General features: G+C 64.5%; 97 protein-coding genes (2 of these 97 only partly in view). 43 read left to right on the top strand and 54 right to left on the bottom strand.

Translation table 11 applies throughout. The annotated features are described in order from the left end of the window. Window positions 1-159, top strand: the 3' portion of a protein-coding gene (locus tag IVB26_RS28160; protein ID WP_247968364.1) for an ABC transporter ATP-binding protein. 609 nt of this gene lie to the left of the window's left edge; the window shows 159 of its 768 coding nt (coding positions 610-768); the start codon falls outside the window, past its left edge; the stop codon is at window positions 157-159. A gap of 3 nt (window positions 160-162) precedes the next feature. Next, window positions 163-1,266 (top strand): ABC-type transport auxiliary lipoprotein family protein, encoded by a 1,104-nt coding sequence (locus IVB26_RS28155; protein ID WP_247968363.1) that lies wholly within the window; start codon window positions 163-165, stop codon window positions 1,264-1,266. Between the two features lie 3 nt (window positions 1,267-1,269). Here the strand turns inward: IVB26_RS28155 and IVB26_RS28150 are convergent, their stop codons facing one another. Next, on the bottom strand, window positions 1,270-1,587 hold the full coding sequence (locus tag IVB26_RS28150) for a c-type cytochrome (RefSeq protein WP_247968362.1): 318 nt from the start codon (window positions 1,585-1,587) through the stop codon (window positions 1,270-1,272). Window positions 1,588-1,741: 154 nt separating this feature from the next. On the opposite strand from IVB26_RS28150, the gene IVB26_RS28145 reads away from it, so the two are divergent. Then, window positions 1,742-2,455 carry a helix-turn-helix domain-containing protein gene (locus IVB26_RS28145; RefSeq protein ID WP_247968361.1) on the top strand — a complete coding sequence of 238 codons (714 nt, stop codon included), beginning with the start codon at window positions 1,742-1,744 and terminating at the stop codon, window positions 2,453-2,455. Window positions 2,456-2,812: 357 nt separating this feature from the next. Next, window positions 2,813-3,541, top strand: coding sequence for a Crp/Fnr family transcriptional regulator (locus IVB26_RS28140; protein ID WP_246919950.1), 729 nt, complete (start codon window positions 2,813-2,815; stop codon window positions 3,539-3,541). Window positions 3,542-3,740: 199 nt separating this feature from the next. Here IVB26_RS28140 and IVB26_RS28135 read toward each other — a convergent pair whose 3' ends face one another. Beyond that, window positions 3,741-4,538, bottom strand: coding sequence for a cyclase family protein (locus tag IVB26_RS28135; protein WP_247968360.1), 798 nt, complete (start codon window positions 4,536-4,538; stop codon window positions 3,741-3,743). Window positions 4,539-4,829: 291 nt separating this feature from the next. On the opposite strand from IVB26_RS28135, the gene IVB26_RS28130 reads away from it, so the two are divergent. The 4 genes from IVB26_RS28130 to IVB26_RS28115 all read left to right on the top strand — a co-directional run bounded on the left by IVB26_RS28130 (window position 4,830) and on the right by IVB26_RS28115 (window position 8,532). Then, a complete protein-coding gene (locus IVB26_RS28130; protein ID WP_247968359.1) occupies window positions 4,830-5,801 on the top strand; it encodes a TRAP transporter substrate-binding protein in 972 nt (323 codons plus the stop codon). A 68-nt stretch (window positions 5,802-5,869) separates the two neighbouring features. Then, window positions 5,870-6,421 carry a TRAP transporter small permease gene (locus IVB26_RS28125; RefSeq protein ID WP_247968358.1) on the top strand — a complete coding sequence of 184 codons (552 nt, stop codon included), beginning with the start codon at window positions 5,870-5,872 and terminating at the stop codon, window positions 6,419-6,421. Then, entirely contained in the window at window positions 6,412-7,704 is a 1,293-nt protein-coding gene (locus IVB26_RS28120; protein WP_247968357.1) for a TRAP transporter large permease, read from the top strand. Before IVB26_RS28125 ends, IVB26_RS28120 begins: the two co-directional genes overlap by 10 nt. A 21-nt stretch (window positions 7,705-7,725) precedes the next feature. Further along, window positions 7,726-8,532, top strand: coding sequence for an SDR family NAD(P)-dependent oxidoreductase (locus IVB26_RS28115; RefSeq protein WP_247968356.1), 807 nt, complete (start codon window positions 7,726-7,728; stop codon window positions 8,530-8,532). Between the two features lie 216 nt (window positions 8,533-8,748). Here IVB26_RS28115 and IVB26_RS28110 read toward each other — a convergent pair whose 3' ends face one another. The 4 genes from IVB26_RS28110 to IVB26_RS28095 are packed head-to-tail and all read right to left on the bottom strand — an operon-like array spanning window position 8,749 to window position 13,033. Further along, the gene (locus IVB26_RS28110; protein WP_247968355.1) at window positions 8,749-9,447 is read right to left on the bottom strand and encodes a molybdate ABC transporter substrate-binding protein; all 699 of its coding nucleotides are present in this window, start codon (window positions 9,445-9,447) and stop codon (window positions 8,749-8,751) included. Then, complete coding sequence (locus IVB26_RS28105; RefSeq protein WP_247968354.1) at window positions 9,444-11,576, bottom strand: xanthine dehydrogenase family protein molybdopterin-binding subunit; 2,133 nt, start codon at window positions 11,574-11,576, stop codon at window positions 9,444-9,446. The genes IVB26_RS28110 and IVB26_RS28105 overlap by 4 nt, the downstream gene beginning before the upstream one ends. Beyond that, on the bottom strand, window positions 11,573-12,043 hold the full coding sequence (locus tag IVB26_RS28100) for a (2Fe-2S)-binding protein (RefSeq protein ID WP_247968353.1): 471 nt from the start codon (window positions 12,041-12,043) through the stop codon (window positions 11,573-11,575). Before IVB26_RS28100 ends, IVB26_RS28105 begins: the two co-directional genes overlap by 4 nt. A 15-nt stretch (window positions 12,044-12,058) precedes the next feature. After that, window positions 12,059-13,033, bottom strand: coding sequence for a Bug family tripartite tricarboxylate transporter substrate binding protein (locus IVB26_RS28095; protein WP_247968352.1), 975 nt, complete (start codon window positions 13,031-13,033; stop codon window positions 12,059-12,061). 232 nt (window positions 13,034-13,265) lie between these two features. On the opposite strand from IVB26_RS28095, the gene IVB26_RS28090 reads away from it, so the two are divergent. After that, window positions 13,266-15,380: a molybdopterin oxidoreductase family protein gene (locus IVB26_RS28090; RefSeq protein WP_247968351.1), complete on the top strand. Its 2,115-nt coding sequence runs from the start codon at window positions 13,266-13,268 to the stop codon at window positions 15,378-15,380. On the opposite strand, the gene IVB26_RS28085 is transcribed toward IVB26_RS28090, so the two are convergent. Then, the gene (locus tag IVB26_RS28085; RefSeq protein WP_247968350.1) at window positions 15,353-16,744 is read right to left on the bottom strand and encodes a caspase family protein; all 1,392 of its coding nucleotides are present in this window, start codon (window positions 16,742-16,744) and stop codon (window positions 15,353-15,355) included. The genes IVB26_RS28090 and IVB26_RS28085 overlap by 28 nt on opposite strands. Window positions 16,745-16,912: 168 nt before the next feature. Between IVB26_RS28085 and IVB26_RS28080 the strand changes: the two genes are divergently transcribed. Beyond that, entirely contained in the window at window positions 16,913-17,695 is a 783-nt protein-coding gene (locus IVB26_RS28080) for an enoyl-CoA hydratase/isomerase family protein (protein WP_247968349.1), read from the top strand. A 921-nt stretch (window positions 17,696-18,616) separates the two neighbouring features. Here the strand turns inward: IVB26_RS28080 and IVB26_RS28075 are convergent. Next, the gene (locus tag IVB26_RS28075; RefSeq protein ID WP_247968348.1) at window positions 18,617-19,045 is read right to left on the bottom strand and encodes a GlcG/HbpS family heme-binding protein; all 429 of its coding nucleotides are present in this window, start codon (window positions 19,043-19,045) and stop codon (window positions 18,617-18,619) included. Next, window positions 19,038-22,046, bottom strand: coding sequence for an FAD-binding and (Fe-S)-binding domain-containing protein (locus IVB26_RS28070; protein ID WP_247968347.1), 3,009 nt, complete (start codon window positions 22,044-22,046; stop codon window positions 19,038-19,040). Before IVB26_RS28070 ends, IVB26_RS28075 begins: the two co-directional genes overlap by 8 nt. Before the next feature lie 205 nt (window positions 22,047-22,251). Here IVB26_RS28070 and IVB26_RS28065 point away from each other — a divergent pair, with 205 nt between their 5' ends. The 7 genes from IVB26_RS28065 to IVB26_RS28035 all read left to right on the top strand — a co-directional run bounded on the left by IVB26_RS28065 (window position 22,252) and on the right by IVB26_RS28035 (window position 33,300). Then, window positions 22,252-23,451 carry a pyridoxal-phosphate-dependent aminotransferase family protein gene (locus IVB26_RS28065; protein ID WP_247968346.1) on the top strand — a complete coding sequence of 400 codons (1,200 nt, stop codon included), beginning with the start codon at window positions 22,252-22,254 and terminating at the stop codon, window positions 23,449-23,451. 43 nt (window positions 23,452-23,494) lie between these two features. Then, on the top strand, window positions 23,495-24,292 hold the full coding sequence (locus IVB26_RS28060; RefSeq protein ID WP_247968345.1) for an enoyl-CoA hydratase/isomerase family protein: 798 nt from the start codon (window positions 23,495-23,497) through the stop codon (window positions 24,290-24,292). 583 nt (window positions 24,293-24,875) lie between these two features. Beyond that, window positions 24,876-28,784, top strand: coding sequence for a beta strand repeat-containing protein (locus tag IVB26_RS28055; RefSeq protein WP_247968344.1), 3,909 nt, complete (start codon window positions 24,876-24,878; stop codon window positions 28,782-28,784). A gap of 207 nt (window positions 28,785-28,991) precedes the next feature. Then, a complete protein-coding gene (locus IVB26_RS28050; RefSeq protein WP_247968343.1) occupies window positions 28,992-29,969 on the top strand; it encodes a Bug family tripartite tricarboxylate transporter substrate binding protein in 978 nt (325 codons plus the stop codon). Window positions 29,970-30,187: 218 nt separating this feature from the next. Continuing rightward, a complete protein-coding gene (locus tag IVB26_RS28045) occupies window positions 30,188-30,730 on the top strand; it encodes a tripartite tricarboxylate transporter TctB family protein (RefSeq protein ID WP_247968342.1) in 543 nt (180 codons plus the stop codon). Between the two features lie 12 nt (window positions 30,731-30,742). Continuing rightward, complete coding sequence (locus tag IVB26_RS28040; RefSeq protein ID WP_247968341.1) at window positions 30,743-32,266, top strand: tripartite tricarboxylate transporter permease; 1,524 nt, start codon at window positions 30,743-30,745, stop codon at window positions 32,264-32,266. Window positions 32,267-32,418: 152 nt separating this feature from the next. Further along, window positions 32,419-33,300, top strand: a complete 882-nt coding sequence (locus IVB26_RS28035) for an outer membrane protein (RefSeq protein ID WP_247968340.1) — start codon at window positions 32,419-32,421, stop codon at window positions 33,298-33,300. Window positions 33,301-33,378: 78 nt separating this feature from the next. Here IVB26_RS28035 and IVB26_RS28030 read toward each other — a convergent pair whose 3' ends face one another. Both IVB26_RS28030 and IVB26_RS28025 read right to left on the bottom strand, forming a co-directional pair. Further along, window positions 33,379-34,572 (bottom strand): CaiB/BaiF CoA transferase family protein, encoded by a 1,194-nt coding sequence (locus IVB26_RS28030; RefSeq protein ID WP_247968339.1) that lies wholly within the window; start codon window positions 34,570-34,572, stop codon window positions 33,379-33,381. Window positions 34,573-34,690: 118 nt separating this feature from the next. Continuing rightward, window positions 34,691-34,993 (bottom strand): hypothetical protein, encoded by a 303-nt coding sequence (locus tag IVB26_RS28025; protein WP_247326443.1) that lies wholly within the window; start codon window positions 34,991-34,993, stop codon window positions 34,691-34,693. Between the two features lie 202 nt (window positions 34,994-35,195). Between IVB26_RS28025 and IVB26_RS28020 the strand changes: the two genes are divergently transcribed. The 4 genes from IVB26_RS28020 to IVB26_RS28005 all read left to right on the top strand — a co-directional run bounded on the left by IVB26_RS28020 (window position 35,196) and on the right by IVB26_RS28005 (window position 41,486). Then, window positions 35,196-38,540: a M10 family metallopeptidase C-terminal domain-containing protein gene (locus tag IVB26_RS28020; RefSeq protein WP_247968338.1), complete on the top strand. Its 3,345-nt coding sequence runs from the start codon at window positions 35,196-35,198 to the stop codon at window positions 38,538-38,540. Window positions 38,541-39,041: 501 nt separating this feature from the next. Beyond that, the gene (locus IVB26_RS28015) at window positions 39,042-39,890 is read left to right on the top strand and encodes a right-handed parallel beta-helix repeat-containing protein (protein ID WP_247968337.1); all 849 of its coding nucleotides are present in this window, start codon (window positions 39,042-39,044) and stop codon (window positions 39,888-39,890) included. A 63-nt stretch (window positions 39,891-39,953) separates the two neighbouring features. Beyond that, window positions 39,954-40,802, top strand: coding sequence for a right-handed parallel beta-helix repeat-containing protein (locus IVB26_RS28010; protein ID WP_247968336.1), 849 nt, complete (start codon window positions 39,954-39,956; stop codon window positions 40,800-40,802). 126 nt (window positions 40,803-40,928) lie between these two features. Next, the gene (locus tag IVB26_RS28005; protein ID WP_247968335.1) at window positions 40,929-41,486 is read left to right on the top strand and encodes a tetratricopeptide repeat protein; all 558 of its coding nucleotides are present in this window, start codon (window positions 40,929-40,931) and stop codon (window positions 41,484-41,486) included. A 246-nt stretch (window positions 41,487-41,732) separates the two neighbouring features. Here the strand turns inward: IVB26_RS28005 and IVB26_RS28000 are convergent, their stop codons facing one another. After that, window positions 41,733-42,323 carry a prepilin peptidase gene (locus IVB26_RS28000; protein ID WP_247968334.1) on the bottom strand — a complete coding sequence of 197 codons (591 nt, stop codon included), beginning with the start codon at window positions 42,321-42,323 and terminating at the stop codon, window positions 41,733-41,735. A 4-nt stretch (window positions 42,324-42,327) separates the two neighbouring features. Next, window positions 42,328-44,712 (bottom strand): type II secretion system secretin GspD, encoded by a 2,385-nt coding sequence (gene gspD / locus IVB26_RS27995; RefSeq protein ID WP_458309291.1) that lies wholly within the window; start codon window positions 44,710-44,712, stop codon window positions 42,328-42,330. A 139-nt stretch (window positions 44,713-44,851) separates the two neighbouring features. Between gspD and IVB26_RS27990 the strand changes: the two genes are divergently transcribed. The 9 genes from IVB26_RS27990 to gspM all read left to right on the top strand — a co-directional run bounded on the left by IVB26_RS27990 (window position 44,852) and on the right by gspM (window position 52,557). After that, window positions 44,852-46,546, top strand: coding sequence for a GspE/PulE family protein (locus tag IVB26_RS27990; RefSeq protein ID WP_458309290.1), 1,695 nt, complete (start codon window positions 44,852-44,854; stop codon window positions 46,544-46,546). A gap of 215 nt (window positions 46,547-46,761) precedes the next feature. After that, on the top strand, window positions 46,762-47,973 hold the full coding sequence (locus IVB26_RS27985; protein WP_247968332.1) for a type II secretion system F family protein: 1,212 nt from the start codon (window positions 46,762-46,764) through the stop codon (window positions 47,971-47,973). A 39-nt stretch (window positions 47,974-48,012) separates the two neighbouring features. Next, the gene (gene gspG / locus IVB26_RS27980; protein WP_247968331.1) at window positions 48,013-48,468 is read left to right on the top strand and encodes a type II secretion system major pseudopilin GspG; all 456 of its coding nucleotides are present in this window, start codon (window positions 48,013-48,015) and stop codon (window positions 48,466-48,468) included. After that, window positions 48,431-48,925 (top strand): prepilin-type N-terminal cleavage/methylation domain-containing protein, encoded by a 495-nt coding sequence (locus tag IVB26_RS27975; protein ID WP_247968330.1) that lies wholly within the window; start codon window positions 48,431-48,433, stop codon window positions 48,923-48,925. Before gspG ends, IVB26_RS27975 begins: the two co-directional genes overlap by 38 nt. After that, window positions 48,903-49,298 (top strand): type IV pilus modification PilV family protein, encoded by a 396-nt coding sequence (locus IVB26_RS27970; RefSeq protein WP_247968329.1) that lies wholly within the window; start codon window positions 48,903-48,905, stop codon window positions 49,296-49,298. Before IVB26_RS27975 ends, IVB26_RS27970 begins: the two co-directional genes overlap by 23 nt. Before the next feature lie 26 nt (window positions 49,299-49,324). After that, window positions 49,325-50,029: a general secretion pathway protein GspJ gene (locus IVB26_RS27965; RefSeq protein WP_247968328.1), complete on the top strand. Its 705-nt coding sequence runs from the start codon at window positions 49,325-49,327 to the stop codon at window positions 50,027-50,029. Beyond that, window positions 50,026-50,940 (top strand): type II secretion system minor pseudopilin, encoded by a 915-nt coding sequence (locus IVB26_RS27960; protein WP_247968327.1) that lies wholly within the window; start codon window positions 50,026-50,028, stop codon window positions 50,938-50,940. Before IVB26_RS27965 ends, IVB26_RS27960 begins: the two co-directional genes overlap by 4 nt. Before the next feature lies 1 nt (window position 50,941). Then, window positions 50,942-51,979, top strand: a complete 1,038-nt coding sequence (locus tag IVB26_RS27955) for a PilN domain-containing protein (RefSeq protein WP_247968326.1) — start codon at window positions 50,942-50,944, stop codon at window positions 51,977-51,979. Continuing rightward, the gene (gspM, locus tag IVB26_RS27950) at window positions 51,976-52,557 is read left to right on the top strand and encodes a type II secretion system protein GspM (protein ID WP_247968325.1); all 582 of its coding nucleotides are present in this window, start codon (window positions 51,976-51,978) and stop codon (window positions 52,555-52,557) included. Before IVB26_RS27955 ends, gspM begins: the two co-directional genes overlap by 4 nt. A gap of 28 nt (window positions 52,558-52,585) precedes the next feature. Here gspM and IVB26_RS27945 read toward each other — a convergent pair whose 3' ends face one another. Further along, on the bottom strand, window positions 52,586-56,203 hold the full coding sequence (locus IVB26_RS27945; RefSeq protein WP_247968324.1) for an autotransporter domain-containing protein: 3,618 nt from the start codon (window positions 56,201-56,203) through the stop codon (window positions 52,586-52,588). 332 nt (window positions 56,204-56,535) lie between these two features. Here IVB26_RS27945 and IVB26_RS27940 point away from each other — a divergent pair, with 332 nt between their 5' ends. Both IVB26_RS27940 and IVB26_RS27935 read left to right on the top strand, forming a co-directional pair. After that, window positions 56,536-57,216 carry a hypothetical protein gene (locus IVB26_RS27940; protein ID WP_247968323.1) on the top strand — a complete coding sequence of 227 codons (681 nt, stop codon included), beginning with the start codon at window positions 56,536-56,538 and terminating at the stop codon, window positions 57,214-57,216. A 48-nt stretch (window positions 57,217-57,264) separates the two neighbouring features. Next, window positions 57,265-58,845: an MATE family efflux transporter gene (locus tag IVB26_RS27935; protein WP_247968322.1), complete on the top strand. Its 1,581-nt coding sequence runs from the start codon at window positions 57,265-57,267 to the stop codon at window positions 58,843-58,845. Between the two features lie 6 nt (window positions 58,846-58,851). Here the strand turns inward: IVB26_RS27935 and IVB26_RS27930 are convergent, their stop codons facing one another. The 7 genes from IVB26_RS27930 to IVB26_RS27900 all read right to left on the bottom strand — a co-directional run bounded on the left by IVB26_RS27930 (window position 58,852) and on the right by IVB26_RS27900 (window position 65,999). Continuing rightward, a complete protein-coding gene (locus IVB26_RS27930; protein WP_247968321.1) occupies window positions 58,852-60,060 on the bottom strand; it encodes a glycosyltransferase in 1,209 nt (402 codons plus the stop codon). Then, window positions 60,057-60,824 carry a class I SAM-dependent DNA methyltransferase gene (locus IVB26_RS27925; RefSeq protein ID WP_247968320.1) on the bottom strand — a complete coding sequence of 256 codons (768 nt, stop codon included), beginning with the start codon at window positions 60,822-60,824 and terminating at the stop codon, window positions 60,057-60,059. Before IVB26_RS27925 ends, IVB26_RS27930 begins: the two co-directional genes overlap by 4 nt. Then, entirely contained in the window at window positions 60,821-61,942 is a 1,122-nt protein-coding gene (locus tag IVB26_RS27920; RefSeq protein WP_247968319.1) for a DegT/DnrJ/EryC1/StrS family aminotransferase, read from the bottom strand. Before IVB26_RS27920 ends, IVB26_RS27925 begins: the two co-directional genes overlap by 4 nt. Beyond that, the gene (locus tag IVB26_RS27915; RefSeq protein WP_247968318.1) at window positions 61,939-62,385 is read right to left on the bottom strand and encodes a cupin domain-containing protein; all 447 of its coding nucleotides are present in this window, start codon (window positions 62,383-62,385) and stop codon (window positions 61,939-61,941) included. Before IVB26_RS27915 ends, IVB26_RS27920 begins: the two co-directional genes overlap by 4 nt. Before the next feature lie 124 nt (window positions 62,386-62,509). After that, on the bottom strand, window positions 62,510-63,688 hold the full coding sequence (locus IVB26_RS27910) for a CgeB family protein (protein ID WP_247968317.1): 1,179 nt from the start codon (window positions 63,686-63,688) through the stop codon (window positions 62,510-62,512). Window positions 63,689-63,692: 4 nt separating this feature from the next. After that, window positions 63,693-64,997: a hypothetical protein gene (locus IVB26_RS27905; RefSeq protein ID WP_247968316.1), complete on the bottom strand. Its 1,305-nt coding sequence runs from the start codon at window positions 64,995-64,997 to the stop codon at window positions 63,693-63,695. 39 nt (window positions 64,998-65,036) lie between these two features. After that, entirely contained in the window at window positions 65,037-65,999 is a 963-nt protein-coding gene (locus IVB26_RS27900; protein ID WP_247968315.1) for a UDP-glucuronic acid decarboxylase family protein, read from the bottom strand. Between the two features lie 219 nt (window positions 66,000-66,218). Here IVB26_RS27900 and rfbF point away from each other — a divergent pair, with 219 nt between their 5' ends. Continuing rightward, entirely contained in the window at window positions 66,219-66,989 is a 771-nt protein-coding gene (gene rfbF, locus IVB26_RS27895) for a glucose-1-phosphate cytidylyltransferase (RefSeq protein ID WP_246925838.1), read from the top strand. Next, on the top strand, window positions 66,986-68,050 hold the full coding sequence (gene rfbG, locus IVB26_RS27890; RefSeq protein WP_247968314.1) for a CDP-glucose 4,6-dehydratase: 1,065 nt from the start codon (window positions 66,986-66,988) through the stop codon (window positions 68,048-68,050). Before rfbF ends, rfbG begins: the two co-directional genes overlap by 4 nt. Here the strand turns inward: rfbG and IVB26_RS27885 are convergent, their stop codons facing one another. Beyond that, window positions 68,051-68,941, bottom strand: a complete 891-nt coding sequence (locus tag IVB26_RS27885; RefSeq protein WP_247968313.1) for a phosphotransferase family protein — start codon at window positions 68,939-68,941, stop codon at window positions 68,051-68,053. Beyond that, window positions 68,931-69,884, bottom strand: a complete 954-nt coding sequence (locus IVB26_RS27880; protein ID WP_247968312.1) for a sulfotransferase family protein — start codon at window positions 69,882-69,884, stop codon at window positions 68,931-68,933. The genes IVB26_RS27885 and IVB26_RS27880 overlap by 11 nt, the downstream gene beginning before the upstream one ends. A 169-nt stretch (window positions 69,885-70,053) precedes the next feature. Here IVB26_RS27880 and IVB26_RS27875 point away from each other — a divergent pair, with 169 nt between their 5' ends. The 3 genes from IVB26_RS27875 to IVB26_RS27865 are packed head-to-tail and all read left to right on the top strand — an operon-like array spanning window position 70,054 to window position 72,687. Further along, on the top strand, window positions 70,054-70,971 hold the full coding sequence (locus IVB26_RS27875) for an NAD-dependent epimerase/dehydratase family protein (protein WP_247968311.1): 918 nt from the start codon (window positions 70,054-70,056) through the stop codon (window positions 70,969-70,971). A gap of 43 nt (window positions 70,972-71,014) precedes the next feature. Beyond that, a complete protein-coding gene (locus tag IVB26_RS27870; RefSeq protein ID WP_247968310.1) occupies window positions 71,015-71,767 on the top strand; it encodes a transketolase in 753 nt (250 codons plus the stop codon). Beyond that, complete coding sequence (locus IVB26_RS27865; protein WP_247968309.1) at window positions 71,764-72,687, top strand: transketolase family protein; 924 nt, start codon at window positions 71,764-71,766, stop codon at window positions 72,685-72,687. The genes IVB26_RS27870 and IVB26_RS27865 overlap by 4 nt, the downstream gene beginning before the upstream one ends. 13 nt (window positions 72,688-72,700) lie before the next feature. Here IVB26_RS27865 and IVB26_RS27860 read toward each other — a convergent pair whose 3' ends face one another. The 12 genes from IVB26_RS27860 to IVB26_RS27805 form a co-directional block, all read right to left on the bottom strand. Continuing rightward, complete coding sequence (locus tag IVB26_RS27860; RefSeq protein WP_247968308.1) at window positions 72,701-73,663, bottom strand: glycosyltransferase family 2 protein; 963 nt, start codon at window positions 73,661-73,663, stop codon at window positions 72,701-72,703. 28 nt (window positions 73,664-73,691) lie between these two features. Continuing rightward, window positions 73,692-75,170, bottom strand: coding sequence for a DUF6056 family protein (locus IVB26_RS27855; protein ID WP_247968307.1), 1,479 nt, complete (start codon window positions 75,168-75,170; stop codon window positions 73,692-73,694). Between the two features lie 116 nt (window positions 75,171-75,286). Next, complete coding sequence (locus IVB26_RS27850; RefSeq protein ID WP_247968306.1) at window positions 75,287-76,036, bottom strand: glycosyltransferase family 2 protein; 750 nt, start codon at window positions 76,034-76,036, stop codon at window positions 75,287-75,289. Between the two features lie 11 nt (window positions 76,037-76,047). Continuing rightward, complete coding sequence (locus IVB26_RS27845) at window positions 76,048-77,451, bottom strand: capsular polysaccharide export protein, LipB/KpsS family (RefSeq protein WP_247968305.1); 1,404 nt, start codon at window positions 77,449-77,451, stop codon at window positions 76,048-76,050. A gap of 4 nt (window positions 77,452-77,455) precedes the next feature. Beyond that, on the bottom strand, window positions 77,456-78,844 hold the full coding sequence (locus IVB26_RS27840; RefSeq protein WP_247968304.1) for a surface carbohydrate biosynthesis protein: 1,389 nt from the start codon (window positions 78,842-78,844) through the stop codon (window positions 77,456-77,458). 25 nt (window positions 78,845-78,869) lie between these two features. Beyond that, window positions 78,870-79,802 (bottom strand): hypothetical protein, encoded by a 933-nt coding sequence (locus IVB26_RS27835; RefSeq protein ID WP_247968303.1) that lies wholly within the window; start codon window positions 79,800-79,802, stop codon window positions 78,870-78,872. Continuing rightward, window positions 79,799-80,689: a class I SAM-dependent methyltransferase gene (locus IVB26_RS27830; protein WP_247968302.1), complete on the bottom strand. Its 891-nt coding sequence runs from the start codon at window positions 80,687-80,689 to the stop codon at window positions 79,799-79,801. Before IVB26_RS27830 ends, IVB26_RS27835 begins: the two co-directional genes overlap by 4 nt. Continuing rightward, window positions 80,690-82,213: an oligosaccharide flippase family protein gene (locus IVB26_RS27825; protein WP_247968301.1), complete on the bottom strand. Its 1,524-nt coding sequence runs from the start codon at window positions 82,211-82,213 to the stop codon at window positions 80,690-80,692. A gap of 10 nt (window positions 82,214-82,223) precedes the next feature. Further along, the gene (locus tag IVB26_RS27820) at window positions 82,224-83,045 is read right to left on the bottom strand and encodes an SDR family oxidoreductase (RefSeq protein ID WP_247968300.1); all 822 of its coding nucleotides are present in this window, start codon (window positions 83,043-83,045) and stop codon (window positions 82,224-82,226) included. 13 nt (window positions 83,046-83,058) lie between these two features. Beyond that, the gene (locus tag IVB26_RS27815) at window positions 83,059-83,760 is read right to left on the bottom strand and encodes an acylneuraminate cytidylyltransferase family protein (protein WP_247968299.1); all 702 of its coding nucleotides are present in this window, start codon (window positions 83,758-83,760) and stop codon (window positions 83,059-83,061) included. Further along, window positions 83,757-84,665: a Gfo/Idh/MocA family protein gene (locus IVB26_RS27810; RefSeq protein WP_247968298.1), complete on the bottom strand. Its 909-nt coding sequence runs from the start codon at window positions 84,663-84,665 to the stop codon at window positions 83,757-83,759. The genes IVB26_RS27815 and IVB26_RS27810 overlap by 4 nt, the downstream gene beginning before the upstream one ends. Further along, window positions 84,662-85,711: a nucleotidyltransferase family protein gene (locus IVB26_RS27805; protein WP_247968297.1), complete on the bottom strand. Its 1,050-nt coding sequence runs from the start codon at window positions 85,709-85,711 to the stop codon at window positions 84,662-84,664. Before IVB26_RS27805 ends, IVB26_RS27810 begins: the two co-directional genes overlap by 4 nt. 197 nt (window positions 85,712-85,908) lie before the next feature. On the opposite strand from IVB26_RS27805, the gene IVB26_RS27800 reads away from it, so the two are divergent. Further along, a complete protein-coding gene (locus IVB26_RS27800; RefSeq protein WP_247968296.1) occupies window positions 85,909-86,520 on the top strand; it encodes an acetyltransferase in 612 nt (203 codons plus the stop codon). On the opposite strand, the gene neuB is transcribed toward IVB26_RS27800, so the two are convergent. From neuB to IVB26_RS27765, 7 genes are all read right to left on the bottom strand, one after another. After that, window positions 86,517-87,587 carry an N-acetylneuraminate synthase gene (gene neuB / locus IVB26_RS27795; protein ID WP_247968295.1) on the bottom strand — a complete coding sequence of 357 codons (1,071 nt, stop codon included), beginning with the start codon at window positions 87,585-87,587 and terminating at the stop codon, window positions 86,517-86,519. The two genes, IVB26_RS27800 and neuB, sit on opposite strands and share 4 nt — an antisense overlap. Beyond that, a complete protein-coding gene (neuC, locus tag IVB26_RS27790; protein WP_247968294.1) occupies window positions 87,584-88,762 on the bottom strand; it encodes a UDP-N-acetylglucosamine 2-epimerase in 1,179 nt (392 codons plus the stop codon). Before neuC ends, neuB begins: the two co-directional genes overlap by 4 nt. Further along, window positions 88,755-89,939 (bottom strand): LegC family aminotransferase, encoded by a 1,185-nt coding sequence (locus tag IVB26_RS27785; protein ID WP_247968293.1) that lies wholly within the window; start codon window positions 89,937-89,939, stop codon window positions 88,755-88,757. Before IVB26_RS27785 ends, neuC begins: the two co-directional genes overlap by 8 nt. Before the next feature lie 19 nt (window positions 89,940-89,958). Continuing rightward, window positions 89,959-90,978: an NAD-dependent 4,6-dehydratase LegB gene (locus IVB26_RS27780; RefSeq protein WP_247968292.1), complete on the bottom strand. Its 1,020-nt coding sequence runs from the start codon at window positions 90,976-90,978 to the stop codon at window positions 89,959-89,961. Window positions 90,979-91,110: 132 nt separating this feature from the next. Next, a complete protein-coding gene (locus IVB26_RS27775) occupies window positions 91,111-92,313 on the bottom strand; it encodes an HAD-IIIA family hydrolase (protein ID WP_247968291.1) in 1,203 nt (400 codons plus the stop codon). An 83-nt stretch (window positions 92,314-92,396) separates the two neighbouring features. After that, complete coding sequence (locus IVB26_RS27770; protein WP_247968290.1) at window positions 92,397-94,934, bottom strand: hypothetical protein; 2,538 nt, start codon at window positions 94,932-94,934, stop codon at window positions 92,397-92,399. A 21-nt stretch (window positions 94,935-94,955) separates the two neighbouring features. Beyond that, window positions 94,956-95,840 carry a class I SAM-dependent methyltransferase gene (locus tag IVB26_RS27765; protein ID WP_247968289.1) on the bottom strand — a complete coding sequence of 295 codons (885 nt, stop codon included), beginning with the start codon at window positions 95,838-95,840 and terminating at the stop codon, window positions 94,956-94,958. 488 nt (window positions 95,841-96,328) lie between these two features. Between IVB26_RS27765 and IVB26_RS27760 the strand changes: the two genes are divergently transcribed. From IVB26_RS27760 to IVB26_RS27750, 3 genes are all read left to right on the top strand, one after another. Continuing rightward, window positions 96,329-97,069, top strand: coding sequence for a hypothetical protein (locus IVB26_RS27760; protein WP_247968288.1), 741 nt, complete (start codon window positions 96,329-96,331; stop codon window positions 97,067-97,069). Window positions 97,070-97,160: 91 nt separating this feature from the next. After that, window positions 97,161-98,003, top strand: a complete 843-nt coding sequence (locus IVB26_RS27755) for a hypothetical protein (RefSeq protein WP_247968287.1) — start codon at window positions 97,161-97,163, stop codon at window positions 98,001-98,003. Window positions 98,004-98,034: 31 nt separating this feature from the next. Further along, window positions 98,035-99,240: a hypothetical protein gene (locus tag IVB26_RS27750; RefSeq protein WP_247968286.1), complete on the top strand. Its 1,206-nt coding sequence runs from the start codon at window positions 98,035-98,037 to the stop codon at window positions 99,238-99,240. Here IVB26_RS27750 and IVB26_RS27745 read toward each other — a convergent pair. The 8 genes from IVB26_RS27745 to IVB26_RS27710 form a co-directional block, all read right to left on the bottom strand. Continuing rightward, window positions 99,237-101,198: an acyltransferase family protein gene (locus tag IVB26_RS27745; protein WP_247968285.1), complete on the bottom strand. Its 1,962-nt coding sequence runs from the start codon at window positions 101,196-101,198 to the stop codon at window positions 99,237-99,239. The genes IVB26_RS27750 and IVB26_RS27745 overlap by 4 nt on opposite strands. 103 nt (window positions 101,199-101,301) lie before the next feature. After that, a complete protein-coding gene (locus tag IVB26_RS27740) occupies window positions 101,302-102,141 on the bottom strand; it encodes an SDR family oxidoreductase (RefSeq protein WP_247968284.1) in 840 nt (279 codons plus the stop codon). A 13-nt stretch (window positions 102,142-102,154) separates the two neighbouring features. After that, the gene (locus tag IVB26_RS27735) at window positions 102,155-102,916 is read right to left on the bottom strand and encodes an SDR family NAD(P)-dependent oxidoreductase (protein WP_247968283.1); all 762 of its coding nucleotides are present in this window, start codon (window positions 102,914-102,916) and stop codon (window positions 102,155-102,157) included. Then, window positions 102,913-103,761: a sugar phosphate isomerase/epimerase family protein gene (locus IVB26_RS27730; protein WP_247968282.1), complete on the bottom strand. Its 849-nt coding sequence runs from the start codon at window positions 103,759-103,761 to the stop codon at window positions 102,913-102,915. The genes IVB26_RS27735 and IVB26_RS27730 overlap by 4 nt, the downstream gene beginning before the upstream one ends. Next, the gene (locus IVB26_RS27725) at window positions 103,758-104,522 is read right to left on the bottom strand and encodes an SDR family oxidoreductase (protein WP_247968281.1); all 765 of its coding nucleotides are present in this window, start codon (window positions 104,520-104,522) and stop codon (window positions 103,758-103,760) included. The genes IVB26_RS27730 and IVB26_RS27725 overlap by 4 nt, the downstream gene beginning before the upstream one ends. Beyond that, the gene (locus IVB26_RS27720) at window positions 104,515-105,204 is read right to left on the bottom strand and encodes an acylneuraminate cytidylyltransferase family protein (protein ID WP_247968280.1); all 690 of its coding nucleotides are present in this window, start codon (window positions 105,202-105,204) and stop codon (window positions 104,515-104,517) included. Before IVB26_RS27720 ends, IVB26_RS27725 begins: the two co-directional genes overlap by 8 nt. Continuing rightward, window positions 105,204-107,123: an N-acetylneuraminate synthase family protein gene (locus IVB26_RS27715; RefSeq protein WP_247968279.1), complete on the bottom strand. Its 1,920-nt coding sequence runs from the start codon at window positions 107,121-107,123 to the stop codon at window positions 105,204-105,206. Before IVB26_RS27715 ends, IVB26_RS27720 begins: the two co-directional genes overlap by 1 nt. 23 nt (window positions 107,124-107,146) lie before the next feature. Continuing rightward, window positions 107,147-108,523, bottom strand: a complete 1,377-nt coding sequence (locus tag IVB26_RS27710; protein WP_247968278.1) for a GHMP family kinase ATP-binding protein — start codon at window positions 108,521-108,523, stop codon at window positions 107,147-107,149. Between the two features lie 196 nt (window positions 108,524-108,719). Here IVB26_RS27710 and IVB26_RS27705 point away from each other — a divergent pair, with 196 nt between their 5' ends. Further along, entirely contained in the window at window positions 108,720-110,357 is a 1,638-nt protein-coding gene (locus IVB26_RS27705; RefSeq protein ID WP_247968277.1) for a carbamoyltransferase family protein, read from the top strand. A gap of 2 nt (window positions 110,358-110,359) precedes the next feature. Here the strand turns inward: IVB26_RS27705 and IVB26_RS27700 are convergent, their stop codons facing one another. Then, on the bottom strand, window positions 110,360-111,583 hold the full coding sequence (locus tag IVB26_RS27700; RefSeq protein ID WP_247968276.1) for a phenylacetate--CoA ligase family protein: 1,224 nt from the start codon (window positions 111,581-111,583) through the stop codon (window positions 110,360-110,362). Window positions 111,584-111,669: 86 nt separating this feature from the next. Between IVB26_RS27700 and IVB26_RS27695 the strand changes: the two genes are divergently transcribed. Continuing rightward, window positions 111,670-112,821 carry an AGE family epimerase/isomerase gene (locus IVB26_RS27695; RefSeq protein WP_247968275.1) on the top strand — a complete coding sequence of 384 codons (1,152 nt, stop codon included), beginning with the start codon at window positions 111,670-111,672 and terminating at the stop codon, window positions 112,819-112,821. Between the two features lie 64 nt (window positions 112,822-112,885). On the opposite strand, the gene IVB26_RS27690 is transcribed toward IVB26_RS27695, so the two are convergent. From IVB26_RS27690 to IVB26_RS27680, 3 genes are all read right to left on the bottom strand, one after another. Beyond that, window positions 112,886-113,725 carry an ABC transporter ATP-binding protein gene (locus IVB26_RS27690; RefSeq protein WP_247968274.1) on the bottom strand — a complete coding sequence of 280 codons (840 nt, stop codon included), beginning with the start codon at window positions 113,723-113,725 and terminating at the stop codon, window positions 112,886-112,888. A 145-nt stretch (window positions 113,726-113,870) separates the two neighbouring features. Continuing rightward, window positions 113,871-115,154 (bottom strand): ABC transporter substrate-binding protein, encoded by a 1,284-nt coding sequence (locus IVB26_RS27685; protein WP_247968273.1) that lies wholly within the window; start codon window positions 115,152-115,154, stop codon window positions 113,871-113,873. 44 nt (window positions 115,155-115,198) lie between these two features. Then, window positions 115,199-115,343, bottom strand: partial view of a branched-chain amino acid ABC transporter permease gene (locus IVB26_RS27680; protein ID WP_247968272.1) — the end only. The gene runs 929 nt beyond the window's last position; only the last 145 of its 1,074 coding nucleotides appear in the window; its start codon lies off the right edge, out of view; it ends in the stop codon at window positions 115,199-115,201.

The following is a 115,343-nucleotide window of genomic DNA, read 5'->3' as shown; positions in this document are numbered from 1 at the left end:
GCGAGCCTGACCACGGTCTGCGACCGCGTCGCTGCGCTCGCCGACGGCAAGATCGTGGCGATCGGTCCGATGCGCGAATTGCTGCAATCCGAGCATCCCTGGGTGCGCGCCTATTTCCACGGCAAGCGCTCGCAGATGCTGCAACACCAGATGAGATGAGACATGGAAACCCGCGCTCCCTACGTGCTGATCGGCAGTTTCGTGCTGGCCGCGATCCTGGCGGTGTTCGGCTTCGTCTATTGGCTGAACAACACCGGCGGCATCGGGCCGCGCACGAACTACCACGTGCAATTCCAGGGGCCGGTCCCTGGCCTTCTGGTCGGCGCCGGCGTGCTGTTCAACGGCATTCGTGTCGGAGAGGTGACCCAGCTCGGGCTCGCGCCTGATAACCCGCGCTTCGTCAATGCGACGATCTCGGTCGCCTCGGCCACGCCGGTGCGTTCCGACACCAAGGTCGGCCTCGAATTCCAGGGCCTGACCGGCGTGCCGGTGGTGACGCTGGAGGGCGGAGTGATCATGGCCAAATCCGGCGAGCCCCGGTCGTTGATTGCGGAGGCCGGCGCCGGTCAAAGCATGACGCAGGCCGCGCGCGATGCGCTACGCCGGGTCGACACCGTGCTCGAGGACAATTCCCGCCCGCTGAAGGACACCATCGCCAATCTGAAAACGTTCTCCGACGGGCTCGCGCGCAACACCGGCAAGATCGACGGCATTCTGGCGGGCCTGGAGAAGATGACCGGCGGGGGCGCGCCTGCGCAGAAGGTCACCTACGATCTGCACACGCCGCAGAACCTCGGCCCGGCCGCCAAGACGCTCTCGGCGTCACTGGCCATTCCCGAGCCGAGCGCGGTCGCAATGCTGCAGACCCAGCGCATGCTGTTCGCCCCTGGCGGGGACAGGCCGGGCTTTGCAGACTTCCTCTGGGCCGACAGCATTCCGAAATTGCTCCAGGCGCGCCTGATCGACAGTTTTGAGAATTACGACATCGCCCACGCCCCACTGCGCACGTCGGATCTCGGTCAGGCAGAGTACCAGCTCCTGATCGACATCCGGCGCTTTCGGATCGCCACGGAGGGCGAGCCACGAGTCGAGATCGGACTGTCGGCGCGGATCGTCGACAAGAACGGCAAGGTAATTGCTTCGCGCCTGGTCGAGACCAGCGAAAGGCTCGACAAGGTCGAGCCGGCGGCTTCAGTCGCCGCCTTCGACGCGGCCTTTGCTCGCATCGCCAAGGAACTGATCGGGTGGACCGTGCAGGCGGTGTGATGTCTATTCCAGCGTCTTCAGGTAGGACAGCAGGTCGTGGATCTGGTCCGGACTGAGCTCGAAGGCCGGCATGTCGGCGTGGCCGGTATAAATCCCTTCGGCCAGCGCCTCACCAAGGGTCTCGATCGGATAGCGCCGATGCAGAGTGCGCAGCGGGGGCGCGATCTTGAGCGGGCTTTGAGAGGCCCGGTCGATCGCGTGGCAGCGTGCGCAATTGGCCCGTGCAAAGGCCTTGCCGCGCTGTTCGGCGGTGGGGGCGGCCAGCGCAGACGTAGTCAGAAGCAGCCCAATCAGGCCGTGACGCAGGGCGCCTCGCAGCATGGAAAGTGATCCCGTCGAACTCTGGAAGCAGAATAAGACAGGATGCCAACCCAAATTTGATCTGGGTCAACTGGCTTTGGCGCAGTGCAGTAAAATGCCGCTGCGTGGCGGGCTTGGCCGAGGGGCGGAGCTGGACCGATGCGAGGAGCGGTGGATGAAGCCTTCCGTGGACACGATTGAGCCGAGCGGGCACGTCTGCGACGATTGCGCCGTACGCGGAGCGGCGGTGTGTTCGTCGCTGGATGCGGCCGAGCTCAGGGAATTCGAGCATCTCGGACGCCGCGTTCATTTCGAGTCCGGCGAGACCGTGTTCTCCGAGGAGGACATCACCACCTTGTTCTACAACGTCCTCGAAGGCGTCATGCGGCTGTACAAGCTGCTGCCCGACGGCCGGCGGCAGATCGTGGGCTTTGCCTTGCCCGGTGATTTCCTGGGGATGAATCTGTCCGGCCGGCACAATTTTTCCGCCGATGCGATCGGCGCGGTGACCGTGTGCCAGTTCGCCAAAGCGCCGTTCGGCCGCTTCATCGAGGACCGGCCGCAGTTGCTCAGGCGGATCAACGAGCTCGCCATCCGCGAGTTGAGCCAGGCACGCGACCATATGGTCCTGCTCGGCCGCCGCTCGGCGGACGAGAAGGTCACGACCTTCCTGCTCGGCTGGCGTGAACGGCTGGTCGCGCCCAAGGGGCTGTCCGACACGGTCCCGCTTCCGATGAGCCGTCAGGACATCGCCGACTATCTCGGCCTGACCATCGAAACCGTCAGCCGCACCTTCACCAAGCTGGAGCGTCACGGCGTCATCGAGATCATTCACGGCGGCATCAGCCTGCTCGATCCTGCGCGCGCGGAGGCGCTGGCCGCAGCCTGACAGTCCATCGCGACGTCCTGTCCTTTTTGATCTCGATCAATGACGCCGGCCGGCTCGATCCGGATTCCAAGCGCTGAAGCTCCTGAGGTCTTCGTTCGCTCAGAACCGCGCCAGCACCGACGCCCGCCCGGCAGGGTTGGCTGTTCGCCAGCGCCTCAACGCAATCGCGGCTTGCGCGGCCTGCAACTCTGCATCGATCAAAACGCATCGACGCATCCTCCGGATGCGCATTCCGGCTCGACCGCGGCTTTTTCGCGGCATTTGCCTCAAACCGCGCGCGTGCTTTCCGGTTGAAAAGCCTGATAACGTTGACTACGCAGGAACCTCAGTGCCTCGTAGTCTTAGGAGCCCCGCGGCGTGCCTCAGGACAAGACCGGCGACCCCCGACAGTCGGCGGGCAACAAACTATCGGTCCTGCGCAAGCACCCGATCTTCGCGGATCTGGAGCCGGAGGCGCTCGATCAGCTCTGCCGCTACGCCAAGCACACCACCGTGAAGCGCGGCGCGACGATCGCCGCCAAGGGCGATCCCGGCAACAATCTCTTCGCGGTGATCACGGGGACAGTCAAGATTTCCTCCTCGTCGCCCGATGGACGGAACGCCATTCTCAATCTGATCGGCCCCGGAGAAATCTTCGGCGAGATCGCAGTGCTCGACGGCGCGCCAAGGTCGGCCGACGCCACCGCCAACACCAATTGCGAGCTCTACATCATCGATCGGCGGGACTTTCTGCCGTTCGTGAAGAGCCAGCCGGCCCTGGCGATGAAATTCATCGAGCTGCTCTGCGCGCGTCTGCGCTGGACCAGTCAGCAGGTCGAGCAGGTGATCCTCCAGAATCTGCCGGGCCGGCTCGCGAGCGCGCTGCTCGGTCTCACCGAAGAGCGCAAGTTCGACTCCGGCAGCGGCACGCTCGCCATTACCCAGCAGGAGATCAGCGAGATGGTGGGGATGACGCGCGAGAGCATCAACAAGCAATTGCGCGCCTGGGCCGGCCGCAACTGGGTTCGCCTCGAGCACGGCGCCATCGTCGTGCTGGATACGGACGCACTGCGCGAACTCGCCGAGAGCGGCCTCGGCGGCGAGTGACGCCGTCTGCCTTAAGCGGAATGGCTTCAGGTCGAATCGATTGCCGCGGGCTCGGTGCAACCTCTCCCGCTTGCGGGAGAGGTCGCGCCGAAAGGCGCGGGTGAGGGCTTTCTCCTCTAGGGGATTATCCCGTCGCGGAAACACCCTCTCCCCAGCCCTCTCCCGCAAGCGGGAGAGGGAGTCACCTTCGTTGCGGCGATCAAAGTGATTTTATCACGCTCTGATCGTCGATGATGGCGACCGCGCGGGTCCAGCCCGCCGAGGCGCGTTCGATCTTCACCGGGAAGCATGAGACCGTGAACCCGGTCGCGGGCAATTGATCGAGATTGTGCAGCTTCTCCAGATGGCAATAGCCGATGTGCCGTCCCGCCTTGTGGCCTTCCCAGATCAGGCCGGCATCTTTTGTCTCGGCATATTTCTTCGCAGTGTAGACGAACGGCGCGTCCCAGCTCCAGCCGTCGGTGCCGGTCAGCCGCACGCCGCGTTCGAGCAGATACATGGTGGCTTCATAGCCCATGCCACAGCCGGAATTGACGTATTCGGCCTTGCCGAATTTCGCGCCGGCGCTGGTGTTGACGACGACGATCTCCAGCGGCGACAGCGTGTGTCCGATGCGTTTCAGCTCCTTCGCGACGTCGTCGGCGCTCGCCACGTAGCCGTCGGGCAGATGCCGGAAGTCGAGCTTCACGCCGGGCTGGAAACACCATTCCAGCGGGACCTCGTCGATGGTCCATGACCGCTCGCCGCGGTTCATGGTCGGATGGAAGTGCCAGGGCGCATCGAGATGCGTGCCGTTATGGGTCGACAGCGAGACCTGCTCGACGGCCCAGCCTTGTCCGTCCGGCAGATCCTGCGCCTTGAGACCGTCGAAGAACTGCAGCATCCGGGGCAGGCCCTGCTGGTGATCGATATACTGGATTGTCGGATGGTTGCCGGGTGGATCGGCCGTCACGTCGTTTCGAAGCGGCACAGAGATATCGATCAGCTTCCGCGGCATGGCATTCCCTCAACATGGTCCGCTGTTTCGAATATCTTGAGGGGCCTGCATTGGTGGCGTCAAGTCACGTGGCGGCGACGTCGGCCAGCCGCCGTCCCCGCCATAATGCGAATTGCGTCAGAAATCGATCGATGCAACTCTTGCATCGATCGATGCCGGAATTGGCTTGGACAGAGAATGCCGCCCGCCCTACGGACGACTTGGTGCTTGACTTCACGTCTGAAGTGGAGCGACCCAAGGCGGCCCGCAGCCTGCCCGACAACGACATAATCAACCCCGGAGGAAGCCCAGATGAAGACACTCACCGGTATCATCACAGCCGTTGCGCTGGCGCTCTCAGCGCCCCTGGCGACCGCACGCGATTTCCGCTCCGCCGACATCCATCCCGCCGACTATCCGACCGTCGAGGCCGTCAAGTTCATGGGCAAGCAACTCGCGGCGGCGAGCGGCGGCAAGCTCGGCGTCAAGGTGTTTCCGAACGGCGCCCTGGGCTCCGAGAAGGACACGATCGAGCAGCTCAAGATCGGCGCGCTCGACATGATGCGGATCAACGCATCGCCGCTCAACAACTTCGTGCCGGAAACCATCGCGTTGTGTCTGCCCTTCGTCTTCCGCGACACGCAGCACATGCGCACCGTCCTCGACGGGCCGGTCGGCGACGAGATCCTGGCCGCCATGGAGCCGGCCGGCCTGGTCGGCCTTGCCTATTACGACAGCGGCGCCCGGTCCATCTACACCGTCAAGGCTCCGGTCAAGTCGCTTGCCGATCTCAAGGGCCTGAAGATCCGCGTCCAGCAGTCCGATTTGTGGGTCGGCATGATCCAGAGCTTAGGGGCCAACCCGACGCCGATGCCGTATGGCGAGGTCTATACCGCGCTCAAGACGGGCCTGGTGGATGCTGCCGAGAACAATTGGCCCTCCTACGAATCCTCGCGGCATTTCGAGGCCGCCAAGTTCTACAACATCACCGAGCACTCCCTGGCGCCCGAAGTTCTCGTGATGTCGAAGAAGGTCTGGGACACGCTGAGCAAGGAGGACCAGGCGATGGTTCGCAAGGCGGCCAAGGAATCGGTGCCCGTCATGCGCAAGCTCTGGGACGAGCGTGAGCAGGCCTCTCGCAAGACCGTCGAGGCGGCCGGCGCCCAGGTCGTGACGATCGCCAACAAGCAGGAGTTCGTCGACGCGATGAAGCCGGTGTACCAGAAGTTCGCCGGCGACGAGAAGCTTCAGGGCCTCGTCAAGCGCATCCAGGACACGAAGTAGGACCATAGCCGCGTCGGGTCCGGCGTTGCCGCGGAGGTGACTCCGGACCCTCGCAAGGAGCCGCGGAAATGACAGACCCACACGTCGCAAGTCACGAGCACGGGGATACGGCAGCACGCCCATCTACAGGCTTGCTGTCGCGGATCAACGCCCCCGTTGCTCGCGCCGGCATGTATCTGTCCGTGACCGGCCTGCTCGTCATCGTGATCATCGTGTTTTATCAGGTGTTCGGGCGCTACGTCCTCAATTCCAGCCCGACCTGGACGGAGAATCTCGCGCTGGTCCTCATCCTCTATGTCACGCTGATCGGTGCCGCCGTCGGCGTGCGCGATGCCGGACACATCGGCATGGACAGTCTGCTGGTGATGCTTCCGGATCACATGCGGGAGAAGATCGAGCTCGTGATCCACGTCCTGGTGGCCGTGTTCGGCATTGCGATGGCCTACAACGGCTGGATCCTCGGGTCTTCAGTCGGAACCGTGAAGATTCCCAATCTCGGTCTTCCCGAGGTGATCCGCTACGTGCCGCTGATCGCCTCCGGCATCCTGATCGTCTCCTTTTCCATCGAGCACATCATGGCTCTCCTGCGCGGCGAAGAGGTCGTCCCCTCATGGAACTGATCATCCTCGGCGCCACCTTCTTCGGCTTCCTGATTCTCGGCGTTCCCGTCGCCTTCGCGATCGGCCTCTCGGCCATCTGCACCATCCTCTACGAAGGCCTGCCGGTCGCGGTCATCTTCCAGCAGATGATGTCGGGGATGAACATCTTCTCGTTCCTCGCGATTCCGTTCTTCGTCTTCAGCGGTGAGCTGATGCTGCATGGCGGCGTCGCCGACAAGATCGTGCAGCTCGCCAAGAATCTCGTCGGCCACATCCGCGGCGGCCTCGGCATGTCGAACGTGGTCGCCTGCACGCTGTTCGGCGGCGTCTCCGGCTCGCCCGTGGCCGACGTGTCGGCGATGGGCGCGGTGATGATCCCGATGATGAAAAAGGAAGGGTTCGACACCGACTACGCCGTCAACGTCACCACCCACGCCTCGCTGGTGGGCGCCTTGATGCCGACCAGCCACAACATGATCATCTATGCCCTGGCCGCCGGCGGCAAGGTCTCGATCGGCGCGCTGATCGCCGCCGGCCTCCTGCCGGCGATCGTGCTGATGGTCTGCATGCTCGTCGCTGCCTACGCCGTCGCGGTGAAGCGCGGCTATCCCGCCGGCAAGTTCCCGGGCTGGGCCGAGGTGTTCCGCTCGTTCGCGGCCGCGCTGCCCGGCCTTCTGATTGTCGGCATCATCCTGACGGGCATTCTCTCCGGCGTGTTCACGGCAACCGAATCCGCCGCCGTCGCGGTCACCTACACGATCCTGCTGACCTTCTTCATCTACCGCACCATGACCTGGAGCAACTTCCTGCGGGCAGCTGCCAAGGCGGTGAAGACGACGGGCGTGGTGCTGCTGCTGATCGGCGTCTCCACCATGTTCCAGTACCTGATGGGGCTGTACGAGGTGGCCGATCTCGCCGGCGAGATGATGAGCAAGGTATCCACGCAACCCTGGATGATCTTCCTGCTCATCAACGTCATCCTGTTCGTGCTCGGCACGTTCATGGACATGGCGGCGACCATTCTGATCTGCACCCCGATCTTCCTGCCGATCGCGATGAAGGCGGGTATGGACCCGGTGCAGTTCGGCATGCTGATGCTGATCAACTGCGCCCTCGGGCTCAACACCCCGCCGGTCGGAACCACGCAGTTCGTGGGCTGCGCCATCGGCGGCATCTCGGTCGGCGCGGTGATGCGCACCATCCTGCCGTTCTATGCCGCGCTGATCGCAGCACTGATGTTCGTGACCTACGTCCCTGCATTCTCGCTGTGGCTGCCCCGCCTGCTGATGGGCTACAAGGGCTAGCAGCTACAGGAGAAGTTATCAGTGACGGACTATCGCAAGCTCTTCGATCTCACCGGCAAGACCGCAATTGTCCTCGGGGCCGCATCCGGCATCGGCAAGTCGTCGGCCGAGGCCCTTGCCGGGTTAGGGGCCCGTGTCGTCTGCGCCGATCGCGCGCTCGATGCCGCGGAAGCGACTGCCGCCGGCATTCGCGACAAGGGCGGCTGGGCGGAGGCAGCGGCTTGCGACGCCGCCAGCGCTGCGGACGTGAACGCGCTCGCCAAGTCCGTGATGCAGAAATTTTCGCGGCTCGACATTGCCGTGACGACGCCCGGGCTCAACATCCGCAAGACCATCCTCGATTATACCGAGGAGGATCTCGACCGCGTCCTCAACCTCAACGTCAAAGGCACTGTCTGGTTCTTCCAGGCGTTCGGCCGCATCATGGTCGCTCAGAAAGGGGGCAGCATCATTGCTTGCTCCTCGGTGCGGGCGGTGACTATCGAGCCGGGCCTCGGCGTCTACGGCTCGACCAAGGCCGCCATCGGCCTGCTGGTCAAGGGCTTTGCCTCCGAGGTCGGCCACGCCGGCGTGCGCGTCAACGCGATCGCGCCGAGCATCGCCGAGACCGCGCTGACTGGTCCGTTCAAGCAGCGCCCCGACATCTACAATCTCTACGCGGGCCACACCGTGTTCAACCGCTGGAGCAGCGCCGACGAGGTCGCGACCGCCGTGGCCTATCTCGCCTCGGACGCTGCGAGCTATGTCAGCGGCAGCACGCTGTTCGTCGACGGCGGCTGGACCGCGGTCGATGGCCCGCCGACCGGGCTGACCCAGCTGCACAAATAGACTGGGCGCCTAGAGCGGAATGGCTTTGGATCGAATCGATTGCCGCGGGCTCGTTGACCTCTCCCGCTTGCGGGAGAGGTCGGCGCGAAGCTCCGGGTGAGGGCTCTTTCCACTGGGGGATTGCCCCATTGCGGAAGCACCCTCTCCCCAACCCTCTCCCGCAAGCGGGAGAGGGAGCCCAACTCCGCCATCGCAGCTATCGGGCCTCATTCCGCCTTAGCCGGAAAAGCCAGCGCGCTGGCGCAGCTCCCTGTGATCTGCGCCAGCCAGGAGCGCGATCAGTGCAGCAGCTTCGTTCGGATGCGCGGCCCTGGCGGTCACGCCGGCCGTGTACATGGTCACGAGCTCGCAGCCCGGCGGTAGCAACCCCGACAGCGCGATGCCGTCGGTCGCGATGATCTCGGTCGCCTGTGTGCAGCCGATCGGCCTTTGCGCGGTGGACGCCGCGAGCTCCCGCATCGCCGTTGCACCGTTCGGAAATATCTTGAGCCGAGAGGCGACCTCGTAGGCGATGCCGAGCTGGTCCAGCACTTTTGCGACGTGCTGCCCGGCGGTCGAAGCCTTGGTGTCGGGGACGTAGATCGCGTCGGCGCCGCGTAACACCTCCCGCAGATCGGCCTCGGTCTTCACCGTCACCTTGGAATCACGGCTGCGGACCGCCAATGCGGTCTCGACACGGCCGACATCCGTGATCGAGGAGGGGGCGACGAGCTTCTCCTCAGCGAGCTTTGCCAGGAGCGCTTGCGTCAGGATCACGAGATCGGCCGGCGTGCCCGCGCGCAGCTTGTCGGCCATGAGGCCGACCGCGCCGAATTCGCCGTTGATGCCGAAGCCGGCCTGCGCCTTGAAGGCCTCCGTGAGGCCGCGCACCAGGCCTTGCGCCGCGCCACCGCTCAAAATGGTCACTGTCGTCACGACGCAAGCTCCGCAGCTGCAATGATCCTGTCGCGCGTGATCGGCAGATCGCGCACGCGCACGCAGAGGCAATCGTAGACGGCATTGGCGATTGCCGCCGTCACCGGGCCGTGTGCGGCCTCACCGGCGCCGACCGGCTCGATCTCCGGCCGCTGGATGATCTCGACGTCCACTGCCGGAACCTCGCTGAACCTCAGGATCGGATAGTCCGTCCAAGAGGTCGATGTGATGTGGGTCCGGTCGAAGCGGACGCGCTCCTTCAGCACCCAGCTCGTCGCCTGGATCGCGCCACCCTCGATCTGATTGACGACACCGTCCGGATTGATGGCCTCGCCGACATCGACCGCAAGGGTCAACCGCTTGACGCGGATGTCGTCGGCGCCTTCGATCTCGGCAATCGCGGCGCAATATGCGCCCGTGTTCTTGTAGCGAGCGAAGCCGACGCCGTGGCCGATACCGGCTTGTTTCTCCGGTTTCCACGCCGCGCGCCGAGCCGCTGTGCGGATGACATCCTTCGCCCGCTCGTCGCCAAGATGCCGCAAGCGGAACGCAATTGGGTCTTCGCCGCGCAAGACGGCGATCTCGTCGAGCAAGGATTCGATGGCAAACACATTGCCTTGTGCGCCGAGCGTCCGCAGCGCTGAGGTGCGCACCGGCATGGTCAGCAGCCGATGGCTCGTGATCGTCCAGGCTGGAAGATCATAGAGCGGAACGGAGTTGCGATCGCCGCCGCCGCCATTGGCGGCCGGCGGATTCGTCGAGATCATGCGGGGATAGGGGTTTGCGATCTCGGTCGCGGCCAGCAGCGCGGGCTGCGCGGCGCGTCCGGGCCGTGCGGCATGGCCGTTGCTCCAGATCGCGTGGCGCCAGCCGACGATCTCGTTGTCCGCATCGAGATCGGCCTCGATCTCGATGGCCATGGCCGCACCGAACGGCGCGTGCGACATCTCGTCGTGCCGCGACCACTGCACCCGCACCGAACGGCCGCCGACGGCCTTCGCCAGCAGCACGGCATCGAGCGCGACGTCGTCGGCCGCGTTGTGTCCGTAGCAGCCGGCGCCCTCCATGTGCTCGACGACGATGTTCTCGGCCGGCAGCTTGAGCACGATGGCGAGATCGGCGCGGAGCAGATAGACGCCCTGACTGTGGGTCCAGACATGGACGCGATCGCCGTCCCATTGCGCCATGGCGCAGGACGGTGCGATCGAGGCATGCGCCATGTAAGGGCGCGTATATTGCCGGCGGAGCGTTTGAGCGTGTTTGCGCGTCATTGCCGCCGTCCGGGTCTCGACAAGTGTGGTCTCGACCGGCTGGCTTTTCAGGAAGCCTGCCAGATCGTCCTGATCGGGCAGCGGCTCGCCAACCGACCATGTCGCGCCTTTCTGCAGAGCCTTCAGTGCGGCTTCTGCTGCTGCCTCGCTGTCGGTGACCACGCCGGCAAAGCCGCCGTCGCGGACGATCGCGACGAGGCCGGGAACAGCCCTCGCAGCGGTTTCGTCGAGCGCGATCAGTTTGGCGCCGGATATGTCAGGCCGCAGCACGCGGCCGTGCAGCAGGTCCGGCAGTGGGCAATCATGGATGAAGCGCGGCCGCGCGAACACCTTGTCGGGAATATCCACACGGTGGACCGAATGTCCGGCCACGCTGCGCTTGGCAATGCTCTTCGCTGCCGCGTCCGCAGTGGCGTCCTGATCGAGCGAGACATCGCCAGCCAGCTCCCAATAGCTGGTCCTGACGTTGCCGGGTCCCGAGATCGTGCCGTCATCGACATTCAGCAGCGAGACCTGGACGCCGAGACGTTCTGATGCTGCAACGAGGAAACGCTGCCGCACCTCGGCACAGGCGTGGCGCAACGCGCGACCGGATTGCTGGATCGACAGGCTGCCCGAGGTCACGCCTTCGTTCGGGCTCGTCGCCGTCGAGGCGCGGATCATCTCGATCCTGGAGATCTCGACATCGAGCTCGTCCGCCGCAATCTGCGCCAGCGCCGTGACAATGCCCTGTCCGATCTCGACCTTGCCGGGCGAGATCGCCACACCACCTTCACCCGTGAAGTTCACCCAGGACGACAGTTTTGGATTGGCAGCGAGGCTGATCGGCAGTTTCGGGGCAGGGGACGACGCACTCATGATGCCGCCAGCTCCGCCGCCGCCCGCAACACGGCGCGGACCATGCGGTTATGCGATCCGCAGCGGCACAGATTGCGATCGAGTGCCGCTCTGACCTCGGTCTCCGTCGGGAACGGATTGCGCTTCAGGAGCGTCGCTGCGCTGATCAGGATTCCGGAGACGCAATAGCCGCATTGCATCGCCTGTTCGGAGATGAAGGCACGTTGTAGCGGATGTGGTCGCTCTGCGGTGCCGAGGCCTTCGACGGTGACGACGTCCTTGTCCGCGACCGACCACATCGGCATATCGCAGGAGGTTATCGCGCGGTCGCCGACCATAACGTGACAGGCCCCGCACTCCCCGGCGCCGCAGCCGAAATGCGCACTGGTCATGCCGAGCCGGCCGCGCAGCACGTCGAGCAGCGGCTGGTCCAGATCGGTATCCACGACCGTCGCCGTACCGTTGAGCTGGAATTGAATGGTGGCCATGCGCGCTCTGCGGCCTCAGGATTTGTCGAACTTCTTGACGACGTCGGCCCATTTCTCGATATCGCCGCGCAGGAATTTGTCGAATTCCTCCGTGGTCATCGACATGGGCACGGCACCCTGTTCCGTCCAGAGCTTGACGATGTCGGGCCGCTTCACCATTGCGTTGACGGCCGCATTGAGCTTGTCGATCACAGGCTTCGGCGTTCCCGCGGGGGCCATCAGGCCGAGCCAGATCGTCGCCTCATAGCCTGCTACGCCCGCCTCGATCGCGGTCGGCACGTTCGGCAGCACGGCTGAGCGTTGCTTGCCGGTGGTCGCGAGCGCGCGGACCTGGTTCTCGGCGATGTTCGGCGCCATCGCCGGCACCGCGTCGATCATCATCTGCACCTGTCCGCCGATCACGCCGCTGCGCGCCTCGCCGCTGTTGCGATAGGGAACGTGCACGACATCGACGCCGGCCATGGCTTTGAACAGCTCGCCGGCCATGTGGTACGGCGTGCCCTGACCCGAAGAGGCATAGTTCAGCTTGCCCGGTTGCGCTTTGGCGAGAGCGATGAACTCGGCAAGAGTCTTCGCCGGCACCTGCGGGTTCACCACGATGACGAGATCGGAAAAGTTCACCGGAGCGATCGGCGCGAGGTCCCGCATCAGCTCGTATTTGCGCTTGTCCGGAGTCAGCAGCGATTCATTCGCGGTCTGGGTGTTGGACATCATCAGCAGCGTGTAGCCGTCGGCCGGCGACTTCGCAGCTTCCACGGTGCCGATGACCCCGCCGGCGCCGGTGCGGTTCTCGACCACGAAGGGCTGGCCAAAGCTCTCCTGGAGCACATTGCCGATCAGCCGCGCTGCGACATCGGCCGGTCCGCCGGCGCCGAAGGGCACGACGATGCGGACCGCGCGGTTGGGATAATCCTGGGCGAATGAGGGGGCGGCGGAGACTGCGGCAAGCAGGCCGGCGGCGACCACCAGCATGAATCCTCGGGCCTTCATGCCCACCTCCCTGATATCGTTCTTGTTGGCCGGCACTGTAACGGCAGGGAATGCGGACTGTCGACCGCTGACCAGGCCGATCACGCCGGGAATATCGCGCGGTTTTCGGCGTGGAGCGCCGTCTTCGCAGTCGCGGCAGGAACCCGCAGCGCACGTGATCTGAGCAAATCGCATGGGCATTGCCGGATAAATGCCCTCGGCTGACAGGTATTTTGGTGTTACGAATTTGGCCATGAACCAGCACGCCAAGATCGAAATCCGCCATTCGACCTGCCCGCATGATTGCCCCTCGGCCTGCGCCCTCGATGTCGAGGTGGTCGAAGGCCGCAGCATCGGTCGTGTCCGTGGTTCGAAGCAGCAGACCTATACGGCCGGAGTCGTCTGCGCCAAGGTCGCCCGCTATGCCGAGCGCATCCATCATCCCGAGCGGGTGATGTTTCCGATGCGCCGCATTGGGCCGAAGGGCTCGGGGCAATTCGCGCGGATCTCCTGGGACGAGGCGCTGGACGAGATCGGGCATCGCTTCAATGCGGCCGAGCGCGAGTTCGGCGCGGAATCGATCTGGCCCTATTACTATGCCGGCACGATGGGGCTGGTGATGCGCGACGGCCTTAATCGCCTCACGCATGTGAAAAAATATTCCCGCTTCTATCAGACCATCTGCGCCAATGTCGCCCGCATCGGCTATGCCATCGGCACCGGCAAGATCGCCGGCGTCGATCCGCGCGAGATGGCGCTCTCCGACCTCGTCGTGATCTGGGGCACCAACCCCGTCAACACCCAGGTCAACGTGATGACGCACGCCTCCCGCGCCCGCAAGGAGCGCGGCGCGAAGATCGCCGCGGTCGACATCTACGACAACGAGACCATGAAGCAGGCTGACATCAAGATCATCCTGCGGCCCGGTACCGACGGCGCGTTCGCGTGTGGTGTCATGCACGTCCTGTTTCGCGACGGCTATGCCGACCGCGCCTACATGGACAAATACACCGATTGCCCGGCCGAGCTCGAGGCGCATCTGAAGGCGCGCACGCCGGAATGGGCCTCTGCGATTTGCGGCGTGCCGGTGGCGGAGATCGAAGCCTTTGCCAAGGCGGTCGGCGAGACCAAACGGACCTTCTTCCGGCTCGGCTACGGCTTCACCCGCTCGCGCAACGGCGCGACGCAGATGCATGCCGCGACCTGCATTCCTGCGGTGACCGGCGCCTGGCAGTATGAAGGCGGCGGCGCCTTCTTCAACAATTACGCGCTGTGGCATTTCAACGAATCCATCATCGAGGGCCACGACGCCATCGACCAGAGCGTCCGCGCACTGGACCAGTCGAAGATCGGCCGCATCCTCACCGGGGATGCCGAAGCGCTGCGCGGCAAGGGGCCGGTCAAGGCGATGCTGATCCAGAACACCAACCCGATGACCGTGGCGCCGGAGCAGGCGCTGGTCCGGCAGGGCTTTGCGCGCGAGGATCTGTTCGTCGCGGTGCACGAGCAGTTCATGACCGAGACGGCGCAGATGGCCGATATCGTGCTGCCGGCGACCATGTTCATGGAGCATGACGATCTCTATTACGGCGGTGGCCACCAGCACATCTCGGTCGGGCCGAAGCTGATCGACCCGCCCGGCGAATGCCGCTCCAACCACGAGGTCCTGCAGGGGCTGGCGCCGCGGCTTGGCGCCAAGCATCCCGGTTTCGAGATGACGCCGCGCGAATTGATCGACGCGACGCTGAAGCTCAGCAACCACGGCGATATCGCCGGCCTCGAAGCCGATATCTGGCGCGACCTGCAGCCGGACTTCCGCACCTCGCATTTTCTCGATGGCTTTGCCCATGCCGACGGGAAATTCCATTTTAGGGCGGACTGGGCGCATCCGCCGTTCGGCGTGACGATGGGCGATGTCGACAAGATGCCTGATCTGCCGGACCACTGGGCGGTGATCGAGCACTCCGACCAGGCCCATCCGTTCCGGCTTGCGACCAGCCCTTCGCGCAGCTTCCTCAACACCACCTTCAACGAGACGCCGTCCTCGCAGGCGCGCGAGGGCAAGGCGAGCGTGATGATCCATCCCCAGGATGCAGCCGCGCTCGACATCGCAGACGGCGATGCGGTGACGCTCGGCAATACCCGCGGCGAGACCACGCTGGTGGCGACGCTGTTCGACGGCGTGCGGCGCGGCGTCCTGATCGCGGAGTCCGTTCATCCCAACAAGAACCATATCGGCGGACGCGGCATCAACATGCTGACGGGCGCCGAAGCCGTCGCGCCGATCGGCGGGGCCGCCTTCCATGACAACAAGGTCTGGATCAGGAAGGCCTCTGCGGCTCAGGGCACGCATTCCGTGACGCCGTAGCCAGCGAACTCCTTCGCGATGTCAGGATTCATCGACTTCGCCTGCGCGATATCAGTGGCGCCGTCGCCGCCGCTCTTGCGCCTGGCGATGCCGCGGCCGAACAGCGAAGATGACGAGCGCGGGTTGCGCTGGATCGCGTCGTTGTAGTCCTTGATCGCCTCGGCGGTCCGGCCGAGCTTGAGGTTGACGAGCCCGCGGCTGTCGAGCGCATCGCTCAATCCGGGATCGATCTGGAGCGCCAGATTGCAGTCGGCGAGCGCGCCCTGCAGATCGCCGGTGGCAGCGCGCGTCCAGCAGCGGTTGTTGAGCGCCTCGCCATCCCTGGGATCCCTGCGGATCACGAGGTCGAAATCCTGCATGGCGAGCGTATAGGCGCGCTTGATCGCATAGACCTGGCCGCGCTTGTAGCGCGAGGCGACGTCATTGGCGTTCGCTGCGATCTTGCGGCTGAGATCGGCGATGAGCGGATCCCTGGCGAGATCGCCGGCGCTCGGGGGCGGCTCCGCCTGCGGCGCGTCGCAGACAGGCTTCTGAGGCTCGGGTTTCTGAGGCTCTGGCTTCGTCGGGTCGCCGGCCTTGTTGTCGGCCGGCTGCGCCACCGAACCTGCGAACGAAAATTCCGTGGTCAGCGAGGATGACAGCCACGGCACCTGCTCCCGCTTGGTGGCGGCGACAACGCCGTTCTTGGTGTTGGTCAGGGCCTGCTCGGCGCTGATGTTCGGCGCGCGCATCTCGCGGAGCAACTCGGCCACGAACAGGCTGTGCTCGGTCTTCCCGCTCGCCGCAACCGCGCCGAGCGCGGCGGAGTAGAGCACGAGCGAATTGCTCGGTGCGATCGCCGGTGCAAGGCCCGCCGAATAGCGGCGGAAGCGCCGCTCGAACGGGTTGCGGCGCGAGGCGTCGATCAGCGCGATCTTGATCGCGGCGCCGCGCGTGTTCATCTCGGCGAGGATGATGTCGAGGCTGAAGCCGTCGCGCGCCACGTCCGGCTCGGTCCAGATCTGCGCGTCGACCGGAAGCAGGTAGGTCTGCCGGTTGGACTGGATGGCGAAGCCGTCGAAGAAGATCAGCGCCACCGCGCCGCGTTCGATGCGGGCATAAAAGCGATCCAGCACCTGCCGCATGGCGTCGGCCGTGAGATTGCTCTGCCGATCGACGACGAAGCCGTCGCGCTTCAATTCTTCAGCGACGTCCTGAGCATCGTTGGCGACCTCGTTCAGCACGAATTCGTTGTCGGGGTATCTTGCGTTGCCGATCACCAGCGCGAGCTTGGCGGCGTCAGCCGCGCGGCTTGCGGGTCCTGCGCTCAGCACGAGCAAGCCTGCCAGCAACAAAATCGTCGCGGTGCGCATGAAATGGCTCATCGGTGATCAAAATCTCCAGTCAGGATAGCGGCCGTCGCCGTTAATTCAATCGCCAAGCGAATTTGCGCCCACACGCTATGGTGACACGGCGTTGCAGATTGCCCTTGCGCGCGCCGCCGGTCCTGCCGCAAATGGCTGCAAAACGGAACACAAGGAAGCGAGCCTACCATGACCGACACCACGGCAGTCATCACTGAGAAGCGCGGGCAGGCGTTCTGGATCACCATCAACCGGCCGGAGAAACGCAACGCGCTGAACGGCGAGGTCATCGCCGGCATCACCAAAGGCTATCGCGACGCGCATGACGACAAGGACGTCCGCGTCATTGTGCTGACGGGCGCGGGCGACAAGGCGTTCTGCGCGGGCGCCGACTTGCAGAATTCCGGCGCGGCTTTCGCGATGGATCATTCCAAACCAAATGTCGACTATGCCGATCTGTTACGTTTGTCACAGAACGCCACCAAACCGGCGATTGCGCGGGTCGGGGGCGTCTGCATGGCCGGCGGCATGGGCCTTTTGTGCATGACCGACATGGCGGTCGCGGCCGATCACGTCATCTTCGGCCTGCCGGAGGTGAAGGTCGGCGTGTTCCCGATGCAGGTGCTGAGCCTGTTGCAGAGCATCGCGCCGCCGCGCCTCGTCAACGAATGGGCGCTCACAGGCGAGCCGTTCGATGCCAAGGTGGCGCTGAGCGCGGGCTTGCTCAACTACGTGGTGCCCACCGCCGAGCTCGATGCCAAGGTCGACTGGCTGATCGGCCGCATCGTCGACAAGTCGCCGACCGCGATCCGCCGCGGCAAATATGCCATGCGCGCCATCGCCTCGATGTCGTTCGACGAGAGCATCGCCTACACCGAAAGCCAGATCGCGCTGCTGGCGATGACCGAGGACGCCAAGGAAGGCCTGAAAGCGTTCAGCGAGAAGAGGAAGCCGGTCTGGACGGGAAGGTAGAGGGGGCGCTCTCGTGTCCCGGACGCAGTGCAGCGCCTCTTCGGCGATGCACTGCAGAGCCGGGGCCCATCTCGACGCTTGTTCCGTGTGACTTTCTGGGTCCCGGCTCTGCGCAGCAACGCTCCGCATTGCAGCGCGTCCGGGACACGAGAATGAGCTCGATCGACACAGTTTCGATTTCAAACAGCAGACACGCCTTCGCGGTCTCGCGGCGTAATCGCGCCCGAGCTTTGCTCTTTGCTTCACGCCCTCTCGGAGAGAAGGGCGCAGGGAAGGCCGGGTGCCGGCTGGCACCCGCAAGACTCCCGTGCAAGAATGATGCACACGCAAGGCACAGGAGCGATACAGGGCAGCCGCAACATCCGGCCTTCCCTGCGCAGTGGCTTTACGGCTTATACGCGCTCTCCCCGGAGACGATTGTCCTTCTTGCCTCCGTCACCTCCGCGAAATTCACGGACGCCGCTCCGGTCGGAGCGAGCGCCTTTCGCAAAAGCTTGACCGTAGCAACGACGGCCAGGACCACGCGCTTTCGTCGTACGCATTCGGCGCCGTCCGTCGTGTGCGGCCGGTCGCGCTCACGGGATCTTCCGCCCTGCACGCCAGATTCCGCATCGACGCCGCTCGCGTCCACCGCAGCCTGATCCGCGGCTCGTGACGACGTACGACCGCCCCTTTTCGTGGATCAGGATGGCGGCACGATGCGGTAAATCGGAAATTCTGTAAAGGCGAATATTTTTGCGGGTGTCGGTTGACCGAGGGATTGGGTGTTTTGCCCGTCGGGTGGCGCAAGAGCTTGTAGGTGGCGTAGAGTGGGTTAGCGTCAGCGTAATCCACCACTTCCGTGTCCGCGGAGGCAGAAGAGGTGGGTTACGCCTGGGACCGCGCTCTGCGCGGTCTCTGGCTAACCCACCCTACGGCAGCTTATCCCGCATTCGCCTTCAGTCCCGCAGCCTGGATGCCCGCGAGGGCGCAGGCTTCGTCATTGTCGGAGGTGTCGCCGGAGACGCCGACGGCGCCGAGCAGCGTCGCGTCGTCCATGATCAGCACGCCGCCGGGGACCGGCACCAGCGCGCCCTTGGCCAAGGTGTTCACGGCATCGATGAAATAGGCCTGCTCCTGGGCGCGCTGGAACAGGGCGCGCGAGCCCATGCCCATGGCGAGCGCGCCATAGGCCTTGCCGTGCGCGATCTCGCCGCGCATCAGGCTGGTGCCGTCCTGCGCGGCCGCGAGCTTGAGCACGCCGCGGGCGTCGAGGATGGTGACGACCAGCGGCTTGAGCTTGAGCTCGTCGGCCTTCGCGAAGGCGGCGTCGAGAATCTTGCGGGCGGTGTCGAGGGTGAGGTCAGCCATGGCTGGTTTCCTTTGCAGCGGTTGAGGTGGAATTGTTTCCGGCGCGGTCGAGGCTCATCGCCAGCACGCGCGCGACGTGGAGCGCCTCGCGCTGCGCGCCGTCGTGAATCTGGTGGCGGCAGGAGGTGCCGTCGGCGACGATGAGCGCAGCCTGATCGGCGCGCCGCACGGCCGGCAGCAGCGACAGCTCCGCCATCTCGATCGAGGCATCATAGGTGTCCGCGCCATAGCCGAACGCGCCGGCCATGCCGCAGCAGCTCGACTCGATGGTCTCGACCTTCAGGCCGGGGACGAGGCGCAGCGCCTGCTCGACCGGCTTGAAGGCGCCGAAGGATTTTTGATGGCAATGGCCGTGCACCATGGCCTTCTCGGCGACGGCGCCGAGCGGCAATTGCAGCCTCCCTGCCTCGGCCTCGCGCACCAGAAATTCCTCGAAGGTCAGCGCGTGCGCGCCGACCGCCTTGGCGTCGTTGTCCTTGCGCAGCGAAGCGAGCTCGTCGCGCAGCGTCAACAGGCAGCTCGGCTCGAGGCCGACGATCGGCACGCCGCGCGCGGCGAAAGGCGCGAAGGCCGCGACCAGCCGGTCGAGCTCGGCCTTGGCTTCGTCGACGAGGCCGGCGGAGAGGAAGGTGCGGCCGCAGCAGAGCGGGCGGCTGCCGGCCAATGGCTTGGGCAGATGTACCCGATAGCCGCCGGCCACGAGCACGCGCAGCGCGGCGTCGAGGTTCTCGCGCTCATAGATGCGGTTGAAGGTGTCGGCGAACAGCACGACCTCGCGGCCGGTCTCGGGTCCAACCGCTTCCGCCGGCGGCGCAAACACGTCGCTGCGGAAGGCGGGGAGCGCCCGGCGCGCGCTGATGCCGGCAAAGCGCTCAAACAGTTTTCGCAACAACGGGCTGCCGTTCCGCAAATTCGCCAGCGGCGCCAAGCGCGAGGCGAGGCCGGCATAACGCGGGAGATAGCCGACGAGACGATCGCGCAACGTCAGGCCGTGAGAGGCGGCGCGCGCGGCGAGCACCTCGATCTTCATCTTGGCCATGTCGACGCCGGTCGGGCACTCATGGCGGCAGGCCTTGCAGGATACGCAGAGTTTCAGCGTGTCCATCATCTCGTCGGACGAGAGTGCATCAGGGCCGAGCTGGCCGGAGATCGCGAGCCGCAAGGTGTTGGCCCGGCCCCGCGTGACGTCCTTCTCGTTGCGGGTGGCGCGGTAGGACGGGCACATCACGCCGCCCTCGAGCTTGCGGCAGGCGCCGTTGTTGTTGCACATCTCGACCGCGCCCTGGAAGCCGCCGCCGGCGCCCGGCCAGGCCGACCAGTCGAGCTTGGTCTTGAGCTCGCCGACGCGATAGTCGGGCTTGAAGCGGAACAGCGAGCGGTCGTCCATCCTGGGCGCATCGACGATCTTGCCGGGATTGAGTACGCCGTCCGGGTCGAAACGCTGCTTCACCTCCCTGAAGTCTGCGACGAGACGCTCGCCGAACATCGTCTCGTGGAATTCCGAGCGCACCAGGCCGTCGCCATGCTCGCCGGAATGCGAGCCCTTGTACTCGCGCACCAGCGCAAACGCCTCTTCGGCGATGGCGCGCATCGCCTTGATGTCCTTCTCCAGCTTCAAATTCAGCACGGGGCGCACGTGCAGGCAGCCCTCGGAGGCGTGGGCGTACATGGTGCCGCTGGTGCCGTGCCTGGCGAAGACCTCGTTCAGCCGCGCGGTGTAGGCGGCGAGATGCGGCAGCGGCACCGCGCAGTCCTCGACGAAGGAGACCGGCTTGCCCTCCTGCTTCATCGACATCATGACGTTGAGGCCGGCGGCGCGGAAATCGGCGATGCCGCTCTGCAGCGCCGGCTCCGTGATCTCGACCACGCCGCCCCATTTGCGCGTGTCGTTGTTCCAGCCGAAACCGAGATCGCCCATCAGCTCGCCGAGCTGCTTGAGGCGCACGAGGTTATCCGCCTGGTCTTCTTCGGCGAACTCGACCACCAGCACGGCATCCGGATCGCCCTTGATGGCGGCGGAGATGATGGGCCTGAACATCGCGATATCGCGGCCGAGCGCGAGCATGGTGCGGTCGACCAGCTCGACCGCGATCGGCTTCAGCTTGACCAGATGCTGTGCCGCATCCATCGCCTCGTAGAAGCTGCCGAAATGGCAGACGCCCAGCGCCTTGTTGCGGATCACCGGCCACAGCTTCAGCTCGACCTTGGTGGTGAAGGCGAGGGTGCCTTCCGAGCCCACGAGCAAATGCGCCATGTTGTTGCGCGCATTGCGCGGCACCAGAGCATCGAGATTGTAGCCGCCAACGCGGCGCTGCACTTTTGGAAAGCGCGCCGCGATCTCCTCGGCCTCACGGGCTCCGAGATCGAGCATGTCGCGGAACAGTGGACGCACGCTCTCGTTCGCGTCGAGATCAGAGAGATCGCGCGAGACCTCGCCGAAGCGGCTCAGCGTGCCGTCGGCCAGCGCCGCCTCCATCGACAGCGTGTTGTCGCGCATGGTGCCGTAGCGAAGGGAGCGGCCGCCGCAGGAATTGTTGCCGGCCATGCCGCCGATGGTGGCGCGCGACGCCGTGGAGACGTCGACCGGAAACCACAGGCCGTGCTTTTTGAGCTGCCGGTTGAGATCGTCGAGCACGATGCCGGGCTCGACCACGCAGGTCCGGCCCTCGACGTCGAGCGACAGGATCCGGTTCAGGTGCTTGGAGAGATCGACCACCAGCCCGTCATTGACGGTCTGGCCGCATTGCGAAGTGCCGCCGCCGCGCGGGGTCACCTTCAGCCCCTCGTCGCGGGCAATCGCCAGCGCCCGCAGGGCCTCGTCCATGGTCTTCGGGACCACCACGCCTGATGGCACGATCTGGTAGAACGAGGCGTCGGTGGCGTAGCGGCCGCGGCTGAAGGGGTCGAACAGGACGTCGCCGGTGATTTCCCGGGCCAGACGTGCCGCCAGACGGTCCGTTTGGACCGATTCCGGTGATTTTCCAGCCACTTCCGCCGCCATGGTCCGCTCTCGCCTGTTCGCCGGCACCGTCTTGCCTACCGTCACGGCCCTTGGCAAGCGAGCCCTGCTTCTTGTGCATTGACGGACCCCGTCGGGCGAGGGACAAGCCCGGCGAATAGTGATATGCGAGCGGCTCGCCGGAGTCCCCAATGCGGGCCCACGGACGCTCGAGCCAAGACAGCCTCAAAGACCGGGAAGGACGCCGATGACCGTGCACACTGGAAGGCATTTCCTACAGATTCCAGGACCGACCAACGTGCCCGACCGGGTGCTGCGGGCGATGGACATGCCGACCCTGGACCATCGCGGTCCGGAGTTCGCCGAGCTCGGTTTTGCCGTCCTTGCCGCGATGCAGCGGGTGTTCCGCACCAAGCAGCCGGTGATCATCTTCCCCTCGTCCGGCACCGGCGCCTGGGAAGCGGCGATGGTCAACGTGTTCTCGCCCGGCGACAAGCTCCTGATGTGCGAGACCGGCCAGTTCGCCGTGCTGTGGCGCGGCATCGCCGACAAGTTCAAGCTCGACGTCGACTTCATTCCGAGCGACTGGCGCCACGGCGCCGACCTCGCCGAGATCGAGAAGCGCCTGGTCGCCGACAAGCAGCACGCGATCAAGGCGGTCTGCGTCGTCCACAACGAGACCTCGACCGGCTGCGTGACGCCGCCGCTGGAGGTGCGCAAGCTGCTCGACCGCGTCAAGCATCCGGCGCTGCTGATGGTCGATACCATCTCCGGCCTCGGCTCGATGGAATATGAGCACGACGCCTGGGGCATCGACGTCTCGGTCGCCGGCTCGCAGAAGGGCCTGATGCTGCCGCCCGGCCTCGGCTTCAACGCCGTCTCGGACAAGGCGCTGGCCGTGGCGAAAGCCAATCCGGGCATGCGCTCCTACTGGGACTGGCAGGAGGTGATCAACTTCAACAAGCTCGGCACCTTCCCCTATACGCCCGCGACCAACCTGCTCTACGGCCTGCGCGAAGCGGTGAAGATGCTGGAAGAGGAGGGGCTGGAGAACGTCTGGACCCGCCACAAGCGCCACAGCGCGGCGACGCGCGCCGCGGTCAAGGTCTGGGGCCTGGAGACGCAGTGCGCCGATCCCGCCGCGCACTCGCCGGCGCTGACCGGCGTGCGCGTGCCGGATGGCCATGACGCCGACGCCTTCCGCAAGGTGGTGCTGGAGGCCTTCGACATGTCGCTCGGCACCGGCCTGAACAAGGTCAAGGGCAAGGTGTTCCGCATCGGCCATATCGGCCATTTCAACGATCTGATGCTGATGGGCACGCTCGCCGGCGTCGAGATGGGTCTGGATCTGGCAAAAATTCCGCACCGGAGCGGCGGCGTCTTGGCGGCCATGGACGTCCTGAAGGGGCGCGATGCGGTGCCGATGACCAAAGCTCAGGTGGCCTAGAGCCAGCTAGCCTGGACTGACCGAGAGAAGAAGAGAGCGCGCGATGAACGCACCGACGACCGCTAACGAAGACCTGCTCTACTCCGTCCAGGACGGCATCGCGCGGATCACCTTCAACCGCCCGCAGGCGCGTAACGCAATGACCTTCGCCATGTATGACCGCATGGCGGAGATCTGTCTGGAGATCAACGCCGATCGCTCGATCAAGGCGCTGATCCTGACCGGGGCCGGCGACAAGGCGTTCGCCTCCGGCACCGACATTTCCCAGTTCCGTGCGTTCAAGTCCGCGCAGGACGCGCTCGACTACGAGGCCCGGATCGACCGCGTGCTCGGCACGCTCGAGCAATGCCGCGTACCCGTGATCGCCGCCATCGCCGGCGCCTGCACCGGCGGCGGCGCCGGCATTGCAGCCTGCTGCGACCTCCGCATCGGCACCGAGACGACGCGGATGGGCTTTCCGATCGCGCGTACGCTCGGCAACTGCCTGTCGATGTCGAACATCAGCCGCGTCGTCGCGCTGGTCGGACCCGCCCGCACCAAGGATATGATCTTCAAGGCGCGCCTCGTCGAGGCGCAGGAAGCGCTGTCGCTCGGCCTGCTCAACGAGGTCGTCCCTGATGTCGAGACGCTGCAGCGCCGCGCCGACGAGACCGCCAAGCTCGTCGCTAGCCATGCGCCGCTGACGCTGGAGGCGACCAAGGAAGCGGTGCGCCGCATCCGCCGCACGCTGTCGCGCGAGGAAGGCGAGGACCTGATCCTGAAGGCCTATATGAGCGAAGATTTCCGCGAGGGCATGGACGCCTTCCTCAACAAGCGCACGCCGAACTGGAAGGGCAAATAGCCCGCGTCCTTCGCCGGTTGCGCCACGCTCGATGCGACGCGACGGGCAGACGCGATGGCTGAACGATCAGCCGGCGACAATCCCGCGCAAATCACAATTGTCACAATTTTTCAAACGGTTCCGCCGTCCGGAACTGCAATTGTGTGCGCCTGCGGTGACACGTCCACGTTGACGACGCGGCGAGCTCAGGCATAAGATCGCGGAGGTTGCATGATGCCTTCTCGTATTCTTCGTGCCGACAGACCGGCCAGCAAGTGATTTAAGTGTGATCGAATTGAGCGACGTGAATTGTGTGAAGCGTTCTGACCGACCGTGCTGCAACCTGATGTCATCGAACTGAAGACATAGCGACGTAATTTCGACGACGCGAGCCGCGCCAGAATTTCATTGCTGCTGACCATCCCACGCCAGGTACGGCCTCGCGAACAAGCCAAGCTCCTAGATCAAGCTCCCAGATCAAGACCCTAAGCCAAAGCTTTGATGCAAGTTCGTTGAGTCCAGTCTGATTTTTCAGACCGATTAGTCACGTCGCCGCGCTCTCGTGCGGCGGCGATTTCATGACAACGCAGGCAGGGATTTTTTCATGACCAACCACACGCCGGTTTTCACCTCGTCTTCCGCGACGGGCAGCTTCACCGAATTTGTCAACCTCAACGATTCAACAACGCTGCATACGCTGTCGGGAACGATGAGCTTCAGGGACAGCGACAGGACCGACAGCCACACGACGTCGGCGACGCTGCATTCCGCGGTGGTGTCAGGCGGAACGACCGTTCCGGCGGCCTCGCTTGCGCATTTTCAGACGGCGATGCAATCGCAAATCCTGAGCGATTCAAACGGCTCGGGCCAGCTCAAATGGAGTTTCAGCGACCAGGACCAGGATTTCGATTTCCTTGCCAAGAACCAGACGCTGGTCCTGATCTATGACGTCAAGGTCTTCGACAACCACGGCGGCTTCGCGATCCAGACCGTCAAGATCACGGTCACCGGCACCGACGACAAGCCGGTGATGAACATGACCACGGCGGCGACCGTCACCGAGCAGGCCAACCAGACGCTGTCGCTCACGCCCGACACCGTTCATGTCGCGCTCAACTTCACCGATGATGACCTCGCCAACACCGGGCACACCGCGACGGTTACAGGCGTATCCGCCTCCGGTGCCACCGCAGGCCTGTTGCCGGGCCTGTTCGGCACTGCCGAGCTGATGTCGTTCTATCACGTCGACAACGTCGTCAAGACGTCCGGCTCCTCGACCGGCGCCATCAACACCACCTTCTCCGCGCCCGATCTCGCCTTCGACTATCTTGCGGCGGGCCAGCATCTCGACATCACCTACACGGTGCAGCTCGACGACCATGCCGGCGGGATCTCGACGCAGACTGTCACGGTGACCGTGGTCGGCACCAACGACAAGCCGATATTCCTGTCGTGCCCGGAGTCCGCTGCTCTCGTCGAGAATCAAAATCTGGATTCTTCCGGCAACCTCCATGCCAGCGACAACCTGCTCTTCACCGACATTGATCTCGCCGATGCGCATACCGTCTCGACGACGGTCACCGCGACCCGTTCGGGCGGCGGTTCGATACCCCTGACGAATGCGCAATTGCTGGCCGCGTTCGGCACCGCGCTGCAGGATTCGACCGGCCATCTGATCGGGGAGGTCGACTGGAGTTTCGCGCTTCCCAACTCCTCGGCCAATTTCCTCAACGGCGGCGAGACGCTCAAGCTCGTCTATCACGTCGCGGTCGATGACGGTCACGGCGGCTCCACGACCCAGGACGTCACCATCACCATCCTCGGCGTCAACCAACCCGTGGCGATCACGAGCGGCCCGGAATCATCCACCGTCGCCGAGCAGGACGCCACGACGGGCTCATCCGCACTCGACACGACGCCGACGAGTCCGGCCGGCTCGCTTGCCTTCACCGACCAGGACACTGGCGATACGCACACCGTGACCGTGACGCTGGACTCCAGCTCGGGGCCGACGCCGCCCGCGGCGACACAGGCCGATCTCGCCGCGGCGCTGACCACGGTGCTGCACGATTCCACCGGCTCCGGCAGCGGCAGCATCGACTGGAATTTTGCCATTCCCGACAAGGATCTCGACTATCTCGCATTCAACGAGACGCTGACGGTGAACTACAACATCAAGGTCGCGGACGGCTCGACCAGTTCGACGCAGACCGTCTCGGTCGTCATCACCGGCGCCAATGACGCGCCGGTGATGACGAGCGGACCGCAATCCGCTTCACTCTCCGAGCAGCCGGGCGTGACCGGATCGCAGTCGCCGGACACCACGAGTCCGGTGCCGACGGGGACGCTGAGCTTCAACGACGTCGATCTGTCCGATGTGCATTCGGTCAGCGTGGGGCTGAATTCGGCGGTGTGGTCGGCCAATAGTTTTGCCGCTCCGGCGCAGACGCTGGTGGATCTGCAGTCGGCACTCTCGACGGTGCTGCATGATTCCACGGGTAGCGGAACCGCCAGCATCGACTGGACCTTCAGCATCCCCGATGCCGATCTCGACTTCCTCAGCGTCGGCGAGACGCTGACGGTGCAATACGACGTCAACGTCTGGGACGGCTTCACCAACTCGATCCAGACCGTCACCGTCACCATCGACGGTGCGGCCGATCCGCTGGTCCTGACGCCGCTGACGATCGCGGCATCCGATACGGCGGGCCCGGATGCGGGCACGGCAATCGCGACCGGCGCCATCTTCGACGTCACCCAGCCGGTCGACCAGAGCACGCCGCGGACCATTACGGAGGTCAACGGCAGCGCCGCCAATGTCGGCAATTCCGTCGCCGGCGCGCATGGAACGCTGGTGCTCAACGCCGACGGCTCCTACGGCTATGTCGCGGATGCGTCGGTCGACGCGCTGCTTGCCGGCGACAATGTCACCGACCAGTTCACCTTCACGGTCGATGACGGACAGGGCCACCAGGCCTCGACCACGATCACTTTCGATATCGCCGGCGCGAACGACAATCCGCAGGTCACGGCGGCCAATCTCAGTGGCGCGGTCACCGAGGATGCCGGCCCGCCGGTGATCCTCAATGGTGATTTCGAGACCGGCAATCTCGCCAATTGGACGGTGAGCGGCGGCGGCCACATTCACGTCGCGCAGCTCGAGCTCGGGGGCAGCTTCGGCCACTATTCGGTCGAGCTGTTGCCGACGAGCGTTCCGGAAACGCTGTCGCAGAACATCGCGACCACACCGGGCCAGCATTATTTCGTCAGCTTCGACGTCTTCGGCGATGCCGAGAGCGTCAATGCGCCGTTCACGGTGTCGTGGGACGGCGTGACGATCCTGGCGCTCGGCAACGTGCCGGCCGGCCTCAACCACTATGCCTTCGACCTCATCGGTGACGCCACGCTGTCGTCGACGCTGCTGCAGTTTTCCTATGAAACCGACGGCACCGGAATGATCCTCGATTCCGTCAACGTCAGCCCGGCGACCGGACCCGCCACCGAATCCACGGCGGGCTCGCTGTCGTTTTCCGACGTCGACCCTGGTGATACGCACAGCGCGAGCTTCGTCCCGAACGGCAGCGATTATGTCGGCACCTTCTCGCTCGATCCGGTCAGCGAGGCCGGCGGCGCCGGATCGCTCGCCTGGCATTTCACGGTCGACAACGCCGACATCCAGTTCCTGGCGCAGGGCCAGACCCTGACCCAGGACTATCTGGTGACGATCGCCGACAACAATGGCGGCTCGACCACGCAGGACGTTACCGTCACCATCATCGGCACCAACGACGCGCCGACCGCGGTCGGCGAGACCGTCATCACCGATGTCGGCGCCAACGCGACGGTCGAGATCCCCAGTTGGGCCCTGGCCTTGAACGACACCGACCCCGACGCGATCGACCAGCTGTCGCTCGGCAGCATCACGGCAAGTTCCGGCGGCGGTGCCGTCAACTTCAGCAACGTCTTCTTCGGCGATGACGCGACGCTCGGCGGCTCGTTCAGCTACACGACCTCCGACGGCACGACGACCTCGTCCAATGCGGCAACGGCAACAATCATCAACAACGCGGCCGGCGCGAGCGCGCTGACCGGCACCGGCGGTGATGACATCCTGATCGCCGTCAACGGGACCGAGACGATGAGCGGGGGCGGCGGCAGCGACGTCCTGATCGCGGCCGCGAGCGGCAATGCCATGACCGGCGGCGCTGGCAACGACACCTTCGCCTTCCTCCAGCCGTCCGGTCCGGGCACAATCGGCGATTTCAACAACACCACCGAGCAGGACCACATCGCGGTCTCCGCGAGCGGTTTCGGCGGCGGGTTGACGGCTGGGATGGACGTGACGTTCGAAACCTCCGGTGATGATATGTTCTCGGGATTCTCCCAGTTCCATTTCGACACCGCCAACCAGACGCTCTATTACAGCGCCGACGGAACGCAAGGCGCGGCAGTGGCCGTGGTCAGCGTCCAGAGCGGCGTGCTGCTGAACCAGCACGACATATTGGTCGTGTAGGCTGCAGCACCCGCGTTCGAAGCCTAAGGCGCGGGCTCCGCAAGGAGCCCGCTTTTTTTTGCGTCGCGTCATCTAATTCCAAAGTCATAACGGGGATGACGTCGGACGGCTTGAACTCGGCTGGATTCGCCAGCACAATGGCGTCGAATTCATCTCCGAATTTCCAATCCAAACAAGAACATAGGGAAGACGCACGTGGGACATGGAATGAAGGCCGCAATGGCGCTCGCGGCGGCCGCGCTTTGCGGCACGCCGGCTGTTGCGGGCTGGGAGCCGGCAAAGCCGGTCGAGATCGTGGTGGCGGCGGGCGCGGGCGGCGCGTCAGACCAGATGGCGCGGATGATGCAGGCCGCGATCCAGAAGAACAATCTGATGAAGCAGCCGATCGTCGTCTCGCTCAAGGGCGGCGCCTCGGGTGCGGAAGCGCTGATGTACATGAAGTCCAGCGAGGGCGATCCGAACAAGGTGCTGATCGCCTATTCGCTGATCTACATGCTGCCGCTGTCGGCGAAGATCCCGTTCAACTGGCGTGAGCTGACCCCGGTTTCGGTGGTCGCGCTCGACCAGTTCGTGCTCTGGGACAACAGCGCCGGCCCCAAGACGGTGAAGGAGTTCGTCGCGGCCGCGAAGGCCGCGAGCGCGCCGTTCAAGATGGGCGGCACCGGCTCCAAGCGCGAGGATCACGTGCTGACCGTCTTCCTCGAGCAGAAGACCGGCGCGAAGTTCTCCTATCTGCCCTACAAGTCCGGCGGCGAGGCCGCGACCCAGCTGGTCGGCAACCACACCGAAGCCAACGTCAACAACCCCTCCGAAAATCTCGAAGTCTGGCGCGCGGGCCAGGTGCGTCCGCTCTGCGTGTTCGACAAGGAGCGCATCGCCTACACCAGCAAGGTGACGGAGACGCAGTCCTGGGCCGACATCCCGACCTGCAAGGAGGAGGGGGTCGACGTGCAATATCTGATGCTGCGCGCGATGTTCCTGCCCGGCAAGGTCACGGCCGAGCAGCAGGCGTTCTATGTCGATCTCTTCCACAAGGTGACGCAGACCGCGGAGTACAAGGAGTACATGGAGAAGCAGGCGCTGAAGCCGATCTTCCTCACCGGCAAGGACATGGTGCAGTTCCTCGAGGAGGATGATGCGCAGAACAAGTCGCTGATGACGGAAGCCGGATTCGTCGCGAAGTAGCCGTCTGCCTCTTCTCCCTCGCCCCGTTCTTACCGGAAGAGGGTTGGGGTGAGGGGCTCTCTGCGCGAGTCGAGCCCGTGGAGAGAGCCCCTCACCCGGCGCTTCGTCATCGCCGAAGCTTCGGCTTCGGCGTTCCAAAAACGGCCGCGGATGCGGCCTCAACCTCTTCCCGCAAGAACGGGGAGAGGTTGATAATTCCCAGCTGTGCACCAGAGCTCATGTCCCAAACCGATCTAGAAATCGTCGTCGACGATCCGACCGCGCCTGAAGACGACTCGCCCTCCGTCGTCTCCTCCGGCACGATCGAGATCGTCGTCTGTCTCCTGTTGCTCGCGCTGGCCGTGACGCTCGGCTACGACAATTGGCGCACCGGCGCGTCCTGGGATTCGACCGGGCCCGAACCCGGTTATTTCCCATTCTATCTCTCGGTCATCCTCGGCGGCGGCAGCCTCTACGGCCTGATCGTGGCCCTGCTTGGGCGTCGTACCGCGTCCGGAACCTTCGTCACGCGCGCGCAGGCCCGCCGCGTGCTGGCGGTATTTGTGCCGACGCTGCTGTTCTGCCTGGTGATGCAGTTCCTCGGCCTCTATGTCGCGAGCTTCCTCCTGATCTCGGGCTTCATGCGCTTCGTCGGCAAGATCGCGATGTGGAAGTCGCTGCTCACCGCCTTCCTGTTCACGGCGATCATGTTCGTCACCTTCGACATCGCCTTCGACGTCATCATGCCGAAAGGGCCGCTCGAAGCGGCCTTCGGTCGCTAGGCGGAATTTGCGATGGAAGCTTTCGGTCTCCTGCTTCACGGTTTTGTCGTTCTGCTGACGTGGAAGACGGTCGTGCTGATGATGGTCGGGCTGGTGCTCGGCATCTTCGTCGGCGTGCTGCCGGGTCTCGGCGGCCCCAACGGCGTTGCGATCCTGTTGCCGCTCACCTTCACGATGGATCCGACCTCGGCCATCGTGATGCTGTCCTGCATCTATTGGGGTGCGCTGTTCGGCGGTGCCATCACCTCGATCCTGTTCAACATCCCTGGCGAGGCCTGGTCGGTCGCGACCACATTCGACGGCTATCCGATGGCGCAGCAGGGCAGGGCGGCGGAGGCGCTGACCGCGGCGTTCACATCCTCCTTCATCGGCTCGCTGGTCGCGGTGCTCCTGATCACGTTCCTTGCGCCGATGATCTCGTCCTTTGCGTTGAAGTTCGGCCCGCCCGAGTTCTTCGCGGTTTATCTGCTCACCTTCTGCTCCTTCGTCGGATTGGGGCGCGAGGCCAAGCACAAGACGGTCATCTCGATGTCGCTGGGGTTGCTGCTGGCCGGCATCGGCATGGATACCGTGTCGGGCAATCTGCGCATGACCTTCGGCTCGCCGGAGCTGCTCCGCGGCATCAACTTCCTGGTCGCCGTCATCGGCCTGTTCGGCATCAGCGAGATCCTGCTGACCATGGAGGAGCGGCTGGCGCTGCGCGGACATGCGGCGAGCATTTCGCTCCGCGTCGTGCTCGGCGTCTGGAAGGACCTGCCGAAATACTGGGTGACGCTGCTGCGCTCCTCCTTCATCGGCTGCTGGCTCGGCATCACCCCGGGCGGCGCGATCGCGGCCTCCTTCATGGGCTACAACCTTGCCAAGCGTTTCGCCAAGGATCCCGAAAGTTTCGGCAAGGGGCGCATCGAGGGCGTGTTCGCGCCGGAGACGGCGGCACATGCCTCCGGCACCTCGGCGCTGCTGCCGATGCTGGCGCTCGGCATTCCCGGTTCGGGCACCGCGGCGATCCTGCTCGGCGGCCTGATGGTGTGGGGGCTCAATCCGGGCCCGCTGCTGTTCGTCGAGCACAAGGACTTCGTCTGGGGCCTGATCGCCTCGATGTATCTCGGCAACGTCGTCGGCCTCGTGCTGGTGCTGACGACGGTGCCGATCTTCGCCTCGATCCTGCGCGTGCCGTTCGCCGCGGTGGCGCCGATGATCGTAGTGTCCTGCGCGATCGGGGCCTATGCGATCCAGAACGCGATGTTCGACATCTGGCTGATGCTCGGCTTCGGCATCGTCGGCTACGTCTTCAAGAAGATCGGCATTCCGCTGGCGCCATTCACGCTGGCCCTGGTGCTTGGCAACCGTGCCGAGGATGCTTTTCGTCTGTCGATGATCGGCTCCGGCGGCGACCTCAAGGTGTTCTGGTCGAACGGCCTGGTCGGCTCGATCACGACCCTGGCGATCGTGCTGCTGTTCTGGCCGGTGATCGACCGCATGCTCTCCCGCGTCGGATGGACGCAGCGGACCAGGGCGCCATCGCAACAAATATAATCTTTCTGATTCAATTACATAATCGACGCCGTGTCGTTGTGGTCCGGAGCGCCACACGCCGCGATTGTTTCTGGATGTTGCCGGCATGGCACAGCCTTTGGGGAGGCGGTGGCGTATGTTCCGATCACAAAATTGTGCGGAGGGGGTTCTCCATGAAGCGGATCGTGATTGGAATGGCGGCGGCGATGTCGCTGTTCGCGACGGGTGCTCTGGCTGCTGATCTCGCGGCGCGCCCCTATGTGAAGGCGCCTATCGCCGATCCAGTCTGGAGCTGGACCGGCTTCTACGTCGGCGCCAATGGTGGCTACAGCTGGGGCCGTTCGCGCACCGACGTATCCTATTTTAACACGCCGACCGGCGCACCGATCGCGCCTCCGGCCGGCTCCATCACCAATGCGGCGTTCGACATGAACGGCGGTATCGCGGGCGGCCAAGCCGGCTACAATTGGCAAAATGCCAACTGGGTCTACGGCATCGAGGGCGACCTCCAGTGGTCGGGCGAGAAGGGCAGCGCCGGCTTCAGCTGCGTCGGTACTGCCGTCGCGCCGGTCGCCGGACCCTGTCTTCCCGGCCTGACCTTCTTGCCGCCCGGCGGTCTGGCTGGCACGACGTTGACGATCGACCAGAAGCTCCAGTGGTTCGGCACGGTCAGGGGCCGCGTCGGTATCCTGGCGACCCCGAAGGTGCTGTTCTACGGTACCGGCGGTCTGGCGTTTGGCGAAATCAAGACCACAGGCACGATGACCGGCTTCAGCGCCCTTGCGCCCTTTGGCGCTCCGATTGCATCGGTCGGCTCCAACTCAACCACGCGCGTCGGCTGGACCGCCGGCGTCGGCGTCGAGGGCAAGATCACCCAGAACTGGAGCGCCAAGCTCGAATATCTCTACATGGATCTTGGACGTTTCTCGTCCGGCCCGTTCACCTTGTCGCCGGCTCTTCCCATCAGTGCCAACGTCTCGTCGCGCTTTACCGATCACATCCTGCGCGCCGGCATCAACTATCAGTTTGGTGGCCCGATCGTCGCCAGATACTGAGATCAACAGAGGCGTCCAACAAGAAGCAAAGCCCGGCCTCACGCCGGGCTTTGTCGTTGGAGACGGTGCAAGCGACGTTCACACCACCTTCGCGTCCCGCAGCTTGCTGATCTCCTCCGCAGTGAGGCCGAACTCCTTCAGCACCTCGTCGGTCTGCTCGCCGAATTCCGGCGGCCGCGCCACCATCCTGCTCGGCGTGCGTGACAGCGTCACGGGTTGGCCGACCAGGCGGATATGGCGGCCCTCGTCGTTCGGCACGTCCTGCGCGATGCCAAGATGCTTGACTTGGGCGTCCTCGAACATCTGGTCGATGGCGTAGATCGGTCCGCAGGGCACGCCGGCCTCGTTGAGCTCGCGGACCCAGGTTTCGGTCGACTTCGTCACCGTGCGCTTCTCGATTTCGGCGTTGAGCGCGTCGCGGTTCTTGGAGCGGGAAGGGGCCGTCGCATAGTCGGGATGGGCATAGAGCTCCGGTGCGCCAATCGCCTGGGCGCAGCGCTCCCAGATCCGCCCGCCCGTCGTGGCGATGTTGATGTAGCCGTCCGAGGTCTTGAACACGCCGGTCGGGATGCTGGTCGGATGGTTGTTGCCGGCCTGCTTGGCGACCTCCTGCTCCATCAGCCAGCGCGCGGCCTGGAAGTCGAGCATGAAGATCTGGGCCTGCAGCAGCGAGGTCTGCACCCACTGGCCCTTGCCCGAGACCTCGCGCTCGAGCAGCGCGGTGAGGATGCCCATGGCGCAGAACAGGCCGGCCGTCAGATCGGCGACGGGAATGCCGACCCGCATCGGGCCTTCGCCCGGTGCCCCGGTGATCGACATCAGCCCGCCCATGCCTTGCGCGATCTGATCGAAGCCGGGCCGCTTGTGATAGGGCCCGTCCTGGCCGAAGCCGGAGATGCTGCCGTAGACGATACGTGGATTGATCTTGGCGAGACTCTCGTAGTCGATGCCGAGCTTCTTCTTCACGTCGGGCCGGAAATTCTCGACCACGACGTCGGCCTTGGCAGCGAGGCGCTTGAACACGGCGAGCCCGCGTTCGTCCTTCAGGTTCAGCGTCATGGCCCGCTTGTTGCGATGCAAATTCTGGAAATCGGAACCTCGGCGCGGGCCGCCCGGCTGCTCGCCGCCGGCGTCCTCGGTCAGCGCATCGATCTTGACGACATTCGCGCCCCAGTCCGCCAGTTGCCGCACGCAGGTGGGCCCGGAGCGGACGCGGGTCAGATCGAGCACGGTGAAGCGCGACAGGGCTTCCGAGGCATGCGGAAAAGGCATCTTTGAATTGCTCCGGGACAGATTGCGGGCCTACCATAGTGCCGAAAGATCATGCGACAAGCCCGGCCCGGCGCCGATGCAGCCTGCCGAAATGCCATGCCTGATGCGGTCCCTGAGATCAGCGCGAGAGGCGCTTCAACTCCGCGCGCGCCTGTTCGGCGAGGGGGTCATCGCCGTGACGTGCGATGAAGAGCTCGAAGGCCTCCCGCGTTCCTTTCCGGCGAGCGGCTTCGTATTCCTCTGCCACGGCAACGGCGGGATCTCGGGCCATCGGCATGGAGGGCGCGCGTCCCGCCTTGCCGTTCTCGTCCGCATTGGCCTTCTCCACCATGACGGGCAGTCCTCCGAAGGGTTGATGATCCCGTCCGGCGAGCGCGGTCAGGGTGCCAAACAGGCCGGCAAGGAGTAAGCTTCGCTTCATGAAACCCCTGCAAGTCACAGGTGCCGCCGCGGGAACAGAGCTCTTGTACGGACCCGTATGACTACGGAACTTGATGGCTAACACGGTCTTATGGAAGGGGCGGAGACTTCGCGACGCAATTTAAACCAAACGTTTAACTCTCAAGCTAGAATCATGTGCTTCTGTCCCGAATCGCACGCGATGCGTTGCTCTGGAGAGTCCATTGGCTACCGCTGTTAATGTCAGTGCCACCAACAACGCCGAGATCGACGGCCTGCTATCGGGCTACAAATGGTCTGGCGCGATCACCTATAGCTTTCCCGACGCAGCCAGCGATTACTCCAATCCGTATTACGGCGGCAGCAGCGAGCCGACCAAGTCGGGCTTTGCCTCGGTGCCCACGCAGATCCAGGCAGCGATCAATTACGCGATCGGGCTGATCCTCAGTTACACCAACGCCGATATCCAGTATGCGGGTACCAACGGCGCCGACATCATGATCGCGCAGTCGCCGGCGGCCAATCCGACCGCCTACGCCTACTATCCCGGCAATTATGCATCCGGCGGCGACGCCTGGTTCGGCACCCAATACAATTTCTCTCTGGCCAAGCTCGGCAATTATTACTTCACCACCGCGCTGCACGAGCTCGGCCACGCCCTCGGCCTCAAACACAGCCAGGAGGCCGGCGGCCCCGCCAACGTCGCGGTGCCGAGCGCGCATGACGACAGCGAATACACCGTCATGAGCTATCGCAGCTATGTCGGTGGTTCGACCACGTCCGGCTACACCAACGAGGCGTACGGATATTCGCAGACCTACATGGCCAACGATATCCTCGCGCTCCAGACGATGTACGGCGCGGACTACACGACCCAGAGCAGCGGCACCGTCTACACCTGGAATCCGACCACCGGACAGGAGTTCATCAACGGCGTCGGGCAGCTCGCGCCGGGCGGCGGCGCCGGCGGCTCGGCCAACCGCATCTACGAGACCGTCTGGGACGGCGGCGGCGTCGATACCTACGACCTCTCGAACTACACGACGAACTTGAGCATCAACCTCAATCCCGGCGCCTCGTCGGTGTTCTCCTCCGTGCAGCTGGCCTATCTCGGCGACGGCCATTACGCGTCGGGCAACGTCTACAACGCCTATCTCTATAACGGCGACGCTCGCTCCTACATCGACAACGCCACCGGCGGGTCCGGCAACGACACCATCATCGGCAACGCCATCGCCAACACGCTGAACGGCGGCTCGGGCAACGATACGATCACCGGCGGCGGCGGCAACGACACCATCCTCGGCGGCACCGGCAGCGATACCGCGGTGTACTCGGGCAGCCGGGCCAACTACACGATTTCCTACAATGCCACGACGCAAACCTTCACCCTGGTCGACCTGCGCAGTGGTTCCCCTGACGGCACCGATACCGCCACGAGTATCGAGTCCTTCAAATTCGCCGATGGCACCATCGCAAGCTCCAGCCTGACGATCGTGATCGAGGCGTTCGGCTCGACGAGTGCGGTGCTATCCGGCAGCAACTATTACCTGAACAACATCTCGACCGGCACCGGGCCGACCCTGAAATTTGGCGGCTCTGTCGTCAACGCGCCCGACTACGGCACGTGGTCGGTCGTTGCCGCCGAGCAGGTGTCGGGCGGCGGTTACGACGTCGTCTGGAAGAATTCGGCGAACGCGCACTATTCCGTCTGGAGCACGGACAGCACCGGCAACTTCCAGACCACGCTTGCCGCCGCCGGCGAAGTGCTGGGGACCGATGCGTCCCTGCAGGCACTGGAGCCGACGCTCCATCAAGATATCAACGGCGACGGCACGATCGGGGTCCCCGTCATCAGCGGTGTCACGATCGAGGCGTTGGGCTCGACCAAAACGGTCCTGTCAGGGAGCACCTATTACCTGGCCGACATCTCGACCGGCACCGGACCCACCCTGAAATATGCCGGCGCTACGGTGATCGCGGCGAATTTCGGCACGTGGTCGGTCATTGCCGCCGAGCAGGTGACGGGCGGTGGTTATGACGTCGTCTGGAAGAATTCGGCGAACGCGCACTATTCCGTCTGGAGTACTGACAGCACCGGCAACTTCCAGACCACGCTTGCCGCCGCCGGCGAAGTGCTGGGGACCGATGCGTCCCTGCAGGCACTGGAGCCGACGCTCCATCAAGATATCAACGGCGACGGCACGATCGGGGTCCCCGTCATCAGCGGTGTCACGATCGAGGCGTTGGGCTCGACCAAAACGGTCCTGTCAGGGAGCACCTATTACCTGGCCGACATCTCGACCGGCACCGGACCCACCCTGAAATATGCCGGCGCTACGGTGATCGCGGCGAATTTCGGCACGTGGTCGGTCATTGCCGCCGAGCAGGTGACGGGCGGTGGTTATGACGTCGTCTGGAAGAATTCGGCGAACGCGCACTATTCCGTCTGGAGTACTGACAGCACCGGCAACTTCCAGACCACGCTTGCCGCGGCTCCCGAAGTGCTGGGGACTGATGCGTCCCTGCAGGCACTGGAGCCGACGCTCCATCAGGATCTCAACGGCGACGGCACGACCGGGGTCCCCGTCGCCCCCGTCGTCAGCGGCGTCACGATCGAGGCGTTGGGCTCGACCAAAACGGTCCTGTCAGGGAGCACCTATTACCTGGCCGACATTTCGACCGGCACCGGCCCCGCCCTGAAATATGCCGGGGCTACGGTGATCGCAGCGAATTTCGGCACGTGGTCGGTCATTGCCGCCGAGCAGGTGTCGGGCGGCGGTTATGACGTCGTCTGGAAGAATTCGGCGAACGCGCACTATTCCGTCTGGAGCACGGATAGCACCGGCAACTTCCAGACCACGCTTGCCGCGGCTCCCGAAGTGCTGGGGACTGATGCGTCCCTGCAGGCACTGGAGCCGACGCTCCATCAGGATCTCAACGGCGACGGCACGATCGGCGTCGCCATCAGCGGCGCCACGATCGAGTCGTTCGGCTCGACTAAAACGATCCTGTCAGGTAGCACCTATTACCTGGCCGACATCTCGACCGGCACCGGCCCCGCGCTGAAATATGCCGGGGCTACGGTGATCGCGGCGAATTTCGGCACGTGGTCGGTCATTGCCGCCGAGCAGGTGTCGGGCGGTGGTTATGACGTCGTCTGGAAGAACTCCGCGAACGCGCACTATTCTGTCTGGAGCACGGACAGCACCGGCAACTTCCAGACCACCCTTGCCGCGGCTCCCGAAGTGCTGGGGACTGATGCGTCTCTGAAAGCGCTCGAGCCGACGCTCCATCAAGACTTCAATGGCGACGGCACCATCGGCGCGGCGCCGCCCGCCACGGCGGGGCCCGGGACCTCCGGCGATGGCTTTGCGTTCAACTTCACCGAAGGCGGGACCTCATTGACGACTTTGTCCGAGCTACCGGACGCCATGCCCGCGCCAGCCAATGTGCAGACCACGCCGGAGCAGTGGACTCAACTGACGGGAAGCCACGACACAGCTGCGTTCGACATCGTGGCCGATTTTCTTCACAACCTGCACGGGCCCGGCTTCCTGCTCAGCTGACGGTGTGGGTCTCGTCGCGTCGAATCGACGCAGCAGGGGAATCATTCCTGTCATGGCTGGCCGGTAACCTAGCCATCGTGCGACATGCACGACGTGTTTGCGATCGAGGCTCGGCCCTGGCTGTCACCGGCGGTCGCCATGGACGAGGTTCGTGGCGTCGTGGACACGTTCTTGACGTAAGAGTCCTCACAAAATAGACACGTCGAGTTGAACCTTGAATGATCCGGCGCGACCACTAGAAAGCCCGCGGTTCATCGCGCAACAGTTGCGTGATCCGAGGTGCCAAGAAGTCTGCTTCCATTTTCCCCAGTAGCGTTGCGTACCCAATCATTTCAACACGAAGGCCGTAGTGCGAGCGCCGAAAGCGGCGGGGGAAGTTTCAGCGAAATATGAAGAATGATGCCGTAGGGCCGCGCGGGCTGCGGGCTGCGGGCTGCGGCAGCGAAGATTTGTGCATGGCAACAAGCTGGGGATCTCAGCTCAATTTCGGGAGGAAGAGAAATGCGTCGAATTGCACTCTTGGCTCTGGCTGTAGGATTTTTCGTACCGCTGATCGCATCGCAACCGGCGCATGCTCAGGCCACCAGGACGTGGGTGTCCGGCGTGGGCGATGATGCCAATCCGTGCAGTCGCACCGCCCCATGCAAGACCTTTCCCGGCGCGATCTCGAAGACAGCCGCGGGCGGCGAGATCAATTGTCTCGATTCCGGCGGTTTCGGCGTCGTGACCATCACCAAGGCGATCTCGATCTATTGCGAAGGCGTCGTCGGCGGCATCCTCGCAGCGGGGAGCTCTGGCGTCATCGTCAACGCAGCCGCGACCGATCACATCGTGCTGCGCGGCCTCGATATCGACGGGGCCGGAACCGGCATCAAAGGTGTCAACGTCCTCCAGGCAGCCTCGGTGGTCATCGAGCATTGCTTCATCAGGAACTTCAACAGCGCGGGCGGCGTCGGCGTCTTCGTCAATCCGTCAAACTTCAACTCGATGCTCATGATCCGCGACAGCGTGATCTCGCACAACGGCACCGCGGCCGACGGCGCCGGGATCAGCATCAATACGAACGGCGGCAGTTCGCGGAGCCTGATCAACAACACGGCCGTCCACAAGAACTTCGTCGGCGTGAGCGTGCAGGGATCGGCCAACGTCCAGGTCAACAATTCCAACATCTCGGAGAATATCGGTACGGGCCTCGCGCTTACCGGCGGCGCAGCGGTACGGATCGGCCGCTCGGTGATCGTCAACAATCTGGGGGCGGCGACCTCCGGGAACGTGCTGTCGTATCTGGACAACCAGATCAACGGCAACGCCCCGGACACGACGCCGGCCACCGCTGGTGGGTATCACTAAGTCCTCGGAAGTTTCCAATCTGGCAACAACGCCAAATTTTCCATTCAATTTTGGAGGTTCAACATGCGTCGTATTGCTCTATGGGCTCTTGTAGCGGGATTCCTCTTGCCATTCGCCGTGTCGCAGCCGGCTCATGCCCAGGCGACCAGAACGTGGGTGTCCGGCGTCGGCGATGACGTCAATCCGTGCAGTCGCACCGCTCCGTGCAAGACCTTCGCCGGTGCGATCTCGAAGACGGCCGCGGGCGGCGAGATCAACTGCCTGGATTCCGCGGGCTTCGGCACGGTGACCATCACCAAGGCGATGACGATTTATTGCGAAGGCGTCGTCGGCAGCATCCTCGCGTCGGGCACCAACGGCATCAACGTCAACGCCGCGGCGACCGATCACATCGTGCTGCGCGGCCTCGACATCGAGGGGGCCGGCACCGGCGTCAAGGGCGTCAACATCCTCCAAGCGGCCTCGGTAGTCATCGAGCATTGCTTCATCAGGGACTTCAACGGCGCGTCGGGAACCGGCATTTTCTCGAATCCGTCGAACTTCAACTCGATGCTGATGATCCGCGACAGCGTGATCTCCCATAACGGCGCCGCTGCCGCTGGCGCCGGGATCAGTATCAACACGAACGGCGGCAGCTCCCGGGTCCTGATCAACAATACGGCCATTCACAACAACTTCGTCGGCGTGAACGTGCTGGGATCGTCCAACGTCCAGGTCAACAACAGCAACATCTCGGAGAACTTGAGCACGGGCCTCGCCCTCAGCGGCGCTGCTGGGGTGCGGATCGGCCGCTCCGTGATCGTCAACAATCTCGGCGCAGCCACGACCGGCAACGTGCTGTCCTATCTGGACAACCAGATTAACGGCAATGCTCCGGACACGACGCCGGCTACCGCTGGCGGGTATCACTAGGCACGATCAATCGAACGAGCTCCGGGCGCGATGCGCCCGGAGCTTTTTTTGTGCCTGGCACCACTATGGATTTCTGGATGCCTGCAGACTAGTCTGGCCGCGCATATGCAGGGAGCGCGGGGTGGCATGGAGACGCTCGACAGCCAGAATCCGGGACTTTGCCGTGCGGCGCCGCAAGCGCACCGTTTTTCGCGACGGGCGGGATGGGGCTGTGCCGCCATTCTGCTGACGCTCGTCTTGGCAGTTCCGGCCCACGCCCAATCGCTCCGTCAGGGCGTCTCCGCTTTCCATCGGCAGGACTATTTGACGGCGTCCCGCATCTTCATTCCGCTCGCCGAGCGGGGCAATGCGGCTGCACAGTCCTATCTTGGTTTCCTGTTCGAGACCGGTCGCGGCGTGCCGCAGAACTACACGGAAGCCGCGATGTGGTACCGGCGGGCGGCAGAGCAGGGCGACAGCCGCGGCCAGTATTCGCTGGGCCTGCTCTACGACCGCGGCCAGGGCGTGCCGCAGGACATCGTCGAAGCCTCCAAATGGCTCAATCTGTCCACGGCGGCAGCGCCGCCTCTTGCGCGCGAGGCGCGGGCCCGGATCCGCGATGCCGTCACTACCAAGATGACGCGCGGCGAGATTGCCCAGGCCCGCCTGCGGGCGCTGGAATGGGCGCCGAGCCGCGAGCACTGACCGCCGCGCCTTGGTCTGTCAGCTCGGTTGCCTTGCGTGATTTTCGGGAGGGGCGGTGTAGCGCACCATCGCCGTGAGGCATCCCCCGGCGTTTTGTCCGACGCGTCAAATCGCTTCGCAGGATCCGCAAAGCACGCCGATTGGTAAGTCGTTGAAAAACCTGTCCCCGTCTCCCGTGCATGGGGTTGTTTTCGCGTTTGTGTGGGCGGGCCGGCCGCGGAACGACGATGGTCCTGATCCCAGGCTTCAGCCCGGCCAGCCGCCGAGCCAGTTCGTGTACCAGGTCTCTCCCAGCCAGCCGATCCAGATCGCCGGTGCCAGGAACAGCCCGAACGGCAGGAAGGCCGTGGCGCGCAGCGGCTTCCGTTGTAGAGCAGCATTGACGACATAGGCGCCGATCGCGAGCAGTGCCGCAAGCTCGATCACCGCGATCACGGTCGCAAGATCGAGCCAGGCGCCGCAGACCGCGGCGAGCTTGACGTCGCCGAGCCCGAGCCCGTCCCGGCCGCGCCAGCGGCGGTAGAGCACCATCAGCAGCAGCAGCGGAAGGCCCGAGGCCGCGGCACGGATCAGCGGCCAGAGCAGCGCCTCGGCGCCGATGTCGGGCACGAACGCGCCGGCGCGGAGCAGCGCGAGCGCGAAGGCGGCGCCGGTCAGCTCGTTCGGAATGCGGTAGTGGCGGGCATCGTTCGCCGCGATCGCAAGCATCAGGGCGGCCAGGAACGCGCCGTAGAGGCCTTCGGCGCCCGGAGCGGTGAGGAGGCTTGCGAACACGCCGAGCAGCAGGGCGATGGCGAGCGGAGCGCCCGTCCCGACATTCGCCGCCTGATCCGTCACGCCCTTAGCGCGCCGCCTTGGGCGGGTTCACGGAGATGACGGGATTGCTGGTGCCGACGAGGCGGCTGTTCATCTTGCTGCGCATTTCCTCCGCGATGACATGCGCATCGACGCCGTCCTTGATCACGGTCGGGCGGATGAACAGGATCAGCTCGGTGCGGGCGCGCGTATTGCCCTGGTGCGAGAACGCATCGCCCACGCCAGGAATGGAATCGAGAATCGGAATGCCCTGCCGTTGTCTGTTCTCGGTCTCGCTGATCAAGCCGGCGAGCAGCACGGTCTGGCCGCTGGTCACCGCGATCGAGCTCTTGACCCGGCGCTGCGAGATCGTCGGCGTCAGCGAGCCGGTGCTGCCGGCGGCCACGCTCGAGATCTCCTGCTCGATGTCGAGCACGACGTTGCCGTTGGCGTTGGCGCGCGGGAGCACGCGCAGGATGATGCCGGTGTTCTTGTAGTCGATGGTGTTGACGACGGTGTTGTTGGCGGTCAGCACGGTCGCGGTGCCGGTCGAGAACGGCACCTGGTCGCCGACCTGCAAGGTCGCCGGCTGGTTGTCCAGCACCACCAGCGACGGGTTGGACAGCACCTTGACGGTGGTGACGTTGTGGAGCGCATCGAGCACCACGCGCGGGGAATTTTCCGCGCCGATCAGAAAGTTGAAGCCGGGCAGGGCGCGGCCGAGCAGCGCGCCGGCGGCGGCGTTGACCGCGCTGGTCTGCTGCTCGATGTTGCTGCCGACCGAAGCGCTGTTGCTGACGCCGTTAATGACGTTGGAGACCGAGCCTTGCTTGCTGGCGATGAAGAACTGGACACCGTAGTTCAAGGCGTCGTTCAGCGTGACTTCGGCGATCGTCGCCTCGATCGCGATCTGGCGCTGCGGCCGGTCGATTTGCCGGATCGTCTGCTCGACGACGCGCTGCGATTCCGCGTTGGCGTAGACCAGCACCGCGTTATTGGTGACGTCGGCCGTGATCCGTACGTTTTGAAGGATCGCATTGTTGGCGGGCTTTGCGCCGGTGCCGAGCAGCGAGCCGGAGCCGTTGTCCTGGCCGGGCACGCCGGCCGCCGCAGGGGCGGGGCGGGCGGCCAGCGACGAGCCGGGAGCGCCGGTGACCGGGGTTGCGGCACCTGCGGCTGCGGTCGGAAGTGCGCTGAGCGAGGCGATCGGATTGGTCCCGGACGAGGACGTCGCGATGCCCGCGCCGGGGGAGATCTGGCCCGCCGAATTGTCGAGCGAGGAGGTGCTGGTCGCGCTCTGGCTGAACAGGATCTCGTTCAGCAGCGCCACCACCGCCTTGGAGTTGCCGTAGCGCAGCGGATAGGATTTCAGGTTCACCCCGTCCGTGTCGGAGCGGTCGAGCCGCGCGATCCAGGTCTGCGCGCGCTTGAGATATTCCGGCTTCTGGCTGACGACCAGAATTGAATTGAGGCGCCCGATCGGCTGGAATTTCACCACGTTCTGTCCCATGCCGCCTTCGCCCGAATCCATGATCTTTTCGATCTCGGAGATGAGCGGCTCGGGCGTGGAATTCCGCACCGGGAAGATGCCCACCGATTGCCCGCGCATCCAGTCGGCGTCGAAGGAGAGAATGGTGTCGACCGCGGTCGCCCGGTCGGTGCCGCTGCCGCTGACGATCAAAGTGTTGCGGGCGCTGTCGGGACGCATGGTCTGGGCCTTCACGCCGAAGGCATCGAGCAGCTTGAAGATGTTCTGGGCCGAGACGTAGCGCAGCGGCACCACGGTGATGCCTTGGCCGGCGGCGGCGTTCAGCGAGCGGTCGATGCCGCCCGGGCCGGCTTCCGGCGCCGGCAGCAGGCGATAGCCGGCGCGGTCACGGACCAGCGCGACACCGGACATGCGTAGCGCGTTCTCCAGCACGTAGACCGCATCCGCCTTGGGCACCGGCCGCACCGACGCCAGCGTCACGGTTCCCTGCACGCGCGGGTCGATCGTGTAGCCGACGTTGAGCACGTCGCCAAGGACGACCTTTGCGACGGTGGCAACCGGCGCGTTCTCGAAATTGAGGTCGTAGCCGCTGCCGCCGGCATCCTCGCGTTCGGTCAGCGCGCCACCCTGCGGGGTTGCACCATCGCTGAGATAGATCGCCGGCTTCGACGATCGCGCCTGCGCAATGCCGCTTGCGCCAGCATCGGCAGGTTGACGCGGCTGAAGATCGAGGGAGCGGACCTTGTCGGCGATGTCCTGGGCGCGCGGGTCCTTTGGATCGGCTTCGATTGATTGGTCGGCGGTCACGATGCAGGCGCCGAGCACGAAGGCGGACGACAACAGGAGGAGCGTTCCAGACAACGCTGAGCGACGGCGCAAAAGCGGCTGGACCACCCTAAACAAAACACCCCTGCCGACGCTGGAATTGACTGGAAAGTGCATCCGATCCCCCCTTGGTTCGGACGCGCAATAATTTGCGCCACGATTATGTTTTTGCTACTAAATATGTCAAGGGCTAAGGGCCTGTCGTCACCCGCCGAAGTTGTTGCTTTCAGGTCACAAGGTCAACGCCGTGAATGCGATGCGCGACCGCTCCGCAGATAGCTTCCGGCAGCACCTCCTGGAAAAATACTCATTGCCGCCGCGGGCGCATGCCCATGTCGACAAATCGGCCAACCCCGCGCTCATGCGCCCGTTGCGTGAATTGTGGGAGGCCACCGATCTCTCCGCGGCCGAATTCGCAGATGAAGTCTCCGATCATTTTGGCCTGCCGCGGCTGAGTCTTCCGCAACTGCTCGCCGCCACGCCTCGCCTCGACGGCTTCTCGCGCCGTTTCCTGCGTGAATCCACCATCTTTCCTTTCAGTGACCCGCCGTCGAACGACGTCTTGCGGCTGGCTGTCGCCGACCCCTCCGACACGGCCGCCATTCGTGCCGCCGAAATCGTGTTCGGAGCCCCGGTCGATGTCGTCGTGGCCTCATACGAGGACATCACCACGGTCCTCGATCAACGGGCCGATGCCGACGATGCAAATGCGGATCGAAGCGGCAGGGGCGTTGCCCAGCAGTCCGACGACGACATCGAGAGCCTGCGCGATCTCGCCAGCGGCGCGCCGGTGGTGCGCGCGCTCAATGATCTCTTGGAGCGCGCGGTGGACCTGCGTGCCAGCGACATCCACGTCGAGCCGTTCCGTGCCGGACTCGTCGTGCGCATGCGCGTCGACGGCCTGTTGCGTGCGCTGCCGTCGCCGCACGGCATTCCGCCGCAGGCGCTGATCTCGCGCATCAAGATTCTCGCCAGCCTCAACATTGCTGAACGGCGCCTGCCGCAGGACGGCGCCGCGCGCGTGCGGGTCGGGCGCAGCGAGATCGACGTTCGCGTCGCGACCATGCCGACGCAGCACGGCGAGAGCGCCGTCATCCGCCTGCTGCCGCGCGACCGCGGTCTCCTGGAAATGAGCAAGCTCGGTCTCGCCGCGCGCGACGAGAGCGTGATGACGCGGCTGCTCGCGATGCCGCACGGCATGATCGTGGTCACGGGACCGACCGGCAGCGGCAAGACCACGACGCTCGCGACCATGCTGTCGATCCTGAACGAGCCCACGCGAAAGATCCTCACCATCGAGGATCCCGTTGAGTACGAGATTCCCGGCATCAACCAGTCCCAGGTCAAGCCGTCGATCGGGCTGACCTTCGCCTCCGCCATGCGCGCCTTCGTCCGCCAGGACCCCGACGTGATCATGGTCGGCGAGGTCCGCGACGCCGAGACCGCCCATATCGCGATCCACGCCGCACTCACCGGGCATCTCGTCCTGACGACGCTGCACACCGAGACGGCCGCGGCCGCCGTGCCGCGCCTGATCGATCTCGGTATCGAGGGCTTCCTGCTGAAGTCCACGCTGCGCGCGGTGGTCGCGCAGCGCCTGGTGCGCGTGCTCTGCGACCGCTGCAAGGTCCCGCATGCGCTGACCGAGGCCGATCTCGCCGAGGACCCGCGCTTCGCGGTGATTGGTTTCAAGTGCGGCGAGGTCGTGCACGAGGCCGGTGGCTGCGAACGCTGCGGCGGCACCGGCTATCGCGGCCGCAACGGCGTGTTCGAGATCCTCGAAATGTCCGACGAGGTGCGCACGCTGGTCGGCCCGCAGACCGACTCCCACTCGATCGACGCCGCCGCGATGCGGGGCGGCATGACCACGATGCTGGAGGATGCGGTCGCCAAATGCCGGGCCGGGCTCACCACCGTGCCCGAGGTCTTCCGCGTCACGACGGTGCGCTAGATATGATGAGATCAGGTTCAAACGTTGCAACGAGGGAGGAGTGCTCCCTCCCTCGCTTGCGGAGGAGGGTTGGGGAGAGGGTGTCTCCGCAATCGAGAACCCCCAAGAGGAGAAAACCCTCACCCGGCGCTATGCGCCGACCTCTCCCGCAAGCGGGAGAGGTGCACCGACCCCGCGGCCAATTGATTCACCCCAAGCTCATCCTGCGCTAACGCATGCCGAACTATCGCTACCGCGCCCTCAACGCCAACGGCGAACTGGTCTCCGGCGCCATTGCCGCGCCTGCGCCGGGCGACGTCGCGCAACGGATCGAACGGCTCGGTCTCGTGCTGGTCGACAACGTCACGCCGGAAGAGGGCGGCTCGGCGGGCCGTGTGTTCAGCCTCTTCAACAGGCCCAAGCCGGAAGACGTCACCATCTTCACCCGCGACCTCGCGCTGCTGCTGCGCGCCGGCGCACGCATCAATGACGGATTGGAGCTGCTCGCGGCGGACCCGGATTTCGGCCGGCTGCGTCCTGTCGTTGCGGACATCCGTTCGCGCGTCGTTGCGGGCGAGAGCTTTGCCGAGGCGCTGGCGCGGCACGAAGGGCTGTTCCCCCCGATGTATGTCGCGCTGGTGCGGGTCGGTGAGGCCTCGGGATCGCTGGACCAGGTGCTGGAGGTGCTGGCCGGCGAGCGCACGCGCAGCGAGGCGCTGAGGCGGCGGCTGTCGGATGCAATCCGCTATCCGCTGTTCGTGCTGGGCGCGGCGGGTTGCGTGCTGCTGTTCTTCCTCACTTTCGTGCTGCCGCAGTTCGCATCCGTGTTGCAGGATTTCGGCGCCAAGATTGATCCGGTCGTCGGCGTCTTTCTCAACATCTCCACGTTCCTGCGCGGCAATTCGGATGCGGTGCTGGCTGGCCTTGCGGCCATCATCGCAGTGGCGTGGCTCTTGCTCCGGCAAGAGCGCGTCCGCCGCGGCGTCACGAATGCGATCACGCGGCTGCCGGCAATCCGCAACGTGATGAGCGCATACCGGACGGCGCTGTTTTGCCGCAATCTCGGCCTGCTGCTCGGCAGCGGCGTCAATCTCACCATCACGCTGCGCATCCTCGTCGACATGATGGCGACGACAGGCTCGGCCGCGGTCTGGAGCGATGCCGCCGACCGCGTTCGCCACGGCTCGAAGTTGTCCGACGCATTGGCTGAGACGGAGGCGCTGCCCGCGATGGCAGTGCGCATGCTCCGGCTCGGCGACGAGACCGGACAATTGCCGATGCTGTCGGGACGCGTCGCCGAATTCTACGAGGCCAAGCTGCAGCGCACGCTGGACCGCGCGGTCGGCATCGCAGGTCCGGCCGCAATCATCGCGATTTCGCTGGTCGTCGGCGGCCTGATCACGTCGGTGATGACGGCGCTGATGTCGGTGAGCCAAATTGTCGGTTAGTTGGGCTAGATAAAGAGCAGGTAACGGGAGAGGCTTGAAGTGACCAAACATCGATGCGCAGGGCGCGGCCGGCAGCGCGCGGGCCGAGGGGAGGCGGGCTTCACCCTCGTCGAGATGCTGGTCGTCATCACCATCATCGGGATGATCATGGCGCTGGTCGGCCCGCGAGTGCTGAACTATCTCAGCGAGTCCAAGGCGAAGGCGGCGAAGATCCAGATCGAGAGCTTTTCCAGCGCGCTCGATCTCTACTTTCTCGATCTCGGCCGTTATCCCACATCGAACGAAGGGCTCTCCGCGCTGACCCGCAACACCAATCAGACCGGCTGGAATGGACCCTATTTGCGTGGCGGCGTGGTGCCGAACGATCCCTGGGGGCACATCTACGTCTATCGTGCGCCGGGCGCGAGCGCGCCTTTTGAGATCATCTCGCTGGGATCGGACGGTCAGGAAGGCGGCAGTGGAACGGCGGCCGACATTGTCAGCGGCGCGCGCTGAGGGCATCGGCGAGGCACGCGGCTTTGCGCTGATCGAGATCCTGTGCGTGCTCGCGATCATCGGCCTGCTCGCGGCGATCATCCTGCCGGCTGTCCCGCGCACGACGACGCGGGCCAGGTTGGAGAGCTACGCGGTCGAGACCGCGGCGCTGCTGAAAGCCGATCGCAACGCGGCGCTGCGCCGGCAAACCAGGGTGGCGACCCAGGTGGATGCGGAGGCGCGCGCGATCCGTTCCGGCGTCACCGGGCGGACCATCCGCTTGCCTGGTGACGTGGTGGTGCAGGCGATGCTGGCCTCACGCTGCGCCGACCGGGCCGCGGGGCGGTCGATCGATTTCTTTCCATCGGGCATGTCGTGCGGCGGGGTGATCGCCTTGGCGCGGCCCGGCATGGGATATGAGGTGCGCGTCAACTGGCTGACCGGAGGCGTCGAGATTGTTCCGCAGAAGCTGCTCTGATAGCGCCGGCTTCACCTTGATCGAGGCGTTGGTCGCGCTCGCGATCATCGCGGTCGTGCTCGGGACGATCGGCTCGGTGATCGCCACGACGGTGAAGGGGACGCGCGCGATCGACCAGCGTCTGGCACTCGCGGGCACGGCCGAGACCCTGCTCGCGGAGCTGCCGGCGCGCTCTTTGCTGAAACCCGGCCGGCGGAGCGGCGAACTCGCCGGCAGCCGCTGGCGGGTCGACGTTGCGCCGATGAACGTGCCGGGCGGTGATCCCGCCAGCGATCGCTTCGTGCCGTTGGCGGTCAATCTGCGCCTGCAGCGCGCCGACGGCAGCGCGATCCAGGTCACGACGGTGAAGCTGGTGCCGAGGGTGTCGCAGTGAAGGGCCTGGCATTGAGGGGCTTGGCGATGAAGCGCCTGCGCCGCGCACTGGCCGATGAAGCCGGCTTCACTTTGCTCGAAGTGCTGCTCGCAACCCTGCTGATGACCGTGATCCTGGCGGCGCTGGCGACCATGACGGCGCAATGGCTGCCGAACTGGAATCGCGGCATTGCCCGCGTGCAGCGGGCCGAGCGTCTTGCGACCGGGCTCGACCGCATCGCCGCCGACCTGTCCGTCGCGGAGCAAATGACAGTGAACGGCGACGCCAGGGTGCCGCTGTTCGACGGCGCCGAATTGTCGGTGACCTTCCTGCGCACGGCGCTCGGTCCAAGCACGCGTCCAGGTCTCGAATTCGTCCGCCTGATCGAAAAGGCTGACGCGCAGGGGCTGGCGCTGGTGCGCGAGCGCGCGCCGTTCCAACCGATGCCGACCGACGGGCAGATCCGCTTCGTCGATCAGGTCGTGCTGATCCGGGCGCCCTTCCGCGTCAACTTCGCCTATGCCGGGCCCGACGGTCAGTGGCAGCCGGTCTGGCGCGGGCAGCCGCAGCTGCCGGATCGCATCCGCATCACCGTGCGCGACAGTGCGTCCGGGCAGGTGCTCGCGGTCTCGGGCGCGGTGGTCCCGCGCATCACGGCGCCGGCCGAATGCGCGCGGGCCAAGAATCCGGCGACCTGCGTCACGGCGCGCACCCGGCCGCAACAGGCGGAGAAAGAGGAGCAGCAGCTTTGAGCGGGGCAGGGCTCGACCATGCGAGGCTTCGCGACAGCCGCGGCTTCATCGTCATCGCGGTGCTCTGGATGCTGGCGGCGTTGGCGGCGCTGGCGCTGATCTACCTGACCTATGTCACCAACACGGCGGTCACGGTCGCCGTCAATGCGGACAGGTTGCAGGCCGATGCGCTGGTAACCGCCGGGATCGAACTGGCGGCCTACCGTCTGACCGCGCAGAACGACGCGAGCCGTCCGACCAGCGGCACCTTTAATGCTCGCGTCGGCGCCGGTCGGGTGAGCGTGACGTTCCGCTCGGAGGCTGCGCGCGTCGATCTCAACATGGCGCCGAAGCCGCTGCTGTCGGGCCTGATGACGGCGCTCGGTGTCTCCGCGACGGACGCACCCGTCTATGCCGATCGGATCCTCGCCTGGCGCTCGTCGACGGAGCCAGGCCAGGACAATCCGGAGGATTCTTACTACCGCACGCTCGGCGCGCCTTATCTGCCGCGCCACGCCCCATTTCCCCATAGCGACGAGCTCTGGCTGGTGCGCGGTATTCCGGCCGCCGTCGTGGAGCGCGCGCTGCCCTTCGTCACGGTGTTCAGCAACATGCGGACGGTGAACGTGATCGACGCCGCGCCGCAGGTGGTGGCGGCCCTGCCAGGCATGTCGCCCGGACTCCTGCAACAGGTGCTGCGCGACCGCACTGACCCCAACGTCGATTCCCGGGCGCTGGTCGGACTTGCCGGCAGCACCAATGCGACGATTGAGGGTTCGAAGGCGTACCGGCTGACGGTCGCGGTCGAGCTGCCGTCGCATCGGCGGAGTTCGGCCGAGATCGTCATCCTGCTTCTCGAAAGCGGCGATGAGCCGTATCGTGTATTGTCGTGGCATAACGCCGTCGATGGCTCCGCCGGAAAGCCTCTGTGAGATGAGTTCGCTCGATTCCCTTCGCGCCATTCTCGATGCCTGGACCGGCACCGTGGCCGGCACGATCGTTCGCGCCATGGAGCGGACCGTGTCGCCGCGGGTGGTGCGGCTTGTCGAAAGCGAGACCGGCATGTTCGCGCTGGAAGCGGCCAAGTCGGAGAACGTCCCGAAGGAGATCGCCTTCGAGGATGGCAAGTTTGCGAGTGCCACTCTCGCGCAGATCGTCCGCGGCAGCCGCGTCGAGATCGTGCTGCGGCCGTCGCGCTTCCTGTTTCGTCCGCTGGAGCTGCCGGCGCGTGCGGCCGATTTCCTCGACGGCATCGTGCGGGCGCAGATCGACCGGCTGACGCCGTGGACCGCGAGCGAAGCGGTGTTCGGTTGTCGAGCCCCGGCGGCGCATGGCAGCGACAGCATCACCACGGAGATCGCCGCGGCGCCGCGCAAGCTGGCGATGAGCTATGTCGAGGCCGTCTCGCCGTTCCATCCGTCAGCGGTCGCGATCGCGACGGAGGCGACCGCGGGCGGACGCATCAAGGTATTCGAGCAGAGATCGCGGGGCGCGGTCGATCCGGCGCGGCTGAGCCGGGCGCTGCAGGCGGTGCTGGTCCTCGCCGCCGTCGCCGCGGTGGTCGGATCAGTCGCGGCAAGCTATCTAGCCGACGGTCTCGGCGCGCAGGAGAAGGAGCTCGAACGGCAGATCACCCAGCGCCGCGCCGCGCTTCGCGGCAGCGATGGCGGCGAGCGCTCCCCGCTCGCGTTGCTCGAACGCCGCAAATACGAGACAGCGGCGAGCGTGATCGTGCTGGAAACGCTGAGCCGGGTGTTGCCTGATCACACCTATGTCACCGAGCTGCACCTGGCGGGCAACAAGCTGCAGATCGGCGGCATCACCCGCGATGCACCCTCGCTGATCCCCCTGATCGAACAGTCCGGGCATTTCAACCGCGCGACGTTCTACGCCCCGACCACGCGCAGCTCCTCCGATCCCGGCGAGCGCTTCCATATCGAGGCGCAAATCGAACCGAGGAACGTGCCATGAGCAGCGCCAAGGTTACCGGCGGCAATGCGGTTGCGCGGGCGCTTGCAGGCTCGCCGCTGATCGCAGTCACGCTCTACGTGGCGGTCGCCGGCGCGCTGCTGCTGACGGCGGGCCTGTCGATCGCCGAGATCGTCGCCCATCGCCAGGCGCTGGCGCAGACTTCCGACCTGCTCGACCAGTTGCGTGGCCGCAAGGGAGGCACCAAGAATGCCGCGGCCTTGTCGGCCGAGCGGCCCGGCACGCCGTTCCTGGAGGGGCCGACCGTGACGGTCGCCGGCGCCAATCTGCTGCAGCGGGTTGCTGCGGCGGTCAGCGATGTCGGCGGCCAGGTCCAGTCCTCGCAAGTCGACGTGTCCGGCGCGCAGACCAAGGACGGCTTCGTCGGCCTCGTCGTAAGCTGCGACCTGGAACAGCCGGCACTCCAGAAGCTGCTCTACGATCTCGAGGCCGGCATGCCGTTCCTGTTCGTCGATCAGCTCGACGTCCAGGTGCCGCAGACCACTGCGCTGGGCGATGCCGGCACCGGTCGCGTCAGGGTGATCCTGGGCGTCTCGGGCCAGTGGCAGGCGGGGAAGTAGGTCGGCCAGATCAGGCGGACTCGCCGGCTCACCAGGCGTACTTGAACACGCCTTTGCCGGAATAGCTGGTGACGTTGCCGGAGAACTCGCCGTCGAAGACGGCGGCGATCGAAAAGCCGCTCAGCCATTTCATCTCGGCACTGCCGCTCACGAGCGCGGAGTCGGCATCGACCCTGGCGCCGTTCACGACGAAGCTGGTGCCGGGCAAGGTCTGGAAGAGCGCGGTGACGGCGCGGCCCGGATTGTAGTCGTGCGCCCAGGCGGCGCGGCCGCGCAGCGTCAGCACGCCGTTCTGCATGGGGTAGGACTTGTCGGTGCGCAGGCCAAGCTCGGAGCGGGTATCGGTCAACGATTGCGAAGCGTAGTTCAGCGCGAACAGGCCGCCGCCGTTCAGGCTGACTTCGGAGTAGTTGGGCAGGTTGAAATTCGTCACCTGCGCCGCCGCATAGGGCGTGATGCCGATCAGCGGCGTCGTGAAGCGATAGCCGCCCTCGAAGCGGGCCGAGAAGGTGTCGGCCTTGAAGCGGCCCTGGAGCTGGTCGGCCCCGGCGAGAGCAACGGTGCGGTTGGTGGTGACGTCGTGCCAGCCATAGGCGAGCGCGGCCGAGACGTAGGCCGGCCCGAAATTGTGCCGGCCATAGACACCGGCCTGGAACAGGTCGGCCGAGCCCGCGCCCATCGCATTGGCGAGCGAGTAGTTCAGCCCGCCGCCGCCGAGCGCAAAGCCGACCAGCGTGTCCACCGAGATCCTGTAGTCGGCACCGGCTGCGCCGCCCCAGGCCCGCGCGGTCAGGTCCTGCGAGCCGACCACTGCATTGCCGCCGACCTCCGCCGAACCGCCATAGCCCGCCGCCCAGACGCTCCAGCGGCTGCTCGGCTGCGAGGAGAGCAACGGCGCCTTGGTCGCCATCGCATAAGCCTCGCGCTCGCGCGCGGTGGCCGGACGCATCGAGGCGTAGGCGGCAGCCTCATTGCTATCGGCGAACTGCGCGACGCTGCCCGCCTTGGCGAAGCCGCCGCTCCGCCCGACGACGGTCGGATCGAGCATCAGATTCAGGAACTGGCCGTCGGCATTGATTGCGGACTGGATGATGCCGGTGCCGAGCTCGCCCGAGGCGGTGGTCAGTCCCGCCGGCGTCAGCGCGGCAAAGGCGGCTGGGATGCCGCCAGTGGTGTTGAAGAAATTGGTCAGTGTGTTCGCGACGTTCTGCTGGTTGACGGTGAGGCCGCCCGCAGGTGTGAAGTTGACGTTGACGTTGAGGAACACGGTGCTGGTGTCGTAGCTCAGCGTCGCGTTGAGCGTCGGCATGTTGGAGACGACGGTCGGGTTGAACGTGGTACCGACCAGGCTGCCGGCCGCGGTCAGGATCGTGTATTGCTTCTTGACTGTGCCCGAGGTGAAGTTCGCGCGCACTGTCGCGCCGCCGAGGTCGGTCGCGCCCGTGACCTGGGTGAGGCTGGCATTGGTCGACGAGACCTGCACCAGATAGGTCGAGGCAGCGGTGAAGGTCAGCGATCCGCTGATGCTCATCGGGCCGAACGGGCTCGCCGTGCTGCCGGGCGCCAGCGTGCCACCATTGACCGCGACGCCCGCGATCGTGCCGCTGCCGGCGAGCGTGCCGCCCGCGTTGACCGTGACTGGGCTATTCAGGATAGAGCCGTCCACCACCAGCGTGCCGCCATTCACGGCGGTGGCGCCCGTATAGGTGTTGATACCGGTCAGCGTCTGTGCGCCACCGGTCAGCGTCAGCCCGCCTCCCAAGCCGGCATCGTCGATGACGCCCGCGAATGTGCCGTTGCCGGTCGTGATCGTCAGCGTGTTGGCGCCGAGATTGACGGTGCCCGCGCCCGAGAGCGACTTGATCGTGGTGCCGGTGCTCAAGGCCGTGATGTCGAAGACGCCGTTGGCGATGACGTTGCTCGAGGTCGCGATGCTGCCGTCGCTGCCGCCGAAATTGACGAGATCGAGCTCGCCGCCGCTCGCGATTGTCGTGGTGCCGGTATAGGTGTTGGTGCCGTAGAGCTGCTGCAGTCCTCCGTTCGCGATCGCAAGATTGCCCGCGGTGCCGCCACCAATGCCGCCGTCCTGGATCACGCCGCCGAAGGCGGTGCCGCTGCCAGCGGCAATTGTCAGCGTCTTCGATCCCAGCGCGACGACGCCATTGGTGCCGAAGGAGAACAGCTGGGTCACCGAGACCCCGGACGTGGTCTGGGAAATATCGAGTGTCGCGCCCGCGCCCGAGAAGGCGACGTAGAGCGAATTTGCAATCGAGCCGCTGCCCTTCAGCGCCAGGGTTGCACCCGCGTCGATCTGCGTGACATTGGTGTAGGTGTTCACGCCCGAGAGTGTCTGCGTTCCGCCGAAAACCTCAAACCCGCCTGTGCCCTGGATCACGCCCGAGAACTCGGTCGAGCCGTTGGTAATGACCAGATTGTTGGCGCCCAGATTGACGACGCCGCTCGAGCTCCCGGCAAGCGTCGTGATGGCGTTGAACGGAACCGAGGATGCCGAAATGTCGAAGGTCGCGTCGACCGTGACGACGCTGGATGACGAAATACTGCCGAAGCCCGAAATGGCCAGCGTTCCGGCCGAGATCGTGGTTGCGCCCGTGTAGGCGTTGGTGCCGGCCAGCGTCAGCGTGCCCGTGCCGACCTTGGTCAGGCTGCCGGTGCCGGAGATGATGCCGTCGACCTGGGTCGAGGTGTTGAGGCTGCCAGTGGTGAGCGTGTTGGCGCCCAGAACGTAATTACCGGCGCCTTCGATCGAGCCCGACGTCATCCCGCCGCTGGTCAGGCCCGAAATGTCGACGGTGCCGCCTGCGTTGGTGATAAAGCGCGCGCTGCCGCCGGTCGCCGACCCGCTAAAGTTCGTCGTTGCGCCGTTGTTGGTGGTGATGGTGGCGCTGCCGGCGGAGGCTGAGCCGTCGAAATTGACCGTTCCGTCGTTAATGATGGTCGAGGTGGCGGCGGTGGTGCTGTTGTGGAAGTTCAGCACTCCCCCTGCGCCGTTGTTGATCGTCGCCGTGCCGGCCGAGGCGTCGGTGAAGAAATCGATCTGACCGGTGGCGTTGTTGGTGATCTGGGCGCTGCCGGCAGAGGCGGAATCCTCGAAAGTTATGAAGCCGCTGTTGAGGAGGCTTGCTGTGCCCGCCGTGCTGTTCTGGATGAAATTGACGTTGCCGCCGACGTCGTTCGAGATGGTCACGGCGCCGGCGCCGCCGCTCGCGGTGCTGCTGTTCTGGAACACCAGGTTGTTGCCGGAGGTGACCTGGAAATTCTGGGTATTGACCGTATCGCTGTTGATGATGCCCGTGGCGTTGACGATGAACGGATTGCCGATCGTGAACGTATAGGCCTGCGAGGTGTTCGCGAACTGGATCGTGCCGATGCTGACGACGCCGTTGTTGTTGTCGACCGCAGTGCTTCCGGTGTTGGTGAAGGTCGCGGTCTCGTCGGGCACGCTCGGGTTGGATGACCAGTTGGTGGGATCCGTCCAGTCGGTGGAGCCACCGGTCCATGTGCCGTCCACGGCATGCGCGGCGACGATGCCCAGCGCCGTGGTGGTGAGGAGTGTCGCCAGGGAGTGGCGTACGACCGATCGCAGCCCGTATCCGATCCGCCCACTTGCCATTGTCGGTCCAGCCATCCGATCGTCTCAAATCAGCAAAGAAATTCATCGCAAACATGCAACCGGGGCGCGCACTGACGCTCAGCGCCCACGCCATGATCTCATGGCGCCGCAATGGCCTGCAATGAACGGATATCCATTTACGCCTGCTTCCTCCCTGTTCCGCTTTGCATTTTCAGCCATCGTGGCTGTCGGGCAACATATTCATGCGTTGCAACGGGTGCAGCACGGAATGTACGTGCTCGGTGGGTGGCGGGACGGTGTGGGTTGATGACGCCACGGATCGGAACTAGTTTGGCGCCAATGCCTCGCCGTCGCGTGGCGCGGCCCGTGGTCGCAGGGGAATATCGATGTCCGGCTGGCTGAGGCCGACAGGATTGGCCGTGCTTTGCGCGGTTCTGGGCGCTGCCGGAGCCATGGCGGCGACCTCATCGCGCGTGGATGTCCTGTCGGACGATGCGGCGGGCAATCCTGCCGAAAGTGTCGATGTCGGAACGATGCGACCGATCGCGCGGCCCGCGCAGCAAGGGCCGGGCAAGCCCATTCCTCGCGGCAATCCGCTGTGGTCGGTGCCGCTCTCGGCTCTGACCGCGACCCAGGAGCGCCCGATCTTCTCGGCCATGCGCCGGCCGCCGCCGCGCGCGGTCGCCGCTTCGCCGGTCGAGGAAAGTCCCGCGCCGGCGCCCAAGCCGGTCGAGGCGCCGCCGCCGTTGTTGCTGGTCGGGGCCGTGGTAGGCGAGGGCGATGCGATCGCAATTCTCGTCAACCGCACCGATCAGAAGGTCGTGCGTCTGCGGCAGGGCGAATCGCTCGCGGGCTGGTCGCTGACGTCGGTGCAGCCGCGCGAGGTGACTTTCAAGCAGGGCGAGCGCAGCGAGGTGCTGGTGCTCCAGCGGCCTGAGGCAGCCGTTGCCGCGAGCCCGCCCGCAGATGTCGGCGGCAAGCTGACGATGCCGGGCCCGGCCGATCCGTCGCTCTCTCCCTTCGTGCCGCGTTCGACGCCGAAGAACGGCGAGTCGGATGGACTCTGAGCGCTGGCGGGCGCGCCGGGCCGCTTGCTTGACCGGGAAGGACGCGGCTTGACCGACGAGCAAATTGACGCGCCCGGCCCGGCCGACGGTTCGAGCAGGCCTGGCGGCATCAGCCGCGCCCGCCGCCTCTTGCAGGGCTGGTCCGCCAACCTGGTCCAGATGGCGCTGGGGCTGTCTCAGCAGCTTCTGCTCATCCCCGCCTTCCTGCATGTCTGGACCGGCGACACGCTCGCGGCCTGGCTTGCGATCTATGCGGCGGGAAGCCTCGTCGTCGTGGCGGATGCCGGATTGCAGCTTCGCGCGATCAACCGCTTTCTCGCGTTCAAGGCTTGCGCCGATTGCGACGGGCGCACTGCGAATTTCTATTCGGCGCTGCTGCGGATCTATCTCGCCATCGTGGCGGTGCTGGGTGTGCTTTTGTGCGCGGCGGTGGTTCTTGCGCCGCCATCGGCCGTGCTCGGCTTTCACGCCACGCCAACATTCGATGCTGCGATGCTGGTGATGATTCTGGGCATGCTTCTGACCGTGCCCGCCAACCTCGTCTCCGGCCTCTATCGGGTGCGAGGCCATTATGGCCGGACGGTCTGGCTGCAAAACGCCGCGCTGCTGCTTGGACAGATCGCCCAGCTCGCGGCGCTCGCATTGTTCGGCAGCCTGCTTGCGGTCGCGATTGCCTTCGTGTCGATGCAGGTCCTGTTCGCGATCCTGCTCGCTGCGTTCGACGCGCCGCGACTGTTTCCGTTCCTGCGCCGTGCCGGCAAGCCGCCGTTCGTGTCGCCATCCCTGCGCTGGAGCGTCGGACAATTCGGCCGCGCAGTGCCCTTTGCGGTAGCCAACATCACCGAGCTCGCACTCGTCAACGTCCCGGTGCTGCTCGTCTCGGCATTGGTCACGAACCGCGTCGCGGTGGCGCAATGGGGCTTGACGCGTGTGATCGCGAGCCTGGTGCGCGGCCTGTGCCTCCAGGTGACGCTGCCGCTCGCCGCCGAGCTCGGCCACGATCATGCGGTCGGCGACAAAGATCGGCTGCGCCGGCTCTACGCCCATGGCTCGGTGTTCGTGACAGGCCTTGCCTGCCTGACCGTCGCCGGCCTGCTGCCGTTTTGGCCGGATTTCTTCGCGTTGTGGACCCATGGCAGCATTCCCTATGACGCGCCGCTCACGGTGACACTGCTGCTCGGCTCGGCGGCCGTCGCGCCATCGCTGCTGGCACTGGTCTTTGCCAATCACAGCAATCGCGGCGATCTCCTGATCCGGACCAAAGGCCTCCAGCTCGTGGTCTTCCTGGCGCTGTCCTTCGTTCTGATTCCGCGGCTGGGGCCGCTCGGGGCCGCGCTTGCCGTGGTCGCAAGCGACATCCTCGTTCAGTTCGGACTGCTCGCGCTGCTGGTCATGCGCCAGACCCTGCATCATCCCTTCAGGCACGTCGCCTTTCTGATGTTCATGGGCGTCGGCATCGTGGCGTCGGGCTGGCTGATCGGGCAGGCGATCACCGCGCTGGTGCCGGGAAGCGGGCTCGTGCACTTCGTCGTGGAATGCGCGATCTGGCTGGCCGTAGTCAGCATGCTCGCAAGCCCGCTGTTGAATGCGGCGCTGCGCGAGCGCCTGAGGGCGCGCATTCCGGCTTAGGGCAATTCAGCGCGCGGTCAACGCCAGCCGGTGCTTCAGCCGTTCCAAATGGCGGGCGAATTGCTGGTGGCCGGCCTTGGTCTCCGCGGCAAAGTGCGCGAGCCGGATCTCTCCGGCCGCTTGCAGCCGTTCGCGCGTGCCCTCGGTTCGCAGGCTGACGATCGCATCCGCGAGTGAACGCGGGTCGTCATAGTCGAACAGGATCGCGGCGTCGCCGGCCTGGGCCTTGAAGGCCTCCGGATAGATCACCGGCGTGCCGACCGCCCAGGCTTCCAACGGTGGAAGATTGGTCGGGCCGAAATAGCTCGGCATCACCAGCGCGGCGGCGCCGCGATACAGCGCGCCCAGTTCGGCGGACTTGACGAAGCCGATGATGGAGATCTGGTCCGACAGGCCGTAGGCACGGATCGCCGCATCGATCTTGTCGCGGCCGCCGCGATCCGAGCCGCACAGCACCAGCCGTTCGGTGATGCCCCGCTCGCGCAAGCTTGTGAGCGCGGCGAGCAGCGTCATGTGGTTCTTGTGCGGCCAGAATTGCGCCGGATAGAACAGATAGCCGGGCTTGAGCCGGTATCTTGCCAGCACCGCCGCATCGTCGGCGGCGTCTGACGTGGACTGGCTGACATAGGTGGAGGGCGAGAACGGGATGCAGACCGCGCGCTCCCTTTCCATGGCATAACGGCGGCAGAGATCGTCGACCAACTCCGGCGCGTTGACGATCACGACTGCCGCCTTGGTGCTGGCAAGGCCGAACAGGATCTCGCGGCGCTCGAATTCGCCGAACGTCCGGACCTCCGGAAACTCCGGTGCATCGCGGTGGCAGCCGTCGAAGATCGTGATGATGAACGGCAGCTCGTAGAGCAGCAGGTGCCGCTTCGAGGTCGAGGTGAAGTGCACGACGTCGATGCCGTCGCGGATCAGCGCCCGCTCGAACGGCGATCTCAGCTTCAGCGCGATCTGGACGAGATCGAATGGTCCGCAATATTTCAGGAACAGGAAGACATGGTCGAGCGGCCCGAACTTGAGCAGGCGGGCTACGACGCCGAACTCCTTCAGGATGTCCAGGGTCTTCGGGTAGGGCGAGTACACCACGATCTCGTTGCCCGACTTGGCCGCCCAGTCGCGCAACCAGAGCAGGTCGTTGAGCGGCTGCTGGAAGCCGCCGCCGACCTCGAGCGCCTGTTCCAGCATCACGGCAAGGCGCAGCGGTCTCACGGTGTGACACTCTTCCCGGCGACTGCATAGGCCGCCCAGCTCTTCGAGTTCGGTGCGTCTTCTGTCAGCCATGCGGCGTGAGCGGCGGGCTGGAAGCCGGTCGCCGCAAGCGCTGCATCGATCTCGAACGGAAACCAGTAGCGCATGTGGTGCGCTTCATCGACACGCTGGATCGTGGCGCGATCCATCTCCTCGCAGAACAGCGTATAGTTCACGGTGACGGTCGCGGTCTGTTCGTCATGATCGGATCGCGCAATGCGGGTGAGGCGCAGCGGCTTCTGCTCGATCACCTTGACGCGCGTCTCGACGCCCTGCGCCAGCACGGCGCCGCCGTACCAATAGTCGAAGAAGAAGACGCCGTCCGGCTTCAGTGCCGCATGGGCCGTGCGGAACATGGCCGTCAGGGCGTCGCGGCTGGTCTGATAGCTTGCGACGTGGAACAGCGACACCACAGCATCGAAATCGCGTTCGGGACCTGTCTCGCAGGCATTGCCCTGCCGAAACGGGATCGACAACCCGGCTTGCGCGGCACGCATCTTGGCGCGCGCGATCATCTCGTCGCTGAGATCGATGCCGGCAACGTTCCACCCATGGCGCGCGAAGGCGAGCGCATGCAGGCCGGTGCCGCAGCCGAGATCGAGCAGCTTGCCCGAGGAAACGCCGCGGTCGCGCAGGCGAGCCTCGACGAACGCCATCTCGGCCGCGTAATCCTTGTCCTGATACAGAAGATCATACCAGGGCGCGTAGTCGGCGAACACCGTCACGCCAGGATCTCCTTCAGCGCCTCGGCCGAGCGCGCGATCTCGTCGTCGGTCAGGGCAAGCCCGCTTGGCAGGTAAAATCCGCGCCGAGCGATGTATTCCGAATTTGGATGGCTTTCGTCGCGCATCAGGCCCATTCGGCGCAACACCGGCTGCTCGTGCATGCACCAGAAGAACGGCCGCGTCCCGATGCCCTTTTCGCCGAGGCGCCGCATCGCTTCCTTGGCGTCGAACGGGACGTCGTCGTTCAGCACGATGCCGTAGACCCAGTAGATGTTGTCGGCATAGCCGGTGCGGGCGACGGGGCGACGGATGCGGTTGAGGCCTGCGAGATGTTCATCGTAAAGCCGGCCGATCCGGCGCTTGATCTCGACCGTTCGCGATAGGCGCTCGACCTGGGCGACGCCAAGTGCAGCCTGGAGGTTGGTCATGCGCGCGTTCCAGCCGAGTTCCTCGTGGACGAAGCGCTGCTGCGGCTGGAAGCATAGATTGCGCAGGCCCTGCAGCCGATCGGCGAGCGTGTCGTCATCGGTGAGGATCATGCCGCCCTCACCGGTCGTGACGTGCTTGTTCGGATAGAAGCTGAAGGTCGAGACATCGCCGAAGCTTCCGCAAGGCGCGCCGCGATAGGTCTGGCCGTGCATCTCGGCGGCGTCCTCGATCACTTTCAGATTGTGCTTGCGGGCCAGCGCCAGGATCGGATCGAGGTCGACCGGCAGACCGTAGATGTGGACCACCATGATCGCGCGCGTGCGCGGCGTGATCGCGGCTTCCACGCCCTCGGCCGTCATGTTCCAGGTCGCGGCATCACAGTCGACCCCGACGGGCACGAGACCCGCGCGCAGCACCGCGGCCGCGCAACTGATGATGGTGAAGGTCGGGATGATGACTTCGGACCCCTCATCGAGCCCAAGGGCATGGACGGCGATGTCGAGCGCGACCGAGCCGTTGGTTACGGCGATGCCGTGTCGTCGTCCGGCGGCCTCGGCCATCGCCTGCTCGAAGCGCTTGATGAACGGGCCCTCCGAGGAGATCCATCCTGTCCGGATGCATTCGGCGAGATAGTCGGCTTCGTTGCCGTCGAGCAGCGGCGTGTTGACCGGAATGAACGGTGCGGTCACAGGTTTGGCCCCTTGATCCGGATTTCGGACGGGGAGGCCTCGGCAAAGCGGGTCTTGTCGTTCTCGCCGGAATAGGGACCTTGCTTGATCTCGAACATCTCGAGCGGCTCGAGCACGTGGAAGCCGTGGGCGCCGCTGCACAACAGGATGATGTCGCCGGCACAGAGCACGCGGCTTTCGAGATAAGTTTCCTCGACCGTGTAGAAGTCGACCTGGAGTTTGCCCTTCTGGATCAGGAGGACCTCCTGAGTGTAGTGCACCTCGCGCGTCACCTTGTTGTGGCGATGAGGCTCGATGGTCTTGCCTTGCGGATGACTCATGAAGGCGAGCTGCTGGGACAGCTCCGGCGTCGAAAAGAAGTGGATGCCCGGCTCGCGGAACGAGGCCCGCACGATGATCGCATAAAGCTGATCGCCGAATCGAACTTGTTCGACGTGTTCCATCGTGAGCCTCAAAAAACCGCTGTGATTAGAGTGAGATAGCTGCCTCGCCGCGCACTTTGGCCATTTTGGCCGGGACCGTCAAGGGCGGACGATCATGGCGATTGCTCCGCCTGCCGGTGCAGATTCAGGCGAGGTGAGCGAGTATTTCTTCGACACGCCGTTGGAAGGTATGGGCGGCAAACGTCCTGGCCTGTCCCGCCTTGGCAATGGACCGGCGCGCCATATCGTCGGCGAGATACCGATCGATCAACGCGAGACAGTCCTCGACGCTGCGCCACGCGACGATCTCGCGCTCGGGAGCGAACAATTTGTGGAGATTGTCCTTGAAGTCGGTGAGCAGGAACGCGCCGACGCCGGTCGCTTCGAACAGACGGGCATTGCCAGCCTCACGGCCGGCCATGTCGATATGCGAATTGAGCGTGACGCGCGAGGCGCGAAGTGCCTGGTACATCTCCACGCCCCACACCTCGCCCTGGTAGCAGCGGTGCAGCGGCGAGGAGGCGGGAAGGGAGTGCAAGCCGCTGCCGAACAGTTTGAGATCGTAGCGCCGTGCCACCGCTTCGAGCTGCGCGACACGAAGCTGGTGATCCGCCGATACGGCACCGACGAAGGTGACGTCGAATTCTTGCTGGGGAAACGGAGGCAGGACGTCGAGGATAGCTGGTTCGAAGGCGAGATGGACGACTTCCGCGCGCGCTCCGTGGGCACGGAAGAAGTCCACCACCGCCGCCATCTGCGAGATCATGAGGTCGTAGACCGACCAGTCCTCGCCGCGCGAGGGCGCAATGCCGATCTGGCCGACCAGGATCGGCCGGCCGATCTGCTTGATCCTGCGCGCCAGGCGCGTGTCGACGTGGAATAGATCCTGGTTGAGGACGAGATCCGGCTTGAAGTCCTCGATCTGCTCCAGCAGGATTTTTTCTGCTTCCGCGTCGAGCCGCGGGCTGAGGCCGACCTTGCGCGCGAGCGGTCGCAGCACCGGCTTGAAGGGGGCGACTGCGCGTTGCAGCCAGCCGGGAATGGCATTGAGGGCGGCCGAGGCGCCGGGTGGCGGCGGCTCGGTGACGGCAAGGCCGTGCTCGCGCGCCCAGGCTGCCCGCATCCAGGGATTGTTGACATGGATGTCGGCAGCGACGTGGCCGAGGCCGGCGAAATTGCGCGAATAGAAATCGGCAACGCCGAACAGGCTGGCGTTCCGCGCCGCCATCTGCGCCGCGTAACGTTCGTTCTCGAGGCCGGGTCTGCGCCGGTAGAGCCAGGCCAGGAAGCGCGGATAGTCGGCGTTGAGGATCAGGATGCGCACGGCGTCACGGCTTCTCTTCGAACACGTTGCGGGGCATCACGTACCAGAGCAGGAACAGGATGGCGGTGCCGTGGGTAACCATGGCGACGGTGAGCGGCACGTTGAGCAGGACGTGCGGCAGCACGCCTGATGACATCAGGACAAAGCGAGGCGAGAGGCCTGCGGAGGCGCGATTACCGAGCGCCAGAACGAGGCCTGCCGCGAGCGCGGTCAGCGGTGCCAGCCAGGGGCCGACGGACGCGATTCCTTCCGTCGCAAACAGCGACGCGTTCAAATTGCCGAAATCGTAGGTGTTCTGCATCACCACCGCGAGCGGCTCCTCGTAAGGACAATACACCAGCGGCTTGAGCACGGAGATCTGGCAGAACCAGGTCAGCGGGTGGCTCGCAAAGAAATGGTTGTACAGGTCGAGAGCGCCCGATGCCGTCGCCATCATCCGGATGTTGACGATGTCGAAATATCTGCCGGGAATGCTCCTCAGGCTAGCCTCTGTCAGCCAGATCACGAGTAGCCCGATCAGCATCGGGACGAAAATCGATGCGATGACCGATGTTCTCGCCTCCAGAAACCGTGACAGCACGACCAGCGCGATCAACCAGGCCGGCGTGAATAACGCGAACTTCGTCAGCGTGACGGGATAGAACAACAATAGAAGGACCAGGACGAGGACGGCGCGGACGCGATGGCCGAGCAGCCAGTAGCAGGCGAAGGCGAACGGCAGCAGCGTGCTGGAGACCCATCCTATCAGATATCGCAGCGCTCCCGGAAATTCGAGGGTGTCGCGGAAGTCGTAAATGCGCGCGACCGAGACCAGACGGAAATTGTAGGTCGAAGCCACCGCGATGGTGGCGATAGAGACCGCCAGAACGAGCGTAAGCAGGTGCTCGAAACGGGCGTTGGACAGGGTCACGAATTGCCGCAGCGGCGCCCGGATGAACAGGGTGGGCATCAGGAAGAGCAGCAGCGCCAATGCCGCCGAAACTCCTGCAAGCAATCGCGGGTAATTGTAGTCGGAGAAGACGTCGATCCACAGGAAGCCCAGGATCATCGTGTAGGAGTAGAATCCGACGAAATAGCCGAAGCTGAAGCGGGCGGAGGCGAACAGCAGCGAGACGACGGAAAAGCCGGCCGCGACGATGACCGCGATCCAGAGGCGTCTCGGGTCGAAGTCGATGGAGAGCTGGAAGGTCGCGACCTCGATCAGTGACAGGCAGGTGACGGCGCTGTGCAGCAACACCAGTTTCGTCAGCGCGGATTTCGAGTCCAGGCCGGCGCGCAAATCGCTGATGATGCCTGGCGGTGCGCTCATTGCCGTAGCTCGCTGCGAACGACTGGAGTTGCGAGCAGATCAGGCGATGTCGAGCGAATGCTTGAAGTAGGCGATGGTCTCCTTCAGCCCGTCCTCGAGCGCGACCTTCGGCTCCCAGTTCAGCACCGCCTTCGCCTTGGCGAGGTCGGGCTGGCGCTGGCGCGGGTCGTCCTGCGGCAGCGGCTTGAACTCCAGCTTGGAGCGCGAGCCCGTGAGCTTGATGACCTTCTCGGCGAGTTCGCGGATCGTGAACTCGGAATTGTTGCCGAGGTTGATCGGGCCGGTGATATCTTCCGCAGTCACCATCAACCGCATGATGGCCTCGACGAGGTCGTCGACATAGCAGAACGAGCGGGTCTGGCCCCCGTCGCCGAACACGGTGATCGGATCGCCCTTGAGCGCCTGGACGATGAAGGACGACACCACGCGACCGTCATTTGGCTGCATGCGCGGGCCGTAGGTGTTGAAGATGCGTGCGACCTTGATCGGCAGGCCGTGCTGACGCCAATAGTCGAAGAACAGCGTCTCGGCGCAACGCTTGCCCTCGTCGTAGCAGGAGCGGACGCCGATCGGGTTGACGTTGCCCCAGTAATCCTCGGTTTGCGGATGGATCAGCGGATCGCCATAGACCTCGCTGGTCGAGGCCTGGAAGATGCGCGCCTTGAGCCGCTTGGCGAGCCCCAGCATGTTGATGGCGCCGTGCACCGAGGTCTTGGTGGTCTGCACGGGGTCCCGCTGGTAGTGGATCGGCGAGGCCGGGCAGGCCAGGTTGAAGATCGCGTCGACCTCGATGTAGAGCGGGAAGGTGACGTCGTGCCGGACCGCCTCGAACAGCGGATTTGCGATCAGATGGGATATGTTGCGCCGGCTGCCGGTGAAATAATTGTCCGCGGACACCACCTCGGCCCCGGCATCGAGCAGTCGCTCGCAGAGATGCGATCCGATGAACCCGGCGCCTCCGGTCACGAGAATGCGGCTGTTCCTGTAGTTTTCAAACGGCATGATCGGTTCCAGCTGGGTCTCGGGACGGTCTCGTCCCGCTGCGGCGGGCAGAGTGGTATCGGCTACGGGCGAAAACGCCAATAGCTTTGCATAAAGGTAATTAAATACCTATTGATCTCTGGGAGTTGCTTGAGGACCGATGATTTTCCAGGTCCCGCCACTTCGTATAGAAGCCGTCTGGAATACGCGGGGAGCGTGCCTCCCGTTCGGAGCAGGTGAATGAAAGTCGTAATTCTTGCGGGAGGCCTCGGCACGCGAATCGCGGAGGAGACCAGCACGCGACCGAAGCCGATGGTGGAGATCGGTGGGCGGCCCATCCTGTGGCACATCATGAAGATCTACAGCCACTACGGCTTCCATGATTTCGTGATCTGCCTTGGCTACAAGGGCTTCATGATCAAGGAGTATTTCGCGAACTACTTCCTGCACATGTCCGACGTGACCTTCCACATCGCCGAGAACCGGATGGAAGTGCATCGCGAAACCGCCGAGCCGTGGCGGGTGACGCTGGTTGACACCGGCGAGGACACCCAGACCGGCGGCCGGCTGAAGCGGGTGCTGCCCTACGTCGCGGACGAGCCCTTCTTCGCATTGACCTATGGCGACGGTGTCGCTGACATCGATCTTGCCGCCGAGATCGCTTTCCACAAGGCGCATGGGCGCCGCGCCACCGTTTCGGTGGTGCGGCCGGCCAAGCGCTTCGGCGCCATCGCGATCGAGGGTGACCGCGTCGTCAATTTTGAGGAAAAGCCCAATGACGACGGCGGCTGGATCAATGGCGGTTTCTTTCTGTTGTCGCCTTCGGTCGGCGAGCTGATCGCAGACGACAACACGATCTGGGAGCGCGAGCCGATGGAGCAATTGGTGCGCGGTGACGATCTGCGCGCCTATGTGCATCACGGCTTCTGGCACCCGATGGACTCGCTACGCGATCGCAACTTCCTTGAGGGCGAGTGGGCCAGCAACCGCGCCAAATGGAGGGTCTGGTGACGGATCCGGCATTCTGGCGCGGCAAGAAGGTCTTTCTCACGGGCCACACCGGCTTCAAGGGGGCGTGGGCCTCGCTGCTGCTGCGCCGTCTCGGGGCTGACGTCTACGGCTATGCGCTGCCGCCGACACACCCATCCGCGCTGTTCGTCACGGCGCGCATCGCCGACGACATCAGGCACCGCGTGGCCGATATCCGCGATCTCCCAACCTTGCGCGCCGCGATGGCGGAGGCCGAGCCCGACATCGTCATCCATATGGCGGCGCAAGCGCTGGTTCGCCCCTCCTATGAAGAGCCGGTCGAGACCTTCGCGACCAACGTGATGGGCACGGTGCATGTGCTGGAGGCGGCACGGCATCTGCGCTCGGTGCAGGTGATCCTGAACGTCACCAGCGACAAGTGCTACGAGAACAAGGGTACGGGCGCCGCCTTCGGCGAGGGCGACCGGCTCGGCGGTGACGATCCCTACAGCAACAGCAAGGCCTGCGCCGAGCTCGTGACGCATTCCTACCGCCACAGCTTCTTCAACACGAGCGGCGCGGCGCGCGTTGCGACCGCGCGTGCCGGCAACGTGTTCGGAGGCGGCGACTGGGCGCGCGACCGCTTGGTGCCCGATGCGATGCAGGCCTTCCTGGCGGGCGAGGCGCTCCGCATCCGCAATCCCAATTCGGTGCGGCCCTGGCAGCACGCGCTCGACCCGGTGCTCGGCTATCTGTCGCTGGTCGAGCGATTGGCGAGCGATGAAAGTTTCGTCGGCGGCTGGAATTTCGGACCAGACACCGCAAGTGAGGTGCCGGTCGGGACCGTGGTCGATCGCCTGATCGCGCTGTGGGGCGACGGCGCACGGTGGACGGCAGACGCCGGCCCACATCCGCACGAAGCCGCCTATCTCCGGCTCGACTGCGCAAAGGCGCGGAGCGAACTCGGCTGGACGCCGCGGCTCGATCTGGCCCAGGGCCTACGGCTGACCGTCGAGTGGTACAAGGCGCTGCGCGAGGGCCGTGACCTGCGCAGGTTCTCGCTCGATCAGCTCGATCAGGTTGCTGGCGCTGTGCAGGCTTGATCAGCCCGGTAGATCGAGGATCTCGGCGATGCGGTCCTCTGCCGACAGCGCGTGCTTCAGGTGCTCGCCCGACAAGACGGCCAGATAGGATTTGAGCAGGACGACGAGCACGAGGATGGCGCGCTCGACCTTGGGCGATAGGCCGGTTCGGCCGAAGGCGGCCCTTTGCAGGGACGGCCGATTCTCCATGAAGGTCAGCCAATAGAGGTAGTCGTAGCCGGCGATGCCGCGGAATGCGTCTTCCCAGTCGATGACGCGCGGTGCGGCTCCCTGGAGCATGATGTTCTTCGGTCCGAAATCGCCATGACAGAGCGCCTCGGGCAGATCCGCGCGACGATCACCGAGCAGCGTGATCAGCCTGCGCACTTCGGCCGCGGTGGCCTGCTCCAGCAGACCACGGCTCGCAAGGGTCTTCAGAGCCACTGCGGCGGAAGCCAGATAGTGTTCGAACGAGGCAAGCCCATCCGGCCGCCAGTCCTTGAGCCGCTCACTGCATGCGTCTGCCATCGCAGCGGCATCAGCGGGCTCCATCGGGCCGGCCAGCGGCGTGAGCGCGGGCATCGTGAGGCAGAGCCGCACCGTTCCATCCGCGAGCGGGATCTCGAAACGGTCGAGCACGATCATCTTGCCGTAGAGCTGCTCGAGGATGTCGGCTTCCTTGGCGAGGCTGGCGCGCGCGCTCGTGCCCGGTAGATGCGTCTTCAGAAAGCGCTTTTCGCCGGAGATATCCGCATCGTAGCAGGCGCCGAGCGTGCCGCCAGGCGCCGGCACGACGGTGGCGCTGCGGCCGAAGGATTGCAGATGCTGACGCAGCGCGGGCAGGAGGCGCGCGCGATCGGCAGCGATGTCGGGGCGGTCGTCGGTTTCGAAGAACGCGATCTTACTCAGCACGATAGAGCGGGCTCAGATAGTCGATTCGGTCGTAGCCGAAATGACGGGCGAGGGCTGCGGTGCCCTGCGCGATCTGCCTGCGCTCCTCGTCCGAGAGTTCCTGGATCACGGCCTGGTTGTAATCCCTGGTGCTCTTGAGCACGGTTCCCCAGGGCGCGATGGAGTCCTTGATCTCGACGCCGTTCCAACTCGGATAGAGCATGCTGTCCGCGAAGGGCACACCGATGAATCCGGCCGCCTCGGTCATGAACTTGCGCTTGTCGTCCACGAGGTCCTCGTAACGGAAGATGCGCACGTTCTCCGGGTACATCCTGGCAAACATCTCGACCGTCGAGTGATAGATGTTCCAGGTGATCAGGTATTTGGTCAGCGGCTGCGGGAACGGGCGGCGCTTGGTGTCTCGGTAGGCCGAGAATGGATTGCGTACGATGTGCAGGATGCGGATGTTGGGAAAGTCGCGCACCATGCGATCGGCATCGATCCCGATGGCGGGGGAGTAGCCGACATGGACCATGTCCGGCCGCGGCTTGGTGTAATAGTTCTCCCAGGCCGTGAAAGTCGAACGGAAGAAGGCTTCGATCACCTTGCGGCGCGGGATCGGCGCCTCGCCGCACAGCCGGACGAATTCGGCGACGCGCTTCTTTTCGTCCAACACGCAATCGGCATCGCGGAACTTGGAGCCGTTGCGCTTGCGCAGGAAGGTCTTCAGTTCCTCGTCGATCATCTGCTCGTAGAGTTCGATGGCCGTCAGCCCTTCCGGGAATTCGGGATAGCGGTACTGGACGCGCTCGACCGAGGCCAGGAAGTCGTTGAAGTTGCGGTTTCCGAGCTGCGACTCGAAGGGATAGACGAGCAGGTCGGGATGGCCGTCGAAATGACGATGGGTGACGTTCCCGCCGTGCTCGAAGCCCGCGGAAACCATGGCCAGCCTGAAGTCATTCATGCGTCTACCCCTGCGTCGTCGAACCTCGATCCGGCCCCCCGTTTAGCCGCATCGGCCGGATAATCAAGTTCGGATCGGCCTGCAGCCGTGCCGGGAGGGGGGCCGGGCAGGGGGGAGTTGCCGAAGCGGGACATTGACGGGCCCGGGGTAGCTGATCTACCGGGGGTTTATGCGTATTTTTGCCACCGGTGCGAGCGGTTTCCTGGGCTCCTATCTCGTTGCGGACCTCATGGCGCGGGGGCACGAGGTGGCCGTGCTGTTGCGGCCCGCAAGTTCCTATTGGCGCCTCGGGCCGCTTCGTGACCGGCTGCACGTGATCCCGGGCAGCCTGGAGCACCCGGACGGGCTGCGCGCAGCACTGGGGGCGTTCGCGCCGGAGGCGGTCGTGCACATGGCCTGGCGCGGCGTCGCAGGGAGCGATCGCAACAGCCCGGTTCAGGCCGTCAACGTGGCCGACACCGTGGGCCTCGTCGAACTTGCAGCCCAGGCCGGCGCCAGGATCTTCGTCGGAGCCGGGTCGCAGGCGGAGTACGGACCCTATGATCGCGCGATCCGGGAGGACGACGTGCCACGGCCGACGACGTTGTACGGCATGGCCAAGCTCGCGGCGGGATCGATGGCGACGCGCCTGTGCGAGGAGCGCGGGCTGCGTGCGGCGTGGCTCCGGATCTTCTCGACCTACGGACCGAAAGATGCCGATCACTGGCTGATCCCGAGCATGATTCGGAACCTGCGCTCCGGGCATCCCATGGCGCTGACGGCCTGCGAGCAGCGCTGGGGATTTCTGCACGCGCGCGACGCTGCCAGCGCTTTCCGTCTGGCGATCACGCATGAGGCGGCGAGCGGCATCTTCAATGTCGGCAGTGCGGACGCACCGCCGCTGCGCGAGACGGTGACGCGGCTGCGCGATCTGGTTGACCCGGGCGCTGCTCTCGGCTTCGGCGAGTTGGCGTATCGGCCCGATCAGGTTATGGTCCTGGCTGCGGACGTTTCGCGCATGCTCGCCTTGGGCTGGAAGCCCGACGTGCCGTTGGATGAGGGATTGCGCGAGACGGTAGACTGGCATGACGCGACCAAATCTTCCTGAGCCGAAAGAATTCGCACGACGCATTCGTGCGCACGCGTTGCGTATGGTGCATGCCGCGAAGGCTTCGCATATCGGCGGCTGCCTCTCGATGGCGGACATCCTGGCGGTGCTCTATACGCGGATCCTGCGCATCGATCCGGCCGAGCCGCAAGCAGCGGGCCGCGATCGCTTCGTGCTCAGCAAGGGCCACGCCACGGCAATCATGTACGCCGCCCTCGCCGAAAGCGGTTTCTTTTCCCCGGCAGAGCTCGACACCTATTGTCGCGACGGATCGATCTTCACCGGACACGTCAGCCATGCCGTGCCCGGCGTCGAGGTCTCCACGGGCTCGCTCGGCCATGGCCTGCCGATTGCAATCGGCATGGCGCTGGCCGCACGAACGGCGAGTGCGGGCAGCCGCGTGTTCTGCCTGCTCAGCGACGGCGAATGCGACGAGGGCTCGAACTGGGAGGGCATCCTGTTCGCGCCCCATCACAGGCTCGACAATCTCTGCGTCATCGTCGACTTCAACAAGATCCAGAGTTTTGGCTCGGTCGCCGAGGTGTTGAACCTCGATCCGTTTGCCGAGAAATGGAAGGCGTTCGGCTGGCAGGTCGAGGAGATCGACGGCCACGATCTCACTGCGCTGGAACATGTGCTGGGCGGCGTGCCGGCGGCATCGGGCCGGCCGACCGTCGTGATCGCGCACACCATGAAGGGCAAGGGCGTGAGCTTCATGGAGAACAAGCTCGAATGGCACTACCGCTCGCCTTCGGATGAGCTCCTCGCGCAGGCATTGGCCGAGGTTGGCGCATGAGGACGACGTTCATCGAGAGCCTGTCGCAGGCCGCGAGCGAGAACCCCGACCTCTGGCTGCTCTGCGGCGATCTCGGCTACTCCGTGCTGGAACCGTTTGCGGCCAAGTTCCCCGATCGCTATCTCAATGTCGGCGTTGCCGAGCAGAACATGGCGGGCATCGCCGCCGGCATCGCGCTGTCGGGCAAGACGGTCTTCATCTACTCGATCGGAAACTTCCCGACATTGCGGTGCCTCGAGCAACTCCGCAACGACGTCTGCTACCACGGCGCCGACGTCAAGGTCGTGGCGGTGGGCGCCGGCTATGCCTATGGCAGCCAGGGCTACACCCACCATGCGCTGGAGGATGCGGGGATCATGTCGATGCTGCCGGGCATCGAGGTGTTCGTGCCCTGCGATCCCTCGGAGGTGCGGGCTGCGACGCGTCTGATCGCAACGAGCGGCAAGCCGTCCTACTTGCGGCTCAGCCGCCAGGGGGAGCCGAATCTTGGCGCCGCCGTGACTGACCTGCGCAAACCCAGGGTTTTGCGTGTCGGACGGGATGTCGTCATCCTCGCATCGGGGCCGATCGCCTCGCGCGCCCTTGCTGCAGCCGGGGAGCTTGCCGGGCGGGGCCGCGACGTCGGTGTAGTCAGCGTCTCCTGCCTGAAGCCCCTCGACGAAGGCGCGATCCGAGACGCCGTGCGCGGCGCTTCGCTCATCGTGACGCTGGAAGAGCACATTCTGCGCGGTGGTTTGTTCAGTCTGGTCGCGGGCGCGTTTGCCGGCGACGCAGTCCGGCCGCCGATCACGGGCATCGGCATTCCCGAGCAGGGCGGCAAGACCTCGCAGGCGGGATCGCGCGAGGCGCTGCTCGATGCCGCCGGCCTTTCAGCCGAGGCGATCGTCGCGCGGATCGAGCAGTCGCTGGCGAAGGGCTGACGTCGCCTGCGCGTCAGGTGCCGGACGGCGGTGACGGATCGAAATTGACGCGTTCGCGCTCGAACACCACGGGCTTCTCACGTACCTGTCCGTAAATCGCGAGGACGTACTCGCCGATCATGCCCATGAAGAACAGTTGCACGCCGCCGAAGAAGAACATGGCGACGATCAGCGTGATGATGCCGGGCTCGGCAAGCTGCCGGTACAGGACGAGGCCGACCACGAAATTGACGATGGCGTAGCCGATGCTCAGGGCCGAGATCAGGAAGCCCGCCAATAGACCGAATCGGACCGGCGCCGTGGTAAAGGACACCAGCCCGTTGAGGCCCTGGTCGATCAACGCGCCGGCCCGGTTCTTGGAGAGTCCTTTCTTGCGCTGGCGCCAGGTGTAGGGGACGCCGACGGCGCGGCCGCCGCATTCGAACGTCATCATCCGCATGAAAGGATATGTGTCGCGGACGTGCCGCATGGCCTCGACCACGCGCCGGTCGACGAGCTGGAAGTCGCCGACGCCGGGTGGCACGTTGACCTCGGAGAAGCGGGTCAGCAGGCGGTAATAGGCATTGCGGATGCCGCGCATCAGCCGCCCTTCCTCGCGCACAGCGCGGATGCCGTAGACGATCTCGTAGCCGGCCTCCCACAGCTTGACGAATTCGGGAAGCAATTCGGGCGGATCCTGCAAGTCGGCCGGCATGAACAGGAGCACAGCGTCGCCGCGCGAGGCCATCACCCCGTTGAAAGTGTTGCGCAGCGGGCCGAAGTTGCGTGCGTTGACGATGATCTTCACCGCAGGGTCCTGTGCAGCGATCTCGCGCAGGATCTCGACGGTGCGATCGTCGGAGGCGTTGTCACAGAAGATGTGCTCGCGCCGATAGCCCCGGAGCTCGCCGTCGAAGATCTTCCGGATCGCCTCATAGCAATCTCTAACGTTGAGCTCTTCATTGTAGCAGGGCGTGATGACGCTGATTGTTTTCACGTTCGCATCTCTGGAGCTGGGCAATTGGTCATCGCGGCGTGTCGGCAGCGTAGACGGCGGACTTGTGGTAATATCTGGCGACGCAGTCATTCGGCAACCGGTCGGCGTTCTCAGTCACATCGGCGGTCATCAGCAGGGATGGCGTCCATTTGTGCCGGGGAACCGCGACAACCGGCTCGCGGCTCGTCGTCAGGAGGGCATGCCGTTCGGCGCTCTCCCGCCAATACGGATACAGGCCCTGCCACTGCGCTCGCAGCTGAGATGCTGTCGAGCTCAGGCAGAGCGAGGCGATCGTGAGCAGCATCAGGCCCGCAGGCATCCCGATGGGACCGAGCAGGCCGCGAAACGCTCCCGCCGCAACCCGTTCGCGCAGTTGCGGGCGGTAAGCGCCGACGATCAGCTTGACGCCCAGCGTCGATCCGAACAGCAGCAGGATCAATGCCTGGTTCTGCGCCCTTTCGACGAGCCGCATGCCCGTCGCATAGCGATGAGCGAAATATTCGAAATAGCAGCACGCCAGGCAGATCGCGATCGTGCCGAGAGCCAGCAGCTTGTTCTTTTGCGGCGCTTTGGGCGCCGGGTCAGGCGCGATCAATGCGATGAGACCGACAGCGGCGAGCCAGGCGACGATGGCGGGCTCTCGAAGGAAACGACCGAGACCGGCGAGCGAATCGATAAGCGCTTGAAGCACCGACCATGTCACATGCCCGCCGTTCGGGAGTTGTTCCATGCGCGTGCTGTTGCCACTGGCGGAGACAACGATGATCCACCCGATCGCGATGGCAGCCGCGATCAGGGTGTGATGCACGATCTGCCGCTGCTGGCCAAAGAGATGGCGCGCGCCCAGCGAAGCCGAGACGATCAGCAGGAGCCAGGCGCCGGTAAATTCGTTGCCCAGCGCAGCCACGAAACCGCCTAGCGCCATCGCAAGGCTGAGCGTCCAGGAGAAGCCGGCTTGCCGATCAAGCGCCCGAATGCACTCCCCGAGGATCAGCACGGTGACCAAGGCGGGCGGGACATAGCAGGTCACGGCCGACAGCCAGTAGAGCAGGTCCCGAACACTCGGCGCCGCGCTGACCACGGTGCTCGCGAAGGCAAGCGCGAGGAAAGTCAATTGGAGAGCGCCGGTGCGGGGCCAGGCACGGGCCATGGCGAGCGTCGTGGCGGCCAGGAACAGTGCTGCGCTCACAGCCATCGTCAGTGAATAGGCCGACAGCAGGCTGACACCTGCCGCTGCGGAGATCGCGGGCGGAACCTGGGTCAGCCACAGGGCCAGGACCCGGCCCGATTGCGAGTGATAGAAGAGCGATACGGTGTCGATGAAACCATGACGCGCGTACAGATCCGCGAAGCAGAAGTCGTCATGTTCGGGGGCGCTAAGTGACGTGAGCGCGAGCAGAACCAGCAGAAAAATTGCAGGAAACAGGCTGCACAGCGTCCAGCCAATCCAGGCCCGGCGATCGGCGTAGGGACGCGCTGCCAGCGGAATAACACCTTGATTGTACACGCAAAGCCCCCTCCGATCCGGGTCAGACTAGAGACAACCGACCCAGGTCGCAATGTTCATTTCCGGCCGTTGCAGCGTGCCGTTGGTGGCGCTTGCGCGGCGAGCGGCGACCGTCGCTAGAACTCCCGTCGCTTCAGCCAGGCCCGCGCACCCCAATGGGCAAAACACCAGGCTGATTCGATAAGGGGGAGGTGCTCGACATTGCGGTAGATCTGCCAGACCCATTTGGCGGAGCGCATCGGGCGGCTGGAGACCGAGGAGCCCCTGACGCGGTAACGCGCAAGATCCTCGTTGAGGCCGTATGCGGTGTGGCCGGGCTTGAGGATCGAGAGCCACAGGCAGAAATCGTCATAGCCCTCGTTCTTCATCGCGATGGGGCCGGCGATCTCGCGATCAACCATCGCGGTCAGCGTCGCGACCGCGGTGTTCTTCAGGAGCTGACCATAGGTGAGCGAGGCCGGCACTTCGATCAGCCGTCCGGTAACGGTGTTGGTCTCGTTGATGCGGCGGAAGGCGGTGTAGCTGAGGGCGGCCTTCTTCTCCCGAGTGAAGGCAAGCTGCCGCTCCAGCTTCTCGGGCAGCCAAAGATCATCGCTGTCGAGGAAGGCGAGATAGCGGCCTTGCGCGGCGTCGATCGACGCCTGGCGCGCCAGCGCAGGGCCGCCGTTCTTCGCCTGCCGGATCAGCTTGACGCGCGGATCGCGCGCGCCGATGTCGGCGATAATCGCCGGCGTCCTGTCGGCCGAGCAGTCGTCGGCGATCAGGAGTTCCCAATCGGCGAATGTCTGGCTCTGCACCGAGCGGATTGTCTCCTCGATAAGGCTTTCGACGTTCCAGGACGGTGTGATGATCGAGACGAGCGGCATGATGGGTCCGTTCAATTCACGCGGGCCGGCTCGGCGATTGCCGCGCGCAAGGAGGCCGCAAACGTGTCGAGCAGCTTGGGATCGCCGACATAGAGCTCGCCTGGATAGGACCGGCGCCAGGCGGACTCGAAATAGGGTGCGCCTTTGGCCGGATCGAACGGCCCGGCGGAGAGGGCCTCGCGCAGGCGTGCGGGCAGGTCGGCCAGACGACCGACCGCATACACCAGCGGGCAGGAGCGGTAGAACGCATCACCCAACACCACGACCGGCTTGCCGAGCAGCAGCGCTTCGGCGCCGGATTTGCTGTTGACTGATATGACCGCATCGGCGCGATTGAGCACGGTGTAATTGTTGGTCTGCGGCGGCAGCAGCACGAAATTGTCGAAACGGCGCGCGAGCTCGAACAGGCGATCGGCCGAGATCGCACCGATCTGGGCAGGGTGCTCCTTCACGACCAGGACATGCGAATCCGGGATCGTGCGTAGCAGGAAGTCGACGGTCGCGACCTGGTCGAGATAGTCCGGCGAGCGTAGCGTCAACGCCATGTCGGCAGGGACGTGGAATGGGTAGTAGACGAAGGGCGTTTCCGGAATCGGCTTGTAGAGCTTGCGCAGCCGTGTCGCGTTGAGCGCCATCGCCGCGTGCACGCGGGCATGGCGCAGATTGTGCCCGAACTCCTGGTGCTTGCCGAGCGCGAACTGGTCCCAGAGCTTTTCGGCGAGACGGTTGGCATTGCGCAAATTGAGGACCTTCTTGAAGGCCGCTGAGTAATGGTGCTGATCCTTCTTGGGGATGACGATCGCGCGCTGCGTCAGCGTTTCGTCGAGATAGGCGCGCACCTCAGGGGACACAGCGTCCGCCGGCGTCGGCATCACGTCGGGCGCGCCGAGCGTGTCGGGCGTGAAATACATCCGGCCACGGAAGAACGAGGGTTCTATGAACCAGTTGCGAATGCCCCGGCGCCTGGCGGCGCAGAAGCTCGCGATCACGGAGAGAAAGCCGCCAAGCTCCTGCACCAGCTCGGGGCGCTTGCCTTGCCGTTCGAGCCGGTCGAGCACCGTCTCCATCGCATTGGCATAGATCATGAAGCGCCGGCGTAGCGCCGCGGTGTCGCGGATGCCGAAAGTGACACGCTCGTGGCTGAACAAGAAATTGGTCCCGTCGAGTCCGTAAGACACGACGCGCGCGTCGAACGCCTTGCGATCCTCGGGCGAGGGGTCGGCCTTGAGGCCCTCGCGATACATATTCGTGACCGGAACGCCTTCGGTAGCCGACATCTCCGCGCTGCGATCGTCGAAGGCAAGCAATTCGACGTCATGGCCTGCGGTGCGCAAGCGTTGCGCGACCGGAATCCAGAACCGGGTCTGGTATTCGGCAAGCGTGGTGATGAGAATGGTCTTTGCAGATGTTACCATGGCTCTATCGGACGTGTTCGATCGCAATGCTCGCGAGCGGCAAGCCCGTCGTCGCGCAATGCGCGCGTCTTGCCGTAAATTGAGACGGGCTCGCCTGGTCGTAAGCGGCGATGCGCTGAAGCAGGGTCTGGACGAAGGACGGCGCGATCCGTTTGTCGCGCCGGGCCGGGTTGAACTGGCTGCGTAGCCGCTCGGTGACGGCCGAGCCGAGCGCTGCGCTGGCGGCGCCCTTGACGATCTGGCCGAGGCTCGGCTTAGCACGAGTGCCCTTTACGGTCGCGAGCAGCGAGACGTAAGGCCAGCGCGAACGCGTTGCGCGGGTCAGGACATCGGCGACACGTTCGGCGGCTTTTCCGTCATTGAGATGGAAGAAGGCCTCGATATCGGCGGCGTGAACGCGGGCGAAATCGAAGGTCTCGGTCTCGCGCTCGATGCGATCGACTGCGCCCAGCAGCTCGTCGAACGAGACGACCTGCCGACTCACACGTGCGGGCAGTGCGGCATGGCCGGCGGTGGTCGGTGTGTTCAAATATTCGAGCTGGAGCGGCAGCTTTCCGAGCAAGACCGATTCGACCGCCGTCCCGCAGTTGAGATGAATGACGGCGGCCGCATTGCGGATGCGGTCGAGCACGCTGCCGGTGCCGTCAATCAGGACGTTGGCGTGGCGAGAGAGCGCATTGCGATAGACGTCTTCGCTCTCGAAGGGATGCGGTCGCACGAGAATGTTGCGGCCGGGCCGCGCTGCGGCGAGCCGGTCGATCTCGGCGAGATAGTTGGCGAAGACCTGCTTCAGGTCCGCGATGAAGCGATCGACATAGGCTCCATCCCAACCGGCTCGCACCATCGCTTCGCGTTCCCCGCCCGGCTTGCCGGTAAAGCGCGAATTGACCAGCGGGAAATTGGCGTTGACGAGCAGATAGCCGCGTGGCTCGCCGTCGAGCAGCGCTCGCCAGCGCGGGGCTGCGAAATCGAACCGCGGACATCCGGTGAGGTGAAGTTGCTCCGGCTTCATCGTTCCGGCTGCGAGGAAGGCGTCGTGCAGCCGACTTCCCCAGAAGAAATAGCCCGCCAGGATATCGGCGTAGCCGCTGCCCTTGATGTGAGCGGCCATCGCCGGAGGCGAGTTGCCGCCCTTTTCCGCGAGCACGCCGCCTTCGGTATCGAGCACGTACAGCGCCAGCCCAGCTCCGGCAAAGCTGCGCATCAGGTCGAGATTGACGGGACGTGCGTAGTTGACGACCAGCGCGTCCAGCCCAAGTCGCGGGACATCGACGGCCTGCTCGTACATCGGCACCAGCATGACCGATACGCCACGCCGCGCGAGTTGATAACCGAGCATGACTGCCCCCGGCAGGTCACGCTTGGGGTGATCGACCACCAGGCCTATGCGCAAGATGTGAGCTCCCGGCAGGTCCGTGTCAGAGCCGCATCACGGTGCGCTCGAGGTCCGTCAGGGCGCCGACCGCGCGGAAACGCGCCGGCGGTTCGGGAAAGATGCGCGGCTGCTGGATGTAGGTTGCCGTGTACAGCAGGCGGTTGTGATCCGACTGGATCCGGCTTCCCATGTGCAGGCAGCGGGCCGTATTGACGATGAAGGCCGACAGGCGGGGCGCGATCATTTCCTTGACTGCATCCGGACCGGTCTTGGCGAACACCTGCGCGTCGCTCATGTGGCTCTTGAGCGTGTTGCGGAATGGCTTCGAAGGCCCGGCCGGAATGAAGGTGAACGGACCGTCGGCGGTATCCCGCACATCGGTCAGGTAGATGAAGAGCTTGCAGACACGCTTGTCGTCGTGGTCGAGATGCCACAGCTGGGAGAAGCTCAGTGCCTGGTTCGGAGTCGGCTGCGACAACGTCAGCACCACGTCCGACAATTGCGGAAGGTCGTGCATGAAGTCGCCGATGATGCGTAGCGCAGCCGGCTGCAGGGCGTTGCGCACGAAGGGATGGTCGGTCGCAAAGGCGCCGTTGACGAGATCCTCGTCCAGCAGGCTGACCCAGAACGATTTGTGCCGTTCCCTCTGCTGGCCTACGAGCTCATTGAGGCGGCTCACCTTGCCGTCGGCGAACGAGGCAACGGCTTCCGCGAGGCTGCGATCGATGAGTGCGGACACGTCGACGTAACCGTCTTCGGCGAGTTTGCGGCTCGCCGCGGCCCATTCGGGCTTGGTTGGAAGCTGCTTGAGCAGCGCGACGCGCTTTGCGCGCGCAGGCAATTGCAGGGCGGTCAGAGCCGCCTTCAGCCCCCATCCGAGATCGGTGCGGTTGACGTGCCATAGCAGGCGGCGGAACTGGCTGATCTTCGCCTTCTTCGGGGCAGGCCGATCAGCCGTCGTGTCGACGGTTGTCATGTGGGCTCCCAGCAATACAAAAAACCATCATTGTGGATCGTCGGCGCGAACGGCATGCGTTCGCGCGCCAAGATGCGCACGCGGCCCTGTCGCTCGTAATCGTCGAGCGTCGAAAACAGCTGCGTCTGGTAGTCGACTGAGCGGATGTAGAGATAGCTGACGAGATCTCGCGGACTCGAGAAATTCAGCAGCTCCGTCGTCGGCTCGATGTTGATGACGCGTTTCGGCCTCGCAGCAATGATGTTGTCGACCACCTTGTGCACGTCATAAGGAATCTGCTCGATGCAGAAGTAGGTGAAAACGACCTGGTCCCTGATCGCTGCGTAGTTTGGGTCGTTGCCGTCGGTCAGGTCGATCCTGTCGAGCGATATCCGGTCTGACAGGCCAAAATGCGCTGCGATCTCGCGGCCCGCGGCGATGCCGTTCGGCGCGATGTCGAACCCGCGCAGCCTCCAGTCGGGATGATTGAGATGAAGCGACAGCAGATTGATGCCGCAGCCCGCGCCGAGCTCGACGATCTCCGCGGCGCCGCCCGTGTGCCGCGCGAGCAGCTCGCCGAGGGCCCGGGCGCGATAGCGGTAATAGTCGTCGGCCGCGACCCTGCAAATCTGATTATTGACCTTGCGAAGACCCCGCGCAGGATTCTTCGGGATCAGGAATTCGCCGATGCTTGCGGTCTTCGTCCAGGCTTTTTCCGATAGCGTTCGCTGCCAATGCGATAGATTGTACTCGGAATCAACGACGTCGGCCGTGCGTTTGACGCGGCGCATCGCGAGACGGCCGATGCTCCTGGCCGCATCCAGCGCATAAGTCGACGCCTTGTCCGACAACGACGCCGGAGCGAAACCTGTGATGACGGCTTTCGTGTCTGTCGCGTGGATGTTCATTCAACTGCTTTTGGATGTCAGTCCCATCAGTTGTCCGACGGCTGGAAATACAGTCCGGTGCCGCTTTTCGAGCACGAGGAAGTATTGGAGTGCCCAGGTAATCAGACAGAAAACCATGGAACCGAGCGCGAGCTTTAGCACGCTGTCGAACCGAATGTAACCTGCAATTGTTGCTAGAAAAATGCTTGCCAGCACAAGGATTGCGAACTGGGTTCCGACCACCTTCGCGAAGCGATTGCGGTCAAGTTCGAGTGCGCTGCGCAACTCCTCGATCTGCCAGGGCAGGATGGCGATACTGCCGACGACCTGGCCGAGAATCAGGGCGCGTTCCGCGAACAGGTGAAGTGTCGCGGCGGAGACGACTGCCCAGATCAGAAGCTGGATGGCCATCAGCCGGTTGAGCCGGGCCTGCACGTCGGGCCGCGTCAGGAAAATCAGGCTGCCGATCGCGACGTATTGGGCGCAGATTGGAACCAAGAAGCTCAGGCCCATCCAGAACGCATAGGGCGCAAGAAGGGGACCGATCCAGATGTTCATGATCTCGGGCGAGAGGATCGCGGTCGCGGCAAGCGGCGGCACCACGAACATCGGCATCATGACGAGGCCGAGATCGCCGAGGCGCTGGAACGAGGCCGCGCTGCCGCGCTCATCGAGACGGCTGGCAACTGGAAGCAGGGCGGATGTCAGAAGGCTGACAACGACCTTGGAGACCCGCGACAATCGCACCAGCGCGTCGTAGATGCCGACGGCTTTGGGTCCGAACAGCAATCCGATCAGGAACGGCTGAAGCGGCCCGGAAATGCCGCCCAACAGTTTGCCTTGCAGGAGCAGCAGGCAGCGACGCAGAATATCCTGCCGGATGTCCGGGGTCCACGGCAGCAGTCGCACATGTTTGTGCCGCAGGGCGACGAACGCAGCAATTCCAATGACGACGGCGCGGGCCACTAGCGTCGCGAGGTAGATGTAGGCAACCACTTCAAAGCCCGTCGCCGCCCACGAGGCCGCGAACGTCAGACCGACATAGGCCGCCGTCGAGGTGACCTCCGCGAAGCGGAGCAGGTTGTAGCGCTCGAAGCCTTTGACGATGCCTTCCCACACCAGCGCCGGAACGAAGACCAGATTCGCGAGCGCCGTGTAGTGCATGATCCGGCTGAACGTCTCCAGATGTGCGGCGTCGATCCTCATCACGATGACGAGCAGCGGCGTCGCGAGCCAGATGGCCGCGCTCAGGATCAAGGTGAGCGCGATGGAGACCACCCCCAGGAAAGCGATCTGGCGGCTCGCCTGCGTCCAATTGCGGTGCTCTCGCGCCCGCGCGACGATTTGGGTGGCAACCTCGGACAGACCGAGATCCAGCACCGCCATCATGCTGCCAGGGAGCAGCAGCCGCGAGATGACGATGAGGCCGAACTCGGTCACCCCCCAGGTCCCGATGATCAGTGGAATGACCGCAAGGCCCAGCAACGCGGCTACGCCGAAGGCAAGCGCCGAAATCACCGTGTTCTGGATCAGGCGCTTGATCATCGAGGTCGTGCTACCAGGCGCTCAGGCCGCCGTCGACGGCGATGTTCTGGCCAGTCACGTAGGACGCGGCATCCGACACCAGGAACAGCATTGTGCCCACCATCTCGTCCGCGCGAGCCATGCGGCCGAGCGGGATACGGGCACCATAGCGCGCCTTGAAGGTCTCGTTCTGCCCACTCTCGACCCCACCGGGGGTGAGGGTATTGACGCGAACGCCCTTTGCCGCCCAGTAGGTCGCCAGGTGCTTGGTCAGACCGATAACGCCGGCTTTGGACGCGGTGTAGACCGCGGGCGTGTTGATGGCACGGCCGAGATATTCGGAGCCTTCGTAGATGCGCTGGTCGGGCGCCATCAAGCCGTAGATCGAGGCTGTCTGTACGATAGCGCCGTAGCCGCGCTCGGCCATTTGGCCGCCGAACATCTGGGCGACGTTGAACATGCCGTCGAGATTGACCGCCATGATCTCCCGCCAGGTATCCAGCGAAAATTTCTCGACGGGTGCAAAGAAGGCGTCGACGTCGCGGGTCTTGCTCGCGGCGTTGTTGAGCAGGATCGAGACCGGTCCGAGGTCCGCTTCGATCGCATCGGCGGTGTTGCGCACGGAGCTGGGCTCGGTGATGTCGCAGCCATAGCCTCTGACGCGGACGGAGTGGCGCGAGGAGATGTCGGCTGCCGCCGCATCGGTCGCGGCCTGGTCGAGATCGACGATCGCAACGTTGGCACCAAATTCGGCAAGGCCCTCGGCAAAGCGACGTCCGAGGATGCCGCACCCGCCGGTGACGACGGCGGTTCGGCCGGTCAGATCGAACAAAGCCTTGAAGCTCGTGGTCATCGCTTGGGCCCCCTCAGGCCGGCAGTCGTTGGCGCAGCAACAGTTCCACCAGGGCAAAATCGAGATCTGAATCGATGTCGATCGAGCGTTCTTCCGGCATTTCGAACAGGCGCGTGTCCGGATAGAACACCGCGGGCTGCTCCAGGAATGGCGCGACGCGCCAGACATAGATCGATGCGTTCATGTCGAAGCAGCGCGGCGCATCCTGCCGGCGCGTGATCGGAGGATCGGCGGATTTGGAGAGACCGACGCTGCCGTCAGTGCGCTGCTCGACCAGGTTGAAATAGGGCGAGCGTCGCGCCGGCGCCCCGGTGATGACGTTACGCGCGCCGCTCTCGCGCAGCAGTGCGACCGCACCGGTGATGTCGGAGGCCAGCCGGAGCGGCGAGGTGACGTCGAGATCGACGAAGATCTCCGGCGTCTTGCCGGTTTGCGCGATGGCCTGCTCGAGACAGTGACGGATCGCCGGCAGCTTCGGTGCGGTATCGGTCGCCATCTCGTCCGGGCGCCTGACCGCAATGTCGGCGCCGGCCTTCAGTGCCGCATCGAGCAGCGCATCCGAATCGCTGCTGAAGGCGATCGCGTCGAACAGGCCGGTCTCGCGCGCCTGCGCGATGCTCCAGGCGAGCACGGGCTTGCCCAGAAGATCGCGCGCATTCTTGCCGACAACTCCTTTCGAGCCACCCCGCGCGCAGATCGTGCAGAGAAGAGTCATGGCGATATCCAGGTCTTGGTGCGCAGAGCACGCTCGCTGGCGTCGATCAGATGGACGACGCCGAGCGCCTCGGGCAGCGAGCAGACCGGGCTCGCACCGCGCATCGCCGCGACATGCATGTCGCGATAGCTCTGGTCGCGCTCGCTGGGAATCTCCGTTGCCTTGCCGTTGACCGCAAGACGGCTGCCGACGAGATCTGCCTCGATGGTGTCGTTGTCGACATTGACGCGAATGCGGCGGATGCCCTGCCGGTCGAGATAGTCCATGTGGACGTGGACCGAAGGGGCCCGCTGCATATCGAGCAGCAGGTCGAGATGGTCGTCGACGTCGATGTCGCGCGCGCCGGACGCGCCGCCGAGCGCTGCGACGCGATGCCACGGCCCGAACAGCCACAGGAGATAGTCCAGCTCGTGGCTGAGATCCCGCAGCACACCGCCTCCGGCGTCAACCGTGGCGGATGCGGTCGCGCGGTGATCGCGGCCGGGCCGCCAGTCTCTGATGTCCTGGCCGACATAGGCGGCGACCGTGATCACGTCGCGCCCGCGCAGCCTTTCGGCCAGAGCCGTCATCACGGGGTGAAAGCGCAGATTGTATCCGACGCTGACATGGGCAAAGGGATATTTCGGGGGCGGTGCCGGCGTCGCGAACAGCGGCTTTTCCACGAGGACCTTGCCATGGAAGCCGGCCTGCGCGAGCTCTTGCAGATTGTCCGCATGGCGCGCAGTCTCGGTGGCGATCACCACGTAGTCCGGATGTGCCGCGGCGATGGCCTGCTTGATCGACCCGTAGTCGCCACCTTCGCGGCGACTGGCGGTCGCGACCTCCAGGCCAAGCTCGCGCAGGACGCGCGCATGCCTTGTGCCGATCGAGCCGAGGCCAACCACGACGGCTTTTGTCGAGGTCACGGGAAGACCTCGTGAAACTCCGCGTGAGCCTGCTCGAAATCCTCCAGGCGGCCGATGTCGAGCCAGTATTCGCGAATGGGATAAACCGCAACCCGCCCTTTGCCGGCGATCACGCGTTCCAGCACGTTCGGCATGTCGATGCTGACGCCGGGCGTGACGTGGCGGAAGACGGACTGGCCGATCACGTAGATGCCGGCACTGACGAACCAGCTTTCGGTCGGCTTCTCGCGGATGGCATCGAGAAAGCCGTCTGACGTCGACACCACGCCGTAGGGGACGTGCACCTTGTGCTCGCGCACAGCCATCGTCGCTTCCACCGGCGTTGCGTTGTGGAAATCGAGGAGAGCGCCGTAGTTGATCGTGGTGAGGATGTCGCCGTTGGTGACGATCATGGGCAGAGCCGGCGGCGTCCTGAAGAGTCCGAGGGCGCCTGCAGTCCCCAGGCGTTCCGTTTCGTGGACGTACTGGATATTGGCGCCGAAGGCGGCGCCATCGGCAAAGTAGTCCTTGATCGTATCGGCTTTGTAATTGACCGAGATGAAGATGTTGCCAAAACCCTGCTGCACGACGTTGCGGACGATCGTCTCGAGCAGCGGCCGGCCGCCGACATTGAGCATCGGCTTCGGCACGTCGCGCGTCAGCGCGCCCAGGCGTTCGCCGAGGCCGCCCGCCATGATTAGGACAGGATTCGGATAGTGAGCCGGTTCGAGCAGCTCATCGAGCGTTTCGACCACGACCAGATGGCCGCCCTCGTCGACAAGCGGGAGCTGCTTGATCGACTTCTGCCGCATCAGCTGCAGGCGATCCTCGCGCGGCAGCGTCGCAGGAGCTGACACCGGCGCACGGTTCATGATGTCGGTTGCAAGTCCGGTGAGCGGTACACCCCGCAGCAGGCCACGCCTCACGTCACCATCGGTGACCACGCCGAGCAGGCGATTCTGGTCGTCGAGCACGAGCGCAATCTGAATGCTCCCGCTCTCGATGGAAGCAATAGCCTCGCCCACGGTCGCCTGCGTTCCAACGACGGCCTTACGCCAGGATTTCATGGCAATCTGCCTCGTATACGCCAGATATCGGGGGCGGCCCACGGCTGAGCCTGCTATATCGCGGCTGCGAGAGGCGGCGTCAACCCCAACGGCACCCCCCTGAACAGCCCCGTTAACCCAAGTGTTTCGCGGCCCGAATCGACGGTTTGAAGACCCGCGATCCCCCCGTTAAGATCGCCGGGCGCAGGGGAATCGCGATGGATGATCTCATCATCATAGGCGGCGGCGAGCATGCCTTCATGGTCTACGAAGCGGCGCTGTTGTCCGGCCAGTTCAAGGTCGTGGGCTTCCTCGATCGGCAGCCCGGAACGCTCGGCGACATCAGCTATCTCGGAACCGACGAGGCCGCGCTAGAGTATCCGGATGCCGCCTTCGTGGTGGGAATCGGATCGATGCAGGCGGGACCCGCACGCCAGCAGATGATCGGCCGCATGCAGGTCAAGCGCTGGGCGTCGGTGATTCATCCACGCGCGATCGTCTCGCCGTCAGCCACGATCGGCGCAGGCACCGTCATCATGCCGGGCGCGATCGTCAATGCGCGCAGCATCATCGGCAATCACTGCATCATCAATTCCGGTGCCATCGTCGAGCACGACGTTCGCGTCGGTCACTGCACGCATCTGTCGCCTGGAACCGTGGTCGGCGGAGGCGCTGAGATCGGCGACAATTGCTTTGTCGGCCTCGGTAGCCGAGTGCGCGATCACATTTCCATCGGCAACGATACTCTGGTCGCGATGGGATCGGTCGTGACCGGCTCGTGGCCGCAGGGGTCGGTGCTGCGCGGGGTTCCTGCAAAGCCTCGTCGTTAAACCGGATCGTCCGGCTTGAGCGCGCGCGGCGCTGCCGTCCCGACCAGCGACCAGTAGTCGATCGGCGGGCGGCCCGCGCCGGGCCGCTTGGCGGTAATGTCGGAAGGGCCGATGGTCTCGCCGGCCTTCAGCGCACGCGCCGCCACGATGCTCTTGCGGGCGACCGGAACGTTCCTGATTTCGGACTCTTTCGGCGCCTTGACGCCGTCGCCGAGTGCGCGCTCCACGTTGCGGATGGCCGCAACCATGCGCTTGAAATCGTCGGGCTCCAGCGAGGCCGCGTGATCCGGGCCTTGCGCCTTGCGGTCGAGTGTCAGGTGCTTTTCGATCGTCGTGGCGCCGAGCGCGACGGCAGCGACCGAAATTTCAAAGCCGTCGGTGTGATCGGAATAGCCGACCGGGAGCTGGAACGCGGAGCGCATCGTCGCCATTGCGGCGAGGTTCACATCCGCGATGGGGCAGGGATATTCGGTGGTGCAATGGAGCAGGCTGACGTGCCGCGCGAGGGCCGCGCGTGCCGCCGGATCACGCCACGCCGCGCGGAAGGCGGCAATGCCGGGCGGATCGTTGCGCTGGCCATAGCCGTGAGCCAGAACACCGAGCGCTTCCTCGACCTCGCCGAGGGTCGCCATGCCCGTCGACAGGATCAATTTCGCGCCGGCCTTCGCGGCCGCATGCAGCAGCGGTGCATTGGTGAGATCACCCGATCCGATCTTGATGCGCGGCAGTTTCAGCGACAGCAAGAAGGCGAGCGAAGTGTCGTCGAACGGTGTCGACAGGAATTCGATGCCGCGCTCCCTCGCACGTTCAATCAGCGTGTGATGCGCAGCCTGCGGCAACTCTAGCCGTTCCAGCATGGCAAGCTGGCTTTCGTCGGCATTCGTCGTGCGCTGCTGATAGTCGGCCTTCTTTGCCGCGCTGCCAGCCAATGCCTTCGCATTGAAGGTCTGAAATTTGACGATGTCGGCGCCCGCGTCCGCGGCGGCGTCGACCAGCGCCAGCGCCTTTTCCAGGCTTCCGTCGTGATTGACGCCGGCTTCTGCGATGATGAGGGTGTGCGTGGTCATGCCTGCGCCCCGCTTGGTGGAAGCTCGTAGAAGCCCTTGACCAGAAGACGCCTGAAATCCGGGATGTTTGCGATAGTTTCGGCAAATCGCCGGCTGGATTCGCCGTCGCCGTAAGGGTTGACGGTGGCTTGACGGCCGCGCTGCAGCCCCGCGGCAATGGCTGCGGCAATGGCGCCGCGCTCGGGCGCTGCGTGAAATACAGACGTCGCGCGCTCGCGTCCCTTCTGACGGTCGCCGATATCGACCGTGGGAACTCCGAAGGAGGGGGCTTCGAGTACGCCGCTCGAGGAATTGCCGATCACGACGTCCACCTGGTTCATCAGGCTGAGATAGCGAAGCTGCCCGAGCGAGGCGACCGCGATCGTGTTTGGCCGGCGCGCGGCGAAAGCCTCGATCCGGGCGTTCAGGGCGCGGCCCTCCGCGTCGGCGTTGGCGAGCGTGAACACGAAACGAAAGGCGGGATCGAGCGTCGACAGTGCCGCGAACAATTCGTCCAGTTCGGCCACCGAGCGCCCGGCCTCGACGGTGACGGGGTGGAACGTGATGAGCGCATTGCGTTCGCCGAGCGGCATCCCGATCGCGCCGCCTATGTCGTCACGGTCCATTAAATCGAGATGCTTGATGGCGTCGATGCCGACCGAGCCGATGGTGTGGATACGGGACGGGTGCTCGCCGAGCTGAATCAATCGTCGCGTCGAGCCCTGATTGCTGGTGAAATGCAGGTGCGACATCTTGCTGATGGCATGGCGCGTGGATTCGTCGACCGCGCCTTCGGTAACGTCGCCGCCGAACAGATGCGCCATCGGCAGCCGCATGAACATCGCGGCCTGCGCGGCTGCGAACATCTCGAAGCGGTCGCCGAGCACGACCACGAGGTCCGGCTGGAGGCGTGTGAAGGCATCGGCAAAGCCGATCACGCCGAGCCCGACCGATTTCGCGACGCCGGCCCCGGTGTCGCTGCTGAGCAGCGTCTCGACACGCTCGTCGACCTCGAACCCCTCCTCGCGGATGGCGTTGAAGGTATAGCCGAACTCAGGTGCGAGATGCATGCCGGTGGCGACGAGCTGAAGCGTCAATCCTGGTGTCTCGCGGATCGCGCGCATCGGCCAGACCAGCAGCCCGAAGTCGGCGCGGCTGCCGGTGACGAAGCAGATTTTTCGCGCGATGCTACTCATCGCGAACCCTGATGCTGGCGCTGCTGGGCAGGTTGATCAGCCGGCATTCGATGGACTCGGCGGTCGAGAGATCGCCGCGCGGGTTTTGCGCGAACATCGGCAGCTTGTGCATCAAGGTCCAGGCCGGACGCGCGCCGAAGCCGGCGTCGTTGAGCGCGGCGAGCAGGTCGTCGCGCCGATCGGCATGGGCTTCGTCGAGCAGGATGGCATTCAGCCAGTAATTGCTCGTCGTGTCCTTCGGTTCGCTCGAGAAGCGGACGCCGGGAATATCCGCGAAGGCGCGCTGATAGGCCGCAGCGAGCTTGCGCTTGCTCGCAAGAAAGCCTTCGAGCTGCTCGAGCTGCGCGCAGCCGAGCGCGGCGTTCAGATTGGGCAGACGGTAGTTGAAGCCGATCTCGTCGTGCACGAACGCCCATTTGTGCGGCAGCTTCGCGGTGGTGGTGAGATGCTTGGCGCGGCGTCCCAGCTCCTCGTCATTGGTGAGGATGGCGCCGCCGCCGCCGGTGGTGACGATCTTGTTGCCGTTGAAGCTCAGCGCCGCGAGCCGCGCCTGCGATCCGACGGCGTGACCCTTGTAGGTCGAGCCCAGCGATTCGGCGGCGTCCTCCACCAGCGGAATGCCCCACTCGCGGCCGATAGCAGTGATTTCGTCGAGCTCGACGGGATGCCCGAACGTGTGCATCGGCGTGATCGCGGCGATGCGGCGTCCGGTCTCGCGATTGATGGTGCCCTTAGGCGTTCGCTCGGCGATCGCCTCGAGCCGCGTGGTCAGTGCGCGCGCATCCATGCCGAGCGTGACGAGCGAGCTGTCGACGAAATGCGGCACAGCCCCGCAATAGGCGATCGCGTTCGTCGTCGCGATGAACGTCAGCGCCGGCGAGATGACCTCCTCGCCGGGCTCGACGCCGGCGAGGCGGAAGCAGGCGTGCAGCGCGGCCGTGCCGTTGACGACGGCCACGGCGCGCCTCGCGCCGGTGACCTCCTCCAGCATGCGCTCGAACCGATCGACGAACGGCCCGACCGAGGAGACGAAGGTGCTCTTGATGCACTCTTCGAGATAGGCGACCTCGTTGCCGGCGAACACCGGCTCGTGCAGGCCGAGGATTCCGTTGGGCGTTCCGACGGCGTGCCGCACGGCATCGACGATCGCCTTGGGCTCGAAGTCTGACCTGGTCACGGGACTGTCCACCATCGCCTCAGACGTTGTAGACGTCAGCCTTGTAGCGGCTGAGATTTGCGGGATTGGTGAACCAGTCGACCGTCTTGGTCATGCCGCGGCGCATGCCGTCGACACCGCCGAATTCAGGGCTCCAGCCGAGCTGCTGGCGCGCCTTGGAATTGTCGGCCCAGAGCCGTTCGACCTCGCTGTTGGCGGGACGCAGGCGCGACTCGTCGGTCTCGATCTCGATGGCCGTTCCCATGATATCGGCGATCATCTGCGCGGTCGCGCCGACCGAGATCTCGAAACCGCTGCCGAGATTGATGGTCTGGCCCACGACTTGCTCCGCAGGCGCCGTGAGGCCCGCGATCAGGCCGCGCGCGGTGTCGGTGACGAACGAGAAGTCGCGCGTCGGGCTGACGGCGCCGAGGCGGATCTTGCGCTTGCCGGTCGCGATCTGGCTGATGACGGTCGGAATCACCGCGCGCGCCGATTGCCGCGGACCAAAGGTGTTGAACGGGCGGATGACCACAACGGGCATGTCGAACGAAGCCTGGAACGACAGCGCCATCTGGTCGGAGGCGATCTTTGAGGCCGAGTATGGGGACTGCCCGACCAGCGGATGGCTCTCCTTGATCGGAACCGTCTGCGCCGTGCCGTAAACCTCGCTGGTCGAGGTCTGAACGAAGCGCCGCACGCCCGCCATGCGCGCCGCTTGCAGCACGTTCACGGTGCCGCGAACGTTGGTTTCGACATAGGAGTCCGGCGCCACATAGGAGAACGGGATCGCGATCAGCGCCGCCAGGTGCAGCACGTCGGTACAGCCGCTCGCGGCCTGGATCATGAAATGCGGATCGCGGATGTCACCGGCGACGACCTCAACGGACTTCATCACGTCGGACGAGACCGTGTCGAGCCAGCCCCAGGAGTTGAAAGAGTTGTAATAGACGATCGCCTTGACGCGGGCACCGGCTCTCACCAGCTCCTCGACGACATGCGAACCGATGAAGCCGTCGCTGCCGGTAACGAGGACGCGGGCGTCCCTCAGATCTGCCATGCCGGCCCCCAAAAGGCGATTAAGCCAATATTCGCAACAAGATGGCGCTATAGCACACTGACGGTCTTGCGCAACAGAGCAGCACTCGGTGGCTGCCAAATGCCCGGGGATGCAGCGGTTTTTGTGGCGCGCCTAAGGCTGGCCTGCCGGGCCCAGGCGCTGTTTCACGAACGTCTCCAGATTCCCGCCGTCGAATAAGTGGCCTGCCACGCCGGCCGCCTGCGCCGCTTCCATGTCGCTTTCCTTGTCCCCGATCACCATGCTGCGTGTCATGTCGACGGGGAAGCGCTTGGCGAGGTCGGTGATCATGCCCGGTGCCGGTTTGCGCCGTTCGCTGATTCGGCAATAGCGCGCAACGGTTCCGTCGGGGTGATCAGGGCAATATTCGAACGCGTCGATATGCGCGCCGATCTGCGCCATTTGGTTTGCCATCCATCGGTGCAGGGTGAGGACGTGGTGCTCTTCATAGTAGCCGCGTGCGACGCCGGATTGATTGGTGATGACGAAGGCAAAATAGCCGGCATCGTTGACGGCCTTCACGGCCTCGCGTGCCCCCTCGATCCATGCGAGCTTGTGCGTCTCGAATGTGTATCCAGAATCCTGGTTGAGCACGCCGTCGCGATCGAAGAACACGGCCGGCCGCCGCAGCTTCTCCCGCAATTCGCGATCGGCGCGCGCGAAATCGTCGGGAATGCCGATGTCGATGAAGTACCCGTGATAGGCCGTGCCGCGCAGCGCGCCGGACTTGGCGAGGCCGGGGAAAACATCCTGCTCGAGCGAGGCGGGAAGCTTCGCGATGTCGGCGAGAACGGATTTTTCGACGACGTAGATGCCGGCATTGACCGGTCCCGTGGCGCCCGCGCCGGGGGCGATGAAGTCGCGCACCACGTCGCCGTCGAGCACCACGCGCCCGTAGCGGTCTCCGACGACGCCGTCGCGAAGCGCCATGTGAACGGGGCCGCCATGCGCGCGTGAGATCAGATCGAGCAGGTTGAAGTCGAACAGGGAATCGCCGTTGAGCAGCAGGAAACGATCGTGCAGCAAATCACGCGCATGCACGAGCGCGCCACCGGTGCCGAGCGGCTCAGTCTCGCGAGACACGGCGATTCGCGTCTGCCCTCTGACGGTCGCAGCGTAGTGCGTCTCGACGATCTCCGCTTTGTGGCCGGCGAGCAGGAGAATTTCATCGAACACGCCATAGCGCAGGAGTTCGTCGATCAGCGTATCGAGAAACGGTCGCCCGCCGATCTCGAGCATCGGCTTGGGAACCAGCCTGGTGCGCTCACCCAATCTGGTGCCCAACCCACCGACGAGGATCACGGCCTGTCTCAGCATAAGAGTCCCCTTTTACAGCCTGGGCGGCGGACTGCAGCGCCTGACGGAGACGATACGAGCTTCAATGTCTGATCCACTTCATATCAGCGCGAGCAGGGAATGCGAACGACGGCCGCCTGGTTGTTGGTGAATAGCACTGGAAACGGACCGGTGCGCAGCACGTCCGTGACAGCGGGCCCAATCGGCTCGGCGGGAGGGAAATAGCTGAGACGCTGATCCGCCGCGAGCTTCGTCCACTCGATCGTGCGAGGCGTGATGATCGCGACGAGGTTCCAATCATCGTCGCCCGCTTCCAGAATGTTCTGGAACGCGGATTTGACTTCCTCACTCGTGATTTCGGGGCTTCCGGCCGCTATTGCGTCGGAAGACGGCTGAGGCGATTCCTGAATAGATGTTTGAGCCTCACGGACCGCTTTCATTATTCCGCTCAACGCATCGGCCCTGCGCATCTGGAAGAACGCTTCCGAATTGATTCCGCTTATCAGAGGCGTGACCAGGCTGCACGCGATTGCGAGCCGCTGAGCTCCGTCCGTCGGCTGCACAATTGTCCGCACCACCGATTTCGTCCGCTGCGCGACCGCTTCGTTCACAGTGTCCAGATTGGAGAACAGATAGGCCGCGGGAGCGCCCGTGACGGCCTGGATCATGCCGAGCGTATAGGGATCGGAGAGAAGGATCCCTTTTCGCAGATTGGCGCGGAGCCAGCGGGCGACATCGAGGTCGCTGGCATTGTAGTGGGAAACGACCGCGGCGTGGTCTGGGAGGGCGCCATAACTGTAGTTTCTGTGAATGCCGGAAAGGCCGGCCTTGTCCACGGCGACCGCCAATCCCATGACGCCCACGAGACTGCAGATGGAGATTGCTCTCGATCGAGCCAGGGTCAACAGCGCGAGCGTCGCCAGCAGCACGATGCCCGCGATCTCCGTTGGTCTTAGGAATGTCTGATAACCGGCAAAGGGCAGGCCGGGCCGCCAGGCAAATGCGTAGACCGCAACCACGAGAATGGTCGCAAGCAGCGTAACCGCAATGGCGACCAGGGGCCGACGGTATCGCGAGACCGGAACGACGTCGACCAGCAATTGGCAAAAAGTTTCCGTGGCCGTGATCGTGAACAGCGCCACGATGATCGCGCTGGTGCGATACAGAAAAGGGAAGCCCGAGAGGACGGCGACGCTCAGTCCGCAACCGGCGATCCAGGACCACACGAGTGTCGTGAAGCCTTCAGCTCGCGGTCTGATCGCACCTGAGGGAGCACGAAGGACAGGCCGGGTCAACCACCACCATGCAACGCCCAGCATGATGCAGATGGAGAAGAGCGGTCCCAATGCCCGGCCGAGCTCGATAGTGGCAATCTGCGGTCCGGACCCCAGAAACAGTTCTTCGCCGCCCTCGATCCTTCTGCCGAGGATCAGTCCCGTAATCGAGGAGAACGTGCCGTTGGCGCTCATCGACGGAATGTAGCCGAAGCGCATTCCCGCAACGCAGAGGATAGTTCCGGCAATGATCAGGGGCAGGACAAAGGACAGTAGTCGAAGAACCGCAGTGCTGGGCGACGGCCATGCGGAGACCATCCGCACGATGGCAAGATACAGAAGCCAGCTGATCAGGACGGTTGGAACAAACAGATAGGAGCCGCGGTGTGCGAGCAGAAGCGTCGCTGGCCAGATGCAACCGAGAAAGAGAGGCGCATATCTTGCGGTGTTGCTCAGGATCCTAAGTAGGAATAGCCCAGCTACGAGCAGCGCAAGCACAAGCGGATTATTGTTGAGAGCGAAGGCGACCAGCAGCGTCGCGCCGGCGCCTCCAGTCAGCAGCAGCGCGGATCGCGCGGACACGCCGTTCTCTTTCCGGTCGGCGTTGCCCATCAGCACGCCGAGAAACACAATGCTGCTGGCGACGGCCAAGCTGCCGTTCGTCATCAAGGCAACGGTGTTCCCGGTCGCGGCGAAGAAGAAGGCGATCCATCTTCGTGAAGGCGTGGAATAGATCCCTTGCACGAAGCCGTAAGAAGCCAACAGGAAGAACAGGATCGAGAAAAAGCGGTAGGTCCAGCTAAATCGCAGGAGATCCAGGCCGACGGTTCCAGCAAAGGCGCCGGCGAGCGCCGAACGTAGATCGACATAGGATTGGGCGGCGTAAGGATTGATGACGCCGCCGTCGGCATACTCCTGCGCGGTCTTCATCCAATGAACATCCGCGCCGATGTCCGCATAGGGAAAGTCGGAGAATGCGCCGAAGGACCACCACCATGTGATGAGCGCGATCGGTAACGACAGCATGCACCAAATGGCCGCCGTGCGCATCTCGCCGGCACCCGGACGCCGATTGAGCCACGACCAGGCAAGTCCGAGGCTGGCCAACGCAACGATAGCTGCGAACTGAAGCCGCATATCGCTTACGAGAAGCGATAGCACTCCGAGCAGGATGCCCGTTGTTGAGGTACCGACGGTCACCCCGAGAACGACGAGCTGGGCCCTGGTCAACCGGCACAGCTCGACGAACTTCGTCGACGCGATGGCCAGAATCGAAAACCCGGTGCCGAGCTGTATCAGGAAGAATAGAAACGTCAGGGCAAATGTGGTCGTCCACATCGGGAGATCTCTACAATGGGCTTCGGCCAAGCAACCGGGAAATGGCGATCTTCAGTTTCCTATAGACGGGTCGGCCGGGCGGCCAACGATCAGCGAGCCGAGTGTAAAAAGGTCCTCTTCGGAGAAGGCTCTGAAGCATGGTGCTAGTCGTTGCAGGATATGCTGTTCCGGCGGCCGGCGGTCAGGTTGGTCGCTGAGCAGTTGAAACCCTGCCTCCCTGAATAGCTGCAGATATTCGCTGTGGCGCAAACGATTGACGTATTGGAAGCGCGACTGGAAAGGAGCCCAATCCTCCTCGGAATATGTCAGGAAGTTGAATGAACTGATGGACGGATCGAAGCCTTTGAAATGATCGCCATAGTCGATTTGCATGAGGACAAGTCCGTCAGGACGCACGATGCGTCGCAGCTCCTTCAAGATTGCCGCGATGTCGCGCTTGGGAATGTGCTCGAGCGTTTCGACAGAGACTGCGCAGTCGACCGAGGCGGCGGGCAGGCCCGTCGTACGGGCATCGGCCGGTGCGCGATAGTCGATCCTCCACGAAGGATCGAGGTCCTCCAGGGCGTTTATGTCGGGATGGTCAATGCCGCTCAGTCGAGAAACGATGGCGGCGTTGGATCGGATCAACTCCAGCTTGGCCAAGCGCTCGATGTCGACTGTGATGAAGCGCCGGGCCCCGTGAGCGCTGAAGGCCAGCGGAACGATCAGATCCCGTCCGGCGCCGAACTCGAAGCAGGTCGAATCCCGCAGCGGCCGCAAGCTGTACTTCTCGTGGACGGCCAGCAGCCGCTGCGCAAGGGTGTAGATGGATCTGACCTGCTTCTCGGGTCGCGGCAGTCGTCGTGTGACGTAGCGCTGCAGGGCATAGTGCAAGTCTTCGCCCCAGGGGATATTCGACAGCACCGAGAACGCTCGCGCCTTTGTTTGCCAGCGCACGTCAGCGTTTCCTCGGCGGAATGGACGCCGTGATTGGAGTGATGCGCACGAGCAGTCGCTGAAGCACGGTTTCGATCCAGGAAAAGACGATGTTCCGGCCTGTTTTCAAGCGGTACCAGGTCACGTAGCCGGATTCGGTCATACGGGAGCCGCAGGGGCAATGCAAGGATTCCAGGAGAGGGGGATCGTGGGCGCCTGTACCAGGGAGCAGAGCGTCATCTTGTCTGGCTGCCGCGCGTTGTCCGGCTGCCACGCGGTCGTAGAAACCGGCTGCTCGTGAGCAAGACGACGGTGCTCGTACCGTGTCTTTTCGAGCTGCTCGATGCGACGCCGTTCCCGGTTGATTCTGCTGTCGGCTCAGCGTAAACAGGCGCTGAAATCGCGTCGACGTTTTAGCATGCGGGCAAGAACATCGCGTATGATTTGTCCAAAGCCGCCGGCCGGTTCGGTCCATGCCGATCCCTTGCTCTCCCGCCGAGTCTTGTCGAATGCCCGGTGAATTGCTGATTGGCGAGGCCGTCGCAAGGGGCTATCCGCCCGCCGTGCTCTACCTGCGCAATGACGAGACTGTCACGACGGAAGTCTGCGCATTCAACTACTTCTCGGTCTTCATGAAGGATCACCCGGAGGTGGATGCTCACGTCTGGTTCTTCGACGGAGCGGGCAAACCGGCTGGGTATTTCCACAGGGAACTCGGCGTCAACGGACAATTACAATTGCAGACTTCGGAGCTGTGTCCGCACGTTTCGGGAACGGTCGCGATGGCCCTGGTCCCGAAACACGAGACCAAGCTTCGTCCCGGACGGAAGGTGACGACCGGCTATTACACACAATATTTCTCGCAGCACGGCGCGATAACGCTGTCGCACGAGCGCGAGCCGGTCGCCGCAGCGCCGTTCCCGACCTCGGCTTGGATGCAATCCTATCTTACCCGGTTCCTGAAGGAGTCCGGCGTGGTGCTCGTGAACTCCTGCATGGCGTCCGAAGGCGTCTCGGTCGGGACGGCACGGCTCATGGCTCTGGACGGCACGGCATTGGGCCAGCGTGAGATACCGGAGATCGCGCCGATGGGGGCCATCCGCGTCAGAACGCTGGACCTTTTCCCCGAGGCTGAACGGCTGATCGGCGCGGCCGAAGGTTTCGCCCTCGAATTCAAGGGCACCAACATCGCCAGTCCGTTCAGCTATTATGAATTTGCCAACGGCAAGTTCAGCCTGCACCATTTTTAGGGGCGCGTCCGTGACACGTTTCTCGTCCAGTCCCTGGAAGCCCTACGAGCCCAGATTCATGTTCCCGACTTTCGCGGGTGTCGAGTCACGCATGAGTTTTTCGATCCCCGCCTGGTATCGTCCGGTCGACATCCGGTATCTCCGCAGCCTCGTCGCTGGCAGCCTGCGCAAGAATTTTCGTGAGACGGTCAAGGATCTCGTTCCTGAACTCGCCAGCCTGGTCGCCTCGGGCTTCAGCAAGAAGCTCAGGTTCAGGCTGCACGTCCTGTCGCGCGACGGCGAGTACCGGGCGACCTACGAGTTTCCGGACAACTACGCGCCGGGTGCCTCCGTCGAGGTCGAGCTGTCGCGCCTTTTCGCCTCGCTCAAACTGCCGCAGGACGACTATCTGGTCATCGCCGTGATGTCGCGTGGTCGCATGGACGGCTTCCGTTCCTCGCCTGCCAGCTATTCCATGACCTATGTCGATCAGGACAACGTGGCGATCTATCGCACCGGCGCGTTCGCCCGGCCCTTGAACGAGGGCAGGCTCAAGGCACATGTCGGGTTCACCGGGATCAATCCGAAGATCATTGCGACCAGCGACATCGTCAGCAGCGTGATGCTGATCAATCACTCCTCGGATCCCGAATACGCTCATTCGGCCCGGCCGACGTCGAAGCTGATCCGCGCGGACGGCGAGGAGATCGAAGGCGATTTCGGCGAAATTCCGCCGCTCGGTGCGCGCGAGATGTCGGTGGTCGACATGTTCGGCAGTCGCGTGTTCGACTTTCTCAAGCCGTTCGGCGGTCGCGGGACCACGGTTACCACTTGCACCGGAATGACGCTCGCGAGCTTGCACTTGCAGCGCACGAACGACAATCGGCGGACGTTGCTGGGCATCGAGCATTCGCGTCCCGCGCACATGAATCTCGCCGGTATCCTGCAGCATTGATCGGGGAGATTGAGTGTCGGAGCGAGGGGCAATGCTGTCGTGGTCTGGCGGTCTTGGCCGCCTGCTGAAGTTCGACGATCACATGAAGACCCCATCCCTGGGGATGGTGCTCGGGTTCTGGGTCGTTTCCAACGTTCTGGTCATCGCCTGGTACTGGGTGAATATCTCCGACAGGTATCTTCCGGGGCTGCTGCGGTATGCCGGAATAGCGTTCTTCGTCGTCGTCGCCCTCGTTCCGCTGCTACTCCTGTTCAAGGTCAGAAGAAGCTTCTTCAATCCGGTCACGCTGGGACTGCTCGTGAGCTGCTGCCTCGCGCTGTCCGTCACCGCGCACGAAGCCAACCTGCTGCGCGAGCAAATGCAGTTCAGCCTCGATCACGAGCGCGAGTTTGCCCACATGGACGCCGTCGAAGGCGTCATGCGGCCGTTGCTCGCCAAGATTACCGAGGCCTACGTCCAGATATTCGGCGACGATCGCACCCACGGGGGATCGACGTACCACACCCATATCATCGCCAACTACCTGTTCGATTCCCTGTCGTTTCTTGCCGTGTTCGCATTGGCAACGCTGCTTCTTTCGCCGACTGCGGCGTGGCTATGTCTGCTGACCTTTGCGTTCTACACGCAGATCGCGATCTATCCGGGACGCATGGGCCCCGTGTTCATCGCGGGCGGCTTGTTCTGGCAGCTCTTTCTGCTGACGTCGCGGCGCTATCCCGCCGCGGTCATTTCCGGGCTGATCATCAGCTTTGGACGGACCGACGTCGTGTTCGCTTCGAGTTTCGCGCTTCTGGGCCTTGCGGCTTTCGAGCGGCGATGGCCGACCCCGAAAGAATGGGCCGTGTTCGGGCTGCTGATCGGCATCTCACTGGCCGTGCCGAAGGCGCTGATCTGGATGCATCCTGGAACGGACTACAGGTCGTTCCTGGTCACGAATGGCGACTTCAGCAAGCTGGTCGGCAATCTGCAAACCATGAAGCTCGTGGTGGCGATCGCCAGTCCCGTACTCGCAATTGCGATCGTGAGGACCTTTGCACTCACCCGGACGATTGCCATCGTCGGCGCGGCGACCCTGACCCATGTGGGGCTCGTGTTCTTCATCGCCGATTTTTCCGAGACGCGCCTCGTCATACCTGCGTTGGCGGGGTTGACCTTCGTGGCGAGTGAAGGACTTGGAAAGATGCTCGAAGGACAGAAAGAGACGCAAGCGGCAGCGGGTGAAAGCGGAAGCGGTTAGCGTCCAGTGGTCGTGTATTTCAGAAGGACTGGTTTGAGGTTTTTCCCGACGATGCGCTCCCCACAGACGCTGAGATGGTCGGAATCCCGATACATCAGGCAATCACCGTCCAGCAGTCCTCGTGCGTCCTGATCGATGACATCGAAGAACGATATGTACTGAAAGTTCCGGGGTGGCAGGCTGGTCTTGTCTCGGAGGTGCTTGTCGAGGGTCGAGAAGATGTCCACCGTCGCGGGATTGAGATGAAATCCACCGCGCGCGACCCGTTTCATGCTTTCAAAGTCGCGGAAGTCCATTCTCGATTCGACAAACGGACCCAGCCAGATTGTCCTGGTCATTTTGGACAGGGCTTGCAGGTAGTCGATCGTCATGGCGATCGGGCGTTCGTTGAAATGGTACCTGCCTCCAAATCTCATCACATCTTCGGGCTCCTGCCGGTTATGTTCGTCGACCACGAGGTGGGATCCGGAGAAATGCAGTATGACCGTTTCGACGACCTCGCGATGAGCCTCCAAGAACTTATCGAAGGTGACATAGGGACATTCAGGAATCCTGGCCCAGGGTCGACATCCAGGACCAACCAAGCCAACGACGAATTTGCCGTAGTTGTTCCTGAATAGTGCATTGTAGATGTTCATCGCGTGGGAATCGCCGAGAACAACGGTCGCGGGCCCGTATCTTTTCGAACAATCAATGAGCCGGCTCCATTCCGCGGGCTCCAGTTGGGAAGTCCAGAACACGCAATCGCCGTCCGAGCCCATGTCGCGCATGAAATCGCCACCGGTATTGCGCTCGAGCAGTTCGTAGAGACGGCGGGTATCGTTGCTGCTGAAGTAAAGGCTCTGCTTCTCGAAGCCATTCGTGGCGATCGCGAAGGTGCCGGCGCCGGCGAGGCCGAACATTCCAAACGAGCAAAGGGCAATCAGCGCCGGCATTCTCAGCCGCTTGCGATCTCTGGCCGGCTGCTCGACGAAACGATAGGTCAAGGTGGCCAGCACGAGAGAGAGCGCTGTCAGGCAGAAGGCAATGCCGACATTTGGCCGGTTGAAGCCGTTCAATCTCGCGAAAACGAATACCGGCTGATGCCACAGATAGGCGCTGTAGCTGATGAGCCCGATTGCGACGGGACCGCGGCTTCCGAGCAACTTGCCTGTCGTCGTCCGTGCAGCGGCGAACGCGATGACGAGGCCGGCTCCGAGCACGGCAGGCAGAGCGCGCAAATCGGGGTATCGGACGTCGCCGTGGTCGAGGAGGCCGTAGCCGATAAGTCCGATGCCGATGACAACGAAGATGTCGAGCGTCATATTGGGCAGTTCAGCCCTCAATTTCGTCACCGGCCATAAGGCCAGAAGGGCGCCAATCAGCAGCTCCCAGAGGCGGCTTGGCATTAGATAGAAGGTAGCCTCCTTGCTCTGAGGGCCCCATTGGGCATAGGCAATACTCGCCACCGCAATTGCGACAAACAGCATGCCCGCTCGCTTGCGGCCAAATCGCAAGGCGCCCATCAGGAGAATGGGGAAAAGCAGGTAGAATTGCTCTTCGACACCGAGACTCCAGGTATGCAGCAGCGGCTTCAGTTCGGCAGCCCTGTCGAAGTAGCCACTCTGCGCCCAGAAGAACACATTCGACACGAACGCGCACACCGCGATCACGCTTTTCGAGAATTCCGTCACCTCGCGCGGAAGCATGAAGATGAGAACGAAGGGAACGCAGGCCAGCAAGACGACGATGAGCGCCGGCAATATCCTTCGGGCTCGCCTTTCGTAAAACGCGGCAAATGTGAATCTGCCGTCCTCCATCTCCGCGCTGATGATGGACGTGATCAGATAGCCGCTGATGACGAAGAATATGTCTACGCCGAGATAGCCGCCTGGAATCGCGTCCAGTCCGGCGTGGAAGAAAATAACCGAGAGAACGGCAATTGCCCTAAGGCCATCAATTTCTGGGCGATAGTCCACTTGAGAAGCCTGATTTGGGCTCGAGTCCGACATGGTGATCGTGATCGAGCGCTCCTATTGGCGATGTCCTCGGGCTGGGGGGTCGTGCGTGGCCCAGGTTCTGTTACCAGACGCTCCGCCCACCATCCATGACGAGATTTTGTCCCGTCATGTAGCTCGAGGCATCCGAGCAGAGGAACTGCACAGCCGCGCGGTATTCGTCGACATCGGCCATGCGGCCCATGGGGATCAGGCGCGTCAGTCGTTCGACGAAGGCCGGGTCCTGGTTGTTGAAGACGCCCCCCGGCGAGATCGCGTTGACGCGCACGCCGTGATCGGCCCAGTAGGTCGCCAGATATTTCGTCAACCCGATCAAGCCGTGCTTGATCACCGAGTACGTCACGGGCTTCACCGGCTGTTCCTCTTCGCGCGTCACCTGTGGCTGGCGGTACAGCCGCTGGTCCGGCGCGATCACGCCGAGATCGGAGGCGATGTTGAGGATCGCGCCGCGGCCGCGTTTGGCCATCGCGCCGCCGAACACCTGCGCACACAGCATCGCCCCGGTCAGGCCGACTGCGATTTCGGTCTGCCATTGCGGCACCGGGAACGCCTCGAAGCGCGAGGAGTGCATGACGCCAGGGCTCGACGTCACCTTCGGGTCGATCGCGGCGTTGTTGACGAGGATGTCGACGGTGATGCCGCGGCCGGCGAGCTGATCGTTTGCGGCGCGCACCGAGTCGAGCGAGGTGACGTTGATCTCGAGCGCGATCAGATCGGCTGAAGGCGTGGCCTGCTTCAGCGCCGCGAAGGCAGCTTCGGCCTGCGCCAGTCCGACGTCGGTGACGACCACGCGTGCGCCGGCTTCGCTGAGCGCTGCGACGTGCTGCTTGCCCAACAGGCCGCCGGCGCCCGTCACGAGCGCGGTCCGTCCGGTCAGGTCGTAGCGGGAGGAGGGGTTTGCCATCAAAGGCTCCTGTTCAGCTTCTGAGCTGGCCGCCGTCGGCCACCATCACGCTTCCGGTGATGAAGGCGGCGCGGGGCGATGCAAGGAAGGTAACGACATCGGCGATCTCCTCGGGGGTGCCGAGCCGGCGCAGCGCCACCTCGCGCTGGAGCATATCGTCGACCGCCTGCTTGTTTTCGGCGATCTTGCGCGCCCAGGTGCCGTCCGCGCTCAGGATATTTCCGGGGGCGACCGCATTGATGCGAATGCCTTCGAGCGCGAGCGGCCGCGCCAGGCCGCGCACGGTCGCATTCAGCGCGGCTTTGGCGGCATAGTAGGTGACGGGTGCACCAAGCGCCGCCATGCCTGCGATCGAGGAGATGCAGACGATGGCCCCGTCGCCGCTGCCCTTTGCCATCAGCGGCCGCGCCGCTTCGATCATGTTGGTCGCAGCGAACAGGTTGAGATCGATGATCCGCGACCATTCCGCCGCAGTTTCCCTGCCCGGCGGGACGGAGGCGCCGCTGCCGACATTGCAGACCAGGATGTCGAGCCGGCCCCATTGTTTCTCGACGCTTTCGACCAGCGCTTTCGCCGCGGCCGGGTCGGTGACGTCGGCGACGTGAGCCGACGCGCTGCTGCCGATTGTTGTGCACGCAGCATTCACCGCATCGGCGCCGCGCGCCGCCAGCGCGACCCTGGCACCTTCCGCCGCCAGCGTCGTCGCGATCGCAAGCCCGATGCCGCGGCTGGCGCCGGTGACGAGCGCAACGCGATCGCTCAGCTCGAGCTTCATCGCGCTGCGTCCTCGATCCAGCCGACCGTCATGTCGCGATATCTTGCTAGCGCGCCCGCATGGTCGCCGTCGGATGCGCGGGCAGTCTGCAGGATGTACTGGCCCTTGTAGCCCGAGCGCTCGATCAGCCGGATCGTCTTGGCAAGGTCCGCATTGCCGGTGCCGAGCGGGACGGTGGTGCCGCCGCGAATGCGGTCCTTCACGTGCACGTTGAGAATGCGGGGTGCGTAGGCGGCAATCTCCTCGTCGCTGTCGTAGCCGAGCGAGGCGCTGTTGCCGCTGTCATAGTTGATGCCGAAGATTTCGGCCGGAAATGCCTCCATGAACCGGGCAAGCTCGTCCGGCGGCAGATCGGATTCGAAGACGACCTTGACGTTCCGCCTCGCCAGCAGCTCGGAGCGGGCAAGCAGCACGCGCTTCAACGTATCGCTCTCGCCCTCGCGCTCGATCTTGCCGTTGTCGACCAGCGGGATCACGACGAATTCGATGCCGATGCGGCTGCAGGCGACGATAAGGAGATCGAGGTCGGCGACGAGCGCGTCGCGCACGACGGCATCGACCTTCCAGAATGGAGCCTGCATGAAGCAGTCGCCCGTCAGGCTCGGGATGCGCACGCCGTTCTCGCGCGACAGTGCCAGAATCTCCTGCTGCCCCGGCTCGGTCGTCAGCGGGTTCTCGCGCAGCCGTTCCTGATCGATGGTCCATTCCATCCGTGTCAGGCCGAGCTCCTTCGCGCGTGAAAATTCCTTTTGCCACTCGTCCCAGGGGAAGGCCTGGATCTTGCCGTCGACCAGGGCCGAGAGCCGTCCCTGCATGAAGCCGATTCGTTGCAGCGTTGCGGTCACGATTTGCTATCCGAGCTGATGGCGAGGCCTTTGGCGATCCAGCCGCCGTCGACGAAGATCTCCTGACCGGTCACATAAGCAGAGGCTTCCGACGTCAGGAAAACGGCCGCTCCCACCATATCGGCGGGCTGTCCCCACCGGCCGAGCATGGTGTGGCGGCGCCTGTCTTCGTGCATGAGGGGATCGGCAAAACTCTTCGCGGTCATCTCTGTCGCGACGTAGCCCGGAGCAAGTGCGTTGACGCGGATGCCGTCGGGCGCGTAGTCGGCCGCGAGTGCGCGCGTCAGCCCGGCAAGTCCCGCCTTCGCCGCCACGTAGCCGGGATTGCCGGGAAAGCCGCGGATCGAGTTGATGCTGGTGACGTTGACGATCGCAGCCGAGCCCGCCTTCTTCAGGAGCGGATACGCGGCAAGGATGGTGGCGTAAACGCCGGTGAGGTCGGTCGCGACCGTGGCGCGAAAGCGCTCAAGCTCGCTCTCATCACCTTTTGCGGGGAGGCTGATGCCGGCGGCGTTGACCAACGCGTCGATATGCCCGCCTTGCGCGGCGATCATGCCGAATGCGTTCTCGATCGCCTTGTCGTCGGAGAGGTCGCAGGCAATTGCGGTCACGTCCTGCGGTGCGGTCCCGGAACGGCTGAGGCCGAACACCATAGCGCCCGCATCTCGCAGGCCGGTCGCGATGGCCGCGCCAATGCCCCGCGAGGCGCCGGTGACCACCGCGATCTTGCCTTTGAGCGAGAAGGCGCTGAGGTCAGGCATAGCCGTAACTTTGCATGATGGCGGCGCAAAGCTTGACGTCCTCGGGGCGGTCGATCTGGAACATCTTGTGACGCTCCATCACGTGGAAACCGATCTTGCCGCCGAGACGGTTGTTCTGCTCGCGCAGGAGGGATGGGATCAGGACGTAGAACGAGCCGTTTTCCAAATAGCGTTTCTCGATCTGTTGCCGCATGCGGCGGTTGCGATAATCGTAGTTGATCGGCTCCGGTCCATTCGCGCCGATGCGCCAGTTGAAATAATCCTCGACCTCGCAGACCGAGAGCAGGCTGTCGAGATGATCGCGATCGAAGGTCGCAAGCGCGTTCTCGATGTCGCCGGGCTCGCGGATCGGCGATGTCGCCTGGAGTGCGACGATCCGCTCGAACCGTCCCATCCGCTCATCGATCGCATCGAGTGCGTGCAGCCAGGCGGATTCGGAGGAGGCGAGGTCGCCCGAAATGTCGGCCGGGCGCTGCACGCCGATGGCTCCGGCAGCCTCGGCCGCGGCGAGGATGCTGTCGCTGTCCGAAGAGACCGCCACCACGTCGACGCCCCGCGCCGCGCGTGCCTGCTCGACCGTCCAGGCGATCAGCGGTTTGCCGCAGAGATCGAGCAGGTTCTTGTGCGGGATGCCCTTGGAGCCGCCGCGCGCGGCGATCACGGCCAGCGTCTTGCGCGCCATCAGATGTGTCCCTCGAGACGCTCGAGCGCGGTCCAGAAGCCTTCGCCCATGTTCTTGTGGCCCTGCCAGATCTCGGGAATGAACGAGGCCGTCGGCGCATGCTTGCGCAGCACCTGTCCGATCTCGTCGAAGTCGATCTCGCCTTCGCCGATCTGAAGACCCTCGCCGTCGAGCCCCTTGGCGTCGCCGAAATGCAGATGCGCGGTGTGCGGCCCGAGCTGGGCGAGGCCTTGCGCGAAGTCGAAGCCGAAATGATTGGCGGCGAGTTTCGTGTGCGAAATGTCGACGCACATGCGCAAATCATGCTTGGCGCAGAATGCGGCCGACTCGTCCGGGAATATAAAGATGTTCTGGTGACGCTGGCCGCCGAAATGCCAGGGGAACGGCGCCATCGTTTGCGGCGTCAGCTCGACGCCGTCCATGTTGAGCTCGGTCAAGCTCTGCGCGAAGATGCGGTAGCGCTCGGCTTTCTCCTCCGCCGGCAGCGGCTCGTCCATGGTGAAGCCGCCGATATTGGCGACGATGGGCGGGCGCTTGGTCTTGGGAAAGTATTTCTTCAGGCCGCGGGTGATGTCGATCAAAGCCTGCGTCTGCTCCAGCGAATAGCGCCGCAGGGCCTCGTCAGGGGTTGCCAGGTCCATCAGCTTGGAGCCGGCAAACAGCTCCGGCGCATGCACGACGAAACCGAGATCGTAGGTGCCGGACAGATACGCCGCGGGATCGCGCTCCATGTCGCTGTAGCTGAGATGGAATTCGATGATGTCGGGCTCGCAGATCTCCAGGAAACGCTCGGCGTCGTGATAGCGGATCGGCACGCCCCAGGGGCGGTCGAAGCGGTAGCGACGAGCTTTCGCAGCGCCTTCGTCGAGGTCGCTCTGGAAGAAATAGTCGTCGGCCGCCATCATCCGCGTCAGCTTGCGACCGAGCAGCGCCGGCATCTTCAGCGGCGACAGGCCCTGTCCCGGGCTCTTCACCGCGATGTCGGCTTCCGAGATCACGGTGCTGGCCGAAAGGTCGCGCGCGGCCACCAGGCTCTTGGCGAGGTTCTCGCGGTTGATCAACTCGCCCTGGCTCAGCGCGCGTTCGGCCCGTTTCTCGCCGCGCGCCGCCTCCACCTCGCGGATGCCGGAGACCAGCGACTTGAATTCCTCCGGCTCCAGGCTCGCGGCATGGTCTGGACCTTCCATCTCCCGGTCGAGAGTGATGTGACGTTCGATGACGACGGCGCCGAGCGCGACGGCGGCCGTCGAAACGGCCGTGCCGCGCTCGTGGCCCGAATAGCCGACCACCGGGTGGATCTCGCGCAGCGTCTCCATGAAACGCAGATGGATGTTGTGAAGCGCGGCCGGATAGGTGCTCTGGCAATGCAGCAGCACGTAGCTCGCGTTGCGCTCGTCGAGGAACTTCGCCGCGGCCCTGATCTCGTCCGTCGTGCTCATGCCGGTCGAGACGATCAGCGTCTTGCCGGTGGCGGCGAGGCGCGCGAGCAGCGGCAAATTGGTAAGGTCGGCGGAGGCAACCTTGTAGGCTTGCACGCCGAAATCTTCGAGCACGGCGACGCTGCTCGCGTCCCAGGGCGTGCAGAGATACTGGATACCCTTCGCTGCGCAATACTCGGCGATCTTCTTCTGTTGCGCGGTCGGCAGCTCGAAGCGCCGCAAGAGATCGAGCGTATACTCGACGGCGAGGTCGTCGTCCTTGCCCGAAAGGCTCGATGCACGGTAGACCTCGTCCAGCTTGCGCATCTGGAATTTGGCGCAATCGGCTCCGGCCGCGACTGCGGCATCGACCAGCGCAATGGCGCGGTCGAAGTCGCCATTGTGATTGTTGCCGATCTCGGCGATGACGTAGCAGGGTTCGCCGTCGCCCAGTAGACGGTTGCCGATGCGGACCGGAGCGGGCTGTTTGGGCGATGTCATCAACATTCTCGTCTCATTATGCGTCAGGCGAATCGCCCGGGAAAACGCGACTTCCAAGTTCGCAGCCCGTTCTCTTCGAACATGATGCGCGAACAGCTATGCCCCTGTTGCTCCAGCGCGGCGATGAGCTGGTAGCGCTCGAACGGCCGTACGAAGAACATGAAATAGCCGCCGCCGCCGGCGCCCAGCAGCTTGCCGCCGACCGCGCCATGCTGCTTGGCGAAATCGTAGATCGCATCGATCGCGTCCGAAGAGATCTTCGAGCTCAGCTTCCGCTTGGCGTGCCAGGCCTCGTCGATCAGTCGGCCGCATTCCAGGAGCTGGCCGCGCAGGAGATGCCGCCGGATGTCGCGCGTCACTTCCTTCTGCTTGGCGGCTGCGGCGACCGCGTCGCTGGTCTCGTGCTGAGCCTTCTGGTCGCGGTGGATGGCGCCGGAATCGCGGCCAGAGCCCGTGTAGCAGAGCACCAGGCTCTCCTCGAGCTCGGCGATGATGTTGGGGTCGAGACGCAGCGGCACGATGGTGTTCTGGTCGGAGAAGAACTCCATGTGATTGAAGCCGCCGAACACGGTAGCGTACTGATCCTGCCAGCCGCCGGGGATGTTGAGCATCAGCCGCTCGGCCTGAAACGCCATCTCCGCGATCTCGTGGCGGTCCCATTGGTCGCCGCGGAATTCGTTGAAGCAGCCGATGATGGCGGAGGTGACCACCGCCGAGCCGCCGAGGCCTGAGCCGACCGGGAAGTCGGCGGAGACCTCGAGCTCGAACCCATAAGTCGGCTTGATCAGGCGCACGACGGACTTGATCAGCGCAAGATCTCCGTCCGTACCGAGTTCTGCGAGATTGTCGGCCTCGATCGTACGCCGGAAATCGTGCGAATAGATCCGGATGCTGGAATCGCTCCGGCGCCGCAACGTCGCGTGAGCGTACATCTTGATCGTGGCGTTGATGACCGCGCCGCCGTCATTCTCCACGAAATAGTGGGTCAGGTCGGTGCCGCCGCCGGAGAAGCTGATCCGCACCGGCGAGCGGGCGCGGGCGAACACCTCGCTCTCTTCGGACAGGTTGAACAGCTCGCGGCTGAACACGTCGACGAGGCGTCCTTCGCCATCCAGGATCGGCACCACGTGCACGCGCTGGTCGAGCAATTTGAGGATCTGTTCGCGCGGACCGCCGCTGCGCGCCCAGACGAAGTTGCGATTGATGCAGGTCGCAACCCGGTCCTGGATCGTTGTGCCGGCCAGCATGCGCCTGCGGATGTCGCCGTCGGTCACCGCGCCGACAATTCGTCCGCTCGCGTCCTGCGCGAACAGGATGCCGAGCATGTTCGCATTGAGGCGCCGGAAGGCTTCCTCAATGGTCTCGGTCTCGGCGATGGTGACGAGGGTTCGTTCAAGCACGTTTTGGGGTCCAGGAAAGGCCAATTCCAGGCCATATCGTAGCAGGGTTGGTAATACGGGAGCGGCAGGGACGATGCAAGGTTCCTGCGCCCGTGGCATCGCGCCAAAGGGGGGCGATCAAGCGCTCCGGCCGCAGAGTGGCCGATTTACATTGGCCGCGGTTTCTATAGAAGGCTTCGCAAGGGGTCTTGACGACATGTACGTGATCGGAATCAGCTCAGGGATCAAGCACGGGCACCATGACGGTGCGGCGGTGTTGTTGCGCGACGGCGAGTTGATCGCAGCCGCCGAGGAGGAGCGTTTCACCCTGGCGAAGCATGCGCGTGGCGAGCTGCCGCGTGGGGCGATCGGCTTCTGCCTGAAGCAGGCCGGCATCACTATGCGTGAGGTCGATTGGATCTGCTCGCCGCTGAAGACCTACACGAACTACACGCAGCGTCTCACCGAATATTTCAAGTATCAGTTCGGCCATAGCCCGAAGATCGAGCTCTACGACCATCACCTCTGTCATGCCGCGAGCTCGTTCTACGGCTCCGGTTTCTCGGAGGCGACCGTCGCCTGCTTCGACTTTTCGGGCGATTCCAGCTCGGGCCTCGTCGCCCATGCGCGCGGCAACGACTTTCGCGTGCTGACACGGTTCGCCCGCCACAACAGTCTCGGGCTCTATTACGGGATGCTGACGCAGTATCTCGGCTATCAGATGACCAATGACGAGTACAAGGTGATGGGCCTGTCGTCGTATGGTAGCCCGGATTATCTCGACAAGTTCGCCAAGCTGCTGCGTCCGGCGGGCATCAACTACGAGCTCGATCCCGAGCTCGACAAGCGCCGGCGCGATGCCGAGATCTTCACGAGCGACTTCTCGACGCGGCAGGAGCGCATCTTCACCGAGAAGATGGAAGAGATTTTGGGGCCGCGACGGCTGCGCGGCCAGCCGCTCGATCAGCGGCTGACCAACATCGCCGCAAGCGGCCAGAAGCAGCTCGAGATCGTCACGACCGAGGTGATCCGCGCTGCCATCGCCGAGACCGGCTGCGGCGACGTCTGCATCGCCGGCGGCGTTGGCCTGAACTGCAAGATGAACATGGAGATTGCGGCCGAGCCGTCCGTGAAGCGTCTCTACGTTCCGCCGGTGCCGCACGATGCGGGCGTGGCACTGGGCGCTGCGATGATGAAATGCGCGGAGGCGGGCCACGCGATCGCGCCGCTGACTCATGCTTACTGGGGACCGGACTATTCCAACGACACGATCCGGGAGACGCTGGACAAGATCGGCGCGCGCTTCGAGCTGCTCGACGATCCCGTATCGCGTTGCGTCACCGACTTGACGGAGCAGAAGACCGTGGGTTGGTTCCAGGGGCGGATGGAGTACGGTCCGCGGGCGCTCGGCAACCGCTCGATCCTGGCGGATCCGCGCCAGGAGGGCATGAAGGACCGCATCAACCTCACCATCAAATACCGCGAGGAATTCCGCCCGTTCTGCCCGTCAGTGCTGTACGAGCGTCAAGCCGAATATTTCGAGGACACCTTCGACGCGCCCTTCATGGTGGTGACGTTCCCGGTCAATGAGAAGGTCGCCAAGACCATGCCTGCGGTGGTCCATGTCGACAACACCGCGCGCATCCAGAGCGTCCATGCGGACAGCAACCCGCTCTACAGCCGACTGATCGGCGAGTTCGCGAAAGCGACCACTCTGCCGGTTCTGATCAACACCAGCCTCAACATCAACGAGCAGCCGACTGTGAACGCCCCACTGGAGGCGCTCCACACCTATTTCTGCTCGGGCCTGGACGTGCTGTATCTCGGCAATTACCGGCTGTCGAAATCGAATTGAGCCTACCGCTCGTCCGCGATCACCTTGCCGTCGTTCGGCAGCGCGCCGGGACTGACCAGATCGACGCTTCCACCGAGTTTCGTCACGGCGCGCAAGCTGGCCGCAACCTCTTCGCGCAATGTGTCGTTCGCGGTCGCCGTTTCCGCTTTCAGTGTCATGGCGTCGGTTTCGCCCTCTCGCGTGACGACGAGGCGCAGTCTTCCGAGCTCGGAATGCCGCTTGCCGATCTCGGCGATCTGCTCGGGACGGACGAACATGCCCTTGACCTTGGTGGTCTGGTCGGCGCGGCCCATCCAGCCCTTGATGCGCATGTTGGTGCGACCGCAAGCACTCGCCCCCGGCAGCGCAGCGGTGAGGTCGCCGAGCGCGAGCCGGATCCAGGGATGATGGGCATCGAGCGAGGTCACCACGATCTCCCCGACGTCGCCGGGCGCCACGGGATCGCCCGTGCCGGGCTGGACGATCTCCAGGATCAGGTCCTCGTTGACGACCATGCCCTCGCGCGCCTCGGTCTCGAACGCGATGAGACCGAGATCGGCGGTGCCGAAGGCTTGGTAGGCGTCGATCCCGCGCGCCTTGATCTCGGCCTGGAGCGAGGGCGGGAACGCCGCACCCGAGACCAGCGCGCGCTTGATCGAAGAGACGTCGCGGCCCGAGCTCGCCGCGGCATCGAGCAATATCTTCAGGAAGTCCGGCGTGCCGCTGTAGCCAACCGGGCGGTAGGCCTCGATCAGCTCGAACTGCTGTTCCGTGTTGCCGGGGCCGGCCGGGATCACGGCGCAGCCCAGCGCACGCGCCGACGCATCGAAGATGAAGCCCCCGGGGGTGAGGTGGTAGCTGAAGGTGTTGAGGACGACGTCATCGGGGCGGAACCCGGCCGCGAACAGCGCCCGCGCACCGCGCCAGGGGTCGGCCTGCCGTCCCTCGGGCTCAAAGATCGGGCCGGGGGAGGTGAAGAGGCGGGCGAACGAGCCCGGCGCCGCCGCCACAAAGCCTCCGAAGGGCGCAGAAGCCTTGTGCAGGGCGGGCAGTTCCGACTTGCGCAACACCGGCAGGCCCGCCAGGGCCGCTCTGGAGGTCACGGCGGCGGGATCGAGGCCTCTTAGCCGCTCGGCATAGGCCGGGGCGGCCATCGCGGCTCGCAGCACCTCCGGCAGGCGGGAGAACAGATCGGCCTCGCGCGTTGCTGGCTCACGCGTCTCGCGGGCGTCGTAATGGGCGGTCATGGCTGTTCTTTCCGTGTTGGCATCCGTTGCGCGCCGCCACCGGCATGGGTATCAGACCGCCATTGGTGAGGCCGAGAGAGGACCCGATGGCGGACGTAGGAAACATTGCGGCGGATGAGGCTGCCGATGTCGTCGCGCGCCTGAAGGGGCGCATGATCGACGAGGCGCTGCCGCTGTGGTCGACCGTCGGCTGGGATCAGGCCACGGGCGGCTTCATCGACCGGCTGCACCGCGACGGTACTGCGGATGCGGCCGCCCCGCGGCGCGTGTTCGTACAGGCCCGCCAGATCTGGTGCTACGCCAAGGCGGCGCAGATGGGCTGGTACCCCGAGGGGCGCGCCGTCGCGCTGAAGGGATTGGAGCACCTGCTGGCATGCGCCAAAGCGCCTGACGGCCGGCCGGGTTATGTGCACCGGCTGACGCCGGAGGGCACGGTGCTCGATGGCCGGCGCGACGCCTATGACCACGCCTTCATCCTGTTCGCGCTCGCGACCGTCTACGCGCTCGACCAGGACGCGCAGGTTCGTGCCGAGATCGACGCGCTGCTGGCTTTCCTCGACGGCCACCTCCGCTCGCCGCATGGGGGCGTGCACGAAGGCCTTCCGGTCTCGCTGCCGCGCCGGCAGAACCCGCACATGCATCTGTTCGAGGCGATGATCGCCTGCTTCGACGCGACTCACGATCTGTCGTTTCAGAACCGTGCCGGCGAATTCTTCGCGCTGTTCCTGGCCAATCTCTACGACAAGCAGAGGCGCATCCTGACGGAGTATTTCGAGGAGGACTGGTCGAAGATCGAACCGGTCAGCGTCGAGCCGGGGCACCAGGCGGAGTGGGTCTGGCTGCTGAAGGGTTTCGAACGCATCACGGGATGTCCGACCGGGCAGCGGCGCGCTGAACTCCTGGCGACCGCGCTGCGCTGTCGCGACGAGCCCACCGGCTGCCTGATCGACGAGGGGGACGACATCGGCAACATCCGCCGCAGCACGCGCCGACTTTGGCCGCAGACCGAAATCGCGAAGGCGTGGATCGCGCAGGCCGAGTCCGGCGAGGCGGGCGCAGCGGACGAGGCGCGTGCGGCGCTGGTGCGGCTCGAACGGCATTATCTCAGCCATCCCGTGAGGGGCGGCTGGTACGACCAGTTCGATCGCGACGGCAAGTCGCTGATCGACACCATTCCCGCGTCGTCGTTCTATCATGTTCTCTGCGCAGTCACGGAAGCGGAGCAGGTGCTGGAGTAAGTGTCTCTTGTTTCGACGCGTTTTCTTCACGCGAACCGGTCCCACTTCGCTTGAAAACGCGATGTCAAAGCCAGCGCTTGCGCCGCTTGAAGCTCTTGAGGTTCTTGAAGCTCTTGCGTTGGTCGCCGGCGCCGCCGAGGTAGAATTCCTTGACGTCCTCGTTGTCGCGCAATTCGTCGGCGGTGCCGTCGAGCACGACCTTGCCTTGCTCCATGATGTAGCCGTGGCTCGCCACCGACAGCGCGGCGCGCGCGTTCTGCTCGACCAGGAGGATGGTGACGCCGAGGTCGCGGTTGATTTTCTGGATGATCGAGAACACCTCTTTCACCAACAGCGGCGACAGGCCCATGGAGGGCTCGTCCATCAGAATCATCTTTGGGCGCGCCATCAGCGCCCGGCCGATCGCGAGCATCTGCTGTTCGCCGCCGGAGAGATAGCCGGCAAGGCCGGTACGCTCTTTCAGGCGCGGGAAATAATTGAAGACCATGTCGAGGTCGGCATCGACCTCGCGGTCCTTGCGGGTGAAGGCTCCGAGCTTGAGATTCTCCAGGGACGTCATGTCGGCGACGATGCGCCGCCCCTCCATCACCTGGAAGATGCCGCGGCGGACGATCTTGTCGGGATCGATGCCGTCGATCCGCTCGTTTTCGAACACGATTTCGCCGCGCGTGACCTCGCCGTCCTCGGTCTTGAGCAGCCCCGAGATCGCCTTCAGCGTCGTCGACTTACCGGCGCCGTTGGCACCCAGCAGCGCCACGATCGCGCCCTTGGGCACCTCTAGGCTGAGGCCGCGCAGCACAAGGATGACGTCGTCATAGACGACCTCGATGTTGCGCACCGCGAGGAGGGGCGGGGCGGCGACGGCGCTTGGCGAGGGGCGCTCGATCTGGGCAATTTCACTCATGGCCAGTTACTCTCTCGGTGTCGTCGCCCGGCTTGACCGGGCGACCCAGTATTCCAGAGGCGCCTGAGATTTCCGGAGAAGCCGCGGCGTACTGGATCCCCCGCCTTCGCGGGGGATGACAGTTGTGGGCGTGGTAAGGCTGAGCTCACCAGCCCAGCAATTCCGGCTTGCGCGGCAGCTCGACGGTCTTGACCTTCTCGAGCTTGATCGTGCCCTTGGCCATGAGATCGTTGAGGTCGCCGTCGGTCGCGCCCGAGATCTTGGTGCGATAGAGATCGACCTTCAGCGTGCCGCGATGGTCCTTGTCGGTCCAGGTCGAGGGATTGCAGACGCCTTCCATTCCGGCCGGCACCCAATCCTTCTTCTGGTAAAAGCCCTTGGCGACGTTCTCACCGGTGGCGCCGCCGTTCTTGGCGGCCCAGTCGATCGCCTCCTTCATGTACAGCGCCGAGCACACGGCGGCGACGTAGTGCACGGGACGATAGACCTTGCCGCTGGCGTCGGACATCTTCGAGATCTCCATCACCGTCTTCATGCCGGGCGCCTCGCCGCCCCAGCTCACCGCGGTGCGCAAGGGGAAGATCACGCCGTTGGCGGCATCGCCGGCCGTCTTGGCGGCGTTCTCGTCCATGCCCCAGACATTGCCCATGAACTGGATCTCGACGCCGGCGGTCTTGCAGGCCTTCAGCACCGAGATGTTGGAGGCGGCGGTGTTGCCGAGATAGGCGTAGTTGGCGCCCGAAGATTTCAGGCTCAGGCACTGCGCGCTGTAGTCACCCGGCGCGAGCGCGAACACCAGCGGCGGCAACACCTCGAAGCCGAGCTCCTGCGCCATTGCTTCACCGGCAGCCTTCGGCGCGTTCGGATAGGGATGGTTGGCGCCCATGTGCACGAATTTCGGCTTGCCGGACTTGCCCTTGGCCTTCCAATCCTCGGCGGCCCACATCAGCATTGCGCGCAGCGAGTCCGAATAGCTCGGGCCATAGAAGAAATTGTAGGGCGCGGGCTTGGCCTTGCCGCTGACGCCTTCGGGATCGGTGAGGGCGGCGGCATAGGAGCCGGACATGTCGGGAATTTTGTCCTGGGCGAGGAAGCCGGTCAGCGCCTCGGTATCGGCGGTGCCCCAGCCCATGATCGCGGCGACCTTGGTGTCCGGCGCCGACCACTTCTTGTAGAGCGCGATCGCGCGCGGCACCTGATAGCCATAGTCGTTGGTGTCGACGTTGAGCTGCTTGCCGCCGACGCCGCCGTTCTTGTTGACCCAGGCGAAGGTGTCGGCGACGGCCTGGCCAAAGGGCGTGCCGACGTCGGAGGTGCCGCCGGAATAGTCGGCGAGGTGCCCGATCGCGATCTGCGCCTGCGCGCCTGCCGAAAATGCGGCGATCGCGATGGCGAGCGATGCGGTGCTCAAAAGGGACTTCATCGTCATGGGTCGGTTCCTCCTGTTTATTGTTTAAGTGAAGTTGCCCGCGCTCAATGCGAGAACGGGTAGAGTTTCCAGTACGCCTTGATCTGCCGCCAGCGATGCGCGAGCCCGTCAGGCTCGAACATCAGGAACGCGATGATGATCACCCCGATCGCGATCTCGCGCAGGAAGGTGATGTTGGTGTTGAGCGAC

Origin of the sequence: Bradyrhizobium sp. 195, from assembly GCF_023101665.1 — a bacterium.
Lineage (GTDB): Bacteria > Pseudomonadota > Alphaproteobacteria > Rhizobiales > Xanthobacteraceae > Bradyrhizobium.
Note: the sequence above shows the minus strand (reverse complement) of the source record. Positions and strands in the feature narration are given on the sequence as shown.

Bases quoted from the DNA above. Each gene is read 5' to 3' on its own strand.
- IVB26_RS28155 (WP_247968363.1), top strand. From the start codon at position 163: ATGGAAACCCGCGCTCCCTACGTGCTGATCGGCAGTTTCGTGCTGGCC.
- IVB26_RS28150 (WP_247968362.1), bottom strand. From the start codon at position 1,587: ATGCTGCGAGGCGCCCTGCGTCACGGCCTGATTGGGCTGCTTCTGACT.
- IVB26_RS28145 (WP_247968361.1), top strand. From the start codon at position 1,742: ATGAAGCCTTCCGTGGACACGATTGAGCCGAGCGGGCACGTCTGCGAC.
- IVB26_RS28135 (WP_247968360.1), bottom strand. From the start codon at position 4,538: ATGCCGCGGAAGCTGATCGATATCTCTGTGCCGCTTCGAAACGACGTG.
- IVB26_RS28130 (WP_247968359.1), top strand. From the start codon at position 4,830: ATGAAGACACTCACCGGTATCATCACAGCCGTTGCGCTGGCGCTCTCA.
- IVB26_RS28125 (WP_247968358.1), top strand. From the start codon at position 5,870: ATGACAGACCCACACGTCGCAAGTCACGAGCACGGGGATACGGCAGCA.
- IVB26_RS28120 (WP_247968357.1), top strand. From the start codon at position 6,412: ATGGAACTGATCATCCTCGGCGCCACCTTCTTCGGCTTCCTGATTCTC.
- IVB26_RS28105 (WP_247968354.1), bottom strand. From the start codon at position 11,576: ATGAGTGCGTCGTCCCCTGCCCCGAAACTGCCGATCAGCCTCGCTGCC.
- IVB26_RS28100 (WP_247968353.1), bottom strand. From the start codon at position 12,043: ATGGCCACCATTCAATTCCAGCTCAACGGTACGGCGACGGTCGTGGAT.
- IVB26_RS28095 (WP_247968352.1), bottom strand. From the start codon at position 13,033: ATGAAGGCCCGAGGATTCATGCTGGTGGTCGCCGCCGGCCTGCTTGCC.
- IVB26_RS28090 (WP_247968351.1), top strand. From the start codon at position 13,266: ATGAACCAGCACGCCAAGATCGAAATCCGCCATTCGACCTGCCCGCAT.
- IVB26_RS28085 (WP_247968350.1), bottom strand. From the start codon at position 16,744: ATGAGCCATTTCATGCGCACCGCGACGATTTTGTTGCTGGCAGGCTTG.
- IVB26_RS28080 (WP_247968349.1), top strand. From the start codon at position 16,913: ATGACCGACACCACGGCAGTCATCACTGAGAAGCGCGGGCAGGCGTTC.
- IVB26_RS28075 (WP_247968348.1), bottom strand. From the start codon at position 19,045: ATGGCTGACCTCACCCTCGACACCGCCCGCAAGATTCTCGACGCCGCC.
- IVB26_RS28070 (WP_247968347.1), bottom strand. From the start codon at position 22,046: ATGGCGGCGGAAGTGGCTGGAAAATCACCGGAATCGGTCCAAACGGAC.
- IVB26_RS28065 (WP_247968346.1), top strand. From the start codon at position 22,252: ATGACCGTGCACACTGGAAGGCATTTCCTACAGATTCCAGGACCGACC.
- IVB26_RS28060 (WP_247968345.1), top strand. From the start codon at position 23,495: ATGAACGCACCGACGACCGCTAACGAAGACCTGCTCTACTCCGTCCAG.
- IVB26_RS28055 (WP_247968344.1), top strand. From the start codon at position 24,876: ATGACCAACCACACGCCGGTTTTCACCTCGTCTTCCGCGACGGGCAGC.
- IVB26_RS28050 (WP_247968343.1), top strand. From the start codon at position 28,992: ATGAAGGCCGCAATGGCGCTCGCGGCGGCCGCGCTTTGCGGCACGCCG.
- IVB26_RS28045 (WP_247968342.1), top strand. From the start codon at position 30,188: ATGTCCCAAACCGATCTAGAAATCGTCGTCGACGATCCGACCGCGCCT.
- IVB26_RS28040 (WP_247968341.1), top strand. From the start codon at position 30,743: ATGGAAGCTTTCGGTCTCCTGCTTCACGGTTTTGTCGTTCTGCTGACG.
- IVB26_RS28035 (WP_247968340.1), top strand. From the start codon at position 32,419: ATGAAGCGGATCGTGATTGGAATGGCGGCGGCGATGTCGCTGTTCGCG.
- IVB26_RS28030 (WP_247968339.1), bottom strand. From the start codon at position 34,572: ATGCCTTTTCCGCATGCCTCGGAAGCCCTGTCGCGCTTCACCGTGCTC.
- IVB26_RS28025 (WP_247326443.1), bottom strand. From the start codon at position 34,993: ATGAAGCGAAGCTTACTCCTTGCCGGCCTGTTTGGCACCCTGACCGCG.
- IVB26_RS28015 (WP_247968337.1), top strand. From the start codon at position 39,042: ATGCGTCGAATTGCACTCTTGGCTCTGGCTGTAGGATTTTTCGTACCG.
- IVB26_RS28010 (WP_247968336.1), top strand. From the start codon at position 39,954: ATGCGTCGTATTGCTCTATGGGCTCTTGTAGCGGGATTCCTCTTGCCA.
- IVB26_RS28005 (WP_247968335.1), top strand. From the start codon at position 40,929: ATGGAGACGCTCGACAGCCAGAATCCGGGACTTTGCCGTGCGGCGCCG.
- gspD (WP_458309291.1), bottom strand. From the start codon at position 44,712: ATGCACTTTCCAGTCAATTCCAGCGTCGGCAGGGGTGTTTTGTTTAGG.
- IVB26_RS27990 (WP_458309290.1), top strand. From the start codon at position 44,852: ATGCGCGACCGCTCCGCAGATAGCTTCCGGCAGCACCTCCTGGAAAAA.
- IVB26_RS27985 (WP_247968332.1), top strand. From the start codon at position 46,762: ATGCCGAACTATCGCTACCGCGCCCTCAACGCCAACGGCGAACTGGTC.
- IVB26_RS27965 (WP_247968328.1), top strand. From the start codon at position 49,325: ATGAAGCGCCTGCGCCGCGCACTGGCCGATGAAGCCGGCTTCACTTTG.
- IVB26_RS27955 (WP_247968326.1), top strand. From the start codon at position 50,942: ATGAGTTCGCTCGATTCCCTTCGCGCCATTCTCGATGCCTGGACCGGC.
- gspM (WP_247968325.1), top strand. From the start codon at position 51,976: ATGAGCAGCGCCAAGGTTACCGGCGGCAATGCGGTTGCGCGGGCGCTT.
- IVB26_RS27945 (WP_247968324.1), bottom strand. From the start codon at position 56,203: ATGGCTGGACCGACAATGGCAAGTGGGCGGATCGGATACGGGCTGCGA.
- IVB26_RS27940 (WP_247968323.1), top strand. From the start codon at position 56,536: ATGTCCGGCTGGCTGAGGCCGACAGGATTGGCCGTGCTTTGCGCGGTT.
- IVB26_RS27915 (WP_247968318.1), bottom strand. From the start codon at position 62,385: ATGGAACACGTCGAACAAGTTCGATTCGGCGATCAGCTTTATGCGATC.
- IVB26_RS27905 (WP_247968316.1), bottom strand. From the start codon at position 64,997: ATGAGCGCACCGCCAGGCATCATCAGCGATTTGCGCGCCGGCCTGGAC.
- IVB26_RS27900 (WP_247968315.1), bottom strand. From the start codon at position 65,999: ATGCCGTTTGAAAACTACAGGAACAGCCGCATTCTCGTGACCGGAGGC.
- rfbF (WP_246925838.1), top strand. From the start codon at position 66,219: ATGAAAGTCGTAATTCTTGCGGGAGGCCTCGGCACGCGAATCGCGGAG.
- IVB26_RS27880 (WP_247968312.1), bottom strand. From the start codon at position 69,884: ATGAATGACTTCAGGCTGGCCATGGTTTCCGCGGGCTTCGAGCACGGC.
- IVB26_RS27875 (WP_247968311.1), top strand. From the start codon at position 70,054: ATGCGTATTTTTGCCACCGGTGCGAGCGGTTTCCTGGGCTCCTATCTC.
- IVB26_RS27870 (WP_247968310.1), top strand. From the start codon at position 71,015: ATGGTGCATGCCGCGAAGGCTTCGCATATCGGCGGCTGCCTCTCGATG.
- IVB26_RS27865 (WP_247968309.1), top strand. From the start codon at position 71,764: ATGAGGACGACGTTCATCGAGAGCCTGTCGCAGGCCGCGAGCGAGAAC.
- IVB26_RS27850 (WP_247968306.1), bottom strand. From the start codon at position 76,036: ATGCCGCTCGTCTCGATCATCACACCGTCCTGGAACGTCGAAAGCCTT.
- IVB26_RS27845 (WP_247968305.1), bottom strand. From the start codon at position 77,451: ATGGTAACATCTGCAAAGACCATTCTCATCACCACGCTTGCCGAATAC.
- IVB26_RS27835 (WP_247968303.1), bottom strand. From the start codon at position 79,802: ATGACAACCGTCGACACGACGGCTGATCGGCCTGCCCCGAAGAAGGCG.
- IVB26_RS27830 (WP_247968302.1), bottom strand. From the start codon at position 80,689: ATGAACATCCACGCGACAGACACGAAAGCCGTCATCACAGGTTTCGCT.
- IVB26_RS27825 (WP_247968301.1), bottom strand. From the start codon at position 82,213: ATGATCAAGCGCCTGATCCAGAACACGGTGATTTCGGCGCTTGCCTTC.
- IVB26_RS27820 (WP_247968300.1), bottom strand. From the start codon at position 83,045: ATGACCACGAGCTTCAAGGCTTTGTTCGATCTGACCGGCCGAACCGCC.
- IVB26_RS27815 (WP_247968299.1), bottom strand. From the start codon at position 83,760: ATGACTCTTCTCTGCACGATCTGCGCGCGGGGTGGCTCGAAAGGAGTT.
- IVB26_RS27805 (WP_247968297.1), bottom strand. From the start codon at position 85,711: ATGAAATCCTGGCGTAAGGCCGTCGTTGGAACGCAGGCGACCGTGGGC.
- IVB26_RS27800 (WP_247968296.1), top strand. From the start codon at position 85,909: ATGGATGATCTCATCATCATAGGCGGCGGCGAGCATGCCTTCATGGTC.
- neuB (WP_247968295.1), bottom strand. From the start codon at position 87,587: ATGACCACGCACACCCTCATCATCGCAGAAGCCGGCGTCAATCACGAC.
- neuC (WP_247968294.1), bottom strand. From the start codon at position 88,762: ATGAGTAGCATCGCGCGAAAAATCTGCTTCGTCACCGGCAGCCGCGCC.
- IVB26_RS27780 (WP_247968292.1), bottom strand. From the start codon at position 90,978: ATGGCAGATCTGAGGGACGCCCGCGTCCTCGTTACCGGCAGCGACGGC.
- IVB26_RS27775 (WP_247968291.1), bottom strand. From the start codon at position 92,313: ATGCTGAGACAGGCCGTGATCCTCGTCGGTGGGTTGGGCACCAGATTG.
- IVB26_RS27760 (WP_247968288.1), top strand. From the start codon at position 96,329: ATGCCCGGTGAATTGCTGATTGGCGAGGCCGTCGCAAGGGGCTATCCG.
- IVB26_RS27755 (WP_247968287.1), top strand. From the start codon at position 97,161: ATGAGTTTTTCGATCCCCGCCTGGTATCGTCCGGTCGACATCCGGTAT.
- IVB26_RS27750 (WP_247968286.1), top strand. From the start codon at position 98,035: ATGCTGTCGTGGTCTGGCGGTCTTGGCCGCCTGCTGAAGTTCGACGAT.
- IVB26_RS27740 (WP_247968284.1), bottom strand. From the start codon at position 102,141: ATGGCAAACCCCTCCTCCCGCTACGACCTGACCGGACGGACCGCGCTC.
- IVB26_RS27735 (WP_247968283.1), bottom strand. From the start codon at position 102,916: ATGAAGCTCGAGCTGAGCGATCGCGTTGCGCTCGTCACCGGCGCCAGC.
- IVB26_RS27725 (WP_247968281.1), bottom strand. From the start codon at position 104,522: ATGCCTGACCTCAGCGCCTTCTCGCTCAAAGGCAAGATCGCGGTGGTC.
- IVB26_RS27720 (WP_247968280.1), bottom strand. From the start codon at position 105,204: ATGGCGCGCAAGACGCTGGCCGTGATCGCCGCGCGCGGCGGCTCCAAG.
- IVB26_RS27715 (WP_247968279.1), bottom strand. From the start codon at position 107,123: ATGACATCGCCCAAACAGCCCGCTCCGGTCCGCATCGGCAACCGTCTA.
- IVB26_RS27705 (WP_247968277.1), top strand. From the start codon at position 108,720: ATGTACGTGATCGGAATCAGCTCAGGGATCAAGCACGGGCACCATGAC.
- IVB26_RS27700 (WP_247968276.1), bottom strand. From the start codon at position 111,583: ATGACCGCCCATTACGACGCCCGCGAGACGCGTGAGCCAGCAACGCGC.
- IVB26_RS27695 (WP_247968275.1), top strand. From the start codon at position 111,670: ATGGCGGACGTAGGAAACATTGCGGCGGATGAGGCTGCCGATGTCGTC.
- IVB26_RS27690 (WP_247968274.1), bottom strand. From the start codon at position 113,725: ATGAGTGAAATTGCCCAGATCGAGCGCCCCTCGCCAAGCGCCGTCGCC.
- IVB26_RS27685 (WP_247968273.1), bottom strand. From the start codon at position 115,154: ATGACGATGAAGTCCCTTTTGAGCACCGCATCGCTCGCCATCGCGATC.